Raw genomic sequence first — 115,343 nt, forward strand, 5'->3', positions numbered from 1 at the left:
CTCCGCCCAGGCCAAGGCGTTGGAGGCGAAGCCGCCAGGTCGCAGGACGGCCCAGTCCAGGCCGGACTCCCTCAACGCGTCCTCCACCGCGCGCAGAGGCTCCTACGATGCCGCTCCCGGGACGGCCGCCCGGGTGAGCCTCGCCCCCAGATCGCGCAGGTAGTCCGTCAGCTGGTCGGGTCGGTGCGCCGTGAACTCGCAGTCCACCAGGGCCAGTCGCAGCGCCAGCCACTCCAGCGAGTCCTTCACCGAGGTGCGCAGCCGGCAGGAGTCAGGGCCGGTGGGTTCGGGCGCGCCGAGATGGGCCGGGAGCCTCGCCGCGACAAACCGCGCGGGCGCCCGGAAGCTCACATCCACCTCCATCCGCGGCTGCATCCGGGACATCGACCGGCTCAGGAACTTCGCCGCGTCCCCGGCGGGCAGCTCACGCGGATGGAACCGCGCGCCGGTGGCGAAGGGCTCGCTGACGCGGTCGACCCGGAACGTACGCCAGTCCTCGCGCCCGAGGTCGTACGCCACCAGATACCAGCGCCGGCCGGTGGAGACGAGACGGTACGGCTCGACCTGCCGCTTCGTCTCCGTACCGTCGCCCGAGCGATAGCCGAAGCGCAGCCGCTCGGTGGCGGTGACCGCCGAGGCCATCACCGTCAGAGTGCGCGGCTCGATGGTGGCACCGTCGCCCTGGGCGAGGGGGATCGTCGCGGCCTGAAGTGTGGAGACGCGGTGGCGCAGCCGGGAGGGCAGCACCTGCTCCAGCTTGGCGAGCGCCCGTACGGACGCCTCCTCCACGCCCTCGATGGCATGGCCCGCCCCGGCGCGCAGCCCGACGGCGATGGCGACGGCCTCCTCGTCGTCCAGGAGCAGCGGTGGCATGGCGGTGCCGGCGACCAGCCGATAGCCGCCCACCGCGCCCATGGTGGCTTCGACGGGGTAGCCGAGGGCGCGCAGCCGGTCGATGTCGCGGCGGATCGTTCGCGGGCTGACGCTGAGCCGCTCGGCCAGCTCACTGCCCGGCCACTCGCGCGGAGTCTGGAGGAGGGAGAGGAGAGTGAGGAGCCGCGCCGGGGTGTCGGTCATGGGATCCATGGTGCGCGCCCTCTAGGACATGTTCTGGCCTAGATGGTCTCTAGTTTCCTCCGCATGAGTTCTTCGCCCGCCTCTTCTCCCCCTTCTTCTCCCCCTTCTTCTCCGCCTTCCTCTCCTCCTTCCGCTCCTTCTTCTCCTCCTCTCTCACCGTCTGTGCCTGTTCCTGACAAGCCTTCCGCGCCCGGCGACCGTCGTCGCTGGCTGGCCCTCGCCGTCGTCATGACCGCCGCGTTCATGGACCTGGTCGACGTCACGATCGTCAATATCGCCATCCCGAGCATCGAACGGGATCTGGGCGCCTCCTTCGGGGCCATCCAGTGGATAACCGCCGGATACGCCCTCGCCTTCGCCGCCGGACTGATCACCGGCGGTCGGCTGGGTGACATCTACGGCCGCAAGCGGCTCTTTCTGATCGGAATCACCGGCTTCACGATCGCCTCCGCGCTCTGCGGCTTCGCCGCGAACCCGGAGATGCTGGCCGGCTCACGGCTGCTCCAGGGCGCGATGGCGGCGATGATGGTCCCGCAGGTGCTCGCGATCATCCATGTCACCTTCCCCGCGCACGAACGCGGCAAGGTCTTCGGGATGTTCGGCGCGATCGTCGGCCTCGGCGCCGTCTCGGGACCGCTGCTCGGCGCGCTGCTGACGCAGTGGAACATCGCCGGGCTGGAGTGGCGGCCCATCTTCCTGATCAATCTGCCGGTCGGGATCGCGGGCGTACTGCTCGGCCGGAGGTTCATCATCGAGTCCAAGGCACCCAAGGCGCTCCGGCTCGATCTGGTCGGCGTGGTGCTGGTGGTCGCCGCGCTGCTGATGCTGATCTATCCGCTCACGCGCGGGCGCGAGCTGGGCTGGCCGCTCTGGGGTCACCTGTGCATGGCGGGCAGCGTGCTGGTGTTCGCGGGCTTCGTGGCGTACGAGAAGAGGAAGACGCGCAAGGACGGTTCGCCGCTCGTCGAGCTGTCGTTGTTCAAGGTGAAGAGCTTCGCCGCGGGTATCGCCGTGCAGCTGACCTTCGGGGTCGCGCTGGGCATCTTCTTCCTGGTCTGGACGCTCTATATGCAGATCGGTCTCGGCTGGAGCCCGCTGCGGGCGGGGCTCACGGGAGTGCCGTTCTCGATCGCGGTCTCGGTGGCGGCGGGGCTGTCCGTACAGAAGCTGGTGCCGCGCTTCGGCCGGAAAGTGCTCCAGGCGGGCGCGCTCACCATGGCCGTGGGGCTGCTGCTCTACATCTGGGAAGCCGGCCGGTACGGAATGGGGATCCATGCCTGGCAGATGGCGCTGCCGCTGACGGTGATGGGGCTCGGCATGGGTCTGATCGTCGCGCCGCTGACGGACGCGGTGCTGTCCGGGGTGCCGCGCGAGCACGCGGGTTCGGCGTCCGGTCTGATCAACACCACGCAGCAGATGGGCAGCGCGCTGGGGCTCGGGCTGGTGTCGGTGGTGTTCTTCGGTGTGGTCGACGACCACATCGGTGGCGCCTCGGCCGGCGACCCTTTGGCGGTCGGCACGGCCTTCGTGGACGGATTCCAGCACGCGCTGTGGTGGGTGGTCGCGGTGCTCGTGGCGATCTTCGTGGTGATGTTCGCGCTACCGGCGCGACCGAAGCAACAGGTGGAGGAGTCGGCCGTGGAGGCCGCTCGGACGTAACAGCCGTTCGTCTACGGAGACCCGCACCGGGCAGATGCCAGGGTGCGGGTCTCCGTCGTTCGCGTACCGCCGAGCTGAACACAACTCAGGTCTCCTCCGTATGAAGGCCCATAGCGCCCAGGGCGTTTCGTCTGCTGCCGACGAGCGGACTCCGTTCCCCACAGGAGGTCACGAGTTGAGCCACAAACGCATACCCAAGCGGAAGATCGTCTTCGCCGGGGGAGGTGCTGCCGCCGTGGTGGCGGCCGCGATTCTGCTGCCCCAGGCCAATGCCTCGCAGACCGGATCCGACCCCTCTCCGGCCCCGGCGCCCAAGTCGCTGAGTGCCTTATCCGCGGGGGACTTGGCCTCGCGGATCGCCACGCGGCTGGGTCCGGCCTTCGCCGGTGCCTACTACGACCAGGACAGGCGGCAGGTCACCGTCAATGTCGTCGGCGACGACAGCGATCTGCGTGCCGAAGTCACCAGGGCGGGAGCCGTGGTGAGGAGCGTCAAGAACAGCACGGCCCAGCTGAAGTCCGCCGCGATGACACTGCGGCAGCAGGCCACCATTCCGGGCACCGCGTGGGCCGTCGATCCGACGACGAACCGGATCCAGGTCACGGCGGACCGTACCGTGACCGGCGACGAGTGGGACCGGATCGAGTCCACGGTCGAGTCGTTGGGCGCGGACACGGCCCGTATCAAGAAGTCCGCCGGCGAGTTCAAGACCGTCGCCGCGGGCGGTGACGCCATCTTCGGCGGCGGCGCGCGCTGCTCTCTCGGCTTCAACGTCATCGACGGCAACGGCGCGCCCGGCTTCCTCACCGCCGGCCACTGCGGAGTCGCCGCCGCCGAGTGGTCGGACGCCGCGGGCGGGGCGCCGGTGGGCACCGTCCAGCAGGCGACCTTCCCGGGCGACGGCGACTTCGCGTTCGTCAGTTACGACGACGCCACCACCCAGGCCCCGAGCACGGTCGACACGGGCGACGGACAGACTGTGGAGATCACCGGGGCCGCCGAGGCCACGGTGGGCCAGGCGGTGATCCGTATGGGCAGCACCACAGGGCTGAACGACGGCTCGGTCACCGGCCTCGACGCCACGGTCAACTACGCGGAGGGTACGGTCACCGGCCTGATCCAGACCGACGTCTGCGCGGAGCCCGGTGACAGCGGCGGCCCCCTCTTCACCGCGGACGGCAACGCCATCGGTCTGACCTCCGGTGGCAGCGGCGACTGCACCGTCGGTGGCGAGACGTTCTTCCAGCCGGTGACCACCGCGCTGGCGGCGGTCGGCGCTCAGATCGGCGACGGGTCTGTCGGCGACGGGTCCGTTGGGGACGGGTCTGTCGGGGACGGGTCTGTTGGGGACGGCGGCGACTTGGGCGCCGGGAACGACGGCGGGACGGCCCAGAACGACGGCGGGAATGCCGGGGGCTACGGCGGCGATGCCGGGGACTCCAACGATGAGGGAGCCGTCGGCCACGGCGAGAGCGCCGCCACCGAGAACGGCTGACGCCCGACTCTGTCCGTACCGTGCCCGGATCTGTTTACTTTCTGGAAATCTGGGCGTAGCGTGTCGCCGAAACCACAGGTTCGGGCACGGAATGGACGTAAAACCACATGTACGCACCGGAGCGACAGCAGGAGATCCTGCGCCTCGCCCGTGAGGGCGGCCGCGTCGATGTGCTGTCGCTGGCCGAGGAGTTCCAGGTCACCGCCGAGACCGTACGGCGTGATCTCAAGGCCCTGGACAGGGCCGGGCTCGTACGGCGTGTGCACGGTGGGGCCATACCGGCCGGACGGCTCGACTTCGAGCCCGATCTCGCGGAGCGCGAGTCCACCGCCGCCGACGAGAAGGACCGTATCGCGCACGCGGCGCTCGCCGAGCTGCCGGAGGACGGCAGCGTGATCCTGGACGCCGGTTCGACCGTGGCGCGGCTCGCGGCGGCGCTGCCACTGGAATGCGGGCTCACCGTCGTCACCCACGCGCTACCCGTCGCCGCCCGCCTCGCCGATCATCCGGGCATCGATCTCCATCTGGTCGGGGGCAGGGTGCGGCACCGTACGCGCGCCGCCGTCGACGCCTGGGCCCTGCGCGCGTACGGCGAGATCCGCGCCGATGTCGTCTTCCTCGGCACGAACGGGTTCTCGCCGGAAGGCGGTCTCACCACCCCGGACCTCGCGGAGGCGGCCGTCAAGCGCGCGCTCGTGGGCGCCGCCCGGCGGGTGGTGCTGCTCGCCGACTCCGCCAAGCACGGCCAGGAGCACTTCGCGCGCTTCGGCGCTCTCGCCGATGTCGACCTGCTCATCACCGACAGCGGGCTCAGCCCTTCGGACGCCGCGGCGGTAGAGGCCGCGGGCACCGAAGTGCTGTGCGTCTAGCTGTGCGACCCCCAGCTGTGCGACCCGTAGCTGTGCGACCAGTCGCCGTGCGACCCGTAGCTGTGCGACCAGGAGAGCGCCGCATGATTCTCACCGTCACCCCGAACCCGAGCCTGGACCGTACGTACGAGGTCCCGGCCCTCGACCGAGGCGAAGTGCTGCGGGCCACGGCCGAGCGCATGGACCCCGGCGGCAAGGGGGTCAATGTCTCGCGGGCCGTCGCCGCGGCGGGCCGACGTACGGTCGCCGTACTGCCGCTCGGCGGCGCGCCGGGCGCGCTCGTCGCCGAACTGCTCGCGGGGCAGGGCATCGAGGTCGCGCCGGTGCCGGTCGCCGGCGCGACCCGTTCCAACATCGCGCTCGCCGAGCCGGACGGCACCCTGACGAAGATCAACGCGCCGGGTCCCGAACTGACGGCCGTCGAATCGGAGTCGCTGCTCTCCACGATCCGTACGCACGCGGGCGCGGCCGCCTGGATCGCCTGCTGCGGCAGTCTGCCGCGCGGCCTCGCACCGGAGTGGTACGCCGAGCTGGTCGCCCGCGCGCATCGTGCCGGGGCCAGGATCGCGCTGGACACCTCGGGCCCCTCCCTGCTGGCAGCCCTCCGGGAACGGCCGGACGTCGTCAAGCCGAACGCCGAAGAGCTGGCCGAGGCCGTCGGCCGCCCCCTGGCGACGGTGGGCGACGCGGTCAAGGCCGCGGAGGAGCTGCGGACCTATGGCGCAGGGTCCGTGCTCGCCAGCCTCGGCGCGGACGGCCAGCTGCTGGTCTCGGACGCGGGGACGTACTTCGGCTCCGCCGCCGTCACCGCCGTCCGCAGTAACGTCGGTGCGGGCGACGCCTCGCTGGCCGGGTTCCTGGCGGCGGGCGGCGAAGGCCCCGACGCTCTCGCGTCCGCCGTCGCGCACGGCGCGGCGGCCGTGCAGCTGCCGGGCAGCGTGATGCCGTCGCCCGCGGACCTGGACCCGTCGGCGGTCACGGTGACCGCGGACATCCCGCTGGACCGTCCTCTCATGGAGCCCGCCTCATGATCCCGTCCCCGCCCGCCACCCGGGACCCCGCTGCCCCTCCCGTTGTCCCACCCCCTCCTGCCTCTTCTCCCACTCACCTGACCCGCGCGATAAGCAAGCGAAGGAGCCCGCGATGAGCGACATGATCACCGCGGACCTGGTCGACCTCGACCTGGCCGCCGAGACGAAGGAAGCCGCGGCCCGCTCGCTGGCCGAACGGATGGTGACCCTGGGCCGGGTCACCGACCTGGACGGCTTCCTGGCCGATGTGGCCGCGCGCGAGGCGCAGATGCCGACCGGACTCGACGGCGGTATCGGTATTCCGCACTGCCGCAGCGCCCATGTCAGCGAACCCACGCTGGCCTTCGGCCGCTCGGGCCGGGGCATCGACTTCGGAGCCCCGGACGGTCCCGCGGATCTGATCTTCCTGATCGCCGCCCCGGCCGGTGCCGACGACGCCCATCTGACGATCCTCTCCGCCCTGGCGCGGCGCCTGATGAACGAGGAGTTCACGACGGCGCTGCGTACGGCGACGGACGCGACCGCGGCGGCGTCGCTGATTCGCGGCGAGGACACCACACGGCCCGCCCCCGAGCCGCGATCCGAGCCGGAGGCGCAGCCCGAGCCGCAGCCGCAGCCGGAGCCCGAGCCCGAGTCCGTGGCCGGGGAGGAGTCCCAGGCCGGGAAGGAGTCCCAGGCCGGGAAGGAGCCCCAGGCCGCGCCTTCGGCAGTGGAGGAGCCCGAGAAGTCCGCCGCCCGCGTCTTCCGGGTCGTCGCCGTCACCTCCTGTCCCACCGGGATCGCCCACACCTATATGGCCGCCGAGGCGCTGGAACAGGCCGGGCGGCAGGCGGGCGTCGAGGTGGTCGTCGAGCCGCAGGGGTCCGCCGGATTCAACCGGCTCGACCCCGCCGTCATCGCCGCCGCCGACGCCGTGATCTTCGCGCACGATGTGCCGGTACGGGAGAAGGAGCGGTTCGCCGGGAAGCCCACCGTCGACGTAGGCGTCAAGGCGGGTATCAACCGGCCCGCCGAGCTGATCGCCGAGGTACGCGGCAAGGCGGAGCGCGGCGAGGTCACCGGTACGGCGAGCGACCACGCCTCGCCCGTGGACAGCGCGGGCGAACCGGGCGAGGGCTACGGCACCAAGCTGCGTAAGTGGCTGATGTCCGGCGTGAGTTACATGGTCCCGTTCGTGGCCGCGGGCGGGCTTCTCATCGCCCTCGGCTTCGCCATCGGCGGCTACACCATCAACAAGGCTCCTTCCGTCGCCGAGCACTTCATCTGGACGGACCACACCAGCTGGGCCGCCCTGCTGTTCCAGGTCGGCGGCCTGGCGTTCAGCTTCCTGGTACCGGTCCTCGCGGGCTATATCGCGTACGGGATGGCCGACCGCCCCGGTCTGGTGTCCGGCTTCGTCGGCGGCTCCATCGCCCTCACCATCAACGCGGGCTTCCTGGGCGGCCTGGCTGCCGGTCTGATCGCCGGTGGCACGGTGATGGCCATCCAGAAGCTGAGGGTTCCCGCCTCACTGCGCGGCATCATGCCGGTCGTCGTGATCCCGCTGATCTCCTCGGCGATCGTCGGCTTCCTGATGTTCCTGGTGGTCGGAAAGCCCATCGCCTCGCTCCAAAAGGCGCTGACGGACTGGCTGTCCGGTCTCTCCGGCGCCAACGCGATCATCCTCGGTGTCATTCTCGGCCTGATGATGTGCTTCGACCTGGGCGGCCCGCTCAACAAGGTCGCGTACGCCTTCGCGGTCGGCGGCCTCGCCAACCCCAACGAGGGCAGCCTCAAGGTCATGGCCGCCGTGATGGCCGCCGGCATGGTCCCGCCGCTCGCCATGGCGCTGGCCACGACCGTACGCGGCAGGCTGTTCACCCGTACCGAACGGGAGAACGGCAAGGCCGCCTGGGTGCTCGGTGCCTCCTTCATCACCGAGGGCGCGATCCCCTTCGCGGCCGCCGACCCGCTGCGGGTGATCCCCTCCGCGATGGCGGGCGGCGCGGTCACCGGCGGGCTGTCGATGGTCTTCGAGTGCACACTGCGGGCCCCGCACGGCGGCATCTTCGTGATCCCGCTGATCGGCAATCCGTTCCTGTACCTGATCGCGATCGCGGCGGGTACGGCGGTGAGCACCGGGCTGGTCATCCTGCTCAAGGGAGCCCGCAGGACGGGCCGCCCCGACCAGACGGCGGACGCCGGGAGCGCCGCCGACGGCATCACCGGTGACGGGGGAGCCGGAGCGGACGCCAAGGTACCGGTAGCCGCCTGAGCCGGGTCCTCGTAGTCGTACGTCGTCCACCCCGACGTCCACCCCTGACGGCGTACGACCCCCCGCTCCCACCCTCGTCCTCACCTCATCTCATGTCATCTCACCTGCGCGCGGAGCTCCATGGCTTCGCGCGCGAGGTGTTCCGTCTCGTACACCTCGCACATATGGCGGCCGTCCGGAGTCGCCGTGTGCTCCACCTCCCACAGGCTCGTCTCGCTGCCGTCGATCAGCAGGAACGCGTGCTCGTAGAGCATGAACCCGGCGTCCTTGCCCTCGACCTGGCACTGTCTGCCGAAGACCTGTGTGATGTGGTGTGCGAACGCCGTCCGGAGCAGCCGCGCGGTCTCCTCGCCCGGCCGGTCCGCGTTCTCCGCCCGGCGCAGCACCCGGCGTGCGTGGTCGGGGGAGTTGTCCGGCGAGTACATCCGGTGCCGTGGAACCGGGGTCGACGGCATGGCGCGCAGACCGCGGAGCAGGGCGAGATGCGCGTCGATCTCGGCCGTGCGCTCGGACTCCAGCTCCGCGAGCAGACCCGCCGCGACATCGTCCATGGGTGGCCCGTCCGGATCGCGCACCGCCGCCGGGTCCGCGTCCGCCGCCCCGTCGTCGGAGAGCCGTGGCGCCTCGGGGCTGCCGGGGCGGCAGAGACGGGCCGCGGCCAACTGCGCCTCGGACTCCTCCGCGTACAGCTCGTGCGACCGCGCTTCGTCCCGGCCGGTGTTGTGCACCAGCTCCCAGAGACTGAGCGCGCTGCCGTCGACGAGCAGATACGTGTGTCGGTATGTCTCGCGGTGCAACCCCGCACTGTGGTGCGCGGAGCACAGCGAGCTGGCGTGCGCCAGCGCATGGCTCAGTTGCTCGACCAATGCGTCCGGCAGGTCGAAGGAGTTGAGTGCCCGACCCAGGAGTCGCTCGAGGTGCGTCTCGGTTGTCTCGTAGGGATCGTTCAAGATGGGTCTCCAGGCCGTCGCCACATGTCACTTGGTGATTGCATAACGTAGTGCCTAGGGCTGACATCGCGTCCTAAGTTTGAGAAAACGAAGGGGGCGTACGTGAAGTTCCCGCGCGCCCCCCGCCAACTCGGTGACTACGCCGGTCAGTCGAGCCGGTACAGCTCGCGGTACGACGGGAACGTCCCGCCGGGCCCCGCCACACTCTCCGCCGCCTCGACTGCGGACACGATTGCCCTGGTCACGACGTCCGCCCCGGCCGCCAGTACCTCATTGATCGCGAGCGGATCCCTCTTGGCGAGGGGGAGTTGACCCGTCGCCAGGGCGAAAACCGTGTCCCCGTCGTTGAGCAGATGCACGGGACGGACGGCGCGCGCGATGCCGTCGTGCGCCGTGCCCGCGAGCTTATGCGCCTGTGCCCGGGACAGTTCGGCGTCGGTGGCGACGACGGCGAGCGTGGTGTTGAGCGGCGGGGGTCCGTTCCGCTCGCGCAGCTCGGCCAGCCGCCGCTGGGCCGCCTCATGGACCTCAGGCGCCGGGTACGCAGTACGGCCGTTGAAGTAGCGCCCGTACAGCACGCCTGTCAGCGGATCGATCGCGGAACCCGCCGCGTTGGCCACGACCAGGGCGGCCACGGTGATCCCGGAGTCCAGGACCAGGCTCGCCGTACCGACCCCGCCCTTGACCGGGCCGACGAGGGCGCCCGTCCCGGCGCCCACACCGCCCTCCGCGACCGGTGCCCCGCTCGTCGTACTCGCCGCCGCCTCCACCGCCGCACGGCCCGTCGCCGCGTCCGGCCGGACCCGCCAGTCGCCCCCGCGCCCCAGGTCGAAGACCCCGGCCGCCGGCACGACCGGCACCACCTGGGACGGATCGGCACTGACCCGGATGCCGCGCCCGCGCTCCTCCAGCCACGCCATCACCCCGGACGCCGAGTCGAGCCCGTACGCGCTGCCGCCCGTCAGCACGACGGCCTCGACGCGCTGGACGATATTGCGTGGATCGAGGGCGTCGGTCTCCCGGGTGGCCGGCCCGCCGCCCCGTACGTCCACCGCGGCCACCACCCCGCCCTCCGGGGCGAGAACGACGGTGGTGCCGGTCAGCGCCCGGTCCCCGGCCACTCGGGCGTGCCCCACCCGCAGGCCCGCCACGTCGGTCAGTGCGTCATTGGATGTCATGAACCCTCATCCGTACCACGGTGGTCCGCGCTCCCGGCACGTGCCACCTCCACCCCCACCGCCACGGCCGCCGCCACGGTCGCCGCCACCAGCCCCGACGCGAGGAACGCCGGAGCTCTTCCTCACGTCCGCCGCCGTTACGGTGGGGACCACGCGCCCGTACCCTGGAGCCATGAGCACCGTCCCCACCCCCGAGCCTCCGGCAGCGGAGCAGTCCCCGTCGGCCCAGCCGTCCCGACCGCCCCGCCCCAGTCCGGCGTTGATCTTCGACGATCCGCTGGACCAGCAGTCGACGGACGACACGGACCGTGGCTGGGGAGACCGACCCGCCGGGGGTAATGAGAGCGTGGCCGATCTCGCCCGCTTCCTGGACGAGAAACCGCCCCACCACCTCTGACCGGCGGTGCGGCAATCAGCCGCTACGAATTTCCCTGCCCCGGATTGTTCGGCCCCGGGGCGGTCTGGCCAGTGGTGGTCCGACCGGCGGTGGTCTGTCCAGGGACGGCCGTGCCGGGCCCGCGCTGCGCGATCAGAGTGTCCCTGATCTCCTTCAGCACCTCCAGCTCGCTGACATCCGCGGCTTCCTGAACCTCCTCCTGGGCGGCCTGCTGCCTGGCCCGCCTGGCGAGGTACTTGGACATCGGCAGGACCATCAGGAAGTACACGACGGCCGCCGTGATCAGGAACGTGAGGACCGCGCTCAGCACCGTTCCCCACATGATCGGAATGCCGCTCACGACCTCGCCCGCGTCGTTCGTCGCGCACGGCGACTTCAGACATGAGCTGTACTTGTTCAGATCCTGGGTGCCGAACGCGCCGACCACCGGGTTGATCAGACCCTTGACGACCGAGTTCACCACATTCGTGAACGCCGCGCCGATGACCACCGCGACCGCGAGGTCGATCACGTTGCCGCGCATCAGGAAGGCCTTGAAGCCTTCCAACACGCTTTCCTTCTCCTTGCTCACGAGTGAGCCTTTCTTCGCATGTGCGGTAGAGGTGACAATCAGCTTCGCAACCTACGGCAGCGCGTGCCCACACTGTCCAATCCGCAGACGCGATCAGGCGACCCCACAGCTCGCCAGTGCGAGTGCGAACGTGCCGGCCCATCGCGAACCGGCCCATCACGAAGCGACTCATCGCGCGCCGACTCATCGCGAACCGGTCCCGCACGAGCCGGCTCAGCACAGCGTCACCGCCAGCCGTGACGTGGTGCCCGCGGCGGCCAGCTCCGTGGCGGTCGCGCGTGGAACGGACAGGACGATCAGTGCCCCGCCGTCCCCGGTGTCCACAACGGTCTCCCGTGCCCTCGGAACCTCGATCACCCGGGCTCCCGAGGCCACCACCCTCGCCTCCGGCGCCCCCTCCGCCGCAGCGATCACATCCACACGGTCTCCTCGGCGCAGCAGCCGGACCGTCGCCGCGTCCGCGATACGGACCGGCGCGGACACCATCTTGGCGGCCCGCTGAGCGCGGGACGGCCGGGACGGTGTCGCCACCGCCACGGCGCCGGGCGCCCCGGACTCCGCACGGGCGTCGGCGTCCGCCGCCGCACCGACGGATCCCCCCGCTCCCGCGGTGGCCAGCGCGGCAGCCGTCATGGCCAGACCGGCCGCCGTTGCGCGCCGCCGCCTGAACAGGGCTCCGCTCAGCCGTCGGCCCGAGCCCCGTACCCGTAGCGGATCGAAGGGCGGCACCCCGCGCGGCTCGGGCGCGGCGGGTGAGGGGAAAGGAGAAGGAAAGGGCGAGGAGAGCGGAGAGGGGACGGGCGAAGAGTCCGGAAGAGAAGGAAAGGACGGATCGTGCGAGAAGGAACGGGACATGGAAACCACCACCAGCCGTGAGGAGTTCTGCGGTCGCTCCTCACGATGCACGGTCCGTCACGATCCCGCTGCGGCCTGTTGATCAGTCGCCGATTGTGGACAACTTCCTCACCCGCCGGAGTGGTTCAGGCGGGCGCCGCCGCAATTCCCGATTTCTCGCGCATGGTTCGCGAGGGGGCCGGGCACATCGTGATCAGGGCAGCTCGATCCCGGTGTCGATCCCGTCCAGAGCATGTGAGCACAGACAGTCGCGCGTCTCGCTCGCCTGCAATCCGCCCACCGCGTCGAACAGCACCGTGCGCAGCCGGTCGACATTCGAGGCGAAGACCTTGAGGACCTCCTCGTGGGAGACCCCCTCGCCGGTCTCCGCGCCCGCGTCCAGATCCGTCACCAGAGTCATGGAGGTGTAGCAGAGCCCCAGTTCACGAGCGAGTACGGCCTCGGGGTGCCCGGTCATCCCGACCACCGACCAGCCCATGGCCGCATGCCACCGCGATTCCGCCCGCGTCGAGAAACGCGGGCCCTCGATGACCACGAGCGTCCCGCCGTCCACCGGCTCCCAGTCGCGCCCGCGCGCCGCCGCCAGTGTTGTCCTGCGTCCCTCGGGGCAGTACGGATCGGCGAGCGAGATGTGCACGACCTTCGAGGTGCTTCCGTCCGGAAGCGGCAACCCGTCGTAGTAGGTCTGCGTGCGCGCCTTCGTACGGTCCACCAACTGATCGGGCACGAGCAGCGTGCCCGGCCCGAACTCCGGCCGCAGCCCGCCCACGGCACACGGTCCCAGAACCTGCTTCACACCGACGGAACGCAGTGCCCACAGATTGGCGCGGTAGTTGATGCGGTGCGGCGCGAGGCCGTGGGAGCGTCCGTGCCGGGGCAGGAACGCGACCTGTCGGCCGGCGATCTCGCCGAGGAAGAGGGAGTCACTGGGGGGCCCGTAGGGAGTCTCCACCTCGACCTCGGTCACATCCTCCAGGAAGGAGTAGAAGCCCGAGCCACCGATCACGCCGATCTCTGCGTTCGCCATCCGATCACAGTAGCGGTACTCGCCCGCGCGTACGCGAAAGACCCCGGCCGTTCAAAACGGCGGGGTCCCCACGGAAAAGCCGAGTACGAGAGAAGGGAGACGTCAGGCGGCGGAGGAGCCGCTGGAGCTGCTCGACGAGCTGGAGCCCGAACCGGATCCGGAGCCGGAGCCGCCCGAGGAGGAGCCCGAGCCCGAGGAGGACGAGGCCGACGCCGGGGCCTTGGACTCCGACGACGTGGACGAGGACGACTTCGAGTCCGTGGAACCCGTAGCGGAACCCGAGGAGCCCGCTGAAGCAGGCGCGCTGCTCGACGACGAGCCACGACTGTCGTTCCGGTAGAACCCGGAGCCCTTGAAGACAATGCCGACCGCGGAGAAGACCTTCTTCAGGCGTCCTTGGCAATTCGGGCACACGGTCAGGGCGTCATCGGTGAACTTCTGCACCGCCTCAAGGCCCTCGCCACATTCGGTGCACTGGTACTGATAGGTCGGCACTTGCTCCTCCTGGCACTCTCACTCAATGAGTGCTAACGACGCTCCATAGTGACGTATTCCGCGCGATCAGTCCACTGCCATCGGCACGCGGTGACTCATCCCACGCGCGGAGGCCCGCCCGGAGGCCCCCGGGGTCAGCCACGAACGCAGCGCGACCAGTGTGACCAGCGCCAGCGCGGTGCCCACCAGCGGCACCAGGAAACCGGTGCTCGCGCCATGCGCGTCCGCCAACTGGCCGGCGACGGTGACCGCCGCGGCCTGGCCGAGCGCGACGGCGCCGGTCAGCCAGGTGAACGCCTCGGTACGGGCCGAAGCGGGCACCAGCGACTCGACCAGCGTGTAGCCCGTGATCAGCGCGGGCGCGATACAGAGTCCGACCAGCAGTCCCAGTCCGGCGAGCAGCGGCACCGAGTGCACAGCCCACAGCGCTGACGCGGCCAGCGTCAGCCCCGCGTATCCGACCACCAGCCTGCGACGTGGCCCGATCTTCCAGGCCACAGCGCCGCAGACGATGCCGGCGAGCATGTTGCCCGCCGCGAAGACGCCGTACAGCAGACCGTTCACGCCGGGGTTGCCGATCTCCTCGGTGAAGGCGGTCAGCGAGACCTGCATCCCCCCGAAGACCGAACCGATCCCCAGGAAGGAGATGGCGAGGACCCGCACCCCGGGCACGGAGAGCGCCGAGATACGCGGCTCGGCCGGGCCGCCTTCCCCACGTCGGCCGATCTTGGGCTGGGTACGCCGCTGAGCGGCGAAGAGCAGCCCGCCGGCCAGCGTCAGCACGGCCTCGGCGATCAGTCCGGCGGCCGGGTGGACACCGGTGCACAGCGCGGTCGCCAGCACCGGGCCGATGACAAAGGTGAACTCGTCCGTCACGGACTCGAACGCGGCGGCCGTGGGGAGCAGCGACGTGTCGCCGCCGGAACGGGAGCCTGGGCTCGAACCGGCGCTCGATCCAGAGCCTGAACCGGAGGGACTGCTGGAGGGACTGCCGGAGAGGTTGCCGGAGGGACTGCCGGAGAGGCTGTTGGAGGGGCTGCCTCCCAGTACCGCCGCCCAGCGTGACCGGACCATCGGGCCAATCTGGGGGACGGACGCGCCGGTCGGGACAGCGGCGAGGGACAGCGCCCACAGCGGGGCGTCGGTGAGCGCGAGCACGATCAGCGCCGTGACGGATGCCGTGTGCAGCAGCACGCCCGGGACGAGCACCGCCCGCTGCCCGAACCGGTCGGCGAGCTTCCCGCCCTGCGGCGCGAAAAGCGCCATGGAGACACCGGTCACCGCGGCGACGGCCCCCGCGCTGCCGTACGAGCCGGTGGTGTGCTGGACCAGGAGCACGATGCCGATCGTCAGCATCGCGAAAGGCTGCCGGGCGGCGAAACCCGGCAGCAGGAACGTCCAGGCGCCGGGTGTGCGCAGCAGCCGCCCGTATCCGGGACGGGGCGTCGCGGCCGGGGCGGCGTCCTCGGTGGTGTCGACCGTGTTGTGGGACACGGTCCTTGCCTTTCTGCCGCCTGGTAGCAAGCCCCCGGATGTACGGGCGCCGCCGAGAGCTGTCCTCTTGCGCGGAACTGCGGTAGATACCAGGGCCCACAACGGGGAACGCCACGGCCGCCATACGGTCGCGCCAGCACTGCGTCAGGCAGAGTTGGTCGATCAACTGTGCCTTTATCGTACAGGCACAAACGCCACGCCACCTGGGAAAGGAGCGAACAGCATGGACGCACGCCTGCGATTACGGAAGGAGGGCGCCCCCGCCCTCGGTCCCGGTCCCGGTCTCGATCCCGGTTCAGACGCCGGTTCCGGCTCCCGCCCCCGCACCCGCGCCCGTCCCCAGCCAGTCGGCCAGCTTTCCGCCCTGTCCGACCGCCCGGAGCCGTCGCTCGGCGGCGTCCCGTACCGGATCGGTCGCGACCACCAGGAGCTCGTCGCCGCGGCGCAGTACGGTCGCCGGCTGCGGCACGAAGCTCTTGCCGTCCCGTACGACCAGGGTCACCGCGGAGCCGGCCGGCAGCCGCAGTTCTCCGATCTCCACGCCGTGCATCTTCGAGTGCGAGGGGATCGCCACGGAGAGCAGATGGCCACGCAGCCGCTCCAGTGGCGCCGACTCGATGCCCAGGTCGGCGGCCTCGGCGGGGTCGCCGAGCCGCAGGGCCTTGGCCAGCCAGGGCAGCGTCGGCCCCTGGATCAGCGTGTAGACGACGACCAGGATGAAGACGATGTTGAAGATCCGGAGACTGCCCTCGATGTTCGACACCATCGGGATGGTCGCCAGGATGATGGGCACGGCGCCGCGCAGCCCGGCCCAGGACATCAGCGCCTGTTCCTGCCAGGGGATACGGAACGGCAGCAGGCTGATCAGTACGGCCAGGGGCCGGGCCACCACGGTCAGTACCAGACCGACCACCACCGCGGGCAGGAAGTCGTCTCCCAGCTCGTGCGGGGTCACCAGCAGTCCGAGCAGGACGAACATGCCGATCTGCGCGATCCAGCCGAGCCCCTCCGCGAAGCCGCGGTTGGCCGGGGCGTGCGGCAGCTTGGAGTTCCCCAGGATCATCGAGGCGAGATAGACCGCGAGGAAGCCGCTGCCGTGTGCCGTGGCGCCGATCGCGTACGCCGAGACGGCGATGGCCATCACGGCGATCGGGTACAGCCCGGAGGCGGGCAGCGCCACATGCCGCAGCCCGAAGGCGCCCGCCCAGCCCACGGCGAGTCCGACACACGCGCCGATCGCCAGTTCCAGCGTGATCTCGCCGACCAGCACGTACCAGTGCTCCACCGGGCCCGCCGCCGAGAGCGCGACCACCATGATCACGACAGGGGCGTCATTGAAGCCCGACTCGGCCTCCAGCGCCCCGGTTACCCGGGACGGCAGTGGCACCTTCCGCAGTACGGAGAAGACCGCCGCGGCATCCGTCGAGGAGACGACCGCGCCGACGATCAGCGCCTGCCGCCACTCCAGACCGATCAGATAGTGCGCGGCCGAGGCGGTCACCCCGACGCTCACCGCGACCCCCACGGTGGAGAGCACGGCGGCGGCGGGCAACGCCGGTTTCACTTCTTTCCACTTGGTGCCCAGACCACCTTCGGCCAGGATCACCACAAGGGCGGCATATCCGATTACCTGCGTCAGTTCGGCGTTGTCGAACTTGACGTGAAAGAGGCCGTCCTGCCCTATGACGACCCCGATCCCGAGATACAGCAGCAGGCTGGGGAGCCCGCTCCGGGAGGAGATCCGGACGGCCGCGACCGCGATCAGCAGCACGAGGGAGCCGATCAGCAGGAGTTCGTTGAGATGGTGGACAGACAGCGGCCGATCCTTCCCCTCGCGCTTGCCGGATCGTTCCTCCGGCAGCCGGTACTTCGTTACCTTACCTAATCTTTAACGTTTTCTTGACGCTTTCGATCGCCAGTACGAGCCGATGTGATCTGCGCCTCCCTTTCGGCCGCTGTATGGCGGGAACCATGGCGTGATCACCTGTGCGATCGTCCGACGAGTCGCACTACATGACACCGCGTCCGGGACGATGAACGGCTGCGCCTATGGTTGCTCCAGCATTCCAGGACCACCCTGCCCCTCGAAGGACAGCGATGCCCGCCAACACAGCCCCCCCTTCCGCCAAAAAGAAGGGGCGACGCGCCCGTCTGATCGTGATCGTCCTGGTGCTGGCGCTCGTCGGCGGTGTCGGCTACGGCACGTACTGGGGCGTCAGCACGGTCCGTGCCTCCTTCCCCCAGACGACGGGGACGCTTGAACTCGAAGGCCTCTCCGATCGCGTGGACGTCAGACGCGACAGCTACGGGATCCCGCAGATCTACGCGGACACCGACGAGGACCTGTTCCGCGCCCAGGGCTTCGTCCAGGCGCAGGACCGCTTCTGGGAGATGGACGTCCGGCGCCATATGACCTCCGGCCGGCTCTCCGAGATGTTCGGCAAGGGCCAGGTCAAGACCGACACCTTCCTGCGCACCCTCGACTGGCACGGGGTGGCGCAGCGCGAGTACGACACCAAGCTCTCGGCGGAGACCAAGAAGAACCTCCAGGCGTACGCGGCGGGCGTCAACGCGTATCTGGAGGGCCGCGACGGCAAGGACATCTCCGTCGAGTACGCCGCGCTGAACCTCACCAATGACTACAAGCCCGAGAAGTGGACGCCCGTCGACTCGGTGGCCTGGCTCAAGGCGATGGCCTGGGACCTGCGCAGCAATATGCAGGACGAGATCGACCGCTCGCTGCTGACGAGCCGGCTGAGCGACCAGCAGATCGATGACCTGTACCCGTCGTATCCGTACGACCGGAACAAGTCGATCGTCAGCGAGGGCGGGATAGACCCGATCACCGGCAAGTACGACCCCGAGGCCGAGCCCAGCGACGCCACCGGAAGCGGCACGGGCACAGGAACGGGCACGGGCACAGGAACGGGCTCAGACCTCGGCACAGGCACAGGCACGGGTACAGGCACAGGCACGGGCTCAGACCTCGGCACGGGAACCGGCACAGGAACCGGCACCGGCGGAACGGACATCGCCTCCGACGCCACCTCCGGCTTCAACTCCCAGCTCGAAGCGCTCTCCGGCACGCTCGACGAGATCCCCGAGCTGCTCGGCCCCAGCGGCAGCGGCATCGGCTCCAACTCCTGGGTCGTCTCCGGCCGGTACACGACAACGGACAAGCCCCTCCTCGCCAACGACCCGCATCTCGCGCCCCAGCTGCCCTCGCTCTGGTACCAGATGGGTCTGCACTGCCGCAGTGTCTCGGCGGCCTGCCAGTACGACGTCGCGGGCTACACGTTCGCCGGAATGCCCGGCGTCATCATCGGCCACAACCAGGACATCGCCTGGGGCTTCACCAACCTCGGCGCCGATGTGACCGACCTCTTCCTGGAGAAGGTCAACGGCGACTCCTACCAGTACGGCGACAAGGAGAAGCGGTTCAGGACCCGCGAGGAGACGATCAAGGTCGCGGGCGGCCAGAGCAAGACGATCACCGTCCGCTCCACCGACCGCGGACCGGTGGTCTCGGACCGCGACAGCGAGTTGGTGAAGGTCGGCGAGAAGGCCCCGGTCGGCGACGTCGCCCCGGACCGCGGCTCCGGCTACGCCGTGTCGCTCCAGTGGACCGCGCTCCAGCCGGGCAAGTCCATGGACGCGGTCTTCGAGCTCAACAAGGCCAAGGACTTCGGCCAGTTCCGCAAGGCCGCCGAGCACTTCGAGGTGCCCTCCCAGAACCTCATCTACGCCGACACCAAGGGCAACATCGGCTATCAGGCGCCGGGCAGCATCCCGATCCGCTCGGACGGGTTCGACGGCCGGACGCCGGCTCCCGGCTGGGACCCGAAGTACCAGTGGAAGGGGTACATCCCCTTCGACGAGCTGCCGTACGAGTACAACCCGGCACGCGGCTACATCGTCACCGCCAACCAGGCCGTCGTCGACGCGAAGAAGTACCCGTACCCGCTGACCGAGGACTGGGGTTACGGCGCCCGCAGCCAGCGGATAAACGACCTGATCGAGTCGAAGATCAAGGACGGCGGGAAGATCTCGACCGACGACATGCAGACCATGCAGATGGACAACACCAGCGAGATCGCGAAGCTGCTGATGCCCTATCTGCTCAAGATCGATGTCGCGGAGCCGTCCGTACGCGAGGCGCAGAAGCTCCTCGAAGGCTGGGACTACACGCAGGAACCCGACTCGGGTGCCGCCGCCTACTTCAACGCGGTCTGGCGCAATGTCCTCAAGCTCGCCTTCGGGAACAAACTCCCCAAGGAGGTACGGGTCAAGGGCGAGTGCCTGAACGTCCGTCCCGCAGACAGCACCGGCCCGGCGGACGACGACGTTCCGTTGGTACGGGAGTGCGGCCAGCGCGCGCCCGACGCCGCCCAGCCGGACGGCGGTGACCGCTGGTACGAGGTTGTGCGCGGCATCATCAAGGACGAGGACAACGCGTGGTGGAGCTCCCCGCGCAGCCGCGGGGACGACGCCACCAAGACCCGTGACAAGCTGCTGGAGCGCGCCATGGAGGACGCTCGCTGGGAGCTGACCGCCAAGCTCGGCAAGGACGTCTCCAGCTGGAGCTGGGGTCGGCTGCACCAGCTTCAGCTGGACAACCAGACCCTCGGGACCAGCGGCCCCAGCATTCTGCGGCAGATGCTCAACCGGGGCCCCTGGAACCTCGGCGGCGGCGAGGCCGCCGTCAACGCGACGGGCTGGAACGCGGCGGGCGGGTACGAGGTCGTGTGGGTGCCGTCGATGCGGATGGTCGTCAACGTCGGCGACTGGGACAAGTCCCGCTGGATCAATCTGACGGGCGCCTCGGGGCACGCGTACAGCCCGCACTACACCGACCAGACGGACAAGTGGGCCAAGGGTGAGCTGCTCGACTGGTCCTTCACGGTCAACACGGTGGAGCGCGCGACGAGCGACAGGCTCACGCTTGAGCCGCCCAAATCATGAGCCGCCACCGCCCAACAGGCGGGACTTCGAAGAAGCGCCCTAACGCCGCGGGTCATCGAAGCGCCTGACGCCCTCCGGCGTCACCACGGCCCGTACGGGGTGGTCGTGCGGTTCCTCAGGGACCCGCGCGACCACCTCGTTCTCGTACAGCAGGACCGTCAGCGCGGGTTCCGCTCCGGCCCGGGCCAGCCGCCCGAGGACCCGGTCGTACGAGCCGCCGCCCCGCCCCAGCCGCATCCCGCGCCCGTCCACCGCGAGGCCGGGCAGCAGCACGACCTCCGCGTCCAACACCGCGTCCACGCCGAGCCGGGTACCGACCGGCTCCAGCAGCCCCCGCCCCGCGGGCGCCAGACGGTCCGCGCCCTCGTACTCCGCCCAGTCGAGGTCGTTGTCGGCCAGGAGCACCGGCAGCAGGACCCGTACCCCCCGCGCGCGCAGCGCGTCGAGCAGCGCGCGCGTGCCCGGCTCGCGCCCCACCGAGACATAGGCGGCTACGGTACGGGCGCGGGCGAGTTCCGGCAGATCGAGCGCGCGCCGCGCGAGAACCGCAGCGGTTTCCCGGGCGTCCTTGCTGGACAGGAGCGCTCTCGCGGCAAGGAGTTCACGGCGCAGCGCGGCCTTTCCGGTCATGTCATCGCTCGTCATTACGCACCGGACATCACAAACCTCGCGTCTGCTCTTTTATGAGACGAAAGTTAACCGGAGTATCATCTTCCGCCCATACGGCGCGGATAGGGTACTCCGCATGACTCACTCGTCCTCCCGGATCACCAAGGCTGTCATCCCCGCCGCGGGCCTCGGCACCCGGTTCCTCCCCGCCACGAAGGCCACTCCGAAAGAGATGCTGCCGGTCGTGGACAAACCCGCGATCCAGTACGTGGTCGAGGAGGCGGTGGCCGCCGGGCTCTCCGACGTCCTCATGGTGACCGGCCGCAACAAGCGTCCGCTGGAGGACCACTTCGACCGGAATTACGAGCTGGAGGAGGCGCTTACCCGGAAGGGGGACGCCGACCGCCTCGCGAAGGTCCAGGAGTCCAGTGACCTCGCCACCATGCACTACGTGCGTCAGGGCAACCCCAAGGGCCTCGGCCACGCCGTGCTCTGCGCCGCCCCGCACGTCGGTGACCAGCCCTTCGCGGTGCTGCTCGGTGACGACCTGATCGACCCGCGCGACCCGCTGCTCTCCCGCATGGTCGAGATCCAGGAGCGGGAGGGCGGCAGCGTCATCGCGCTGATGGAGGTCGACCCCAAGCAGATCCATCTCTACGGCTGCGCCGCCGTGGAGCCCACCGGTGACGCCGATGTGGTCAAGGTGCACGATCTGGTCGAGAAGCCCGACACCGCCGACGCCCCCAGCAATTACGCGATCATCGGCCGTTATGTCCTCGACCCCGCCGTCTTCGACATACTGCGCCAGACCGAGCCGGGCCGCGGGGGTGAGATCCAGCTCACCGACGCGCTCCAGCAGCTGTCAGCGGACGAGAAGGTGGGCGGACCGGTCCATGGTGTGGTTTTCAAGGGCCGTCGCTATGACACAGGTGACCGCGGCGACTATCTGCGTGCCATTGTCAGACTCGCGTGCGAACGTGAAGACCTGGGCCCGGACTTCCGTGCCTGGCTCCGCAGTTATGTCAGCGAGGAGATGTAGCACTTGAGCAGCACGGCAGAATCGGTACCGGCCGCCGGTCACGAGCGGCTCTGGTCGGTGGACGACCATCTCGCGGACATCCTCGCCGCGGTCCACCCGCTCGACCCCATCGAGCTGCAACTGCCCGACGCCCAGGGCTGTGTGCTGGTGGAGGACGTCACGGTACCGGTGGCTCTGCCGCCGTTCGACAACAGCTCCATGGACGGATACGCGGTCCGTACGGCCGATGTCGCGGGCGCCACCGACGAGTTCCCGGCCGTCCTGACCGTCATCGGCGATGTCGCGGCGGGCAGCGGTGCGTTGCCCGAGGTCGGCCCCGGGCAGGCCGCCCGGATCATGACCGGCGCCCCGCTGCCGCCCGGCGCCGAGGCAGTCGTCCCGGTGGAGTGGACCGACGGCGGCGCGGGCGGCGCCGCGGCCACCGCGATGCGCCCCGCCGGCGCCGGCGGTGAGGGCGCGAGCGGTGAGGTACGGGTGTTCCGCTCGGCCGAGGCGCGCGCCCATGTCCGCTCCCGCGGCAGCGATGTGCGCGCCGGAGATCTGGCCCTGGAGGCGGGCACGGTCCTGGGGCCGCCACAGATCGGTCTGCTGGCCGCCATCGGACGGGGTTCGGTACGGGTCAGACCGCGCCCGCGCGTGGTCGTGCTCTCCACCGGCAGCGAGCTGATCCAGCCCGGCGAGGAGCTGGGCGAGGGCCAGATCTACGACTCGAACAGCTTCGCGCTCACCGCAGCCGCCCGGGACGCGGGAGCCATCGCCTACCGCGTCGGCGCGGTCACCGACGACGCCGACACGCTCCGCGCCACCATCGAGGACCAGCTGATCCGCGCCGACATGGTCGTGACCACGGGCGGTGTCAGCGTCGGGGCGTACGACGTCGTCAAGGAGGCGCTCTCCACCGTCGGCGACGAGGACGAGCCGGGCGGCGGTGTCGACTTCCGCAAGCTCGCCATGCAGCCGGGCAAGCCTCAGGGCTTCGGCTCGATCGGCCCGGAGCACACCCCGCTGCTCGCCCTCCCGGGCAATCCGGTCTCCTCGTACGTCTCCTTCGAGCTGTTCGTCCGCCCCGCGATCCGGGCGCTGATGGGCCGCGAGGATGTGCACCGCCCCGTCGTCCGGGCGACACTCGCGGCCGGCGAGACGCTGTCGTCCCCGGCGGGCCGCCGGCAGTTCCTGCGCGGTACGTACGACGCCGAGGAGGGCACGATCACCCCCGTGGGCGGGGCCGGTTCCCATCTCATCGCCGCCCTCGCCCATGCCGACGCGCTGATCGTGATTCCGGAGGAGTCCGTCTCGGTGGAGCCCGGCACGGACGTCGACGTCGTCCTGATCGGCTGATCGCCACGCGGTGGCGGTACCGTGTCTGCCCACACAGGCCCCGTCGGGCCCGGACCGGGAGCGCCACAGCGAATGACTGTGTTTTCCCGGGGGGAGACCCCCGGACCCCTTCAGCAAGACGGCTTGACGCATATCGACGAGTCGGGCGCGGCTCGTATGGTCGACGTCTCGGCGAAAGAGGTCACGGCGCGCGTCGCGCGCGCCAGCGGCCGGGTGCTGGTCTCGCCGCGCGTCGTCGAACTGCTCAGGGGCGGGGGAGTGCCCAAGGGGGACGCCCTCGCCACCGCCCGGATCGCGGGCATCATGGGCGCCAAGCGGACCCCCGAGCTGATTCCGCTCTGCCATCCGCTCGCCGTCTCGGGGATCACGCTCGACCTCTCGGTCGCGGACGACGCCGTCGAGATCCTCGCGACGGTGAAGACCACCGATCGCACGGGCGTCGAGATGGAGGCCCTGACCGCCGTCTCGGTGGCCGCGCTGACCGTGGTCGACATGGTGAAGGCGGTCGACAAGGGCGCGGTCATCACGGACGTACGGGTCGAGGAGAAGACGGGCGGTAAGTCGGGCCACTGGACCCGCCCCGAGACGGAGGCGCCGCCCGGGGCGGCGGTCTCCGAGGCGGACGGAGGCGCGGAGTGAGTACGCCCGCGAGAAGCGGCGGCCCCGGGCCCGAGCCGCGGTCCACTTCCCCGATCGCCTCGCCGTCCCCGTCCGCGCCCACAGCCACGTACCGCGCCCTGGTCGTCACGGCGTCCAACCGCGCCGCCGCCGGGGTCTACGCCGACACGGGCGGTCCGATCCTCGCCGACGGCCTGACCGCGCTGGGCTTCGCGGTCGAAGGACCGAAGGTCGTCCCCGACGGGGATCCGGTCGAACAGGCCCTGCGCGAGGGCGTCGCCGCCGCGTACGACGTCATCCTGACCACCGGCGGTACGGGCATCTCGCCGACGGACCGCACCCCGGACGCCACCCGGCGCCTGCTCGACTACGAGATCCCGGGCATCCCGGAGGCGATCCGTGCCGAGGGCGCCGCGAAGGCCCCCGCGGCCGCCCTATCCCGAGGTCTGGCGGGTGTGGCGGGACGGACCCTGATCGTGAACCTGCCGGGCTCGACGGGCGGGGTACGGGACGGTCTCGCCGTGCTCGGCCGGCTGCTCGTCCACGCCGTGGACCAGATCCACGGCGGCGATCACCCCCGTACCTCCGGATGAACCCGGCCTGGCCCGTGACGCTGGTGGACGGCGAGGTCACCCTCCGCCCGATAAGGCTGCGCGACCAGCGCGCCTGGCGCGAGGTGAACCGCCGCAACCGCGACTGGCTGCGGCCCTGGGAGGCGACGATCCCGCCGCCGCCCCCGGGCGGTCCGCTCGCCCAGCGCCCCACCTACCGTCAGATGGTCCGTCATCTGCGCGGCGAGGCCAACGCCGGGCGGATGCTGCCTTTCGTCATCGAGTACCAGGGCCGGCTCGTCGGTCAGCTGACCGTCGCCGGTATCACCTGGGGCTCGATGTGCTCGGGCCATATCGGCTACTGGGTGGACCGCGAGGTCGCGGGGCGCGGGGTCATGCCGACCGCGGTCGCCCTCGCGGTGGACCACTGCTTCCGCATGGTCGGATTGCACCGCGTCGAGATCTGTATCCGTCCGGAGAATGGCCCCAGCCGCCGGGTCGTCGACAAACTCGGATTTCGCGAGGAAGGGCTGCGGCCCCGATATCTGCATATCGACGGGGCGTGGCGGGACCATCTCGTCTATGTGCTCACGGCCGAGGAGGTGCCCGACGGGCTGCTCCGACGCTGGCGCAGGGCCCGACGAGGTGCGACCGGCAACGATCATAAAATGAAATAAGTGTTCGATATTGATCGGCATATGGCCATAAACTGATGCGCACCATCACAAAAAAAGTCAGTGCTATCAGCTAGATCGTGCGACACACCGGCTCAATTGGCGGATCCCCTCGTGCGAACCCCTCTACGGTGTGAACCGTGAGCAGCAGCGGCCTCATCTACGCAGTCATCGTCGGGGCCTGGGCCGCCTACTTGGTGCCGATGTGGCTCCGCAGGCAGGACGAGCTCAATGAGGCACGCCCGACGGAACGCTTCAGCACCGCCATCCGGCTGCTGTCCGGACGGGCGGCCATGGAGCGCCGTTACGCCAAGGAGCTTCAGGAGCGCCCCGCCGAGGAGGCGGGGCCCGACGGGGAACCGGACAGCCGCACGGAGTCGATCAGCTCCGTCGACGTCCGGGCCTTTTCCGCGCCCCCGGCCCGTACCGAGGCCCGGATGGAGATCCGCCCGGACGTCCCCGCACCGGCCAGGTCAGGGGGCGCGCGCCCGGCCTCCCGTCCCGCGCCGGCGGCCCGCCCGGCCCCCGCGCGCCCCGCGTCCGGCCGTTCGGCCCCCGCTCCCGAGCGGCGCGCCCCCGAGCGGCGCCCACGGCCCTCGGGCGCCGCGGCGGAACGCGCCCGGCGCGCACAGCGCCTCCAGGTCCTCGCCCGCAGGCGACGTACCACCATGGTCCTCTTTCTCGCCTTCACCCTGGGCACGATCGTCGCGGCGGTCGGCGGTCTCGGCTTCCTCTGGGCGCCGGCCTTCCCGGCCGTACTCCTGAGCGTGTACATCGTGCATCTGCGCGGTCAGGAGCGACGCCGCTTCGCGTTCACCATGGACCGGCGCAGGGCCGAGGCCGCCGCGCAGCGCCTCCGCGAGAACCGCCCGCGCCGCCACCAGCCGTCGACGGCCGCCTCGGGCGAGCCGGACGAGGAGCCCGAACCCGGCCCCGAGCCCGCCCCCGCCCCCACGGTCTCGCCCCAAGAGGCGGGCCGCCGCGCCCTGGTCGAGCAGACCGACCACGCGGAGTGGGTGGACCAGCAGCGCGAACGCGGCCCGGCGAGCGGCGACAGCTGGGACCCCGTACCGGTCCCGCTCCCCACCTACGTCACCGCCCCGGTCGCGCCCCGCGCCACGGGCGGCGTCGAGGTCGGCGACCCGGAAACGTGGAGCGCGGCCCGCTCCTCCACGGCCGAACCCACCGTGGAGCCCCCACCGCCCCCGCGCGCCCCGGCACCCCGCCGCACGCGCGACCGCGGCAGGACCCCGCTGTTCGACCAGTACGACGAGGGCGACCGCCCCCGCGCGGCCAACGAGTGACCCAGCGGCCCCCACCCCGCCCCCGCTCCCCGCGGCCACCGCCCGGTCCGGTGCCCCGGTGGCCGGCCGCCAACGGATTTCCGAGCACGGCGGCGGGAGTGCTAAGGTTTCACTCGTTGCAAGGGCCTGTGGCGCAGACTGGTAGCGCACCTCGTTCGCATCGAGGGGGTCAGGGGTTCAAATCCCCTCAGGTCCACAGCAGCGCCGTTCACGGGTTCATCCCGGAACGGTTCACGAGATCCCGGTCAGACGGTCACCGTCTGACCGGGATCTCGTCGTTTGAGCTCCTGCTTGTGTGAAAGTCAGCCTGCCGGGCCGCCGGGAAGCGCGGCGGCCCGCGTCGGAACGGACCGGGGGTCGGGATGCGGACATGCCGCGGGGACCGCAGGCGTGGAGGCAGGCTCCTGCGGTCTCGCGACGTGTCGATCTTCAATTACCCGGAACGTGCCCGCTCAGGGGCTACGGCTCAGCGCCTGGGAGCGGGGCGAGACCGTCAAGCTGATCGTCGGGTAGGGCAGAAGGACATCGTTCGGCTCGTGGTCGAGGCCGGTGATCGCGCTCTGCTTGCTCGCGGCCAGGTACTGCTCGAGCTCCTTGATGTTGTGGACCATGACGGTGATGGCGGACAGCAGGGTTTGCGCGACGCGGCCACGGGGCTGACGCCTCTCGCGGGCGTGCAGCGCGGAGTCGACGGACTTCAGCCGCCCGTTGCCACCTTCGATGTGAGCCCGCAGCGCCTGGTAGGCCAGGGCCCAGGAGGGCGTCTGCCAAGGCAGCTCCTGGCGTGTGCGGGGCATGACGTGCGCCTGCACGGTGACGGAGGACTGGCGGCAACATTTGGGGCGTTCGGCGAGCGGCAGGGTTGGGGGCTCTACGGTGGGCCGGCTTGCGGGGTGCGGGGTGCGCTCCCTGTGGGCATCGAGGTTGATGACGACCGGTACGGGCTCCCTCTTCGGTGGTGCGCCGCGACCCTCACGCTCCTGTGCCCAAGGGCAGTTGAGCTTGGTGATGGGGCAAGCAAACCGCTCGGTTCCGCGATCGTCGAGCGTGTCCTTACGGGTGAGTGCGTACGCCTCGATCTCCTGCAGCCGCTCTCGAAGTGGGATGCGTTCACGCTCGTTCTTGGCGCTGCGGATCTGCGAGTACAGGTCGAGCAAGCGGCGTGGCGTGAGGGGGCAGAAGAGCCGGCCGACTTTCGTGATCGCGCCCTGGTGATGGCCTTCCGCCCTGGCGGAGGTGACCTGGGGCCCAGTGAAGTCGAGCACGGGCATGTAGCCGAGGGCGCGCATCGGCCGGTGGAAGTTCTCAGGGAGGAGCTTGGTGTAGGCGCGGTCGGCCGCCGTGAAGCCAGGGAGCTCGGTGAGCTGCGCCAGCACAGCGCTGACGTAGTGGGCGTGGCGGCCCATGTCCTTCTCCGGCGTGTGCAGCACCATGCCGAGGATCAGCTGTGGGTAGCGGCCGGCTCGGTCCGGGTCGGCGTGGGCCGCGATGGCGAGCGTGGCGCTGTACCCGAACTTCCGGTCGCCGCCCCCCTTGTAATGCCAGTTCGCACTAGCCTCCAGAGCAGAGCGCTTGCGTGTGTGGGGACGGGCCCAAGTTGGCACGCAGGTGGTGTCGATCGCAGTGTCGCCGCGCCAGTGGCGCATCAGACCTTTCACGAAGGCGATGCGGACCGGGGCGGTGACCAGCCGGTTGGCGAGTTCTTCCAGACGGCGGAGAGCGGGCTGTCCGTGTTCACCGTTCCACTGAGCGGCCACTTTGCGGCCTGCTGCCCTGGGAAGCCGACTGCGGCGCTGGTGCGGTGCAGCGTCCAGCAGTCGGTTCATGAGGGGCCAGGCGCGGTGGAAGCGGTTGTAGAGCGCGTTGACCGCGTCCTGGTCCTCGATGTCGCAGGTCGGAATGGCGAGGTGGGCGCGCAACCGCTCGCTGGTGCCGAACGTCATGATCTCGAAGGCGTCATCGAGGTTGCCGCTGGTCCTCTCGTAGCTCGCGCAGACCAGACCGAGCAGAACCAGACGGACGGGGTATCCGGGCGGGCCCGGCAGCCCCGCAAACTGGGCCTCGATCATTTCTACGACGCCGCTCTGATGGAGCGTGCGCCGAAGCTTCATGATCTTGCTGTCAGCCATCTGGGACGGCTCGTGTGAGCGCGGGTACGGGCAGCGGGGGCGGCCGTTGCCAGGTTGGTAGCGGGGGTCATCGGCGGGCGTTCTCATGCCGAGCCGCGCAGCAAGCGGGCGGTGGCCGGAGTGGTGAGCGGGGGGACCGATGCCCGGTAGGGGGCCAGGGCGGCGGTCGACTTCATGCCAGCCGCCCTGGCGATGACATCTTCAGGGACACGTTGGCGAAGAAGCTCAACGATCCAGGTGCTGCGCAGCCGGGCCAGCTTCAGTTCGGGAAGCCCCGATGCACCCTTCAATGTCCGCCCGGCCCAGTTGGACACACCGTTCTTCGGGTCGGCGACTTGGCGCTGGGGCAGGAACAGGTAGCCGTCACCTGCGGCACACGCCCTCGCGGCGAGGGCCTCCTCCCACATCGCTCGGCAGACCACCAGCCGATCGCTGCCCGGTACTGCGACGACCACCGCCTCCGACGGCAGCACGGTGATGTCGGTGCCGCGGGTGGCCAGTACCTCGCGGCGTGCCAGTCCGCAGCCGGCGCCGAGGGCCAGCAGGGCCAGGGCGCTGTCGCCGAGGGTGGAGGTAGGGGGCAGTGTGCGGGCCCACATCAGGTAGCGGGCGAGTTCCGGCGGGGTGTACGGGGCGGCACGCTGGCGCTTGGCGCTCATTCTGGGTGTGGGCTGTTGGCCGTACTCCAACCACAGCAAAGCCTCGCGGATGCGCAGGAGGATGCTCCGGTAGGTCTGGACGGAACTTCCTTCGAGTTTCGTCCGTGCGAGCAGGTATCGCGTCATCACCTCTGGTGCCAGCCAGGCCAGAGGGTCGCGGGCGATGCCGACGCGCTCTGCGTACGTGGCCAGACCGGAGAGCGCCAGCATCACTTTCGGGACTGGATATGGGACGGAATCGCAGGTCGCTGCAGCCACCATGCGGACGCCATCGGCGACCAAAGGCCACTCCGATGGCTTTTCCAACGGCTGGTAGCCGAGGATCGCGCCGCTCATAGCCGTCTCCAAAGGAACGCACCACGAAAAGTGGCTACACAAGTGGTCACCTGTTTCGTGAGTGTGCACTTCGACTGTCAGGAGCGCATGCGCATGACCGGAGGACGAGGCCGCAGCAGGCCGCCGCGGGAGCTGGCTCGGGATCCGGAGAACTGGCCCGAGGCGACGTTCGTTGACCAGCCCCAGGCCAGGGTTGTGCAGGCGGTCGCACAAGCCCTGACCAGGCAAATGACCCTTCAAGGGCTGGGTCTGCGACGCGTCGCCGCTCTCAGTGGCGTCAACCGTCAGGCGGTCGCGAATCTCCTCGCCGGCAGTAGCTGGCCGGACGTGGCGACGTTGAGCCGTCTGGAGGACGGGCTCGGTGTGGGTCTCTACCCGGGTACCAACGATCCGGGATCGATGCATTGCTGAACCTCCGGAACCCGCACGTCATATGCGCAGGCAGGACGGATTGGGCTCAGCACGCCACAGGTGACCCGGCGGTGGGCTACCCTCAAAAACGGCATGCAGAAGCCCCTAACCGGACTCACATGCTCGGTGCCGCCGAGACTGATCCCTTGGCGGCACCACCAATTCACCATCCAGCGCCGTGCTGATCCTTCACGGCAACGGACGCGCTGCTAGGCGCTGCTACTTATCGATCCACCTCCGCCCCGGTGTACAGGCCAGGTCCGACCTGCTTCAGGTATCCCTTGTTCACCATGCGGTTGAGTCGGTGACGCATCCGCTCGATCTCTGCTCGAGGCGCACTCGTGTCGACGAGGGGGATGACTACGTCCTTGGGGCTCATCGGTCGATCAGCCGAGCCCACCACAGTGACTACCTTCCGGTTCAGCTCGGTGAGTCGACCGGAGAGATTCGAACCCTGGTGCTTGTCCGTCGTGCGCCGCTGCTGTCTACCCGGCTGCCCGCCGGGGGTCGACTCTGCATCTGACTCGGTGGCTTCTGAAGCGCCATTCGTGGAGGACTGTGTATGAACCCCGTCGGGGCCTTCGGTGGATCCTCCACTCGCGGTCGGTTTCCCAGGCGGCGCCTCTTCGAGAAGCTGCGCTGCAGTACGCCGCGTGATTGCAAGTGCTGCCAGCCGCTCCTCGGCCTCGGCAATCTCAGCGCGCAGTCGGGTAACCAACTCCCGAGCAGCGTGTTCCTCCGCGTCGAGACGATGGAAGAGCATCTCGCTCATTGCCGACCTCCCATCAAACTCCGTACACCCAACCAAAGTTATGCGCAGGTCCGCCCGCAACCTTGCATGCAAGCGTCACTCTAGAGCCACCGTGTGCCATTGCGGGGCACCTTGCTGAATCTCGCCTACGCAAGGGAGGGGGCGCGCAAACCATCGCGTCGAAGGGGAGCTTGCGTAGCCACGGCGGTGATGCTCTTCGGGGCGTTCGTTGTTCTCTGCGTCCCCCGTAGGGGCGGGGCCGCACGGGTCTCTTGGTTCCGGGGTTGTGCTTGGTGGACTGGTCCTGCGACGTCGATGAGGGCTCGCGCAGACGAGCGCCAACATGCAGTTCAATCAAGAGTGATTGGACCGTCGGGCAGCCAGCCGTTGAGGTAGCCGTCGATCAGAGTCGCCGTGCTGTCGAGGTGGGGCTCCTGCAGGAGTGACGAGAGCATCGCTCTTGCTGCCCACATGACAACCAGCCCCGACCGTCCTCCTGCATGGATCGAGTTGGAGGCCAGGGGCGTCCTGGCGCGAGTGAGGAACACATGCTCCTCCATCCGCACCCGTGGCAAGCTGCTCGAGGGGACGGTGGCCCATCTTCGTCCGACAACTGGCCCCCATCGGATGACCGAGCCGCTGAAGCAATGTGTTCCTAGCCTCAGGGCGGCCTCGGCATAGGACTCGACCAGCCGGACCGGGGCGTGTGGCAAGGTCCAGCGCTTGTGGACGGAACCAAAGAGTGGAAAGAGGGCTACGCGCTCTTGTGCATCGATCACGACGAGGGTCACTGTGCGATGAAACCGGGGTCCGGGGAGTTGCATGGAATAACCATCGGTGACGGCTATATGAATAGCCAGCGGGCTGGACTGGATGGCGGTGCTGACGACGAAGTAGGGCGGTCGCCAGTCCCTGTTTCAGGCGGTCGCGAACGCGCCACCGCAGCTCAGAGCCCCTGCCGCGGAACCCGGCAGGGGCTCTGTGGCGTCATGGAGATGTTTGCGCGCGCCACCGGCACTCCGGAGAGATAGGGAAGCGGGCTCCTCGCCCCCTGGGACAGCTGACTTGGTGATTCCCTTGCCCCATTCTGGTGCGCGCAGGCGCTTTGGGCTCTGGAATGCTGGCCCCGCTTGACAGTCTTGTGCGCCACGACGGGCCTGCGCCAGGGGCCCCGGCTCCGCGCCGTACCCAGCGGTCCCCGGCAGTCCGCCGAGGCTCCTGGACTGTGCAGTCGGACGACTAGGATGCCGGTCGGGGCGCCGGGGGGATGTGCGTGGTGGGGTTCGCCGAGCCGTACGAAGGCTGACCGCGTCGAATGTGGCTTCCGCCCCTGTTCGCGTCCACGCCAATCAGACCCCAGGAGGTTTTCCGGTGACGTCAGCTCCGCGGCCGTCCGCTCCGAAGCCGGGCCCTTCAGCGCCACGTGAGCACTGGTACCAGCCACGTCGTTCCGGCTTTCGTTGGGAGCAGGAAGGGCTTGATCACGTCCGGCAGCTGATGCCGAGGGCTGAGCCGTACCGGGCGTGGGCGACGTTCCAGTTCACGGCGGACTCCGGCCGGGTCAACGAGTGTGACCTGCTGATCGCCGTGCCGGGCGGCCTGTATCTGGTGGAGCTGAAGGGGCACCCGGGGCGGGTGGTGAACCATGGGGACACGTGGCAGTTCCACGCCGACCGGGTGCGGACCCTGAAGAATCCTCTGCATCTCACCGATCTCAAGGCGAAGGAGCTCAAGGGCCGACTGGAGCGGGCTGCGCGGGCCATGAGGGAGGACCCGAGGCGCATTCCGTACATCAAGCCTGCCGTCTTCCTCCATGACGCGGACCTGGTGAGCGAGCTGGACGAGTTCCAGCGCACCGCGGTGTTCGGCCGCAATGACGGCGCGAGCGGGCTGCCGGGCATCTGGGACGGTCTGCTGGCGCTGCCGCCGGAGCGGGAGAACTGGCGGGTCACCCCGCAGGACAGCCAACTGCTCGAGACGTTGATGAAGCGCATCGGCGTCAGTCAGTCGACGGCGCATCTCCGCTTCGGGGACGGCTGGCGCCTGGACTCGCGTGCCCTGGACGCCGGGCCCGGATGGGAGGACCGGCTCGCCGTACGCGAGGACGGCCTGGTACAGGAAGGCGGCCGGGTCAGGATCTATCTGGCCGGAGAGGCCGCCTCCGGGCAGCAGCGACGCCGCGTCGACCGGGCGGCCCGCCGCGAGTACCAGGTGCTGCAGGGCATCAATCACCGCGGCATCGTGCAGGCCGTGCAGATCCACGAACATCAGGGCGGCCCGGCCATCCTGTTCCGGCACCGTGAGGCAGATCTGCGTCTGGACGCCTACCTGGACGCGTATGGTGGCCGGCTCACCCCGGCGGTCCGCCTGGATCTGGTGCGGCAACTGGCCGAGGCGGTGCGCTACGCACACAACCGGTCGCTCTACCACCGTGCTCTCTCCGCCCGTTCGGTGTACGTTTCCGCGCGGGAGGACGGCAGCGAACCGGTCCTGCGGATCGCGGACTGGCAGACCGCCGCCCGCGACTTCGAGACGTCCCTGCACCGGTCGCTCGGGGACACACCACTGGACGCCGGCCTGATCGCTGACGTCGCCCAGGTGTATCTCGCCCCGGAGACGGATCAGGAATTCGCCGACCCTGTCGATCTCGACGTCTTCGGCCTGGGAAGCCTCGCCTATCTCCTGCTGACCGGCCGCCCGCCGGCGGACCGGCGGAGCGCCTTGGTCGACCGGCTCGCGGCCGAAGGCGGACTGCATCCGTATGCGGTGGCGGACAGCGTGTCGGCGGCCCTGGACGATGTGGTCTTCCAGGCGACCGCCGCAGACCTGCAGGAGCGGCTCTCCTCACCCGACGACTTCCTGCGTCTCCTGGATGCCGCGGAGGCCGACGCCGCACCGGCCGACCAACCAGCAGGTGAGGTCGCGGATCCGCTAACCGTGCAGCCCGGTCAGCCGCTGGACGGCACCTGGACGGTCACCCGGGTGCTCGGCACCGGAGCCACCGCACGGGCACTGCTCGTGCGGCGCACGGAGGCCGAAGGAGCGGCCGACCAGGACTTTCCCCGTGTCTTCAAGGTCGCTCTGGACCATGAGAAGGGTTCGCGCCTGTTCGCCGAGGCGGAGGCGCTCAAGGAGGTGGGCGGCGGCCACATCGCCAAGTTGCTCGCGGAACCCCGTGAGGTGGCCGGCCGTACGGTCCTGGAGATCGAGTACGCAGGTGGATTCCGCTCACCGGCCGACCAGGACCCGGTCAGTCTCGGCTCCCGGCTGCGGGGTCAGGGGTCGCTGGGGTACGACCAGTTGGAGCGGTTCGGGAACGATCTCCTCGACGCGCTGGACAGTCTTGCCGCCCGTGGGGTGCGCCACCGGGACATCAAGCCGGACAATCTGGGGCTGTTCAAGCGCAGCGACGGCTCCTGGCAGCTGATGCTGTTCGACTTCTCGCTGGCGAACGCGCCCGACCAGGACGTCCACGCGGGCACCCGCGGCTATCTCGATCCCTTCCTGGGAGGCAGCCGCCGGGCTCGTTACGACGATCACGCCGAGTGGTACGCCGCAGCCGTGACGCTCCACGAGATGGCGTCCGGTGAACGCCCGGTGTGGGGGGACGGCCAGGGCGACCCGCGTACCGTCCTCGACGCGACGCTGTACGTGGCGCGTGAGCTGTTCGATCCGGCACTCAGCGACGGGCTGACGGACTTCTTCGAGCGCGCCCTGCACCGGGACGTCGAGCAGCGCTACGACAGCCTCCGCCAGATGACCGAGGCGTGGCGGCAGTTGTTCCGGACGGCGGACTCGGCCCGTCCGGCGACCACGCCGGCGACCGTGGGTGTGAACGCCGAGGACGTCGAGGATGCACGCGAACAGGCGGCAGCGGCCGCTGGCCTGACGACTCCGCTGGAAGCTGCCGGGCTGTCGCCGAGGGCCGTCTCGGTGGCCGCGGGGCTGGGCGCGGCCACGGTTGACGCACTGCTGGACATCCCGCCCCACACGATCTCCCGCGCCCGGGGCGCGGGCAATGTGATCCGTAAGGAACTCAACCGGCGCCACCGGCAGTGGACGCACGACCTTCGCAGGAAGCCCGCGCCCAAGGCGCCCGCCCCGGTTGCCGCGGACGCTCCCGAGGCGGTGCTGGAGTCGGTGGACACGCTGGCGGCCCGGCTTACTCCGGCGCAGGGCAACCGCAACACGAAGCCGCGGCCCGATGTCGTGCGTGCCACGCTTCAGCTTCCGGATGCCGCGCTGCTGGAGCCGTGGCCCGCCCAGCCGGCCATCGCCAAGGCGCTCGGCGTCAGTCAGACCACCGTCTCCAAGAACCAGCTCGCCGCGATCGAGCAGTGGGCGCTCCTGCCGTGGCTCGGCCGTATCCGCGACGAGCTGGTGACGATCCTGGCCGAGCAGGGCAGGGTCATGACGGCCGAGGAGCTGGCGGCCGAGCTGCGCGCCCGCCACGGTGCGGGGGACGCCGGCCCGGCGGAGACCTTGGCCATGGCGCTCGCCGTGGTCCGTGCGGCTGCGGAGACCGAGGCCCGCAGGCGACCCGATGACACCGGTGCCAACACAGAGGCGCCGGCCCGCCTGGCCGTGCTGCGCCGTGGCGGGCGCGTCGTCCTCGCGCTGGAGGACCAGCCGGGCGCCGATGACCCGACCCCGGTCGAGCTCGCCGAGTACGCGGCACGCCTCGGCGAGGCCGCGACGGCAGTGGCGTACCGCGACCCGCTGCCGGGACGGGCGACCGTGCTGCGTGAGCTGCGCGCGGTGAAGGCACCAGACGGCATAGTGCCGCCGGCCGACACGCGGCTGGTTGAGCTTGCCGCGGCCCTGGCCCGCGGTGTCGGATTCTCCCCGCGGCTGGAGCTCTTTCCGCTGGATCTCGATCTGCCGCGTGCGCTGCGGATCTCGCAGGCGCCTGCCGGAGTGCGGGCCCATGTCGGTATCTCCACGGCCGATCTGTTGGCACGGGTCCGTTCCCGGTTCCCCGGCCTGGCGGTCCTGGCGGACACCACCTACGTCGAGTTGGCGGAGGCTCTGACGCAGGCGGACTTCCCGCTCGAATACGTGGCGCAGCGCAAGCGTTTCCTGCCGCGCGTCCCGGAGCCGCGGGGGAGCCGTCATGAGGTGTCCGTCTCGGCGCTCACCAGCACGGGCACGCTGATCGCCGCCGCGCAGGGCGAACTTGCGAAGGGTCGGGATCCACGCCAGGTGCTTGCGGCACGGCTGGACACCGCTCGCAGGCGGGGCGGCTTCCTGGCGCTGACGTTCAAGGGCGCTGAACTCCCGGGTGTGGCCGTGAGGCTGGCCGCCCGCTACGGAGTGGTTCCGGTCTCGCTCGACGAGCTGTTCCTCACCGCCATGCGTGAACTGGCCGAGGAGCAGGGCGTGCGGTGGCCCGCACTGCTGAAGGCGGACGCGAAGTTCGCGGCGACGGGGGTCATCGGCGCGGCGCTCGCGTCCTACACCCGTCTCGCCGCGGAGCGCGTGACCGGACGCGTCACCGTGCTCGCCGAGCAGGCGGGTCCGCGCACGGTGCTCCTGGCCCATCAGACCGGTCTGGCAGCCCGCTACTGGGAGGCCGGAGGACGTGAGCTCCTCGTCGCGTTGCAGGAGGCCGCCCGGCGTCCCGCGGACGCCCCGCACGGCCTGTGGCTGCTCGTACCGGCGGAGGACGCGCACGCGACACCGGCGCTGGACGGACGCACGGTCGATGTCGTGGACCGGGCGAGTGAGTGGGCCGTACTGGACGGGCTGTCGCTGAAGGAGTTGCGGGCGGTGGCGTAGCGGTCCCGCGCCGCCCTTGCCCACGCTGCGGAGAGGGTTGCGTCTCGGGTCCCGGGCTCCGAGGCCCGAGCGGCGGTGTCCGAGCTCCGACAGGCTCTGTGCACTCCTTCGTGGGTACGCGGAAGAGGCCCCGGCCCGATCCCTGGGCTTCGGGCCCTGAGCGTCGGGCTCGGAGCTTCGATCCGGCCTGCGGACGAACCGCGCATTGAGCGCGATAACATTCCCACGTGGCAGGTATCCGCGCGCAGTTGAGGTGCGTTGACGAACCATCACCCCGCGCCTGCGCGTTCACCATATGATCCGCAGGGTGTCGAACCGTTCGGTAGAGGACCACTTCGCCAGCGCCGCAGAGCGCCACTTCCGGGATGCCGAGTACCTCCAGGACGACGGCAGGTGGCCCAATGCGGACCACCATCTCGGCTTCGCCGCTGAGTGTGCGCTCAAGAGCCTCCTGCTGCTCTTCACCGAGGCGAGCCTGGACCCCAAGCCGAACGGCAGACCGGCCAAGATGCCTTGGATACGCAAGGAGACCGGCGGGACGCAGGAGTACGGGCACCTGCCCTGGAACGAGACCGACCTGGCGGTGCTGGCACACGGTCCGCTGGGCAACCAACTGCTCGTCGCCCTGGAGGACCACCTCGACGCCTTCGGGAACTGGAGTGAGCAGGACCGCTATCTGCACTGCGAGCACATCACTGAGGTGACGGTCGCCGCGCTGTACGAGGCGACCCGCGCCATCGTCGGCCTGCACGAGTCCGCCCTGATCAACGGAAGCCTGTCATGAGCCCCCGCACCACCCCCGTCCGCTTCGACGAAGCCGGTCCGCTCGCCCTCTCCCTTGCCCGCTCCGTGGCCGACGAGGAGTTCACGGTGCTGCTGGTGAGGGACGTACGGGGACGCTTCACCCTGATCGTCGACGACCGCGAGCAGCTCGTGGATGAGAACCGGCGCGACCGCTGGCACGCAGCCCTCGTCGAGCAGCTCGCCCCCTACGTCACCGGCCGCCCGCTCACCCTCGCCTCGCAGATGATCACCGCCGACGCCCTGCTGAACTCCCCGCGCGCGACCTCCGACATGCTGCGCCCCTCCGGTGGCGCGGGCAGCGTCCGGCTCCTCGACAACACCGTGGTCGGCGAGGACTGGGCTAAGGTGTCCACACCCGGCCCCGAGGCCGACGGCTCCCGCACCCATCGCACCGCCCTGTACGGCTTCAAGGGCGGTGTGGGCCGCACGACGGCGACCGCGATGCTGGCCCGCCGACTGGCGGACGAAGGCCACATCGTGCTCGTCGTCGACCTCGACCTGGAGTCCCCGGGAGCGGGCCCGCTGCTCGCGGGACCGGACAGCCTGCCATGCAACGGAATCGTGGACCACCTCGTCGAGGCCGCCGTGGGCAACGCCGACGGGCTGGAGCTCGTGACCCGTACCGCCTACGCCCCGCGCAGCCGCAGCGGCGAACTGTGGGTGGCGCCCGCGCGCGGGCAGGGGACGGACGGAGTCCCGTACGCGTACGTCGACAAGCTCAACCGGGTCTACGCCGACCTCCCGGGCTCCTCCTTCGCCGACCGGCTGGCCGAGGCGGTCGAGGCCTGCGAGAAGGCGGTGGCGCTCGGGGACAGCGGCCTGCGCCCCGACGTGGTGCTCCTGGACAGCAGGGCCGGTATCCACGACGTGGCAGCCGTCACCATCTCCCGACTGTGCGACCTCGCGCTCCTCTTTGGCGCGGACAACGCCCAGACCTGGGCGGGCTACGGCGACCTCTTCGCGGCCTGGCAGTCCTCCGGCCGGGCGCCGGACATCCGCGAGAAGCTCCGCATGGTCGCGTCGATGGTGCCGGACACGGTGCACCACTCCATGGACGACTATCTGGACGTCTTCACGGCCCGTTCGTACGAGTGCTTCGCCGCGCTGTACGACGAAGTGGCTCCGGGAGAAGCGCTGTCGCTCTCCACGGACGACACCGCACGCATTGCGTTCGCGCCGAGCGAGAAGGATGACGCGGCCCCGCACCACCCGATCCCGATCCTCTTCGAGCCCGGCTTGGTCGGGCTGGGCGCGGGCGACGCCCGCACCTGGCAGGACCGAGCGTTCGTGAAGGCCGCGTACGGTGTTTTCCTGGACACCGCCGCCCGGCTGATCACGGCCGGCCCCGGCGACGAGGAGGGAACGCGATGACGGAGCCGCTGACCGCGCGCGAGTACCGCGACCTGCTGTCGGACGCGCTGAGGGACGCGGCCGAGGCCGACACCCGGCGGCCCACCGCGCACACCCTGTTCATGCCGGACTCGCACCGCACCGCCCTCTACGTCGACAACACCGTGGTGCAGGGCGGGCGGGGCGTCGGCAAGACCTTCTGGTACCGCTCGCTGCTCGACGGCGACCTGCGCGCCTTCGCCGCCGACGAGTACCGCATCGCACGGCTGCGCAGACTGAACGTTGCCCCTGGCCACGGCTTGGACATGAACTCCGCACGCTACCCGGGCCAGTTCATCCTGCGCTCGCTGATCGAGGCCGGGACACCTCCGTACGAGATCTGGTACGCGGTCCTGCTGGCCGCCCTGGGCCAGCCAGAGCTGCGGGCACAGCCCGACTGGAGCGACAAGGTCGCCTGGGTGCGGACGAACGCCGACGCGGCCCAGCGCACCATCGAGCAGGCGGACCAGCAGGCACACCATGAGAACACGGTCCACCTCCTCCTCTTCGACGCGCTCGAGCACCTGCACGGTGACCGGGAGCAGGCCGACCGGCTGGTCGCCGGCATCCTGCAGCTCGCCCTGCAGATGCGGTTCGGCACGCGCAACATCCGCTTCAAGGTGTTCATCCGGCCGGACATGTTCGACGGCGCGAAGCATCACTTCCCCGATGCCTCCAAGCTCTCCGGCAACGCGGCCCGGCTGGAGTGGTCACAGACGGACCTGTTCGGCCTCCTCTTCCACTGCATGGGCAACGAGAACGATGCGGAGGGGGCCTCGGCGCGCTTCCGTAGGCTCACGGGCGGCTGGGAGTCCGATGCCGATGGGCTGCGGCACGTCCCGCCGATGGCGCTCCGCAACGAGGAGCGGGCGCAGACCGAGCTGTTCGAGCAGATCGCCGACCCTTACATGGGCGCGAACTTCCGCAAGGGCAGGCCCTACACCTGGCTCCCCAACCACCTCATGGACGGCCGCCAGCAGGTCAGCCCCCGCAGCTTCCTGCACGCCCTGTCCACCGCCGCCGATGCGACCCGCTCCGAGCGCCCGTCCCACGACCGCGCCCTGCACCACGAAGCCATCCGCAAGGGTGTGCAGGCGGCCTCGGAGGTCCGGGTGTACGAGGTCAGCGAGGACACCCCGTGGGTGAAGCTGGCCATAGAGCCGCTCAGCGGCTGCCAGGTCCCCATCGAGGAAGCCACGGTGACCGGGATCTGGAAGGAGCAGGGGCTGCCCGAGGCCCTGCGCGCCGAGTCCGCCCGGTACGCGCAGAGCGACGGGCCCGAACACGTACGCACTGGCCCCCGCCACCCCGACGACCTCCCCCGCCTGATCGAGGAACTGATCGACCTGGGCGTCATGCGCCGCCGCAGCGACCTGCGCCTGGACCTGCCGGACGTGTACCGGATCGCGTTCCGGGTGGGACGGCGGGGCGGGGTGCCGATGTCGGCGGGATGACAGCTGCGGACAGCGGCTCCCGGCGGCGCTGCCCGGACTGGCAGGATGTCCGTACGCATACTCCGCGTATGCGTGCGCGTATGCCGTGAGGTCACGGCAGGCTTGCCAGGGAAATGGGAGAGGTTCCGCCGGTGTCGTCCGAGGAAGACCGTACGAGGGCCGAGTCGCTCGACCAGGCCGCCCTGCTCAAGGACCTGCAACGGCAGGTCGTGCTGCTGCAGGAGGACCTCAGGGAACGCACGGAGTCGGAGCAGGAGTACGCGACGGCCCTGCACGCCGAATACGACCGCGCCCTGTCGTCCGAGCGCACCGGCTTCCCGTACGGGACGTGGCGCGACGAACGCGTGGTGCAGATCGCGGCCGCCTGGATCCTGGCCTGCGTCTTCGTCCGCTTCAGCGAGGACAACGGCCTGATCCCCGACGCCTGGCTCTCCGGCCCCGGCGAACGCCTGGCCGAGGCACAGGACCGCCACGACGACTTCTTCCGCCGCAGTCCCGAGCTGAACGACCGCGACTGGCTGACGGAGTCCTTCGAAGCGCTGGGTGACGCGCACCCGACGGCGGCTGGCCTCTTCGACCGCCGCCACAACCCGCTGTGGGAGGTCACCCCGTCCTACGAGGCCGCCACCCGGCTGTTGGCGTTCTGGCGCGAACGCGGTGCGGACGGCGAGGTCCGCTACGACTTCTCCGACCCCGAGCTGAACACCCGCTTCCTCGGCGACCTGTACCAGGACCTCTCCGAGCACGCCCGCAAGACGTACGCCCTGCTCCAGACCCCCGTGTTCGTCGAGGAGTTCATCCTCGATCTGACACTGGACCCGGCGATCGAGGAATTCGGCCTCGACCCGGTCTGGAAGCACCGGCCGGACGGCTGGCGCGGCGAACTCACGGACGGCGAGGTACGCGGCCTGCGCTGCATCGACCCCGCGTGTGGCTCGGGTCACTTCCTGCTCGGCATGTTCGAACGCGTCCTGAAGAAGTGGCGCGAGCTGGAGCCCGGCACGGACGACTGGGTCCTGATCCGCCGCGCCCTGGAGTCGGTCCACGGCGCGGACAAGAACCCATTCGCGGCGTCGATCGCCCGCTTCCGCCTGCTGGTGGCGGCGCTGAAGGAGTGCGGCGTACGGGAGCTGCGCGGCGCGCCGGAGATGCCGATCCGCGTGGCGGTGGGGGACTCGCTGCTGCACGGGCGGGGGGCGGAGGGCGTCACGGAGTCACTGTTCGCGGAGCGGGAGACGTTCTACTACCGCACGGAGGACGCGCAGGAGCACGCCCGGGACGTGGACCTGCTGGGGCGGGGGACGTACCACGTGGTGGTGGCGAACCCGCCGTACATCACGGTGAAGGACAAGCAGGAGAACGCCAACTACAAGGCCGCGTACAGCGCTTGCTACCGCCAGTATGCGTTGTCGGTGCCGTTCGCCCAGCGGATCTTCGAGCTTGCGGTACGGGCGGGGGGCGGCGAGCGTACCGGTGGCTTCACGGGGCAGATCACCGCGAATTCCTTCATGAAGAGGGAGTTCGGGAAGAAGCTGATCGAGGAGTTCTTCCCGAAGGTGGACCTCACGCATGTGATCGACACGTCGGGGGCGTTCATCCCGGGGCACGGGACGCCGACGGTCATTCTGGCGGGGCGGAACCAGAACCAGTTGCAGGCGGACAAGGTCCGGGCCGTGCTGGGTGTCCGGGGGGAGCCGAGCCAGCCGGACGACGCGGCGCGGGGGCTGGTGTGGCAGGCGATCGTCAAGCAGGTGGGGAGGGCGGGGAGCGAGTCGGATTGGGTGTCGGTGGAGGACCTGGAGAGGCAGCGGCTTGCAGTCTTTCCATGGTCACTGTCCGGGGGCGGCGCAGGCGGCCTTTTCGAGCGAATCGAATTCGCTGCCGAACGTCGGCTCATTTCGCTCACCGATGATTTGGGGTTTGTCAGCATCACAGGTGACGACGACTCCTTCGTGGTTTCCCGCGCAACGGTCATCCGGGAGCCGGAGCTTCCCTCCCGCGCGCTGGTGTCCGGCGAGCTTGTCCGTGACTTTGGTGTCCGCTCGGAGGATGTGGTCCTGTGGCCCTACAACGCAGAATTTGAGCCAATCGATTTCGATGAAAAGCATCCGATGTACCGTCGCCTATGGCGAACGCGAGCCACTCTGAATTCTCGAAAGCGTTTCGGTATCGCGGTACAGGATATCGAGGGAATTTCGTGGATTGAATTTCGAGAGTTCTATTCTCGAAGGTTGAAACCTCCCATCTTTCTAACCTATCCGTTTGTTTCTACCCATAACAATTTCTCGCTCGTTCAAAACGAGGTGGCGTGCATTCGAACTGCGCCAGTCATCAAGTTGCCTGACGGGGCAAGCGAGGATCAGTACTTGGAGCTGCTGGGGGTGCTGAACTCCTCGGCGGCTTGTTTCTGGTTGAAGCAGGTGAGCCACGATAAGGGAAGCCAGTCCGGTACGGGTGGGTTCATGCACGATGAGTGGGAGCGATTTTTCGAGTTCACGGGGACCAAGATTCAGGAATTCCCTCTCCCAGACACGTTTCCGATCGCCCTCGGTCGAGAACTCGACGCTCTTGCGCAGAAGCTGGCCGAGCACGAACCTTCGGCCCTCCCGTCTGACGGAGGCCCTATCCGTGCTGCACTCGACGAAGCGCGCCATGCTCAAGGTCGCATCCGCGCTCGGATGATCGCGCTCCAGGAAGAGCTGGACTGGAATGTGTACGGGTCCTACCGCTTGCTCACACCGGCAGAGGTTGCGCGGACCACACTCTCCGTCGAACCAGCAGACCTGACCGATGTCGACGTGCCACAGCTCGCCCTCGGGCAACGCGCCTTCGAGATCGCGCTGGCCCGCGCAATGCGCGACGAAAAGGCCGAGACCGTCTGGTTCGACCGGCACGGGTCCACTCCGGTCACCGAAATCCCCGCCGAATGGCCCGAGGCCTACAAGAACGTCGTTCAAGCCCGACTCGACCTCATCGAGTCCCACAAGGACATCCGCCTCATCGAGCGCCCCGAGTACAAGCGCCGCTGGTCCACCGAACCCTGGGAGAAGCGCGAAGCCGCCGCTCTACGGGCCTGGCTGCTCGACGCCGCCGAGCGCAAGGACCTGTGGTTCGAGGAGCGCAACGAGTTTACTGCACCCCGCACCCTCACCGTGAGCCAGCTCGCCGACGCCCTCCGCCACGACGAGGACGTGCAGTCCGTCGCCGCCCTCTACGCCGCCGACCACCTCGGCAAGCGCGACGCATCCCTCGCGGCCGTGCTCGCCGCCGTGATCGAGCCCGAGCACGTCCCGTACCTCAGCGTGCTGCGCTACAAGGAGACCGGCCTCCGCAAGCGTGCGCAGTGGGAGCAGGTCTGGGAGCAGCAGCGCGAGGAGGACCGTGCTGGTCAGCGGCTCGACATCGCGGTCCCACCGAAGTACACGGGCGCCGACTTCCTCAAGCACTCCTACTGGTCGAACCGGGGCAAGCTCGACGTCCCCAAGGAGCGGTTCATCTCCTACCCGGACGCGTCGACCGACAACGACCAGTCTCTCCTGCTCGGTTGGGCTGGCTGGAACCAGCGTGAGCAGGCCGAGGCGCTGGCCAACCTCGTCCACGACCGTGTGGAGAAGGACGGCTGGCCGAAGGAGGACCCCCGCTTCGTGCCCCTCCTCGCCGGCCTCCAGGAGGCCATGCCCTGGGTGCACCAGTGGTACGACGAGTTCGACGCCGAGTGGGACGGCAATCCGGCCGAGGAGTTCCAGAGCGCCCTCAATCTGGGCCGCACCGAACGCCACCTCTCCGAGTCCGACCTGCGCGCCTGGCGCCCCGAGAAGAAGCGGGGCGGCCGGAAGAAGGCCGCCGAGTAGGCGCGTACACGTACATGTGGGCGGGAACGGAACCCGGACCCGCCCACATGCGCCTACAGACGCGTCAGCCGCGCGCGGCCATCCGAACGAACTGCGCCCACCCGGCGCTTCCCACGCGCAGGACGGGCCCGTCAGCCTGCTTGGAGTCGCGGATGCACACAGACGTGTGGACGGTTGCAACCTCCACGCAGTCGCCCCCCTTGCCCGCGCTGTAGCTGCTCTTGAACCAGACTCGCTTGTCTGGGTTCATCGGCGGTACTTCCTTGTTCATAGCTCTCCCAACAGCCTTTTCATGAAGGCCAGCGACTCCCTCGGCGTCAGTGCCTGGGCCCGGAGGGCGCCGTAGGTCGATTCGTACGGGCCGACCTTCTTCGGTTCCGAGTGCAGTGCACTCTCGGCCTGCACCTCTACGTATGCCATCCTGCGGTGATCGCCAATGTGGAGCAACGTGAAGGCCCCAGCCAGGCCAGCGTGTTCCTCGCGGTCGGTCGGCATGATCTGGATCTCGGTGTTCCCTTCGTGCCCGAGCAGCAGGAGCCGTTCCAACTGGCCGCGTAACACGGCCCGTCCGCCGAGCGGGCGCCGCAGCGCGGTTTCCCCGATGACGAAGCTCAGGAGCGGTGCCGGGCGTGGGGAGAAGAGTTTCTGGCGATCCATGCGCGCGGAGACGCGCTGCTCGACGGTGTCGGCATCGAGCAGCGGACGCCACATTTCGAAGACGGCTCGCGCGTATTCCTCCGTCTGCAACAGGCCCTTCACGACATGGTTCTCGTACGCGTGAAGCTGCGTGGCCTCCGCCTCAAGCTGCGCGTATCGACGGAAGAACGACGGATACCGAGCCCGCTCCACCTCCCCCTTCATCGCCATCAGCACGCCCCGCCCGCCGACCACCAGGTCCACCGCGTCCACCATCTCCGGCTTCGGGATGCGCCGCCCCTGCTCCACCGCGGCGATCTGCGCCTCGCCGTACCCGACGCGCGCACCCAACTCCGACTGCGTGAGCCCCCCGGTCTCGCGCAGCAGCTTCATCTGGCGTCCGAAGCAGCGCAGGAAACCACTGCCCGGCTCTGCGGCACTCCCGGCGGGGCCGGCAACCGCAACGTCCATGGTCCCGCACTCCTTCGATCGGCAGGCAGTGGCACGAGGCTAGGACCGTGCGAGGCGCTGACGGGACGGTTCCGCATAAACAGCTCCATGTGGGTGACCAGGCAGATCACCCGCGAACTCACCTTTGTCCGGGCCACGGTGAGACACTGGTGGCCGACTGGCATGCGCGACGAACAGGCGCGAGGGCGCGTGGCGGGGGGAGGGGGCTGCGGTGAGTCACTGGTATCAGCCGCATGAGCGGTGGCCCAGGCATCCGAAGTCGTGGTGGAGGGAGACGCTCGACCTGGCCCGGGCAGCGGGGTGGCATCTGCAGACCGTCGATGGCCATACCTGGGGCCGCATCGTGTGCGACCCGGACGCGGACAAGCCGTGCAAGGTTCTCGTCTTCAGCTCGGGTGTCGGTGGGGAGTCCGCTGCCCTCACCGCGCGCAAGACCGTCACGCGATGCGATCACCTCGCGGCAGCGGGCGCCGGCCAGATCCTCCTCAGAGCGGCAGAGCTGCTCGACCGCGCCGAAGCGATGCTGGCAGCGGCGAGCCGCTGTCTGGAGGCCGCAGACAGAAGGGCTCAGGCCGAGGAGCTGCTCCTCGGCGCTGCCACAGCGGCTGACGAGGCGGAGAAGCTTGCTCAGGCGCTGTTGCGCGAAGAAGACGGTGAGCGGTTGGTCGTGGAGGCATTTGCCGTGTTGCCGCACGGATCCGAGTTAGGATGCCCGCCCACTCCGGCGGAACTCGACGTCCTGATCGTTGACGCGTCGGTGCAGGTCGACGAGGCCCAGCAGCTTGCCGACGGCCTTCCGGCGGGAGATCCCGGTGATGGTCTCCGTGCCAGGATTGGGCAGGTCAGGGCCCGTGTGGAGGATCTGGGCGAGCGCCTCCGGCGCGGTCCGGATGCACATGGTTCTCCCTCTGCCTAACATGTTGGAGAAGTCCAACAAGCGGGTATGGTGATGTCAGGAGGAGGGGGTACTCCATGGAGACGCACATTCCACTGATCGTCCGCAACGTCGATCTCGACGACGACAGTACGGCTGAGAAGCTCGCTCTCAATCTGGCTGACTTCGCTTGGCAGGAGACTGGCGGGCAGGTGGTCGCCACGTTCTTCACCACGTCGCCCGATCCTGTGGCCGCTGCCGCGGCCGCGGCGCTCTGCATCGGACGCGTACTGCCGCAGGCGTCTGTGGAGCGCGTCGACGAGCAGTTCGTGTCGCTCGCGGACGTCGCCGTGAGGGCAGGACTGAGTCATGAAGCCGTCCGTCTGTGGGCGGCAGGGAAGAGGCGCGCCGCCGGGGCGCCGTTCCCAGCGCCTCGTGCCCAGGTGGGCCAGGGGCGTACCGCGACGAGGATCTGGGTCTGGCCCGAGATCCTCGCGTGGCTGGAGGCGCATTACTGCCTCGACCTGGAACCTGGCACGTCCTACCTCACCGCAGAGCAGGTGGCGCGTCTCAACGCCCTGCTCCAAGAGCGTCAGCAGGAGACCGGACGGGGACGCTGGCAGACCTTGTCGTCAGCCGGTGTCACGCGCACCCTTGCCGTAGTGGACGCGGCGCTGGAGGAAGACACTTCACCGCGGCCGACCGTGCGGCGCTACGCCGCTCAGGTCGGTCGCCGGTGACTTCGGTGGACACCGACGAAGCTCCGGGGACTTCGGACGACGAGCTGCGGGAACAGGTCGCAGCGTTGCACGAAAGGCTCCATCTCGCGGACGTCCGGGTGCAGCGAATGAGAGCGGAGAGCCTGAGCGAGCCGCCGTTCGACGTCCACAGCATCCAGATTCACCACAACCCCTGCGAAGTGTTCCACGAGTCGCCGCGCTTCGCCGTGCGTGTCAACCAGATCGTCGAGCTGCGCGGCTCCGACGAGCAGACTCTCGCCGAGGTGGAAGTTGTTCTGGTCATCGACTACACCCTGGACGAAGGCCCGGACCCCACCGAAGAGGCGGTCGGTGTTTACGTGGAGCACAACACCTACTTCACGGCACACCCATACCTGCGGGAAACCCTGCAGAACGCCACATTGAGGCTCGGAATGGAGCCCGTGGTACTCGGCGTTCTCAGCAGGGACCAGCCCAGACCGACCGAGGTCACGGTGGTGCGCCGCGTTTCACCCGCGCCCCCGGGGAGTGACCGCGGCTGACGACGTGTGCTGGCACGCCTACCGGCGCCGCAGCGCCCCGACACTCCTGCAGCCACTTTCTGTAGGGGGGTCACTCCTGGCAGGAGGGCACTACGAGGACGCGTGGCCCACCAGGCTGTCCGGCCACCCCGTGACGCGCCCCTGGTCGCGCAGGCGGTACAGGTCGCCCGCCAGAGCCGACTTGGCGCCGGGCGTGCTCGTGGTCCAGCCGAAGAAGCGGACCGCATCGGCCACGACCTCGCCGTAGGGGCGTCCGGGCTCGTCGTGGATGAGGCCGGCGAGGGCGGTCTGACGTTCCGCCGGTGCCACGCGTTCCACGGTGCGCTTCGTGAGGCCGGGGAACGGCCGACGGGCGTAGCGGCAGGGGCGTCCCGGCAGATCGAAGAACTCGCCGCCGACTGCGATCCGGCCGCCCTCGACCAGTTGCCCCACCGCCGCCAGGACCAGCTTCTTCCTCGGTGCCGTGAAGGACTTCAGGTGCAGCACCTCACGCGCGTGCAGGAGAAGCACCTCTTCGTGGATTGGCCCCTCCGCCGCGATCAGCTGATGGACGAACTCCACCAGCGCGGGGGCCGGTGTCCTGCCCGTCAACGGTACGGACGCACGGTCGAGGTCGAGGAAGTCCGCCGGCTGGTAGGGAACGTCCCAGTCCTTGTCGACCTCGGGGAGTCTGATCGCGTCCTCGGACATGGGCAAGTGCCTCTCTGCGCAGGGGCGTACACCCTTTGAAGGGCATACGGGTTTCCCTGAATGTTCGCAGAGTGCGGCGACCGTGGAGAGCCGACTGCGGAACGGTCGAGGCGGGCGTGGTGCACGGCTGGGCGACGCGCGGTGCCCGACCCTGCGGATCAGGCAGTCCCAGGCGCCGAGCGAGCGCCGTAGCGGTTGGACTTCCTCATAGTGCGCGTGCCGTGCACTAAGCGGCGCTATGTTGCACACACTAGGCGCCATCAGCGACGAAAGGGCCACTTCATGCCTCGCCTCGATCTCACCCAACTGACCCTCGTTGCAGCGCAGAACATCCAGACCGCCGACAAAGTCCGTCGTGACCCGGCCGTCGTCAAGGCGGCCAAGCAGTTCGCGGAGGACAGCGTCCAGACGTTTCGCTCCGGTGGAGCGCTGGCGCGGGAGCTTCAGTCCTCCTGGCACCGCTACAGCCCACTGAGCAAGGGGACCGGAACCGGTGAGTGACTTCAGCGCAGAGGCGATGGGCCTCGTGATCCGCGAGCACCGCCAGGCCCGTGGCCCTTCGATGACCCAGGAGGAGTTGGCCAAGCGGGCTGATTACGGGAAGGGTGGCGCGGTCTCGATCTCACGGATCGAGAGCGGTCTCGTCAGCCCCGGGGAACACCGTCTGGCAGCCATCGCCGTCGCGCTCCAACTCACACCTGAGCAACTCAAGGGGGAGGCGGAGGACCGAACCATGTCTCTCGCTCGCCAGCGGGGTCAGCGGCCGGTGAAGCTCCGCGACCAGGTCGCGGAGACGAAGAGACGCCACGCCGAGATCACCGAGAAGGCGGCCCAGCGATCGAAGATCACTCAGGAGTACGGGGAAGCCTTCAACCGCGTCCACGATGTCGTCCGCGACGACTTCTTCATGAGATTCGTGGAGCTGGCAGAGAGCATCAGCGGGGCGCCCGAGCCGGAGAGGCCGGGTGAGGAGGAGCCCGAGAGCACGGGCGGCGAGACCCCTGCGGCGATACGTATCGAGGCCATGTCCGCTGGGATCGCCAACGTGATCCGTGGTGCCGCCGCAGGAGGTGCGGCCGGAGTGGCAGCCGGCGGGGCCGCGGCCTACGGCGCGTTCACCGCCGCCGCGTTGTTCGGGACTGCCTCCACCGGAGCGGCTATTTCGACGCTGTCCGGGGTCGCCGCGACCAACGCGACGCTGGCCCTTCTGGGAGGGGGCACGCTGGCCGCGGGCGGGGCGGGTATGGCGGGTGGCATTCTCCTGCTCACCGGCATGGTCGCCGCCCCGGTGGCAGCGCTGGCGGCCGCCGGCTTCTACGTCGTGAAGCAGCGTCGGAACAAGAAGGAGGAACTGCGTCTGCGCACCGAGGTCGAGGCTGCGGAGGCGGCTCTGAACCAGTCGCAGAAAGGCTTCGACACGCTGGTCGACGTCTTGCCTCGCGCCACGGCCATCATGGAATACGTCGAAGTCCACGGCACCCACGCCCTCGAGAAGTGGAGGGCGAGTCTGCCGCCGGAGCCCCGGAACTGGGAAGCGCTCGGGACCGAGGGGCGAGAACGGTACAAGGAGTTCCTCACCGTGGCGGGATGCTTCCTCGCCGTGAACATCATCAACGTCCCTGCCCTCCTCACGGCAACGCCAGACGATTTGAGCGAGATGACCAAGGCCATGGATGAGACGTTGCGGTACGCGGACAAGACCATCAAGTCGAACGTCTGAGTTCCGAAGTGGTTGCCTGGTGCGGAGGCAGTTGGGGGTTGGCGCCGGGCAGCCGGGCGGCGACCCCCGTCTCGGACACCGGCGGCACCATCCGGAGGCTCTCACACCGGCCCGGGCAGGCCGCGGCGCCATCGGCACGCCGGCCTACGCCGTCGTACGCCTCCTGCTGTGCCTCACCCCACGTCCAATGCTTTGACAGCCCTCGGCGTGACGGGTCTGCTCACCGTCCTGGGCTCGTTACCCGGCGGGTCGAGGGGCAGCCCGCACTCGGCGTGCCCGTACAGCCCCGTCAGTGGCCTCCCCGACCCCGACAGGACTGGCTCGTACGGCCGTCACCCCTGGTGAGAGGGGTGCTCGGCGCGGGAGCCTTCGGAGTATGACGATCCCCGGCCTCACCGCGCCGCACCGCGGCGACCTCTTCGAGTTGCGCTTCTCCTCCACCGCACGCGGCGCCCGTCTCGCGCGGCGACTGGCCTCGCACGGCGTCCACCAGTGGGGCCACCGCTACGGCTCCGAGGTGAACGACACGGTGAGCCTGATCGCGGGCGAGCTGGCTGCGAACGCGGTCACGCACGGGCTGGTCCGCGGCCGGGATGCCCGGCTGCGGCTGGTCCGGGCGAGCGGCGGGCAGCTCCGCGTGGAGGTCAGCGACACCAGGGGAGAACGGGTGCCGTTGCTGCGCGCGGTCCTCCCCGCAGGCGACGAGGAGGCGGGGCGTGGACTGGTGCTGGTCGAGGCCCTGTGCCAGGAGTGGGGCGTGACCGGCCGCACGGGCGCACCGGGCAAGACGGTCTGGGCCGTGGTCGCCACGGCGACGGCATGAACCGGACCGACGCCGACCGGGCCGGGAGACCACGTCGCGTGCACCCGCAACGGGCGGGGCGTATTTACGCCTCGTCGTCGCTCCCGCGCACCTTGCGGAGGGCGCGGCTAGTCAGGTCCACAGCGAAGCGCACCGTTTCGGCATCCCGCAAAGGGCAGTTGACCACGTACTGGTGTCCCGGGCGCACGTCGCGAAGCTTGATGCGGACGGGGTCGACGTCGGCAACATCCTCCTGGGTGAGGCGCAGGGTGAGTCCACCGTTCGCCGGCTTCACGTAGGCCACGGCTCCGTAGCGGCGGACGCCGTCATCGCGGATCATCAGGTAGTCCGTGAGCCCGTCCTTCGTCCGGGAGGACGTGCCCGTGACGATCTCGACGGAGCCGAGGGCACGGACGCGCTTGAGGTAGTCCAGAACTCGGGCGTTGGCGTCGGCGCTGCGCCCCCGCTTCTCGACGAACGCGGTCACCTCTGCCGCGCTCATGGCGTTACCTGAGACCACAGGGTCAGGGGTCTCATTGTCTGCCCTATCGCTCTCAGTGAGTTGCAGGAACTCCGCGATCTCCGCGGGGGTTCCAGTCAGAACCTGAACTCGCATAGTGGTCCCCTCCGTTGCACCCCTGATGGGTGGGTGCACCCACTCTACGGCTACTCCTGCCAGCGTGTGCCAGTTTTCGCGTGAATGGATTTACTCACACGTGAGCGTGTGTCAGCCGGGAGTTTCGACGCTCCCGACTGGCCAGCGTCCGGTCAAGCTCTCGGCTGTCCACGACAGAGACTGCGACCCGTTCTTCCCTGGTCATGCAGTCACCAGGAAGGAACGACCGCTCGTTCCCACAGAAGCTGTTCCTTGCGCGGGCTGAGCTCGGCGTCGAGAGCGATCTCCTCCACTCTCGTAAGGACTCCGCTGACGCGTGCACGAGCGTCAAGGCCGATGAGGCGGGCGGGCCTGAGTGGCGTAGCGAGGTAGACCGCCTGATCCCCGGCGCCGACTCCGAGCTCGGTGCCGGCGAGGCGACCTTCCGTCCATCCGCCGGGTAGCGCGCCGCCACTCCGGCGATAGACGTTCCGCCCAGCTGACCCACTCCACCCACTCCGATCCGCACCGCACGCCCGAGCTGGCAGGATGGAGGGGGTACGTGCGGGACGCGGGTGACAGCGTGACTCCGCTGTGTGTCCGGCTGCGGCGGCCGGGCGAGATGTCTTGGGGAGCGGGAGCGGCTGATGGCCAGGGGCAGCGACATCGTGCTGAGGGACGTTCTCGACATCAAGGAGGACGTCCACGCAGGCGACTTCAAGATCGAACTGTCGAAGGGCTTCACCGGGTCCTCCGCCGGCACGGTCGCGGAGTACGTCGTCACCCCGCAGCTGCGGGAGCAGTTCGACATCGCGCTGAAGCTGATCCGGGGCGCGGTGAGGAAGAACAGCTCGTACGCTGCGTATCTGCACGGTTCGTTCGGTGCCGGTAAGAGCCACTTCCTGAGCGTGCTGCACGCCGTGCTCAACGGCGAGCCCGCCACCCGCGCCAAGCCCCGGTTGCGCGAGGTGGTCGCCGAGCACGACGAGTGGCTGAGCGGCAAGCGGTTCCTCATGGTCCCCTACCACCTGGTCGGGGCGGCCAACCTGGACTCAGCGCTGCTCGGGGGATACGTCAAGACCGTCCGCGAGCGGCACCCCGACGCGCCCACGCCGCTAGTGTTCAAGGCGGACTCGCTGCTGTCCGACGCCCGGAACCTGCGGGCCTCCCTCGGGGACGACGCCTTCGCCAGGCTGCTGCCCACGGCGGGGCCCGTCCCCGGGCCCGCGGTGGACGCCGAGGACGACGAGGACGGGCTGAGCCCGATCGGGGCCGTCGCCGACGCCCCGTGGACCTCTGCGAAGCTCGATGCCGCCCTTGCCGCCCCCGACGGCGACGAGCGGCGGGGGCGGCTGGTGTCCGCCCTGATCAGCGGGCCCATGAAGGCGTACGCCGACAGTATCCGGGGCGACGCGGCAGCGTATGTGTCCCTGGACGACGGGCTCAGCGCCATGAGCGTGCACGCCCAGTTGCTCGGCTACGACGGCGTGGTGCTCTTCCTCGACGAACTGATCCTGTGGCTGCAGGCCCGTATGCGGGAGCGGACCTTCGTCAACGACGAGATCCAGAAACTCGTCAAGCTGATCGAGTCCAGCAACCCGAACCGGCCGGTTCCGATCGTCTCCTTCATCTCACGCCAGCGCGACCTCTCCCAACTCGTCGGCTCCGACATCCTCGGCTCCGACGTGCAGAACATGGAGCAGGCGCTGGAGTACCTCAAGGAGCGCGTCACCGTCGTCGACCTGGAGGACCGAAACCTCCCGGAGATCATCAAGGAGCGGGTGCTCAAGCCGAGGTCCGGGCAGGAGCACGTGCTGGACGCCGCCTTCGAGGGCGTCGACCGGTTCAGCTCGCTGGTGAAGGACGTCCTGCTCGACGACGGCGGCGCGACGCACGCGGGCTGGGACGACTTCCGTACCGTCTACCCGCTCTCGCCCGCCCTCCTGAACGTACTCGTTGCACTCTCCGGCGCACTCCAGCGCGAACGGACCGGCCTCAAGCTCGTCCAGCAGCTCCTGGAGAAGAACGCCGACGCCGAGCTGGGCAAGCTGATCCCGCTCGGCGATCTGTGGGACGTCCTGATCGACGGGACCGGGGCGGCCTTCACCGACAAGCTGAAGCACGAGTCGGAGGCGGCCCAGCGGTTCCACGCCAAGGCCCGTCTTCACCTGCTGGAGAAGTACGGACGGGACGACCACCCCGACTTCCTCGCCGACGACCGCTTCGTCAAGACACTGCTGCTGGCCGCGCTCGCCCCCGACGTACCCGCTTTGCGCCGCCTCACCGGGGCCCGTCTCGCCGCCCTCAACCACGGCTCCGTACGCTCGCGGACCGTGCCGGTCGGGCAGAAGGTCATCGACCGGATGCGGGCCCTGCAAGGCGAATACCCCACCGAACTGCGCGCCGAGGGCGACACCGACCCCGTCTTCTCCCTGCACCTGTCCGACCTGGACGTCGAACCCCTCCTCGACGCCGTCGCCGGTGAGGACCGGTCGGGTGTGCGCCGCGTCTGGCTGCGGGACCGGCTGTGGGAGGAGCTCGGGGTCAAGGAAGGGCAGCTCGTCCCCGAGAAGGAGATCATCTGGCACGGCACCCGGCGCACCGCCGAGTTCGTGTTCGGTAACGTACGCGATCCGCGCGACCTGTCGGACGAGCAGTTCGCACCGGCCACCCCGGGCAACATCCGCTTCGTCATCGACTACCCCTTCGACGACGACGGCAAGTACCCCACCGACGACTACCAGCGCGTGGTCGAACTCATCAGGGACGGGTACACCGCCGCGACCCTGGTCTGGCTGCCCGACTTCTTCTCCGAACAGCGCAAGGCCCAGCTCGGGCGTCTCATGCGGATCAACTTCCTGCTGGAGCGCGACCGGCTCGCCGACTACACGCGCAACTATCCGCCGGACGACCGGGCCAAGGCCCGCCGCCAGCTGGAGGTCGGCCGCGAGACCCTTACCCGGACCCTCACCGGCTCGCTCGCCGAGGTGTACGGAATCGCCGAGGTCAAGGACGGCACCAGGGCCGCCGAAGTGGTGGAGGGGCGTCATGTGATCTGCCTGGATCCCCGCTTCCCGCGCCCTCAGCCGGAGGGCGGGAAGCCCTTGGCCGACAACGCGCTGCACCTCGCCGGAGGGCTGCTCGCCGCGCTGTATCCGAAGCACCCCGACTTCGGGCCGCATCACAGCGGCCAGTGCAAAGCCGTCACCACGGGGGAGCTTCGGACGGCCCTGGAGTGGATCACCCGGGCCATGGACGAGGGCGGGCGTGCGGAGGTCGACAGCCATCAGCTGAAGACCGTCAAGCGCATCGTGGAGCCGCTGGAGCTCGGCACCGTCCACGACGGCCCCCTCGTCCTGCGTGCAGACTGGCGTACGCGTATCAAGCAGGCCGCCGCACAGCACAAGGAGCGCGGGCCGCTCAACGTCGAGGACATCCGCAGCTGGATCACCAAGGACCTCGGCTACGACGGCCTCGACAAGCACACCACGAACCTCCTGATCGCCGCGTACGCGCTGCTCGACGACCGTGCCTGGGTCTATCACTCCGGCCCGGAGACCGCCGCCCCCGAGTTCGCCGCGATCGGCCCCGGCTGGGCGCTGCGCTCGCAGCCGCTGCCCAGCGAGGAGGAGTACGCCCGGGCCCGGGACCGTGCCGGGCGGCTCTTCGGAACCCGTTCCAAGCCCGCCCTGTTCGCCAGGAACGTCAACAAGCTCGCCGAAGAGGTCCGGGACAAGGCGGCGGAGTACGAGACCTTCGTGACGGGGGTCCGTGCCTCACTGGACCAGCACGCGGCGCTGCTGGGCCTGGACGGCGAAGCACCCGCCCCCCGCACGGCGATGCTGCGCGAGGCCGCCGGGGTGCTCGCCCGGCTCAGCCGCCACGGCAGCGACGCGACCGCCCTCGTCCGGGAACTCTCCGGCCTCTCGTACGAGAGCCCGGACCGGGACCTGGCCCACACCATGACCACTGCGGAAGCGGTGCTGCACGCCCTGGACGATGCCGACGCCGCATGGCGGGTCCTTAAGAACGTGCGGCGCCTCAGCGACCGCGAAGACAGTCTGGGCGACCGGGCGCGCCGGCTGCTGGCCCAGGTCGCCGAGGCTGCCCGGGCCTCCGAGTTCGAGCGTTCGCTCCTGCCCGTCCTCGGCGGCGTACCGGAGACCGGCATGGCCATCGTGGAGGCGGCCCTTCATGTGGAGCAGGCGGCCCCGCAGCCCCCGTCCCCCGCTCCCGGACCGGACCGGATTCCCCTTTCGCAGCACGGGAACCCGCCGGTGTCCTCCGATCCCGTACGCCCCCAGCCCCAGCCGCAGACACAGCAGCCGCAGGTGGCCGCCGAGGGCCCGGCACAGTCCGCCCGGCGGGTCATCGCCTCCGGTCCGTCCCCGCTCGAATCACTGCTCAGCGACGAACTGGATGCCGTCCGCGCGGAGATCGAGCAGTTCCGTGCCACCCACCCGGACACCTCGGTGGAGATCATCTGGCGTGCGGTGAGGAACGGCGACGAGCCGAGCGCGGAAGAGGGCAACTGATGACCGTACGTCCCGCAGCCGGCCGCCGTGCCATCGAAGTGCTCCTGGAGAGCGAACTTCCGCACGCGGAGGGCCAACGGCTGGTGCTGGTCGACGCCACGTACGAAGGAGGGGACCGGGACACGGAGTTCACGGTCCGCATCGGCGGTCGCAAACGCCAGGTCCGCATCACCGAGCAGAACTCCCCGCTCGGCATCGTCGACGCCTGGCAGCGCCACCGGTCCCAGGAGGACCCGAACGGCGACAGCGTCCTCGTCGTCACCGGTACCGTCCCCGCCGACCAGCTCGGCTGGGATCTGCGCGCCCACGCCGTACGCAGGCGCTCCCTCGCCGTCGACCCGGCGGACATCGTCAAACAGCTCTTCGGCGCCGCGGACCTCGATGCCCGGATGGCCGGCGAGAAATGGCTCCTGGACGCGCTGCTCGAAGCCGAACCCGCGGACCACTGGCCCCGCAGCGGAGCCGTACTCACGCGCGACCGTGCCGTACGGGCCCTGCTCGCCGCGCGCCTCGGACTCGGTGACACCACCTCCGACACCCTGGACTTCGACGCCGACACGCTGTTCGCTTGGACCCGGACCGGTGCGGGGCCCGCTCTGTTCGCCGCCCTGCCCGCCGCCGAGCGCGCAGGGCTGAGTCAGTGGCTGGAGAAGACCGTCGGGCCGGCGGCGCCCACACTCCTGGCGCTGGCCGCGGACCAGCGAGGTGCCGACGCGCTTCCGCTGGGGGCGCTCGCGTCGGCGGCTCTGGCCGCCTCCTCGACCGAGGCCGCCGGGTTCGCCCTGGGCACGCTGTACGGCTCGGCCCTCGCCTCCTTTGACGCGCTGCGGCCCTTCGCCGACGCCGCGACCGGAGTCGTCACCCGCTGGATCGCCCAGGCCGAAGGCAACAGCCCCCATGGGTCCGAGGCGCGCAGCCGTGTCCTCGCCGTGCTCGACCGGGCCGATCAACTGGCCGCAGACGCCCGGCTCAGCCCGCTCATCGGCACCGACCGCATGCTGCCCTCCGGCTACCGAGCCCGGCTGCGGGCCCTGGCCGCCACCCTCGACGGCGACGTCGCGCACGCGGAGCAAGCCCTGCGTGAACTGGCCGAACACCAGCTCTCCGAGTTGAACGCCGAGTCCACCGACATGGCACGCACCGCCGTACGCTTGGTGCGCTGGCTCAACGCACCGATGCCGAAGACGGGGTCGACGGGCCAGGCCGTGCAGGAGCACATGGCCTCGGCAGGCTGGGCCGATCTGGCCGTCGGCATTCTCTCCGAGGGCGACACCTCACTCGACACCGCTGTGGGCGAGGCCTACCACCGGCTGATAGAAGCGGTCCGCGAGCGTCGCACCCGGCTCGACGAGGAATTCGCCCGCACCCTCGCCGACTGGACGGAGACTGCGTCCCAGCAGTCGACCGGGGGCGCGCTCCTCATCGAGAACGTGCTCGCCGAAGCAGCGGCGCCGCTCGCACGCGACGGAGGCCGGCCGCTGATTCTCGTGCTCGACGGCATGAGCGCGGACGTCGCCGTCCAGCTCGCTGGCGAACTGGACCGCAGGGTGTGGACCGAAGTGATTCCCAAACCGCGCCCCGGCAAGGAGGCCGCCCGCCAGGCGGCCGTGTCCATGCTGCCCTCCATCACCACGTTCAGCAGAGCGTCACTCCTGAGCGGTGAACCGGCTCAGGGCGGGCAGCGCGTGGAGAGCAAGGGGTTCGCCGCGTTCTGGCGCAAGCGCCATCGTGACGCGCACCTCTTCCACAAGGGCAGCTACGAAGGACCGCCGGGACACCGTCTGGCACCGGAACTGCTGGACACGCTCGCCTCGGACGATGTCGTAGCCGTTGTCGTCAACACCATCGACGACGCGCTGGCGGACGGCCGCGAAGGCGCCCGCGGCCGGTGGAGCATAGGCGACATCGCCAAACTCTCCGACCTGCTCAACGCGGCACGCGACTACGGACGCCCCGTCGTCCTCGTCTCCGACCACGGCCACGTCCTGGACCGCACCCCGCGCGGCCACCAGCAGACCGATGCGGAAGGGGTACAAGGCGCACGCTGGCGCACCGGGACCCCGCAGGAAGGGGAGATCGCACTGGTTGGCCCCCGTGTCCTCGCGGGTGGCGGACCGATCGTCGCCGCCTGGCGGGAGGACCTGCGCTACACCGGCAGACAGGCCGGATACCACGGCGGTGCCGCTCTCGCAGAGGTCACTGTTCCCGTGGTCACCGTCGTCCCGTCCGCCGATCTGATCCCGGCGGGCTGGACACTGCTGCCCGCGGAACGCACCGCTCCGAACTGGTGGCGAGTCGCCGACGACGCCGCCCCCGAGCCGACCGGCTCCGCAGCCCCCCCAGAGAAGCCGCGCGGAAGAAAGACGGCGCAGGCCCCGCAGGGAGAAGGCATCTTCATGCTGCCCGAACAGGGCACGCTCGGCGAACAGGCCGTGCAGTCACCCCTGTTCAAGGCGCAGCGTGAGTTCGTCCGTCTCGCTCCGACGGAGAAGGCCGTCGCCGCGGTTCTCGATGCCCTGCTCGCAGCAGGCGGAAAGCTCTCCCCGGGCGCGGTGGCCGCCGCCGCTCAGGCCGCCACCGGCAAGTCGCAGCGCAACCCGGAGCGCTTCGCGACCGTCCTAGAGCGGCTGCTGAACATCGACGGATACCCCGTACTCCAGCTCATCGAATCTGGGCGGACCGTCCAGCTCGACAAGTCCCTGCTCCAGCAGCAGTTCCTCGGGGGTGCCGCATGACCACCGGGGGCTCGGAGATCAGCACGGCACGCCGGCGCGACGTGATCGACGCCCTGCGGCGCGGGACGGTGCCACAGTCCGGGCTCGGACTGTTCGCCGTAGGCCTGAACCGCTTCGAAGCCACTCTCGACGACGACCTGGCTACCGTCGCTCGCGGCGGTTCCGCCTTTCACGCCCTGCGCGGCGAGTACGGCTCGGGCAAGACCTTCTTCGCCCGTTGGCTCGCCGAACGCGCCAAGCGGCGCGGTCTCGCCGTCAGCGAAGTGCAGATCTCCGAGGCCGAGACACCGCTGCACCGGCTGGAGACCGTCTATCGCAGGCTCACCGAGCGCCTCACCACCGCCACCCACCAGCCCTCCGCCCTCCGGCCGGTGATCGACTCTTGGTTCTACGCACTGGAGGAAGAAGTCCTCGACGGAGGTGACATCCCCGAGGACGACGAGGACGCTCTGGCCGAGGCCGTCGACGAACTTCTGGAGCGCCGCCTCGCCGATGTCGCCCGCACCACGCCTGCCTTCTCTGCCGCGCTGCGTGGCTACCGCCAGGCCGTCGCCGCGGGCGACGGCGCCCGGGCCGAGGCACTCATCGCCTGGCTCGGCGGTCAGAAGTCCGTGGCCGCGTCGGCGAAGCGCGCCGCGGGTATCCGGGGCGACCTCGACCACTTCGGCGCCCTCGCGTTCCTCCAGGGGCTTCTCACCGTCCTGCGCGACTGCGGACACCCTGGCCTGCTCCTCGTACTCGACGAAGTCGAGACCCTGCAACGGGTGCGCGGCGACGTACGTGAGAAATCCCTCAACGCGCTCCGTCAGCTCCTCGACGAGATCGACGCCGGACGCTTCCCTGGCTTGTTCCTCGTCATCACCGGCACCCCCGCCTTCTACGACGGTCAGCAAGGCGTCCAACGTCTCGCGCCCCTCGCCCAGCGTCTCGCTACAGACTTCACCACCGATCCCCGCTTCGATTCCCCACGCGCCGTACAACTGCGCCTGGCGGGCTTCGATGTGGATGCGCTGGCAGAACTGGGCGCCAAGGTGCGCGACGTCTACGCAGGGGTGGCTCGCCATCCCGAACGGCTGGCCGCGCGCGTTGACGACGCCTATCTCGCGGAATTGGCACGTGCGGTCACTGGCTCGCTCGGCGGGAAGGTCGGCATCGCCCCGCGCCTGTACCTGCGCAAACTCGTCGCCGATGTGATGGATAGGGTCGACGAGTTCGACGACTTCGATCCACGCACCCACTACGCCCTCATAGTGAACAGCTCCGAGCTGAACGAGACCGAACGCAGCGCGGCCACCGGCGCGGGAGACATCGAGCTGGATCTGCCATGACGGAATCAGCCGACCCATTCGATCTCCTCGACCCCGTTCTCGGCCACCACATCGTCAACTCCCTCGGCTGGCGCTCCCTGCGTGCCCTGCAGGAAGAGGCCGTCGAGCCGCTCCTCAGCGGCGAGGACGCGGTACTGCTGGCACCCACCGCAGGCGGAAAGACCGAAGCCGCGGCCTTCCCGCTACTCACCCGTATGAACCGGCGCGGCTGGAAGGGCACCAGCGTCTTGTACGTGTGCCCGCTCAAGGCCCTGCTCAACAACCTCCACCCCCGCCTGGAGACGTATGCGGGCTGGCTGGGCCGTACGGCCTCGCTCTGGCACGGCGACATCACCACCGGCAAGCGGCGACGCATCCTCACGCAGCGTCCGGACATCCTCCTCACCACCCCCGAGTCGCTGGAGTCGATGCTGGTCAGCACGCATGTCGACCACCAGGCCTTCTTCTCGGGGCTGAACGCTGTTGTAGTCGACGAGGTGCACGCCTTCGCGGGTGACGACCGGGGCTGGCACTTGCTGGCCATACTGGAGCGCCTGAGCCGCGTTGCCGGCCACCCCATCCAGCGGATCGGCCTGTCCGCGACGGTCGGCAACCCCGACGAGCTGCTGGCGTGGCTCCAGGGCTCCGGACACGGCCGCCGCCCCGCCCGGGTCGTCGCGCCCCATCTTCGTGAACAGCCGTTGGACGGAGCGGCAGCCGCCGCACCGCCCCCTGGCGACATCGAACTCGACTACGTCGGATCCGTCGCGAACGCCGCCACCGTCATCGCGGCCCTGCACCGAGGCGAGAAGCGATTGGTCTTCTGCGAGAGCCGCCGCACCGTCGAGGAGCTGGGCGAGCAGTTGCGTCTGAAGGGCGTGACGACATTCCTGTCCCACGCGTCGCTCTCCGTGGACGAGCGAAGGCGCGCCGAAACCGCATTTGCCGAAGCCCGCGACTGCGTGATCGTGTCCACCAGCACGCTGGAACTGGGTATCGACGTCGGAGATCTGGACCGCGTCATCCAGCTCGACGCACCGGCAACCGTCGCCTCCTTCCTCCAGCGTCTCGGGCGCACCGGCCGCCGCCACGGCACCGCACGCAACTGCCTCTTCCTCGCACTCGACGCCGAAGGCCTGCTCTCGTCGGCCGCGCTCCTCCTGCAGTGGTCCCGCGGCTGGGTGGAAACGGTCGTCGCTCCTCCCGAGCCACGCCACTTGGTCGCCCAGCAACTCCTGGCCCTGTGCCTCCAGGAGCACCGGGTGGGCGAGAACCTGTGGCAGGAGTGGTGGGGCGGCATCGGGCCCTTCGGTCCGGGAGCCGCCCCGGTAGTACGCTACCTCGTTGACCAGGGTTATCTAGACCAGGATGGCGGACTGCTCTTCGTTGGACCGGAAGCCGAACGCCGCTACGGGCACCGCCACTTCATGAACCTGACTGCGGTTTTCACTGCCCCGCCCGAGTTCACCGTCCTCAACGGCCGTACAGAGATCGGCCGCACCGACCCCGACTTGCTCACCGAAGAGATCGAGGGCCCGCGCAAACTACTACTCGCGGGCCGCAACTGGCTGGTGACGTACATCGACTGGAGCCGCAAGCGCTGCTTCGTGGAACCCGCTGACGAGGGAGGGCGGGCCAAGTGGAGCGGATTCGGCGCGGAACGCATCCGTTCATTCGCCCTCGCTCGCGCCGGCCGTGACATCCTCCTGGGCGATGATCTACCGGTCCGCCTGACCAAGAGGGCCACGGCAAAGCTCACCGAGGCTCGCGACGCGCACTTGCATACCGTCCACCCCGGCGGAACGGTCGTCACCCGGAGTCCCGACGGCGACGTCCGCTGGTGGACTTGGGCCGGCCACCGCGCCAACGCCACCCTGGCAGCGTCACTTTCTTCGGTGGTGGCCCCGTACCGGCGCGTCAGTGATCAGTGGATTCGGCTCCGCGACGACCTCACCCTTCAAGACTGGCAGGTTGCTCGCGCGGAAAGCGGTGCGGGTCTATGCCTTCCCGAAGTCGACAGCCGAGCGGTTCGTGGCCTCAAGTTCGGAGAAGCTCTCCCGCCCCGCCTGGCCGAAGCCACTCTCGCCGCGCGCACTGCGGACGAGGAGGGCGCCAGCAAGGTTCTGGCGGAACCTGCACGCTTTGTCACGCTCAATAACGAGTAGTGCTGACCAGAGACCGTTCGTCGGTCAGCGACGCTTTCCGAGCGTGGGGTCCGGCCCGGCGGCTCATCGGTCTAGCCAGGCCGTGCGGGGAGAGGCTGAGCCGGAGTGTGGCCCAGCAACGCACTTCGTAGCCAATGCGTCTCCGTGCTCCGGACCGCTGTTGGCCACAAGTGCTGCTGCTGATGTCTCGGTGAGGCCCGTGCGCACCACCGTGGGGGATGGTGACGAAGTCCACGGTACTGGAGTTGGTACACGTATGAGAGATGGAGTGTGCCGACAGGGTGTTCCTGCGCCGAGGGATGCCAACGTACGCCGTGTGATGTTGGCCCAGCGCAGTCGGAACACCGCTCCGGAGATGGCGCTGAGACGGGCGCTGCACGCGCTGGGCTTCCGCTATCGCGTTGACCTGCCGCTTCCGGGCATGCGCCGTCGGCGTTCGGACCTGACGTTCGTGAGGTGGCGCACTGTGGTGTTCGTGCAGGGGTGCTTCTGGCATGCCTGTCCGCAGCACATGCACGCGCCGGTGCACAACGCGGAGTGGTGGCGGGAGAAGTTCGAGGGCAACGTTCGACGGGACACCGATACGGACACGCGCCTTGTCCGGATGGGGTGGGTGCCCTTGCGGATCTGGGAACACGAGGTCATCGACGCAGCGGTGGGCAAGTTGGTGCGTGCCCTCGGCGAACAGGGGCATCCGCGGGCGCTGCGGATCCTGGGTGCTGCAGCGCCGGCGTGCGTGTAGACCTTCCTAGGTGTGCCGTACACATGGTCGGGAAATGATCTTCGAATGATTGGGGAAGGCCAGCACGGGAGCCTCCGTAGGTGCAGGTCAGGCCCACCCGTGAACGGTCCACAGCAGGGCCGTTCGCGAGTAAGCTCGTAGGCGGTTCACGAATCCCGTCCGATCATTCCGATCGGGCGGGATTTCGTCGTTCTCCGTCCGCTCATGCACGCTGACGCAGGTCAGCCGGCCGTCTTCCTCGAAGGGCTGTCCACCGAGTCGAGGCGACTGAATACATTCGACGGGTACGACCTCGGACTCGCCCGGGAGTTGCGTGATGCGATAGCCCAGTTGGTCGAGTGTCATGATCACTCGGTGGCCCCGTACCCAGGCACGCCAACCGGCGGCCCCGGGCCGCACCGCGACAGCGGACCGAAGGAAAGGAACTGGCGTGCGCAGACTCGTCCACTACATCGCCACCACGCTCGATGGATTCATCGCGGGCCCGGACGGCGCGGACCCCACCGGTGCGAACGGCTTCTGGCCGATACCGGAGGACTACATCCAGCACCTCGTGGCCGAGTACCCGGAGACACTGCCCGTCCAGGCCCGGCAGGCACTGTCCGTCACGGCGGAGGGCACGCACTTCGACACGGTGCTTGAGGGGCGGCGCAGCTACGAGATCGGTCTTGCGGCCGGAATCACCGACGCCTACCCCCACTTGCGTCACCTCGTATTCTCCCGGACCCTGACCGAGAGCCCGGACCCGGCCGTCGAACTGGTCGCCGACGACCCGGTGGCGACTGTGCGGGAGCTCAAGCAGCAGGACGGCAAGGACATCTGGCTGCTCGGTGGCGCAGAGCTGGCGGGCTCCCTGTACGCCGAGATCGACACGCTGATCCTCAAGATCGGCCCGCTGACCATTGGCGACGGGATACCGCTGTTCTCCCGTAAGGCCGCTTTCGATCCGCGCACCTGGACACTCGCCGACCACACCGTCCTCAAGGGCGGCGCGGTGTTCCTCACCTACACGCGCGTCAACGGCTGAGCGCTTCATGCGGGCGGCGCTTGTCCTGGACCGGATGCGTGGACGTGCGGATGCGGGGACGCGCTCAGAGGGCCACGCAAGCGCCGCCGTGGCCGCGAACCAGGCCGTGGACGGCTGCGAGTCAATGCGGTAGGGGGACCTGAGCCGGCCGTGTGCGGCTCGACCGGCTCGACCTGGACAACTCCCGTGCAACCCCACGCACCCAGGGCAATCCATAGCCGTTGTCGCGTAAATGGCCGGACACCGATGGAGCGAAAGCGTGCGGAGCGGCCACTCGGCCCGGGTAGCCATCGCGCTACTCAGCCGGACCTGAGTAGCAACGCTCAAGAGGGCCGGGAGCATGCTTCATAGCATCGCCCACATGGAGGCGCTTGAGAGAAGCACGGACGGTGGCAGCGGGGCGGAACAGCGGTGGTACGTGGGCTGTGCGACGGCGCTGGCCGTTCTTACCGTCCTGGGACTGCTGGGGGTATGGGGTCTCTCCGAGCTGGAAAAGGGCCTGGACGGCTATGGCCAGCTGGAGGAGACGGCCTACGGTGCTTCCGGCAGCGTGGCCGACCCGTTGGCGCCCGGAGCCACCGCGCGGTACGAGGACGGGCTCAAGGTGACCGTGGGCGAGCCGCTCCGGGAGCCGGCGGAGCGTACCTACAGCTTCACCGTCACGTACGAGAACGGAACGGACCAACCACTGACCCCCGGTGGCGGTTCCGCGGACGAAAGCGCCTCCGAGTACGGGCCGGCCCCTCTGGTCGTACGCGCCGGGGAATCTCTCGACGACAACGGGCCCGACGACGGAAGCACGAGTGACTGGCTCAACCGCTTGGAGGCGGGCGCGCAGCTCCTGCCGCGGCTTGGCGCCGGCGAGACGGTCACCGTGCCGGTACGGGTCGCGGGGAGCGCCGAGGGAATGCCCATCACGGTGGAAGTGGCGCCACCGGACGACGGCTATCGCGAAGCGGCGTATTGGCAGCTCACACTGGGGTGACCCCGGACGCACCGGACGCATCGGCTCGGCCGGCGGACCAACGCGGCCCCGGGGCGCGCTGCCGTTCGGCCGAGTGGCTTGTTCCGATGGCCGGGCGCGCGGCGCCGAGGCAGCGTGGGGCGCATGACAGAGACCCCGGCCGTCGCCGCGGGCCCGAGCGGGACGGAGACCCGGGCCGGCGGCGGTCGGGTGGTGCGTGGGTTCGGGTGGCCCGCCGTCGTCGCGGTGGCGTACACCATCCTCCAACTGGTCCTCGTCGTGCCCGGGTCGGGTCTGGGCTGGGACGAGACGGTCTATGTCAGCCAGGTCGCCCGGGACGCCGAAGCCGCCTTCTTCAGCGCGCCCCGCGCCCGGGGCATCACCTTCCTGATCGCGCCGGTGACCGCCCTGACCTCGTCCGTCGAGGCCCTCCATGTCTATCTCGCGCTGCTGTCGGGCGCCGGTCTCCTGATCGCGCTGTGGGTGTGGCGACGGCTGCTCCCGGCCCCCGTACTCGCCCTCGCCGGCGCGCTCTTCGCCGGGCTGTGGATCACCGTCCTCTACGGTCCGCAGGTCATGCCGAACCTGTGGGTCGCCCTGGGGTCCCTGTTCGCGGTCGGCTGCTTCCTGCGGGCCGCGCGCGACCGGTCCGACCGCGCCGCGCTCGCCGGCCTGTGCGGGGGCGTGGCGTTCGTCGCGCTCATGCGGCCCAGCGACGCTCTCTGGCTCGCCCTGCCGCTCGCCGCCGGCGTGCTCCTCGTCGGGGCGTGGCGCCGTCCGCTCCCACTGCTGGCGCTCGCCGCGGGTGCGGCCCTCGGCTGCGCGCCGTGGGCCGTCGAGGCGTACGTCGGTTACGGCGGACTCTCCGCGCGGCTGCGGCGCGCCAGCGCGATCCAGGGGGACCTGGGCTGGCATCTCGCCTTCGACGACCAGGTGCGCGCGCTCGACGGGCGGCTGCTCTGCCGTCCCTGTGACATCCCGTGGCGGCGGCCCGTCACCGCGGTGTGGTGGTTCGTGCTGCCGCTTCTCGTGCTGTGCGGGGTGCTGGCCGCGGCGCGCGCGAAGCGGGCGGCCGTCGTGTTGGTGCCGACACTGGCCGGGCTGTCGATGGCCGTGCCGTACGTCCTGCTCATCGGCTACGCCGCGCCGCGCTTCCTCCTCCCCACCTACGCGCTGCTCGCGCTGCCGGCGGCGACGGGCCTGGCCAGGATCGGCCGGGCGGCATGGCCGCGCCCCCTGGCGGTGGGCGCTCTCGCGGCGCTGCTGGCGGCGCATCTGGCGGTGCAGTACGTGGTCCTCGACGGCGCCGCCTCGCGCGGCCGTACCAACAGGGTGGCGTTCGGCAGGGTGGCGGCGGAGCTGGCACGCCAGGGCGTACGGCCGCCCTGTGTGGTCAGCGGCGCGGAGGCCGTACGGCTCGCCTACCTCGCGGGCTGCGCGTCACGGCAGACCGGGGGCCACGACGGCTCCATCACCCCCGCGGGGCTCGTCGCGCTCGCCCGCGACCGGCCGGTGGCCGTCGTGGTGGCGGGGGAGGGCGCGCCGCCCGCGTACACCAAGGGGTGGCGCGTTCTGCGCCTTCCCGATCTGCCGGGCCAGAAAGACTGGCACGCCTGGCTTTCCCCCGCCGCGCGGGCACGTCCACACGCGGGCGAATCAAACGGATGGAAGAACAAGTCTCGTACTGAAAAACGAAATTGAGAGAGTGATGTCCCGAAGTGGCGTACGCAGTCCCCCACTTGGGTGAAGCGAGCTCACGGATCTTCCTCGCAGGCCACTACTGTGCCGCAACATGACCTCTATCAATTCCGCCTCGACCAGTGCGCGGAAAGCCTCCAGGCTGGGCACTCTCTCGGTGATTCCCTGGACCAGCGATCCTTCCGACGGCGAACGCAACGCGCCTTTCCTGCTCGCCTATTCACTCGGGGACGGCAAGGACGGGGCGGAGGCCGGCGAGGAGACGATGCGGACGGTGCTCGCCGAGATCGGGCTGATCCCCGGCGGCGATCTGGTCGATGTCTCGAAGACCTCCAACGTGCCGATCACACTGCTGGTGGAGGCGGGCCGCGCCGTACTGACGATGCCGTATCTGACCGCGCAGTGCCCCGTCCCGCCGGAGTGGGAGCGGGACGCGCGGGACCACGGGCAGGTCTACTTCATCGTCGCCACCCGGCCCTGGGCGGAGGCGACACCGGGCAAGCCCGTCACCGAGGAGCAATTGCGTGCCTTCGCCGGTGACCAGGCGATGCTCACCAGCGCCGCGCACTGCCTGGTGCCGGTACGCAGCCTGCGCGGCTGAGCGTCGGAAGCGCGGACAGACAGACACCGGATGAGCACCGGAGGCAGGGGAGCGGACGTGAGGGCAACGGCACTGGCCGAGGACAGGGCCACCGACGAGCGTACGGAGGGCACCGGCGGTGGCGGCGCGTGGGGCGGCGGCCGGGCCTTCGCGTTCGTGCTGATGATCAGCGGAGCGGCCGGGCTGCTCGCGGCCTGGGTGATCACCCTCGACAAGTTCAAACTGCTTGAGGACCCGGACTTCACCCCGGGATGCAGTCTGAACCCGGTGGTCTCCTGCGGGAACATCATGAAGAGCGAGCAGGCCTCGGTCTTCGGATTCCCCAACCCGATGCTGGGGCTCGCGGCGTACGCGGTGGTCATCGGCGTCGGCGCGGGGCTGCTGGCCGGGGCGCGCTACCGCCGCTGGTTCTGGCTCGGCCTGAACGCGGGGACGCTCTTCGGCGTCGGCTTCTGCACCTGGCTCCAGTACCAGTCGCTCTACAGCATCAATTCGCTGTGTCTGTGGTGCTGTCTGGCCTGGGTCGCCACCATCGTGATGTTCTGCTACGTCACGGCGCACAACGTCGAGCACGGAATCCTGCCCGCGCCCGCGGGGCTGCGGAGCGCGCTCGGCGAGTTCCACTGGGTGCCGCCGGTGCTGTGGACCGGCGTCATCGGGATGCTCGTCCTGACCCGCTGGTGGGACTTCTGGACCAGCTGATCCGCGTCAGCCGAATCCGGGCGGGCACAGGTCCCGGTGGGCTACGGAGTCCGGGCAGGCTACGGCGTCCGGGCCCTCGCGGGGCCCGGACCGTCCGGAATCCGCTGCCGGAGACTACTTGCCGAGCGGAAGCCCACCGAGCAGCTTGTTGCCGGTCGACGTGCCGACGATCTCCTTGGCGCCCGTCTTGCCCGAGGTCTTCTTGCCGGCCGTCTTACCGTTCGTCTTGCCGCCCTTCTTCTTGTTCAGGGTGTCCGTGACGCCCTTCACGGCGTTCAGCACGGACCCCGGGTTCTCGGTGTCCAGCGCGTTGGTGTTCAGCGGCCGGGGGTCCTTGAGGCCCTCGCTCAGCACGGTCTCCAGCCCGCCATTGAGGCTCATGCCCTCGGCGGCGAACGCCGGGGTGGCGGCGCCCAGAGCCATCACGGAACCGGCGACAACTGCGGCGACCTTCATGGGCTTCATGGTGAATCCTTCTTTCAGCGATGTCTGTTGCGCGGCAACTCACGCTTCGCACAGGCCTCTTGGAGATCCCATTCGCGTGGTCGCTCGTCATCAGTAACGACGCGTGCGCGCGGCGGAAACTCCGTCGGGAAGGAATTCTGGACAGGCCACTCGAATGAAGGGAACTCGCCCTATTCCCGTATCGAACGGGCGGCCGGGCGAAGGCCGTTCACGGCTGCTGGGGATCGGCCGCGGCGGCGGGTTCGAGCACCGAGTCCGTGGTCTTCTGTACGGTCGCCACCACATCGGCCAGCGTGTCGGCCGGAGCGGCGGCCTTGAGGGCGGTCACGGCGTCCCTGATGGCCTTGGTGTGCTTCTCGATGTCCGCGGCGGAGAGCTCGCCACCGGGAGCCTTCAGCGCCGCCTGGACCAGATCGGCGACGGGCTTCAGCAGGTCACCTACGTCCGCCAGGGGCTTGATCTCTGACGCGGGTGACGCAGGTGACGCGGGTGCCGTGGGTGCCGCCGGTCCCGGCGCGGGGGCAGGCGCGCTGTCGGCGCCGGTGTCGCGCGGGAGTTCATGGGCGGCGGCCGGGGCCGCGGTGCCGAGTACGAGCGCGGCACACACGGCGCCGGTCGTGACACGGCGGCAGAGCTGGAGACGCATACCTGTGTCCTTTCGGGACGAGTCGGAACGTTCTCCTCACCGTCCGTTCCCCGCGCGGGGCCCGCAACCGAACGGGCACCTCCCATACGGTCCGTCAGACGGCGCCCGGATCTGTCCGGTCCGTTCCGCCCCGTCTCTCACCTGGTCCGACGCGCCGGGACGGCGTCCGCGCGGTGCCGCGCCGCGCCGCCGGAAGAGTGGACACGCGGGCACGTAAGGGTGACGCCCGGACAGCGGAAGAGCCGCTCTGCCCCGAGGGAGAGAGCGGCTCTCGCGTATGACGTCGACGCGACGTCGGCGTGGCGCCGACAGCGGCAGCGAAGGTCGTCAGTTGTTGACGCAGGTGTTGCCGAAGGCCGGGTTGAGCAGACCGATGACGTTGATCGTGTTGCCGCAGAGGTTCACGGGCAGGTGGATCGGGACCTGAATGACGTTGCCGGAGATGACACCCGGGGAGCCGACAGCCGCGGCTCCCGCATCGGCGTCGGCGAAGGCGGCGCCGGAAGCGCCGGCGACAGCGGCGGCGGCCGCGGTGGAGAGAACAACAGCCTTGGCGATACGCGACATGGAGAAGGGCTCCTCGGTCGAAAGGGGACGCTATACGCGCCGGGCGCGATTGCCCGACCTATGCATCAACGCCGCGGGCGCCCGTCGGTTGCGCGTCCGAATGAGTGACGCCCCGTGTGTCGCCTGGCCGGGTGGGGCGACCTGTCGATCGAGGAACAGCCGCTCGTAAGAGTCCTTTTGTACGTTCAGCGCGATTCAGCGCGTCTCACGTGATTTTCACTCCGCCCTCTGTAAAGGTGCCTTCTTGTTTCGATCTTCGAGACGGAGTGTCATTTTGTGGAATTCGGCGGTTCTTGGGGGCGGTAATGAAATCGAGAGGCATCGGTTGACTCAGGTGTTCGATTCGGCGTAAAGCGTGACCCCGGCCGCGCCGGTGCGTTTTTCGTAGGAGCGGACAACCGGAACTGAACTCCGGGCGCCCCGAGCCCGCTCGAAGAGATCGTTTTCCCGTATCCACGAGTGGAGGAGTTGCGCGTGCAGCCACAATGGCACCGGCCCGGGGTCGGCTTCACCGCGCTTCATCTCGTCCAGCCGGTCGACGGCGGAGTGGCGAGGGTGGTCCTGGATCTGGTCGAGGCGCAACTGGCGGCCGGGGTACGGGTGGCCGTCGCCTGTCCCGGGGAAGGGCCGCTGGCCGCGGCGGCGGCCCGGCTCGGCGCCGAGGTCCATGGCTGGCGGGTGACCCGCGACCCCGGGCCCGGACTGGTCCGTGAGGTCGGGCAGGCGGCTCGGGTGGTACGGCGGGTCGGGCCCGATCTGGTGCACGCCCACAGCGCGAAGGCGGGACTGGCCGGGCGGCTCGCCGTCCGGGGCCGGGTGCCCACCGTCTTCCAGCCGCACGCCTGGTCGTTCGAGGCGGTCGAGGGCATGACGGGCCGGCTGGCCGGGTGCTGGGAGCGCTGGGCCGTCCGGTGGACCGACCGGATCGTATGCGTCAGCGACGCGGAACGGCGCACCGGCGAGCGGGCTGGAATTCGCGCCCCGTGGGCCGTCGTCCACAACGGGGTCGACGTCGGACGGTTCGCGGCGGCGGACGGGCCGTCCGGGCCGGCGGACCTGGCCGACACCACCGCCGCGCGGGCCGCGCTCCCGCGGTTGGCCGCCCTCCCGCCGGGCACACCCCTCGTACTGTGCGTCGGGCGGCTCTGCCGGCAGAAGGGGCAGGACATCCTGCTGCGGGCGTGGCGGCAGATCCTTCTCCAGTTGCCCCGGGCGCGGCTGGTTCTCGTCGGGGACGGTCCGGACGCCGAGGTGCTGCGCGCCGCCGCGCCGCCGTCGGTGCTCTTCGCCGGAGCCGTACCGGACACCGCGCCCTGGTACCGGGCGGCTGATCTGGTCGTCCTGCCCTCGCGCTGGGAGGGCATGGCGGTGGCGCCGCTGGAGGCCATGGCGAGCGGCAGGGCCGTCGTCCTCAGCGATGTGGACGGCGCGCGCGAGAGCCTGTCGCCCGGTCACGAGGCGCTCTGTCTCTTTCCGCCGGAGGACCCGCCCGCGCTGGCGGCGGCCATCGGCGCTCTGCTCCGCGACGCGCCACTGCGCGAAGCCATCGGCCGCCAGGGCCATCAGCACGTACTCAGCACCTATGACGTGCGGCAGACAGCGCGGGCCATCGCGGACGTGTACCGCGAAGTCGCCTCAGTGCCGCGCCCCGAACGCAGGGAGCCGATTCCCCAGTGACCACGGAAAGCACCAGCGTTCCGCCGCCGACCGGGCGGGCGCGGACAGCGGAACAGGCCATGGGGCAGCAGGCCCTGGGACAACCGGCGGTGGGGCAGCAGGCGCTGGGACAGCAGACCGTCGGACCTCAGACCCCAGGGCCACAGACCCTGCGGCAGCAGGTCCTGCGGCGTGCTTCGATCGCCTCCCCTCGCGACACCCCGGACCGCCTCGCCCCGTCGGCCCGCCGTTCCTCGGGCGCCACGCTGCGCTTCGGGCTGCCGCTGATCGCCTCGGACGTGTTCGCGGCGCTGCTCTCCACCGTTGTGCTCAACGACGAGCAGCGCGACGCGGTTCTCCTTGTCCAGCTCATCTTCTGGGTGACCGTATTGAACGCGTCCGCCGGGCTCTACCGTCACGGTGTCGTCCTGTCGGGGCTGGATCAGCTGCCCGCGCTGGCCGCCCGGATCGCGGTGGCCTGGTGCGCCGCCGCGGCCGTGCTCGCCGCGTTCCTTCCCTCGCTGGCCGTGGGTGTTCCGGCGCTGCTCGGCGGCTGCGCACTCCAGCTCGTCGTCACCTGCGGAGGCCGCTCGCTCCTGCACACCAGGCGCCGCGCCGTGGCGCGCAACCGGCTGCGGTCCGCGCTGGTCGTCGGGTCGGGGCAGGCCGCGCGGCGGCTGGCCGCGCTGCTCGCCCAGCACCCCGAGTACGGTCTGCGGCCCGTCGGGATCGCCTGGCCCGCCCAGGACGAGGACGAGGCGGACCGGCCCGCCACCAGACCCGGCGGGCGGGACGGCGCGGTGACGGACGCCCCCGCCCTGCCGGTGCTGACCTCGGCCGAGGAGATCCACCGGGCGGTCATCCAGAACGGTGTCCAGGACGCGCTGTTCATCGACCACCGGTTCATCGACCGTGACCGCGGGCTCGGCGGCTCCGGATTCAACGACCCCGGATTCAACGAGCCCGGCTTCAATCAGCCGGGGTTCACCGAACCCGGGTTCCATGACTCCGGATTCCGCGACCCCGGTGCCGCCGACCCCGGCGACGGTACGGACCGTGCGGCCCTCGTCGCGCTGTTCCACGAGTACGGCTGCGCCACCTGGTTCGTCGGCGCCGGGCCATGGGATCTGACCGCCGCGCCCGTCGCCATGGAGCGGCACCTCTGGGGGTTCGCCGCCCGCCGTGTCGAGCCGCCCGCCGCACCCGGCCGCCGCTGCGGAGCGGTCGTCAAACGGCTGCTGGACGTGGTGTTCACGCTTCCGCTGCTGGTGGCCGCCTCGCCGGTCCTGCTGGCCTGCGCGCTCGCCGTCCGGCTCTGCGACGGCCGCGATGTGCTCTTCCGCCAGGAACGCGTGGGACAGCACGGCCGTACCTTCACCCTGCTGAAGTTCCGCACCCTGCGCCCGGCCGACGAGCACGAGTCCGCCACCCGCTGGAACATCGCCAACGATCTGCGGATGAGCTCGGTGGGCAACTTCCTGCGCCGTACGTCGATGGACGAACTGCCCCAGCTCTGGAACGTACTGCGGGGTGACATGAGCCTGGTCGGGCCCCGGCCCGAGCGTCCGTTCTTCGTCGCCAACTTCAGCAAGACCCAGCCCGGTTACGCGGCCCGGCACCGGATGCCCGTCGGGATCACCGGTCTCGCGCAGGTCCACGGGCTGCGCGGGGACACCTCCATCGAGGAGCGGTCGCGGTTCGACAACCACTACATCGACCACTGGTCGCTGTGGCAGGACGTGTGCATCCTGCTGCGGACCGCCGTGTCCCTCGTCCGCCCGGCGGGCAGCTGATGGCCGCCGACGCCACCGGCGTCGTTTTCCCGGGCACCGTCGGGTTCGCCGGGCCGGCCGTCCGTCATCCCGCCGCCCGCAGGACCGCGGGCCGGCCGCTCGCGGTCGCGGGTCCGTGGGGACACGTCCTGCGCCGGTCCGCGCATCTGCTGCCGGCCGTCGCGGTCGTCGCGCTGCTCGCCGTGGACTCGGCGCCGGCCGGGGACGGCTCCGCCGGGTCCGGGAGCGTCGCGGACGCGGCCTCCGGACTGCTCGTCCTGTACTGCCTCGTACGCGTTCTGCGCGACCGGGCCAGGCCGCTGACCCGTACCGCCGCGCTCGTGCTCGGGCTTCCCGTGCTGGGTGTGACCATCGCGGCGATCACCGCCCACGACCCGGCCTCCAGCCTGCCGGGAGTGGCGCGCTACCTCCAGATCTTCGTGCTGGTGCCCGGCGCGCTGCTGCTGCTCCTGCGCGAGCGCCGCGACTTCCGGCTGGTCGCCGGGTCCGTCGTCGTCCTCGCGCTGGTGCAGGGCGCGGTCGGTGTCACGCAGTATCTGACCGGCACCGGCGCCTCGTACATGGGCGAGGAGATCCGCGCGGTCGGCACCTTCGGCCCCACCGACGTGATGGGCATGGCCACGGTCGTCGCGTACGGACTCGTCATCTGCGTCGGATTCGCCCTGAGCCCCGAGGCGGTCGGTGCGGGGCGGCACGCGGCCCAAGTGCGGCGCGCCGTCGCGCTCGGCTGTGCCGGGCTGCTCGCCGTGCCGCTCGCCCTGTCCTTCAGCCGTGGCGCCTGGATCGCCACCGCTGTGGCCGTCGCCCTCCAGCTGACGCTGTCGGGGCCGCGCCGCGCCGTCGTGGTCACGCTCGTGGCCGGGGCGCTCGGCGTCGTACTCGTCGGAGGTCTCGGTATCGGCTCGCAGATGATCACCGAGCGGCTCGACAGCATCACGCGGGTCGCCGACGCGCCCGACCAGTCCGTCACCGACCGGTACACGATGTGGGCCGCGGCCACCGACATGTGGCGTGAACACCCCGTCACCGGCGTCGGGCTGAAGGGCTTCCCCGCCTACCGCGACAGCCACGCCTCACTCGCGCTCTCCGCCGCCAGCGACACCGAGGGCGCCGGTCTCGGCTTCCAGCGTCAGCCGCTGCTCTCCCCGCACAACATGTATCTGCTCGTCCTCAGCGAACAGGGGCTGCTGGGCATCGTCGCCCTGGCGGGCAGCTGGGCGGCGCTCCTCGTCCGCGCCCTGCGCCGGCTGCCCGGCGCGCACCGCTCCCGTACCGGCGCCGACTGCGGCCTCGCCGTCACCGGGCTGCTGGTCTGGCAGCTGGTCGACTTCAGTTACGCGGACATCGGCGGCCCCTCGACCGTACTGACCGCTGTGATGCTCGGCCTCGCGGCCGGCTGGGCCCTCGGGCCTGCCGGGCGGCCCGCTCCGCGTGAGGCCGGTCGCGCGTGAGCGATACGAGGCACTCCCTTCCCGCCGTACCCCCGCAGTCCGGGCCGCCCTCCCCGGCGGGCGCTAAGGGCGGCGGCAGGGGCGAGGGCGGCACAGGAGGCAAGACCCGACCTGGCGCGGAAGGCCGCGGCTCCTTCACCTCCGGACGGTTCCTGGCGCGCGCGGCGTTCCTCACCGCGCTGCTGACCGCCGCCGGAGCGCTGCTCGGGCTCGTCCGCGACCAGACCATCGCGCACCTCTACGGCGCAGGGCCGGACACCGACGCCTTCCTGGTCGCCTGGACCGTGCCCGAGGTGGCCGCCACGCTCCTCATCGAGGACGCCATGGCGCTGATCCTCGTACCGGCGTTCAGCCTGGCACTGGCCCGGCGCGCCACCGCACCGGTCCTGGACCCCGATCCCGTACGGCTTCTGGTGCGCGGCACCCTGCCCCGGCTCTTCCTCGCCCTCAGCGCCGGCTCGGCCCTGCTGGTGGCCACCGCGCCCTGGGTGGTGGCCGTCCTCGCGCCGGGGCTGCCCGAGCCCGGTCTCGCCGTCGACTGCACCCGGCTGACCGCCACCTGCGCCTTCACCTTCGGCATGGCCGGCTACTGCAGCGCGGCGCTCCGCGCGCACGGCAGCTTCACGGCGCCCGCGATGATCTACGTCGCGTACAACGCCGGGATCATCACCACCATGCTGCTGGTCCGCGACCGGTGGGGGGTACGGGCCGCCGCCGCCGGGGTCGCCATCGGCGGCGCGCTGATGGTGCTCGTCCAGGTGCCCGTCCTGTGGCGCAGGCTGCGCGCGCGCCGGCCGGTGGACGTGACCACGACCGATCAGGGACCGAAGGACGCGGGCGGCGGACCGACCGTCGCCCTCGCCCTGCTCGCGCCCGTCATCGTCTTCGCGCTCAGCCGGCAGTCGCAGGTCCTCATCGAGCGGTTCCTCGCCGCGCCGCTGCCGGCCGGAGCCATCTCGCATCTGAACTACGCGCAGAAGGTCGCGCAGATCCCGATGACGCTCTCCATGATGCTGTGCACCGTCACCTTCCCGGTGGTCGCCCGCGCCATGGCGGCGGGGGACACCGAGCGGGCCAGGCTCCGGGTCGAGCGTGATCTCGCGCTCGCCGGGATAATCGTGCTGACCGGCGCCGCGACGGTGGTCGCCTGCGCGCCGCAGATCATCGAAGTGCTCTTCCAGCGCGGCGCGTTCGACCCGGCGGACACGGCGGCGACCGCCGATGTGATGCGGGTGTACGCGCTCGGTCTGCTGGGCCACACCCTCGTCGGGGCGCTCGTACGCTGCTACTTCTCCGCCGCGCGCCCGCTGTGGTTCCCCGCGTTCGCGATGCTCGCCGGGCTCGCGCTGACCACCGGCGCGGGCGCCCTGCTCGTACAGGTGTGGGGCGTGCTCGGTATCGCCGCCGCCAACGCCTTCGGTATCACCGTCACCGCCGCCCTGATGCTGCACGGGGTCGGCCGGCACAGCGTGCCCGTAAGCCTCCGGTTCATGACCGGGGGCCTGGTCAAACTCGGCGCCGCCGCGGCGGCGGCCACCGGCTCCGGATGGCTCTGCGGAGCCCTCGTCCCGTCACCCGTCCTGGGCGCCCTGGCGGCCTGCGTGGTGGTCAGCGCGGTGTTCCTCGTCATCGCGCACGCCCTGCGGGCCCCCGAGACCGACACCATCATCCGCTTCCTCACCCGCCCCCTCACACGAAAGCTCGCGCATGTCCGCTGACACGGTGTCCGCCGGCCCCCTGTGGGCCGCCATGTACCACTCCGTCGCCGACCCCACCGACGATCCCTACCGGGTGACGGTCTCGCCGGACCGGCTCGAACGGCAGCTGCGCTGGCTGCGCCGCCGGGGGCTGACCGGCGTCAGTATGGACCGGCTGCTGCGCGCCCGCGCCGGGGGGCGGGGCGCCGGGCTCGTCGGGCTCACCTTCGACGACGGGTACGCCGACTTCCTGGAACAGGCCGTCCCGCTGCTGCGCCGCTACGCGTTCACCGCGACCGTCTTCGTCCTGCCCGGCCGTCTCGGCGGTACGAACGAATGGGACAGCCCCGGTCCGAGCAAGCCCCTCCTCACCGCCGACGGCATTCGCGCGGCGGCGCGGGCGGGCATGGAGATCGGCTCGCACGGACTGCGCCACACCGATCTCACCAAGGCCGACGACGCGCTGCTCGCGACCGACACCGCGCGGAGCCGCGAACTCCTGCGGGAGCTGCTGCGGAATCTGACCGGCCGTCACGAGGTGGCCGGTTACTGCTATCCGTACGGCTCGGTCGACGCGCGCGCCATCAGGGCCGTACGCGCCGCCGGTTACGCGTACGCCTGCGCCATCGACCCAGGGCCGCTCACCGGCGTGTTCGCGCTGCCCCGCGTCCATGTCGGGGAAGGCGACACCGGTCCCAGGCTGCACCTCAAGCGGCGGCTGCACGGCTGGCGCCGCCGGCCCGTCCCGGCCGGGGAGTACGCCGAGTACGCGGCGCACACCAGACGGACCGCTCAGGACGCGATGGCCATGGCGGGGGCCGTGGCCTCGGCGGTCCCGGTGGCCGCCATGGCCGACACCCGGGCGGCGACGACGACATGAGGGTGCTGCACATCATCACAGGACTCGGCATCGGCGGCGCCGAGCAGCAACTCAGGCTCCTGTTAAGACAGTTGCCGACCGACAGCCAGGTCATCACGCTCACCAACCCGGGAGCGGTCGCCGAGGGCATCGTCGCCGACGGCGTCCCCGTCACCGACCTCGACATGGCCGGGAACCATGACCTCGGCGCCCTGCCCCGGCTCACGCGGCTGATCAAACGCGGACGGTACGACCTGGTGCACACGCACCTCTACCGCGCCTGCCTGTACGGGCGGTTCGCGGCCCGCCTCGCCGGCGTACGGACCATCGTGGCCACCGAACACTCCCTCGGAGCCGTCCAGATCGAGGGCCGGCCGCTCTCCGCGGGCGCCCGCGCCCTCTATCTCGCGGGCGAACGCCTGGGCACCGCGACCGTCGCCGTCTCCGCCACCGTCGCCCGGCGCCTGGAGCGCTGGGGGGTGCGCCCCGACCGTATCCATGTGGTGCCCAACGGCATCGAGGTCGGGCGCTTCGCCTACGACGAGAGCGCGCGCGGCGCGGCCCGCGCGCGCCTGGGAGTGCCCCAGGACGCGTTCGTGGTCGGCGGGGTGGGACGGCTCACCCGCGGCAAACGCTTCGACCGGCTCGTACGGGCCGTCGCCGAACTGCCCGACGCGCGCCTCCTCCTGATCGGTGAGGGACCCGAGCGCGACCGGCTTCTGCGGCTGGCGCGGGAGCGGGGAGCGGCCGACCGGATCCTGCTGCCCGGCGCCTGCCAGGACCCGCCGCCCCCGCTCGCCGCGCTTCCGTCACAGCGCGGGCCGGATCTCCCCTCGCTGCTCGCGGCCATGGACGTGTTCGTCTCCACCTCCCCCGACGAGGCGTTCGGACTCGCCGTCGTGGAGGGGCTCGCGGCCGGGCTGCCGGTCCTCCACGTCACCTGCCCCGCCCTCCAGGACCTGCCAGCCGACGCCGCGCCGGGAGCGCGCCGGGTCAGCGGCTCCGTACCCGGACTCGTCGACGAACTGCGGCGGTTCGAGGAGGAGGGGCCGCGCCGGCTGCCCGTACCCCCGGCCGCGCGTCACTACGACATCGCCCACAGCGCCCACCAGCTGATGACCGTCTACGAGAACGCCGTCCGCGGCCCGGCCCCCTCCGAGAAGTGAGCTGCTCATGACCCCGCACACCAGTCCTCCGCGACGCCCGGCCGCGCGGCGCCGACCCGCAGTCCCCGAACCCGTCCCGGCCTCCGCCTCCGCTTCTGTCTCCGCCATGTCGCGTTGGGTCCGGCTCCCGCTGTCGAGGGTGACGGCGCTGCCCGCCCGCTGGATCGTGCCGGTGGCGGTCCTGGCCGGGACGCTGGCGGGCGGTACGTACGGGATGCTCCGCACACCGCAGTACTCGGCGACCAGTTATGTCGTCGTCGTACCGACGGAGAAGTCCGACCCGGCCGCCGCGCTGGGGTTCGCGACGGCCTACGGGCGCGTCGCCGCGCAGATCGCGCTCATCGGTGACGCGCCGGTCTGGGCCGGGGTGCCCGCGCGCACGCTCCGGGAGAGCGTGCAGACGGCCACCTCGCCGGACGCTCCGATGATCTCCGTGACGGCGACCTCGGACCGGGCCTCGACCGCGGTGAACATGGCGGACGGGGTGGCACGGGCGCTGGTCGTCAACGGCTCCCATATGCAGGGGAGTACGAGGGTGCGGGTGCTCCAGTTCTCCCGCGCGGTCGAGCCGGCCGCTCCGGTGACCCCCTCGGCGGGGCTGTCGGCCCTGGTCGGCGGCTGCGCGGGCGGGCTGCTCGGCGGGCTCGGACTGCTGGTCAGACCGAAACCGCGGCGCGGCGAGTTCCACGCGAACGTACCCGGCCCCGCGACCTCCGCCCAGCCGCATCCCCAGCCGCATAACCAGTCCCAGGCGCAGTCGCTGCCGCAGTCGGAAACGGTGTGAGAGCCTGATGGCCGCCGAATCGAGCGCGCGCACCGCCGCGACCCGCACAGCCCCTCCGGTCGCGCACCTTCGCGTCTTCTCCCCGCTGTTCAGGTCCGCGACGCGGGCGTACGGCCCGATGTTCACCACGGAACTCTGCCGTGATGCCGGCCGCTTTGCCGAACTCGCCCCGGACTGGCATGAGTTGCACCGAAGCTCGCGCACGGCCACGCCCTTCCAGAGCCACTCCTGGCTGCACTCGTGGTGGCTGTCGTACGGGAACCGGCGCGGGCTGCGGGTCGTGCTCGTCCGCCGGGGCGCGAAACTCGTCGCCGCGGCCCCGCTGATGCTCGCCCACCGCCCTCTCCCCGTCCTCGTCCAACTCGGCGGTTCCATCTCCGACTTCTCCGATGTCCTGCTGCACGACGACTGCGCCGAGGCGGCGGCGGGGGCGCTGGCGGCATCGCTCGCGGAACTGGCCCGTACGGCGGTGATCGATCTGCGCGAGGTACGGCCGGGGGCCGCGGCGGAACGAATCTTCGCCCGCTGGACAGGCCCGCGCAGAAAGCTGGACGACTCGCTCTGCCTCGAACTGCCCGGCGTTCCCATGGACGAACTGCTCGGCAGGCTCACCTCCTCACGCGCCCAGCGCGCCCGCGCCAAACTGCGCAAGCTGGACGCGCTGGGCATCGAGGAGCGGGTGGTGCCGAAGGACGAGATCCCGGCGGCGGTCGGGCGGCTGCTGGAGCTGCACCGGCTCCAGTGGCGGGGCCGCGGGGTCACCCCGGAACACCTCAGCGCCCGCTTCGCGGACCATCTGACCCGGTCCGTACGGTCCATGACCGAGTACGGCGAAGCGCGGCTGACCGAGTTCCGGCTGTCCGGCGCGGTGGTGGCCGCGGATCTCACCCTGATGTCCGGCCGGCTGGAGGGCGGCTATCTGTACGGGGCCGATCCGGCGCTGCGTGCCAGGAAGGTGGACGTGGCCACGATGCTGCTGCGGAGCGGGGCGCGGCGGATCAGCGCGAGCGGCCGGGCCACGCTCAGCATGCTGCGCGGCAATGAGCCGTACAAGCACCACTGGCGTCCCGAGACCGTCCGCAACCAGCGGCTGCTGCTCGCCCGGCCGCATCTGGCGCCGTCCTTGCAGTTGCTGGTCGCCCAGGCGGCGGGCCGCGACCGGGCCGCCGCGCTCGTCAAACGACTGCGGGACGGCGGCGCCGGGGGATGACCCCGGCCGCCGCCGTCCCGTACGGGTGGCTGGTCAGCCGTCCTCGCGCCGCGACCAGTTGAGGCGGATGCAGATCTTGCCTCCGAGCCACTTCTCCACCCAGGGACCGAGGTCCAGCGGCGTACAGCTCCCGGGCGGCCGCGTCGGCGGCGGCGTGGGCGTCGGCTCGGGTCGCGGGACCGGTACGGGCTCCGGCTTGAACCCGTACAGCATGGACCGGAACATCTTCGACGACTTGGGATTCTGCCCGCACTGCCAGATGCCGTGCGGGCAGTAGTCGGTCACCGTGTTGTACACCGGTTTGTATGTGTCGATCCATTGGAGCATGCGGCGCATGTATTCCGGGTTGTCACCGTTGCGGAAGAGGCCCCACTCCGGATAGGAGATAACCTTTCCGTGTGCAGCGGCGAAATCCACGTGCTCCTGAAGCCCAAAGGGCTCATTCACCTGTTCATCAAATGTCCGGCCCGGGGGCTGGTCATAAGAATCCATGCCCATGATGTCGACGACATCGTCACCCGGATAGCACTCGGTCCAGGGAATGGCGTCCCGTCCGCGGTTCGGAGCGAAATCGAACCGGAACTTCTGTCCGGGCACTGCGCGCATGGTGGTGACGATGCGATTCCAGTATTTCTTCCACGACTCCGGGTCGGGCCCGCAGCGATGCGTGTACGTGTCCCCGTTCATTTCCCAGCCGAGCACGATCACCGTGTCCGGAACACCCAGGCCGACGAGCCGCTGCGCCAGGGTCTTGAAGTGACTGTCGTAATCGCCCCGCGCGGCCCGGTGCAGCTCAGCGCGGACGAGAGCGTCCGGCACCCGTTCCTCGTTGTGTTCGAGCATGGGGACATTGAGAACGAACAGACGGTTGTCCTTCGCCTTTCGCCATGCGGCCCAGTCCTCCAGAAAGCCGGGACTGCCCTCGATGTTGGACCACACGTCCCCGGGAAGATAGGTGTGCCCCACCCGCAGCTCCCGGCCGCCGAGCCAGCTCTGCATGGAGGCGATGCGCCGGACGCCCTTCGGGCCGTAATCGAGATACGCGCCCATCGCGGGTTCGGGTGCCCTCGGCGGTTTCGGCTTTCCGCGTACCGCCGATTCGTCCGTCGCGGCCCACGCGTCCGCGTCATGGGCGACGGGCGGCGCCGCGCCGGAAGCGAGGAGGCCGGCCGTGACCACCCCCAGGCAGGTGGTCGTCAGCCGTCGTCGTCGAAGGGGCATGTCCGCTCCTCGTGAGTTTGGACCTCTTTCCGTGGCCTCGATCCGCGGTCACGTTGATCACAAAAGTATTTCTAATAAGCCGATCGGGAACCCGGCCTGGCGTTCCAGTAGTCCGTTCGTGAATTTCATCCCCCGCATGGGTTACCGAAATGAAGGACATCAACGTGGCGAGCTTTGACACCCGAGTCCCCGCCGTACTCATGAGGCTCGACCGCAACCCGTTCCACCACGGCACCCTTGGCGCCGTCAGATCCCTTGGCCGCGCGGGGATCGAGGTCCACGCGGTGATCGAGGGCGCGCGCAGCCCCGTGGGGCGCTCCCGCTATCTGCGCCGGGCGCATCTGCGGCCCGACCACCCCACGGATCTGACGGAGTCTTCGGATCTGGCGGAGATTCAGCGGCTGCTGCTCGGGATCGCGGACGGGCTCACCACCCCGCCCGTGCTCATCGCCATGGACGATCTGAGCGCGATCGCGGTGGGCCGGCTGCGGGAGCGGCTCGACGGCCGCTATCTGCTCCCTGAACAGCCGTCAGGGCTGCCCGAACGGGTGGCGGACAAAGCGGAACTGGTCGGGATCTGCGGCACGCTCGGCATCCCCCACCCGCGCACCGTCATCCCCTCGGGCGCCGAGGAGGCCGCGGCGGCGGCCTGGTCGCTCGGGCTGCCGGTCGTGGCGAAGTGGAGCCGCCCGTGGCTCCTCCCGGAGGGGACCGGGCTGCGCAGCACCCTGGTCGTACGTTCCCCGCAGGAGGCCCGCGAGCTGTACGCGCGCAGCGCCGAGGCGGGCAGCAGGCTGCTGCTCCAGGAGTTCCTGCCCCAGGGCCGGGATCTGGACTGGTTCTTCCACGGCTACAGCGGCGGTGGCGGCGAATGTCTGATCGGTGCCGCCGGGCGCAAGGAACGCTCCTGGCCGGTGGGGGCCGGACTGACCGCGGTGGGCCGGTGGCTGCCCAACCCGGCGGTCGAGCGGATGGCCCGTCAGATGGTCTCGGCGCTCGGCTACCGCGGGATCCTCGACCTCGACTTCCGGCTCGACACCGCCACCGGCGCCTACCATCTGCTCGACTTCAACCCCCGGCCCGGCGCGCAGTTCCGGCTCTTCACCGACCGGTCGGGCACCGATGTCGTACGGGCGCTGCATCTCGACCTCACCGGCCGGACCGTCCCCGCGCAGGAGGCGGCGCACGGCAGGACCTTCGTGGTGGAGAACTACGCCCTGCTGTCCTTCCTCGCGTCTCCGCGCTCGTCCCTCCTGTCGCCCTTCGGGCCCAGGGGCGTCCACCGGGACGGGCGCGGCCTGCCGCGGCCCCGGTCCACGGAGGCCGCGTGGTTCGCGCTGGACGATCCGCTGCCCGCGTACGCCATGGCCGTCGCGTGGGTGCTGCATGTCGTACGGCGTGGCTGGCGCAGGCTCAGACGGGCGCTGCCAGGACGGCGTGCGGCCGGTTTCGAGCGGCCCCGCACGTCCCCCGTACGGCAGCGCGGGCGGGGCAGGAACCGCGCGAAGCCACGTCCCCCTGTCTCCCAGACGCCCTGATGAACCGTCCGTCGACCACCCCAAGCCCCCTGTCCGAACCTCCGACACAGAGAACGGGACACACGATGTACGACCTGGTAGTTGTGGGCGCCGGCCCCTACGGACTCTCCATCGCCGCCCACGCGGCGGCGGCCGGCCTCGATCTGCGCGTGTTCGGCAGACCCATGGCCTCGTGGCGGGACAATATGCCACCCGGCATGTTCCTGAAGTCCGAACCATGGGCTTCGAATCTCTCCGCCCCGAAGGGCGCGTTCAGCCTGGCCGCCTACGCGGCGACCCAGGGGGTGGAGGTACGGCACGCCTCCCCGCTGCCCGTTGGCTTCTTCGCCTCGTACGGTCTGTGGTTCGCGGAGCGCGCGGCCCCGCCGGTCGACGAACGTACGATCACGTCCGTACGGTCCTGCCCCGGCGGGTTCCGGCTCGACACCTCCGACGGGACCACCGTCCTCGCCCGTACGGTGGCGCTCGCGGTCGGGGTGATGCCCTTCATCGACATCCCCGCCCCGCTGCGCGGACTCCCCTCGGGCCAGGTGTCGCACAGCAGCCACCACTCCGATCTGGCGCGCTTCGAGGGCCAGGACGTGACGGTCATCGGCGCCGGGCAGGCCGCCCTGGAGACCGCCGCGCTCCTCGCCGAACAGGGCACTGCCGTACGGGTGGTGGCCCGGTCGTCCCGACTGAACTGGAACACCCTGCCGCCGCCCCGGCAGCGCCCCGCCCTGGAGGCGGCCCGCGCCCCGCACACCGGTCTGGGCTGCGGATGGAAGAACTATCTCTACGCGGAGACCCCGGGCATCTTCCGCAGACTGCCCGAGACGACCCGGGCCCGGGTCTTCACCTCGGCGCTCGGCCCCGCCGGCGCGTGGTGGCTGCGGGACCGCTTCGAGCCGGCGGTGGACGTCCGGCTGGGCGAGAGCGTGGCGGGCGCGGCCCGGGCGGACGGGCGCGTACGGCTGGAACTGGTCTCCACCACGGGCCGGGTCGAGACCGTGGAAACGGACCATGTCATCGCCGCCACCGGATTCACCCCGGGGCTCGAACGGCTCGGCCTGGTCGACCGTGAGCTGCGGGCCGGCATGCGGACGGTGCGCCCGAGCAGCGCGCCGGAGGCGAGCGCGGTCTTCGAGTCCTCGTACCCGGGGCTGTTCGTCGCGGGACTGCTGAGCGCCCCGTCCTTCGGCCCCTCGATGCGGTTCGTGTACGGGGCGGCGTATACCGCGGAACGGCTGGTGGCGGGGGTGCGGCGGCGGCTCGGATCACGCGGCGGCTCGCTCGGCACGGTCCGCCAGCGGCAGGCCTCACCGGCGTCGGTGGGGGAGCCGAGACTGTCCTGACGGCGCCGCCCCGGGCCGGGGCGGACGGGACGCGGACACAAACCGGCCGGGAGAATCCGTCGTGATTCTCCCGGCAGGGCGGATACTCCGTCAGACGCGCGAGGCGACGGTGCTGCGGCGGTAGAGGATGCCACCGCCGAGCAGCAGACCGGCGCTGGCCGCTCCCATGGCGAGCATGTTCAGATCACTGCCGGTGGCGGCCAACTGGGTGCTCTCGTCCGAGGCCGCGGGCATGGGCATCGACGCGGGCAGGATCGCGTCGGAGGAACCCCGGGGGGCCGGGGTCCGCGGGTGCGTGGCGGGGCCGGCCGGGTCCACGGCACGGCCGTCCGGCGGCGTGGCGGCCTCGGGCGCCTCGGGGGCCGCCGGAGAGCCGGGGGTGCCGGGGGTCGCGTGGGGCGCCTGCGGGGTGCCGTTCGCGCAGAGATTGCCGAAGACCGGGTTGAGGACGCCGATCAGATCCACCGAGTTGCCGCAGATGTTCACCGGGATGTCGAGGACGGCCTCCAGGGCGTTGCCCGTGAGCACGCCCGGCGAGCCGACGGCGGCGGTGGAGGCGTGCGTGGAGCTGGCGGCCTCGTCGTGGTGCCCGCCCGGGGACGCCTGGCCGGGTACGCCGTGATGCGGCGCGTGGCTCTGGGGCGGGGCCGCGGGCGTGGTGGCGTCGTCCGCCTGGGGAGCCGGCCGCGTCGCGTGCGCGGGCGGAGCACCGTGCGCGGGGGGAGCACCGTGGGGCGCGGGGTCCGACTGGGGCCCTGGAGCTGCCTCGGGTCTGGGCGCACCCTGGGGTCCCGGGGCCGCGTGGGGCGCGGGAGCCGGATGTGACGCGTGTGTGGGCGCGCCCGGCGAATTGGCGCAGGCATTGCCGAAAGCCGGGTTGAGCACCCCGATCGGATCCACCGTATTCCCACAGACATTGACCGGGATCTCCAGAGGCACCTGAACGGTGTTCCCGGACAGCACGCCCGGTGAGCCGACGGCCGCCCCGTCGGCGTCCACCGCTTGGGCGTAACCGCCGCTCATGGAGAGGACACTCGACGCCGCGGCGGCGGTGAGCAGTCCTTTACTGATGAGATCTCGCATCTGGTTCTCCTCCTGCTCGCCGGTGCGGCGAGCAGTGGTCGCTGGTTGAAAACGGTGCCAACTGAGGCCGGTCCCGGGGCGCATGTCGAACGCGCCCCGGGACCGGCCGAGAACACCCCCGCGGGGTGCTCTTAGAACGTCACTGCAACGTCACTTGTTGATGCACTTGTTGCCGAACGCGGGGTTCAGCAGGCCGATGACGTCGATGCTGTTACCACACACGTTGACCGGAATGTTCACGGGAACCTGAATGACATTCCCGGAGAGGACACCCGGGGAGTTCGCGGCTACGCCCTCCGCCTCGGCGTCGGCCATGGCCGGGGCAGCGGAACCCATGGCCAGGAGCAGGCCTGCGACGACCGTTGCGGCCTTCTTGCACTTCATCTTGAGCCCTTTCCGCAGCGGCGAATACGTTCGCACGGCTTTCGTGGAACGCGAGCACGGCTTTCCCTGCTCACACGTCCGCTGCTGGAAGTCCAACGATCGGACGGAGGCGAAGAAACTGTTCGGGATTTAGGCAGCCGTTACTTCACTCGGTTGCCACGATAATGTTTTCTTAGCCACGCAACCCGGAACACTGCTGGAATTTGACGGAATTCTACACGTCGCGCGGGCCCTCAATTCACCGCCGGAAACGCCGTACGGGCCGGCCGGGGCTCCATTGCCCCTGCCGGCCCGTACGTGCCGCGGGAGGTGCTGCGGGATCAGCGGTTGCCCGCGCCGTTCCCGGACAGGACCGGGATGTCGTCCAGGATGTGCGACAGCGGCTCGTCGCCCTTGGCCTGGGTGGAGTTGTCCGCGCACTGCTGGTTCTGCGGAGAGGACAGGACATTGATGTCCTGGACCGCGACCGGCACGAGGAGGCCGACCAGCGAGCCGACGTTGGCCTTGACCGGGACACCGAGGCACAGGTCGTTCAGCGAGCCCTGGATCAGCTCAGCCTGGGGGCTCAGGTTGCCCTTGGTGGACTGGTTGCCGTAGGCCTCCTGGGCACCGTTCCCGCTGAAGGAGGTGGTGCCGTCGTCGTTGCCGGTGGCGAACGCCGAGGGCGCCGCCGCGGCCGTGACGCCGACCACGGAGACGGCGACGGCCGCGCCGACCATAATCTTCTTGATCACGATGTGTTCCTTTTCATCAAAGAATGCGTGCGGAGCGACCTGCACAACCGGGCATCCGCTGTTTAGTTCCGCTGCTTCACTCGATCGGCTTGCCGGTGTGCGCGGCATTGTCCTTGGTGCTGCTGGGAGTTGTGGGCCTGTTGATCCCCGGTAATACGCCGTTGGAGTGAAGGGCCAGAACCAAACCCGGGGTCTGGAGTTGCACCAGTAGCCCCGGGGACTTAGGGGCTTCCTTCAGAAGGGGACTCATCGTGATCAAGAAGGTTATGGCCGGTCTGGCCGTCACCACCTCCGTGGTCGGCGTTTCCGCCGCCGCCGCGCCCACCGCGCTCGCCGTCGGCAACGACGGTGGCACCACGTCCGCCAGCGGGAACTTCGCCACGCAGGCGTACGGCAACATGGCGACCCACGGCAACATGAGCCCGCAGATCGCCCTCATTCAGGGGTCGCTGAACAAGCCCTGTATCGCACTTCCCGCCAAGGCGAACGCAGGTGCCCTGCTGGGTCTCGTGCCGATCGCGGTCCAGGACATCAATGTCCTGTCCTCCCCGCAGAACCAGCAGTGTGTGGAGAACTCGACGCAGGCGAAGGGCGACGAGGCGCTGTCGCACATCCTCGACAACATCCCGATCCTGTCCGGGAACGGCACCGGCAACAACTGAGAAATCGGCTGGGCCGCCAGGCCGGGCCGCCGCTGAATTCCGCGGTGGACCGGCCTTTTTCTCTGAATATTGCAGTACGCCATTCGGGGGAATCGCCGAAACTAATCCATCCGTGAGCGAGTTGAGCAAGTCGGACTCCACCGGTGGGGTCCGACTTTCCGGAAAGGTATTTACATGAAGAAGCTGTGGGCAACCGCCGCTGTAGCGGCGTCGATCGTCGGAGCGACGGCGACCGCCGCGTCGCCGGCGCTTGCCATCGGTGACGACTCGGGCACCACGTCGCTCAGCGGCAACGGTGCGAAGCAGGCCTTCGGTAACCAGTCCACCAAGGGCGACATGAGCCCGCAGCTGGGCCTGGTCCAGGGCTCGCTGAACAAGCCCTGTGTCGGTCTGCCGCTCAAGGCGAACGTCGGCTCCCTCATTGGCCTCGTGCCGATCGCGGTCCAGGACGTCAACGTCCTGTCCTCCCCGCAGAACCAGCAGTGTGTCGAGAACTCGACGCAGGCCAAGGGCGACGAGGCGCTGTCGCACATCCTGGACGACATCCCGGTTCTGTCCGGGAACGGTGTCGGCAACCGCTGATCCCACTCGGAGGCCCGGCCCGGCGCACTGCGCGGGGCCGGGCCTCCGGCATGTCCGGCCTCTGTACACGCCGGGTTCGACGGGTGCGGAAAATAATCGCGGAACGGTGTCAACCAGATCTCCGCCCCCATGCGTATACCCCCTGAGATCTGACCACGTCCTGGGAGCCGCATGACCGTCGAGGAGTTTGAGGAGTTCTACGCTCACTCCGTTCAGCAGCTGGTGGGACAGGTGTACCTGATGACCGGAGACCTTCACGAGGCTCAGGACGTGGTGCAAGAAGCCTTCGTACGCGCCTGGGGCCGCCGGGCGAAGCTGGACAGGGAGGCGGGGCCCGAGGCGTGGATCCGTACCGTCGCGTTCCGGCTGGCGGTCAGCCGGTGGCGCGGGCGGGGCCGGGCCCTGGAGGCCTGGCGGCGGTACAGCGGAAGCGAACCGCGGACGCTGGCCGCTCCCGAACCGGGCACGGTCGCCCTCGTCTCGGCGCTCCAGACGCTGTCCGAGCGACAGCGTCAGGTGGCGGTCCTGCACTACGTGTGCGATCTGACGGTGGAGCAGGTGGCGGCAGAGGCCGGCATCTCGACCGGAACCGTCAAAACTCATCTGTCCCGTGCCAGGGCCGCGCTCGCGGCCGGGCTCGACGACTCACCCGCCTCCGACACCTCCGAGGAGGAGCACGGTGCCTGAGTTCCATCCGAGCGACGGGGACGATTTCCTGTCCACCGCGCTCAAACGCGCCGCCAACCAGAGCGGGCGGCAGGTGCTGCCGCTGCCCGTCGAGGAGATCGAGGCCCGCGGGACGCGACGGCGGCGTGCGACGCTGGCCCTCGCCGCCGCGTGCGCGGTGTGTGTGCTGAGCGGAGCGAGCGCGCTCGCCGCGCTGAACCTCACCTCCTCCGAGCAGCCGCCCGCCCGTCCCGTCCCCTCGCTCACCCCGCCCTCGTCGCCGTCCGGTCCGCTGTCCCACAGCAGCCGGTTCGCGTCGCCGTCCCCTCCGACCACGGCCGCCGAGGTGTCCTCCGGCTCACCGGCCGGCGGGGTGCCGTCCGGCACTCCCTCGTTCTCGGACGGTACGGCGTCTCCGTTCACGACGCCGCCGCCCATCGCCTCGGGGATCGGCTCCGGACCGTCGGTCATGACGTCGCCCGGCTCCGGCGCGAGCGTCTCCTCAGCGCCGGCCGGATAGGGAGACCTCACACCCATGCACGGAGTCAGCCTCGCCCTGCCCGGAACCGGCACACCGGCCCCGCCCTCCACACCGCTTCCCGAACCGGCCGCGAGCCCGACGCGGTCCGTCCGGGGCCGCGATCCGTACATCGTGGCCGTGGTCCTGTGCTGCGCGTACGCCGCCCTGTCCATATCGAGGTATCTGCAACTGCGCACGATGTCCTGGGACTTGGGCATATTCGAGCAGGTGGTGCGCGCGTACGCGCAGCTGGAGGCCCCGGTCGCCGACCTCAAGGGGCCCGGCGCGAACATACTCGGCGATCACTTCAGCCCCGTCGTCGCGCTGCTGGCCCCCGCGTACCGGCTCTTTCCGACGCCCGTCACGCTGCTCGTCGCCCAAGCCGCGCTCTTCGCGCTCTCCGCCATCCCCGTCACCCGCGTCGCGGCCCGTCTGCTGGGGCGATGGCCCGGGGTGGCGATCGGTGTGGCGTACGGCCTGTCGTGGGGCGTGCAGCGGGCGGTCGAGTTCGACTTCCACGAGATCGCCTTCGCCGTCCCGCTGATCGCCTTCGCGCTCGAAGCGCTGCTGACGGGCCGCCGGCGGGCCGCGCTGTGCTGGGCGCTGCCGCTGGTGCTGGTGAAGGAGGACCTGGGGCTGACCGCCGCCGCGATCGCGCTGGTCGTGGCGGGGCGCGCGCGGCGCACGGCGTCCCGTGGCGTGCCCGACGCGCTGGCGGTGGCGGCGCTGGCGGTGGTCGCCGCCGTGCTCACGTTCATGTTCGTCATACCGGCCTTCAACTCCGGTGATACGTACGACTACTGGGTCAAGGTCGAGGGCGGATCCAGCCCTCTCGACGGCTTCGACGTCAAGTTCCGTACGCTCCTCTGGCTCCTGCTGCCGACCGCCGGCCTCCTCGCGCTGCGCTCACCGCTGATGCTGATCGCGCTGCCCACGCTCGGCTGGCGCTTTCTGTCGTCGGAGGACAATTACTGGGGCACGGGCTGGCACTACAACGCCGTACTGATGCCCATCGTGACGCTCGCGCTGGTCGACGCGATCGTTCGGGTACGCAGCAGCCCCCGTTCCTGGCTGCGTTCGTACGCGCGCCATCTCCCGGCGATGGTCGCGGCGGCGGCAATGGCCCTGACCACCTCGCTGCCGCTGTCGGCCCTGGCCGAGTCGGACGGCTACCGGGTCCGTCCCGAAGTGCGGGCGGCGAAACGGTTCCTGGAAGGTATTCCCGACGACGCGACCGTCGAGGCGAATGTCGGGCCGATCAGCCTTCTCACCTCGCGCTGCCGGGTCTTCTGGGTGGGCGATACGCGAGGCATCACTCCGGACTACATCGCGCTCGACAACAGGAGCGGATGGGTCGGGGACCCGATGGCGTACGCGAAGCGGCTGCACCCACGGGCCACTTACACGGTCACCGGGGAGGTGGGCGGTTTTCTGGTGCTGGAACGGGCGCCGGGCGCGGGGTAGGTCCGTACCCGTGTCCGACTCGTACCCGTACCCGCGTGCGCATGTGCGTGTGCTTTCACCGACTCGCTCATGCGTTCAACTCCCCTCTATTCCATATGGGTTGTCGCTGAGATTTCCCCATGCGGAGTAGTGGGGAAAGGTCACTTCGGGTGTAGAAACGAGGAATTGCACACGGAGAGGCGAGGACTCGCACCTATGGCTAGGGATTCACTCTCGATCGAAGAGATCGACAAGCCCGTGACGTCGGGCGGTGCCCCGGATTTTGTGCGATGGGACCCGGATTGGGTGCCGCCGTATTTTCCCGAACCCACGCGTGAGTTGGTGGAGCGTGTCGCCGTCGGACTGCGGAGGCTGGCGGAATGACCGTACGCGGGGTTGAGGGCGCCGATCTGGTGCCGGGATCCGGGCTCCGGTGGCCCAAGTGCGAGTGCGGGCAATCGATTTGCCCCGATGGCAAGAGTCCCGCCGCAGCGCGTGGAGGCGCCGGTTCCGGTGCGCTCTCCGCGCGCGTGGCCGAGCGGAACAAATGGAGCGGTCGCGGAGTGGTGTGAGTGATGTGAACGCCCGGGGAATTCCCGTGCCGGATTACGGCCCGTTACGGGGGAGGGCGGAATAGCCGTGCCCGAGCGGACCCGATGGCAGCCCGGTGGCGTCTGAGCCGGGCGGGTAGTGTGTCGGAATGCTCACTGTGACCTCCGTGAATGTGAATGGACTGCGCGCCGCCGCGAAGAAGGGTTTCGTGGAGTGGCTGGCCGGCACCTCCGCCGATGTGATCTGTCTCCAGGAGGTACGCGCCGAGCCCCAGCAGCTCGCCGAGGAGGTCCGCTCCCCGGAGGGCTGGTACGCACTGCACGCCCCCGCCGCCGCCAAGGGGCGCGCGGGCGTCTCGCTGTACGCGCGGCGGGAGCCGGAGCGTACGCGGATCGGCTTCGGCAGCGCGGAGTTCGACGCGAGCGGGCGGTACGCGGAGATCGATCTGCCCGGGGTGACGGTCGCCAGCCTCTATCTGCCCTCGGGCGAGGTGGGCACGGAGCGGCAGGACGAGAAGATCCGGTTCATGGACGAGTTCCTGCCGTATCTGGAACAGCTGAAGAAGAGCGCGGCGGCGGACGGGCGCGAGGTGCTGGTGTGCGGTGACTGGAACATCGCCCACCAGGAGGCCGACCTCAAGAACTGGCGCGCCAACCGCAAGTCCTCCGGCTTCCTCCCCGAGGAGCGCGCCTGGCTGACCCGCGTCTTCGAGGAGACGGGCGCGGACTACGTCGATGTCGTCCGCGCCCAGCACCCGGACCGGGAGGGCCCGTACTCGTGGTGGTCGTACCGGGGCCGTGCCTTCGACAACGACACGGGCTGGCGGATCGACTACCACGTGGCGACGCCGGGGCTGGCCGCGCGCGCGGTCAAGGCGTATGTCGAGAGGGCCGCGAGTCACGAGGAGCGGTGGAGCGACCACGCGCCGGTGACGGTCACCTACGATCTCGGCTAGCGCCTTTCAGGACCGAGGCGCCATGTGACCTGGGCGGTCGCCCTGCCGCGGGGTGTGAGGGACCGGTGTGCGCGTGGGCCGCTGTCCTGGGCTCCGCGCGGCGACCGCTCTCAACCGGCGGCGGGTTCCGGGGGGTCGGTGGGCGGCGTGGCTTCCCGGTCCGTACGCAGATGGCGGTCCAGGGCCAGCGAGAATTCCGCCTCCACCACGCTCTTCGCCAGCGGGCGCAGTTTCTCCGTGTCCGGCGTGGTGGTGTGGGTGCGCAGGACCGTGGCGAAGAGTCCGGCCAGGGCGTCGGCGTGGACGCGCACGCTGCGGGCGGCTTCGAGGACCGCCGCCAGGGGGACTCCCTCGCGCACCAGGGCCGCCGAGACATCCAGCAGGCGGCGGCTGATGTGGACTATCTCGTCGCCGTCCGTGGCCAGATAGCCGAGGTCGAGGGCCGCCCGCAGATTCTCCGGGGTGGTCTCGCCCTCGAAGTAGTCGGCGAGTTCCTCGGGGGAGAGCCGGACCGGGGTCTCCTCGGTGGGTTCGCCGAGGCCGAGCACCTCGCCCACGTCCCGGCCGCTCCCGAAGGCGGCGGCGAGGTCGGCGATGCCGTTCAGGGTGTGGCCGCGCTCCAGCAGGCCCGCGATCGTACGGAGCCGGGCCAGATGGTGGTCGTCGTACCAGGCGATCCGGCCCTCGCGGCGCGGCGGCCGGATCAGGCCGCGTTCGCGGTAGAAGCGCACGGTACGGACGGTGATGCCCGCCTCGCGGGCCAGCTCCGCCATGCGGTACTCGCGCCGCTCGCCGCCTTCTGCCATGCCGGTCAGCTTATGGCGTGGCGGAGAGTGTCGCGACAGTCCCGCCGGCCCGCGGCAACCGGTGAGCGCGCCCGCGCACCGGCAGGCGCGCCCGGGGTAACTTTCCCGCCCCCAACCCCTACCCATCAGTACGGCGCTGCTCTAGTCTCCAATCATGCCAGTGATTACTGGCGCGGTTGCCTGGGTGTCGTCCGGTTTCAGGAGGCGGTATGGGCCAGCACGAACATGACCACGAGCGCGAGCATGTACATGTGGCGGTGGTCGGGTCCGGGTTCGGCGGGCTCGGGGCGGCCATCCGGCTCCGCCGCGAGGGGATGACCGACTTCGTGGTGCTTGAGCGTGCCGACTCGGTCGGCGGGACCTGGCGGGACAACAGCTATCCCGGATGCGCCTGTGACGTTCCCTCACATCTCTACTCGTTCTCGTTCGCCCCCAACCCCGACTGGCCGCGCACTTTCTCCGGGCAGCGGCACATCAGGGCGTATCTGGAGCATGTCGCGGACACCTTCGGGCTCCGGCCGCATCTGCGGCTGAACCACGAGGTACGGCTGATGCGCTGGGACAATGACGCCCTGCACTGGGAGATCGAGACCTCGCGCGGCAGACTCACCGCCGATGTCATCGTCTCCGCGGCCGGGCCGCTCTCCGATCCGAAGATCCCGGTGATACCCGGGCTCGCCGGGTTCCCGGGGAAGGTCTTCCACTCGGCGCGCTGGGACCACGGCTGCGACCTGCGCGGCAAGCGCGTCGCCGTGATCGGTACGGGCGCCTCCGCCATACAGATCGTGCCGGCGATCCAGCCCGAGGTGGGCCGGCTGACGCTGTTCCAGCGGACCCCGCCCTGGGTGATGCCGCGCGTCGACCGGGCGATATCCGGGGCCGAGCGCCGGCTGCACCGGGCGCTGCCGTTCACCGGGACCCTGCGGCGCCGTCTCCTGTGGGGCATCAGGGAGTTGCAGGTCCAGGCCTTCACCAAGCGGCCGAACGAACTCGGGCTCGTCGAATCCCTCGCCAAGGCCAATATGGCGAAGGCGATCAAGGACCCGGTGCTGCGCGCCAAGCTGACGCCCACGTACCGCATCGGCTGCAAGCGCATCCTGCTCTCCAGCTCGTACTATCCGGCGCTCGCCCGGCCCAATGTGGACCTGGTCGCCTCGGGACTGGCCGAGGTGCGCGGTTCCACGCTGGTCGCGGCGGACGGTACGGAGACCGAGGCCGACGTCATCGTCTTCGGGACCGGCTTCCATGTGACGGACATGCCGATCGTCGAGCGGGTGGTGGGCGCCGACGGGACCACGCTCGCGGAGGCGTGGAAGGACGGGATGCAGTCGCTGCGCGGCGCGACCGCGGCGGGCTTCCCCAACTGGATGACGATCATCGGCCCCAACACCGGTCTCGGGAACTCCTCGATGATCCTGATGATCGAGTCCCAGCTGAACTACATGGCCGACTATCTGCGGCAGTTGGACGGGCTCGGGGGCCGCCGGAGCGCGCCGGGGAGCGGGGGCGTGGCGCTGGGGCCCCGGCCCGCCGCCGTACGCGCCTGGAACCAGCGGGTGCAGGAGCGTATGCAGCGGACCGTGTGGAACACCGGAGGCTGCACCAGCTGGTATCTGGACGAGCAGGGCCGCAACACCACCGTCTGGCCGGGGACGACGGCCGAGTTCCGCCGGGCCACCCGGGAGGTCGATCTCGCGGAGTACGAGGTGATCCGCGCCGCGGCGGCCGTGCGGGTGCCGAGGCAGGCGGAGAAGCCGGTCGTGGAACAGCGGGCGGCCGGGAAGCGCGTCGGATCCCGGGCCACGAAGGAGAGCGTTCGATGAGTCCGATGAGTCCGACGAGTCCGATGTGGCAGCCGCACAAGGAGCGTGAACTGACCGCGGTCTCCGCCGACGGCACCCGTATCCACGTCGAGGTCCATGGCGAGGAGGGCCGGCCCGCCGTCGTCCTGGCGCACGGCTGGACCTGCTCGATCCGGTTCTGGGCGGCGCAGCTCGCGGATCTGGCCGCCGACCATCGGGTGATCGTCTACGACCAGCGCGGCCACGGCCGTTCGGCGATGCCCGCAGGTCACTCCGCGGGCTACTCCGCGGGCTACTCCACGGACGCCCTCGCCGACGATCTGGAGGCCGTACTCGCCGCCACGCTGGAGCCGGGGGAGCGAGCCGTCCTCGCGGGGCACTCCATGGGCGGGATGACGCTGATGGCCGCCGCCCGGCGGCCCGGCCTACGGGAGCACGCGGCTGCCGTTCTGCTGTGCAGCACGGGCAGTTCGCGGCTGGTCCCGGAGGCACTCCTTGTACCGATGCGGCCCGGCCGGACCCGTACCTGGATCAACCGGCGGATCCTCGGCTCGCGCGCGCCGCTGGGGCCAGTCACGCCGCTGTCGAGGCGGATCCTGCGCTACGGGACGATGGGCCCGGGCGCCGCGCCGGACCGGGTCGCGCGGTGCGCCCGGATCGTGCACGCCTGTCCGCGGCCCGTCCGGGTGGCCTGGGCGCATGTCCTCGGCACGCTGGATCTCGACGCGGAGGTGAGGGAGCTGAGGGTGCCCACCGCCGTGATCGTGGGGAGCGCCGACCGGCTGACCCCACCGGCGCGGGCACGGGCGCTGGCCGCCGCGCTGCCCGAGCGCGCCGGACCCACCGGGCTCACCGAACTCACCGGGGTGGGACATATGACGCCCGTGGAGGCCCCGGAGGCGGTCATCGGCGCGATTCGGTCCCTCGTCGGTATGTACCTGGGCGAGAAGGAGGACGTGGCGTGAGCGGGGCGGGCCGGCGGGGTGTCCGGAATCTCGACGGGCGGGTCGCCGTCGTCACGGGCGCGGCGCGCGGCGTCGGCGAACTGCTGGCGCGCAAGCTCTCGGCGCGCGGCGCGAAGGTCGCCCTCGTCGGACTGGAGGAGGAAGGACTGAAGCGGGTCGCCGCCCGGCTGCACGCCGACAGCGACCAGTGGTACGCGGATGTCACCGACGACACCGCGATGGCGCGGGTCGCCCAGGAGGTCGAGGCGCGGTTCGGCAGGGTCGATATCGTCGTCGCCAACGCGGGTGTGGCGAGCGGCGGTCCCTTCGCGGACTCGGACCTGGACGCGTGGCGGCGGGTCATCGAGGTCAATCTGATCGGAAGCGCGGTGACGGCACGGGCGTTCCTGCCCCTCCTGCGTGCGAGCCGCGGCTACTTCCTCCAGATCGCGTCGCTGGCCGCGATCACCCCGGCGCCGATGATGACCGCGTACTGCGCGTCCAAGTCCGGGGTCGAGGCCTTCGCGCACAGTCTGCGCGCCGAGGTCGCCCACCAGGGGATCGGGGTCGGCGTCGGCTATCTGTCCTGGACGGACACCGACATGGTGCGCGGCGCGGACCGGGACGAGGTGATGCGGGAGCTGCGGCGGCGGCTGCCGTGGCCGTCGAACCGTACCTATCCGCTCGGCCCCGCCGTGGACCGGCTCGTCGCCGGGATCGAGCGGCGCTCGGCGCATGTCTACGCGCAGTGGTGGCTGCGCGGGATGCAGCCCGTACGGGGATATCTGCCGGCCGTGATCGCGGCAGTCGGACAGCGTGAGATGCGCCGGCTCGGACCTCGTCTGGCGGGCGTGCGAAAGGGGCTGGTCGGGGCGGGCGGGGCGGCCGACGAGGAGGAACGTACACAGCGTTACTGATCGAAATGCGCGGAATGTCCCGGCGTGTCAGTCTGGTCGAGGCCCCACTCCGGTGCCCCCCAACACCCTTTCAGGAGTGACATTCCATGGCTATCGCCGATCAGTTCAAGGACAAGGCCGAAGAGCTCGCCGCCCAGCAGGCGAACGCGCGGCAGGGCGACAAGAAGGACGACCGGACGCAGCAGCCCGGCCGCCCCGGCCAGCCCGACCGCGGTTCGCAGCCCGGTTCACCGGCCAGGGACCGCAACCAGGGGCAGCACGACGCCCCGCAGCACAACGCGCAGCACGATGCCCAGCACGACGCCCAGCACGAGTCGCAGCAGAACGCGCAGAACAGGGCGCAGAACGCACGCGATGAGCTGGACGACCGCTTTGACGCCTGAGTGAATGGCTTGCTGACAGCGAGGCGCACCCGGTTTCCGCCGGGTGCGCCTCCTTCTTATGTGCCTTATGTGCGGGTTCTGTCCGTGCGCGCACTGTCGCCGCGCGTCTTCTTGCCGCGTGCTTCACGGGTGCGCGGCGGCAGGGGCGGGCGGCGCAGGTCCGGGACCGCTCCGTACCCCGGCGGGGTCGAGGCCGGATGCCCGGCCAGCAGGTCAAGCGCCACCCAGACCGCGTCGTCGAGCTGGGCGTGCCGGCCCTCCGCCCAGTCCAGCGGGGTGCGCAGGGCCTCGATGTCCGGCTCCACGCCGTGGTTCTCGATGGACCAGCCGTACGCGTCGAACCAGGCGGCGTTCATGGGCACCGTGATCACCGTGCCGTCGCCGAGCCGGTGCCGCCCCGTCATCCCGACCACCCCGCCCCAGGTGCGCTGGCCGACCACCGGGCCCAGATTCAGCAGCCGGAAGGCCGCGGTGATCATGTCGCCGTCGGACGAGGTCGCCTCGTCGGCGAGCGCGACGACCGGGCCGCGCGGCGCGTTCGACGCGTACGAGACGGGCTGGGCGTCGCGCGTCAGGTCCCAGCCGATGATCCGGCGGGTCAGCTTCTCCACGACCAGTTCGCTGATGTGGCCGCCCGCGTTGCCCCGTACGTCCACGATCAGTGCGGGGCGCGAGACCTCAAGGCGCAGATCCCGGTTGAACTGGGCCCAGCCGGAGCCGCCCATGTCGGGGATGTGCAGATAGCCGCATCTGCCGCCGCTGATCTCCCGTACGGCCTCCCGGCGTTTGGCCACCCAGTCCTGGTAGCGCAACGGGCGTTCATCGATGAGAGGGACGACCGCGACGCGGCGGGAGGGGCGGTTGCGCTCCGCGGGCCGGAAGGTCAGCTCGACGGTCGTGCCCCCGGCGGCGGAGAGCAGCGGGTAGGGACCGGCCACCGGATCGACCGGCCGGCCGTCCACATGGGTCAGGACCGAGCCCTCGCGGATGCCCGTACCGGCCAGCGGTGAGCGCGCCTTGGAGTCGGAGGAGTCGCCCGGCAGGATCCGCTTGATCATCCACTCGCCGTTCCGGCAGACCAGATTGGCTCCGAGCAGACCGATCGGCCGCTGGTAGTGCGGGGGCCCCTCGTTGCGGCGGGCCGGGGTGACATACGCGTGGGAGGTGCCCAGTTCGCCGAGGACCTCGCGCAGCAGATCCGCGAACTCGTCGGGCGAGCAGACCCGTTCGACCAGCGGACGGTACTGGTCGAGCACCCCGGCCCAGTCGATGCCGCACATGTCCGGCTCCCAGAAGTAGGCGCGGATGATGCGCCCCGCCTCGTCGAACGCCTGGCGCCACTCCGCCCCGGGATCGACATCGTGCAGGATCCGGCGCATGTCGAGATAGACGGTCGTATCGCCGTCGCCGGGCTCGGTGGCGGGTACGGCGCGCAGCTCGCCGTCGTCCACGACCACCAGCCGGGTGCCGTCGCCGCTCGGCACGAACCAGTCCAGATGGCCGACGAGTTCGCTCTTGCGCGCCTTCGTGATGTCGAAGTGTTCGAGGGTGGGGCGGCCCGACATGTCGGCGGGGTTGGCGAAGGTCTCGCCGAGCGCGCCGGAGATCGGCCAGCGCAGCCAGACCAGACCGCCGCCGCTGACCGGATACAGCGCGGAGTACTTGGACGCGGTGACGGGAAACGGGGTGACCCGGTCGGCCAGCCCCTCGACCTCGACGGTGACCGTACCGTCGCCGGACTCGCCGACGGACGGATCGAGTCCGCCCGCCGCGGGGCGGCCCTCGGGCGACAGCGCGAAGGGCGACGGGGTCGCGGAGGAGAGCGGTACGAGATAGGGGCGGCAGCCCAGCGGGAAGGAGAGATCGCCGGTGTGCACGTCGTACACGGGGTCGAAGCCGCGCCAGGACAGGAACGCGAGATAGCGGCCGTCGCTGGTGAAGACCGGATTCTCGTCCTCGAAGCGGCCGTTGGTGACATCGACGACCGTGCGGGCGAAGCTGCCGGAGATCTTTGCCAGCTTGATCTGCCGGAGGGAGCGGCCGATGCCGGGGTGGGACCAGGTCAGCCAGTCGCCGTCGGGGGAGAAGGCGAGGTCGGTGACGGCGCCGTTGATGGAGCGGATGAGTTCGACGACGGGTTCTGACGCTGGTTCTGGTGCGGGTTCTGGTGCGTCTGCGGCTTTCGGTTCGGGTGCTGGTGCTGGTGCTGGTTCGGGTGCTGGTGCCGGTGCTGGTTCGGGTGCCGGTGCTGGTTCCGGTTCCGGTTCTGGTTCCGCCGTGTCTATCAGCAGCAGTCTGCCGTCGTGCGAGGCGATCGCGATCCGTTCCCCGTCCGGGTCCGCCACCATCTCCCGTACCCGGCCCAACTGCCCGGAGGCCAGCCGCCGCGGCTGCCGCTCACCGCTCGCCCTGGGCAGATACGCGATCTCGATCGCGTCCTCGCCCTCCGCGTCGGTGACGTACGCGACCTGGCCGCTGTCACCGAGCATCACGGGGAACCGGACCCGGACGCCGGGAGTGTCCGCGATCGTGCGGGCCGGGCCGTCGCGGTGGGTCAGCCAGTACAGGCTGCCGCGTACGGAGACGGCGCTCGCCCGGCCGGTCATGTCCACGGAGATCCCGGCGACATGGCTGCTGGCCGGGACCTGGTAGCCGCGCCGTCCCGCGCGCTGTCCGCCCAGCCGTACCTCCAGCTTGCGCGGCACCGAGTCGGGCGTCAGCGCGTCGACGAGCCAGAGGTCCCCCGCGCACTGGTAGACGACCCGGCGCCCGTCGGACGAGGCGTGGCGGGCGTAGAAGGCGTCGTGGTCGGTGTGCCGGTGCAGATCGGTGCCGTCGGGACGGCAGGAGTAGAGGTTGCCGACGCCCTCGTGGTCGGAGAGGAACGCGATCCGGCCGTCGACGAACATCGGGCAGTCCAGATGGCCCCCGAGGTCCGCGAGCAGCCGCTCGCCGTGCAGCCAGAGCCGCCCCATCGCGCCGCCGCGGTACCGCTTCCAGGCGGCGGGCTCGTGCGGCGGCTTTCCGGTGAGCAGGAGCGTACGGTGCCCGCCGTCGATGTCCGCGACGGCGATGTCATTGACGGGGCCCCAGGGCAGCGCGCCGCCCGGGGAGCCGTCGAGGGGGAGGCTGTAGGCCCAGGCGAAGTACGAGAACGGCTGGCCGTGCGAGGAGACAGCGAGGATCTGGGACTCGCCGTGCTTGTCGGGCGGTGTCCAGCCGCAGACACGGGTGTCGGTGGCGCCCCAGTAGGTGAGCCGGCGGGCGGGCCCGCCGGCGACCGGGACGAGATGGATCTCGGGGTCGAGGCTGCGCCAGGTCGTATAGGCGATGTGGCGGCCGTCCGGCGAGAAGCGGGGATGGCCGACTCGGGTGCGGTCGACGGTGACCCGCCAGGCCCGGTCGGGGCGGTGCCCGGCCGGGGCCAGGGGGGCGACCCAGAGGTCGTCCTCGGCGGCGAAGCACAGGGAATCGTCGTGAAGGTGCGGGAAGCGGAGATACGCGACGTCGTCACTCACCCACCCAATGCTGCACTTTCCGCGCGTATAACGCCTCCCGGCGGGGGGTTGCGATGTGCGGTGGCGACTGGGCGGGGTGTGGTGCAGCGCACAAGCGAAACGGTTTCGTTTCGGTGAGGGGTAGGGTTATCTTCGTACTGTACGAAACCGTTTCGTTTGGCAGGAGCAGATCGTGGCACGCAGCAGGCTCACCCCAGAGCGTGAGGCCGAGTTGTACGCCGCCGTGCTCGATCTGCTGCGCGAGGTCGGCTATGACGCCCTCACCATGGACGCCGTCGCCGCCCGTACCCATTCCAGCAAGGCCACCCTCTACCGCCAGTGGGGGAGCAAGCCCGAGCTGGTCGCCCATGCGATGCGGCACAACAAGCCGATCAAGCTCGTCAACGTGGACACCGGCAGCCTGCGCGGTGACTTCCACGCCGTGATGGCGCAAACCGATGACTGTCAGATGGAGAAGGACAGCGCGCTGATGCGAGGTCTTTTCCATGCCGTCCACGACAACCCCGAACTCCTGCAGGCGCTCCGTGAGCTGCTGATCGAGCCCGAGCTCAACGGGCTCGCGCAGGTTCTCCAGCGCGCTGTGGACCGCGGCGAGGTCGCCGCGGACAATCCCGCGCTGCACTACGTCACGCACATGCTGGTCGGCGCCATCGTCGTCCGGCAGCTGATCGAGGACCTGTCGCCCGACAGGCGCTTCCTCACCTCGTATTTCGACGCCGTGATCCTCCCCGCTCTCGGCGTCTGACACTTCCCCTCAGCACCCGCAATACCTGACGCGTGCCGCTCTCTCGCTGTCGGGCCGGCTCCCCATGCCCTCAGATCCATTCACAGACCCGGGAGTACGCCCTCGTGGCCACGTTCCTCTACAAGCTCGGACGGTTCGCTTTCCGGCGCCGCAACTATGTCGCCCTTGTGTGGGTGGCACTGCTCGCGCTCGCCGGTGTCGGAGCCGCCTCCGCGTCCACACCCACGTCCAGTTCCTTCTCGATACCGGGAACCGAGGCCCAGAAGGCCTTCGACCTGTTGGAAGAGCGCTTCCCAGGAGCCAGTGCCGACGGTGCGACGGCCCGGGTCGTCTTCAAGGCGCCGGCCGGGCAGAAGATGACCGACGCCGGTCACAAGGCCGAGGTCGGCAAGATCGTCGAAGAGCTGTCGAGCGGGTCCGGCCAGGTCGGCTCCGTGACCGATCCGTACACCGCCAACGCCGTCTCGAAGGACGGCTCGACGGCGTACGTCCAGGTCTCGTACAAGGTCAGCTCGATGGAGCTGACCGACGAGACCCGTACCGCGCTTGAGGAGACCGGCGCCGAGGCGCGGGAGCAGGGGCTGACCGTGGAGGTCGGCGGGGACGCGCTCCAGGTCACCCCCGAGATGGGGTCCACGGAGATCATCGGTGTGGCCGTGGCCGCGGTGGTGCTGGTCATCACGTTCGGTTCGCTGATCGCGGCGGGGCTGCCGCTGGTGACCGCGCTCATCGGGGTCGGCGTCGGGGTCTCCACCATCACCGCGTTGGCCAGCGTGCTCGACCTGGGCTCCACCACCTCCATCCTGGCGATGATGATCGGTCTCGCGGTCGGGATCGACTACGCGCTGTTCATCGTCTCCCGCTACCGGGCCGAGCTGGCCGAGGGCAGGGAGCGCGAGGAGGCGGCGGGACGGGCCGTCGGCACCGCCGGGTCGGCCGTGGTGTTCGCCGGTCTCACCGTGGTGATCGCGCTCGCCGGGCTGGCCGTCGTCAATATCCCGATGCTCACCAAGATGGGCCTCGCCGCCGCCGGTACGGTCGTGATCGCCGTCCTCATCGCGCTCACCCTCATCCCCGCGACGCTCGGTTTCGCGGGCAAGCGGGTGCACGGCCGCAAGGCACGCAAGGCACTGGACGACAAGGCCGCGGGCGGCGCGGAGACCGGCAAGCCGAACATGGGCACCCGCTGGGCGCGCTTCGTGCTGCGCCGTCCGGTCGCGGTCCTGGTCACGGCCGTGCTGGGCCTCGGGGCCATCGCCATCCCGGCCGCCTCGCTCGAACTGGGTCTGGGCGACGACGGTTCGCAGCCGCCGAGCACCTCCCAGCGCAAGGCGTACGACCTGCTCTCCGACGGCTTCGGCCCCGGCTTCAACGGGCCGCTGATGGTCGTCGTGGACGGCAAGACCAATGACAACGCCAAGGCGGCGGCCACCGAGCTGTCGGACACGGTGAAGAAGATGGACGGCGTCGCCGTCGTCACGCCGTCCACCCTCAACAAGGCGGGCGACACCGCGACCATCACGGTGATCCCCCAGGACCGCCCCTCCTCGGTCCAGACGGAGGACCTGGTCCACTCCATCCGGGACACCGGCGGGGAGATCACGTCGGACAGCGGTGCCCAGGTCCTGGTCACCGGTGCCACCGCGATGAACATCGACTTCTCGCAGAAGATGAACGACGCGCTGCTGCCCTATCTCGCGCTCGTCGTCGGACTCGCCTTTCTGCTGCTGATGCTCGTCTTCCGCTCCGTGCTCGTACCGCTCAAGGCCGCCCTCGGCTTCCTGCTCTCCGTGGTCGCCGCCCTCGGCGCGGTCGTCGCGGTCTTCCAGTGGGGCTGGCTGGGCGGAGTGCTCGGGGTCGAGCAGACCGGCCCGGTGATGTCGATGATGCCGATCTTCATGGTGGGCGTGGTCTTCGGTCTCGCCATGGACTACGAGGTGTTCCTCGTCACCCGGATGCGGGAGGCGTATGTCCACGGGGAGCGGCCCGGCGAGGCGATCGTCACCGGGTTCCGGCACGGCGCGCGGGTGGTCTCGGCCGCCGCGGTGATCATGATCGCGGTCTTCGCCGGCTTCATCGGCTCAAGCGAGTCGATGATCAAGATGATCGGCTTCGGGCTCGCCATCGCGGTCTTCTTCGACGCGTTCGTGGTCCGCATGGCGATCGTGCCCGCGGTGCTCGCGCTGCTCGGCGACAAGGCGTGGTGGCTGCCGCGCTGGCTGGACAAGGCGCTGCCCAACGTGGACGTGGAGGGCGAGGCGTTGCAGCGGCGGCTCGGCGACGACGCGTCGCAGGGTCCGGACGGCGGTCCCGGCGCGGAGCGCGAGCTCGTACGCGTCTGATCCCACCTGCACCGGGGCCGCCGCATGAGCGGTGCGCGGCCCCGGATCGCGCCGGCGGCCGTGGGGACGGGAGCCGGCGCGCGGTACGCGGCTCGGTCGTACACCCCGAGGGGTGGCGGCCGGGCCGCGTGCGTTTCAGGTCCTGTGCGTTTCAGGCCCTGTGCGTCTCAGGTCCCGTGCGTTTCAGGTCCTGTGGAGGAGCTTGCTCAGCTCGTTCTCGACCTCGATGTCGTGCCGCTCCTGGCCGACCGGGACCATCGCGTACGAGCTGTCCAGGAACCGGCGCAGCGGCGCGGTGTCCAGCTGGACCACCGCCACCCCGTCCGGCGAGTGGAACTCCAGCACGACCTGGGCCCGGCCGCAGGGCCATACCTGGACATCGCCCTCACCCGAGGGCAGTCGCAGGCCGGATTCGAGAAGATCGCGGGCGAAGGCCCAGACGACGTCGTCATCATCGAGGGAGACCTCGGGCGGGAACACGATACGTATGGCGAGCGGATCGGCGCCGTCATAGCGGAGCGTGACGGAGACGGTCTTGGGGTGGGGGGCGTCCGTTATGAGACACGCGGTGGCGGGCTGCTCGATGACGGGTGACATCGACTGGCTCCTCGGTTAGCTGCGACGGCTGCTTGTGGCTGCTGTGCTGGGCGGAATCGGGAGCTGCCTCCTTGACTAACCGGATATTTAGCTTCTAATCATACAAAATATGTCGGATTTGTCCATACTTGGCCATTGCTTTGCCGATCGGGCACTTGCGGAACACCGTCCCGACACCTTGCATGTCATCTGCTCTTGCGAATCTCTCGCAAGAAGTGACAATCATCGAGCGGCTCAACACCGCGCCGTACGAGCAGGAGGCGGAGCCCCCGCATGCATGTCCCCGACGGATTCATCGATCTGCCCGTCTCGGCCGCCACCGGCGCCGTCGCCGCGGGCGCCGTCGCGGTCAGCCTGCGCGGCGCGCGCCGCGAGCTGGACGAGCGCACCGCGCCGCTGGCCGGGCTCGTCGCCGCGTTCATCTTCGCCGTACAGATGCTCAACTTCCCGGTGGCCGCCGGGACGAGCGGGCATCTGCTGGGCGGGGCGCTGGCCGCCATACTCGTCGGCCCCTATACCGGGGTGCTCTGTATCTCCGTCGTCCTGCTGATGCAGGGCATCCTCTTCGCGGACGGCGGGCTCACCGCGCTCGGAGTGAACATCACCGACATGGCCGTGGTGACGACCGTCGTCGCCTACGCGCTCTTCCGCACCCTGGTGAAGCTCCTGCCCAGGACGCGTCGTTCGGTGACCGTCGCGTCCTTCGTGGCGGCGCTGGTCTCCGTACCGGCCGCCGCCCTCGGCTTCACCCTCTTCTACTGGCTCGGCGGGACGACCGACATCCCGATCGGCAAGGTGCTGACCGGAATGGTCGGCGTGCATGTGCTCATCGGGATCGGTGAGGCCGCGATCACCGCGCTGACGGTCGGCGCGGTCATCGCCGTACGGCCCGACCTCGTGTACGGCGCCCGGGGACTGTCCGCGCCGCTGAAGCTGCGGGTGGGCGGCGAACTGGTCGACGCCGCCCCCGCGTCCGGGCCCCTGCCGGTGGCCGCGCGCTCCACCCGTAAGGTCTGGGCGACCGGGCTGGTCACCGCGCTCGTCCTCGCCGGATTCGTCTCCTTCTACGCCTCCGCCAGCCCCGACGGGCTGGAGAAGGTCGCCGCCGACCAGGGCATCGACCGGAAGACCGAGCCGCACCACACCGCCGACTCCCCACTCGCCGACTACGGCGTCAAGGACGTCGACGACGCCCGGATCTCCGGCGGGCTCGCGGGAGTGATCGGGGTGGGCGCGACCGTGGCCGTCGGCAGTGGCGTCTTCTGGGTGGTACGACGGCGACGTACGGCAGCGGACCCCGCGCCGGCGGCCGGGAACCTCTGACATGGGCGCGGGTCATGCACAGGCGCTCTACCGGCACGGAGACTCGCCGGTCCACGCGCTGCCCCCGCACTGCAAACTGGCCGCCGTCTTCTGCTTCGTGCTCGTCGTGGTCTCGACGCCGCGCGAGGCGGTCTGGGCGTTCGCGCTGTACGCCGTGCTCCTCGCGGCCGTCACCCGGGTGGCCCGTATCCCCGCCGGTGTGCTGCTGCGCCGGCTGCTGATCGAGATCCCGTTCGTGGCCTTCGCGTTCCTCATGCCCTTCGTGGTCCCCGGCGACCAAGTCCACTTCCTGGGGCTGTCGTTGAGCGTTCCCGGGCTCTGGGGCGCCTGGAACGTCCTCGCGAAGGGGACACTGGGCGTCGCCGCTTCCGTGATCCTCGCCTCCACGACCGAGCTGCGCTCGCTGCTGCTCGGTCTCCAACGGCTGCGGCTGCCGCCGCTGCTGGTGCAGATCGCCTCCTTCATGATCCGTTACGGCGATGTCATCACCGACGAGATGCGGCGGATGTCGGTCGCCCGGCGCTCGCGCGGCTTCGAGGCCCGGGGCGTCCGGCACTGGGGCGTCCTCGCCAAGTCCGCCGGCGCGCTCTTCATCCGCTCCTACGAGCGCGGTGAGCGGGTGCATCTGGCCATGGTCAGCAGGGGATACACGGGCACCATGCCGGTCATCGACGAGGTGACCGCGTCCAGGGCGCAGTGGACCTACGCCGCCGCCCTCCCCGTGTCGGCGCTCGCCGTCTGTCTGCTTGGCTGGACCCTATGACCGAGCACTCCGTCCCCGACGTCCCCGCCTCCCTTGAGGTCAGCGGGCTCGCGTACGCCTATCCCGACGGCCATCAGGCCCTCTTCGGTGTCGATCTGACCGTCGGACGCGGTGAGCGGGTGGCGCTGCTGGGGCCCAACGGCGCGGGCAAGACCACGCTCGTCCTGCATCTCAACGGCATCCTGACCGCCGGGGCCGGTTCGGTCGCGGTCGCCGGGGTGCCGGTGGCGAAGCGGAATCTGGCCGAGATCCGCCGCCGGGTCGGCATCGTCTTCCAGGACCCGGACGACCAGCTGTTCATGCCGACGGTGCGCGAGGACGTGGCGTTCGGCCCGGCGGCCGCCGGGCTGCGCGGCCCCGAGCTGGCGGCCCGGGTCACCGCGGCGCTCGGCCAGGTCGGGATGGGGGAGTACGCGGACCGGCCGCCGCACCATCTCTCCTTCGGGCAGCGCCGCCGGGTCGCGGTGGCGACCGTCCTCGCGATGGAGCCGGAGATCCTCGTACTCGACGAACCCTCGTCCAATCTCGACCCGGCGTCCCGGCGCGAACTGGCCGACATCCTGCGGGCGCTGGACATCACCGTACTGATGGTGACGCACGATCTGCCGTACGCTCTCGAACTCTGTCCGCGTGCGGTGATCCTGAGCGAGGGCGTCATCGTGGCGGACGGGCCCACGTGGCGGCTTCTCGGCGACGAGAAGCTGATGGGCGCGCACAGGTTGGAGCTGCCGTTCGGTTTCGACCCGCGTTCCGTGTCGCCCGGACACGTTGCACCATAGAGGGGTCGCGCCGCCGGGGCGTGGCGGGACGACGAGCGGTACGAGGCGTGGGTACCGACGGGCGGGAGTGCGGGCGTGGACGTCCAGGGCACGGTGGAGGCGGGCTTCGAGCCGGTCAGGGACGCGTTCGTACGGAACTTCGAGCGGCTGGGAGAACGGGGCGCGGCCGTCGCCGTGTACCGGGACGGCCGCAAGGTCGTCGATCTGTGGGCGGGCACCCGTGATGTCAACGGGCGGGAGCCGGGGGACGGGAGCGCGGACGCGGCGCCGTGGGCCGTCGACACGGCGCAGGTCGTCCGTTCCGCCACGAAGGGCGTCGCCGCCGCCGTACCGCTGCTGCTGCACCAGCGCGGGCAGATCGACCTCGACGCCCCCGTCGGCACGTACTGGCCCGAGTTCAAGGCCGCGGGCAAGGAACGGGTGCTCGTACGCCACCTCCTGTCGCACCGCGCCGGGGTGCCGGTGCTCGACCGGCCGCTCACCCCGGCCGAGGCCATCGACGGGGAGTCGGGCGCGCGGGCCCTGGCCGCCCAGCGGCCGGAGTGGGAGCCGGGCACCGACCACGGCTATCACGCGCACACCTACAGCTGGCTGATCGCCGAACTGGTCAGGCGGGTCACCGGCCGGAGCGTGGGCCGGTGGATCGCCGAGGAGATCGCCCGGCCGCTCGGGCTGGACTTCTGGGTGGGACTGCCCGCCGAGGAGGCCCACCGGGTCGGCCGGATCGGCGCGGTCGAGGAGCCCACGGCGGTCGGCGGCGCGCTCAGGCTGCGGCCCAAGCGGTCCGTGTCGGAGGCGTACCGCGACGCGGAGTCCCTGACGCGGCGCGCGTTCGGCGTCATCGAACCGCGCCCCGACGAGAACGCCCCGGCCTACCGCGCCGCCGAACTCCCCGCCTCCGGAGGCATCTCGACCGCCCGCGCGCTGGCCCGCTGTTACGCCGCGATGATCGGCCCCGTCGACGGCCACCGGCTGTTCGCCCCCGCGACGCTGACGCTCGCGCGTACGGAGGAATCGGCGGGCCCCGACCGGGTACTGGTCGTCGCCACCCGCTTCGGTCTGGGCTTCATGCTGCACGGGCCGGCCGCCCCGCTGCTCGGCCCCGGCTCCTTCGGGCACCCGGGGCGCGGCGGTTCGCTGGGCTTCGCCGATCCGGAGTCGGGGATCGCGATGGGGTATGTGACCAATGGGATGCGCAAGGGCGTGACGGCCGACCCCCGCGCACAGGCTCTGGTGCGCGCGGTGCGATCGGCGACATCATCGCCGGATGAAGCGATTTGACGGATACGGAGTTCTGATCACCGGAGCGGGCCGGGGGATCGGCGAGGCGACCGCGCGCAGGCTGGCGGAGGAGGGCGCACGCGTCCTGGTGACGGACCTGGACGAGAAGCGGGCGGTCACGGCGGCGGAGTCCATCCCGGGCGCGGTCGCGCGCGGCTGCGATGTGGCCGACCGGGCGTCGGTGGAGGCGGCGGTGGCGTACGCGGCCGAGACGTTCGGCTCGCTGGACGTGCTGGTGAACAACGCGTACTCGTGCACGCAGGACGCGCCGCTGTTCGAGGACGAGCCCGACGAGGTCTGGGCGCTGGATCTCGACATCACCCTGACGGGCGCCTTCCGCTGCGCCCGTGCGGCGCTTCCGTATCTGGCGGCCTCGGGCCGGGGCGCGATCGTCTCGATCGGTTCCGTCAACGGCGAACAGGACTTCGGCAACCACGCCTACAGCGCGGCCAAGGCGGGCCTCACCAGTCTGACCCGCACGCTGGCGGGCCACGCGGCCCCGCGCGGTGTCCGCGTCAACCTCGTGGAGCCCGGCACGATCCACACCGGTGCCTGGTCGGGCCGTGAGGCGGAACTGGACCGCGCGGCGGCCCACTACCCGCTGGGACGCGTGGGCACACCGGCCGATGTCGCGGCGGCGGTCGCGTTCCTGGCCTCTGCCGACGCCTCCTGGATCACGGGGGTGACGCTGCCGGTCGACGGCGGGATCCTGATGAGCAATCTGGGGCTGCGGAGAGCGATCGCGGGCGAGGCATAGAGGGGCTCGTCGCGCCGCGGGCGGGACGGGACGGGGTGGGGTGGGGTTGGGGTGGGGCTTTTGGGCCGCCGCGGCGCCGCGAGCCCCACCCCGGCGGTTCCGCGCGCGGACAGGCCGGACGGTGCCTAAGCCCCGTGCTCGCCGCGCCTGACCGAGACGACGTTCGTGGCGTCCACCGCCTTGCGGAGGGTCCTGGCGAGCTCGACGGCGTCGCCCACGGCCCACAGGTGGATGAAGAACAGGCGGGGCTCGTCCCTGAGGCCGTGGTTGTGCAGCTCGACCAGACCGATCCCGCCACCCCGCAAGATCTTGATGACGCTCTGGACCTCCTCGGCGACCATCACGACATCGCCGTTGAGCGCGGCCCTGCCGTCGCCCAGGGGCTGGAAGATGAAGGCCGAGATCGCGCCCAGGCCGCGGGGCAGCGCCATGCCTCTCTCGATGATGACCTCACGGCGCGCGAAGGTGGCCTTGTAGACCCCGCCGTCGTCCGAGCCCTTCATGCCCAGCGCGGCGTCGATGCCGTCGGTGTCCAGATCGATGGGCTTCCGCGGCCGTGGATTCGGGGGCGGGGTCGCGGTGCGGTCGAGCGCGGCGCGCAGCCCGCAGGCGATGGCCACCGGGTCCCGTCCGTGCGCGTGGACATGGGTCCACCAGACGTCGGGGGAGTGGGCGAGCAGATGCTTGTGCAGCGCGGTCTGCTCGATGCCGTGCGCCTGGAGGACATCCGTCACCTCCTGGAGCTCGCCCTCGGTCACCGTGAGATCGCCCATGGCCAGCACGCTGCCGTCGGTGTAGCGGACGAAGGCCACGTGCGAGCCCAGGGCGAGCTGGGGCGAGATCGTGACTCCGTAGGAGACGACTTCGAGGTCCCCGCGCGGAAAGTGGGTGTTGTACGCCTCGTCGCCCGCCATCGCGCCCTGCCGGCCCAGCGCCCGCGCGACCTGCTGCCAGTCGGCCGGGGTGGTGGCCACCGGCTGGACCGGCTCGTGCTGGTGACCGCCGCCCTTCGCCGGGTCGGCGGCGGGGGCCGGATCCGGGGACTGGGCGCGGGCGACGGTGGTGCCGATCCCGGCCAGCAGCGGCGCCAGCGCGGCCGTGGTCAGCAGAAGACGCCGGGGTGTCTCGGGTCGGTGGGCCGTGTCCCGGTCCCGGTCGCTGTCAGGTGTGTCGTGGTTGTCCGTGTCCTCATGCGGTTGTCCGTTCATCGCATTGATACCTCCGTGACGAAAGGAGATCACGAGTGGACGGATAAAAGGGGATCTGCCGGGAGCTGTCCGGCGAGTGTTGCCAAAGGGGCACCGTCCGGACCAAGGGCCGCGCGAAAGGGATCCAGGACAGGCGACCTCAGGGGTGATCAGCGCCCGCGCCGCCGCGTTCACCACGCCATGGGCCGTGTCGGTGTATCAACCCGCGTGCAGCATCAGTCCGATACCCACCACCATCAGAGACGCCGCCGCGATGCGCGGTGTGCCGAAGCGCTCCTTGAAGAAGACCGCCCCCACAGCCGCGCCGACGATGATCGATGACTCCCGGAGGGCGGCGACCGGCGCGAGCGGGGCGCGGGTCTGCGCCCACAGGACCAGGCCGTACGCCAGCATGGAGAGGGCCGCGCCGAGCAGCCCCCGCGCGGCGTGGGGGCGTAGCTGGGCGAGGAGCCGGCCCCGGCGCGCGTACAGGGCGTACGCCGGGATCACGAGGCCCTCCAGGATCATCAGCCAGGCGATATAGCCCAGCGGTGTGCCCGATGCGCGTACCCCCACCCCGTCCACCACCGTGTACGCGGCGATCGACAGGCCCGTCGCGAGCGCGGCCAGCAGCGCCGGCCAGTGGGGTGTGCTCCCCGCGCCCCTGATGCCCCAGAGCGCGAGGCCGACCAGCCCCGCCGAGGCGACGGCGACGCCCGCCGTCTGCCAGGCGTCCAGCGACTCCCCGACGAAGACGGCGGCCACCACGGTCACCACGAGCGGCGCCGTACCGCGCGCGATCGGGTACATCTGGCCGAAGTCGCCCAGGCTGAACGAGCGCATCAGCAGCGCCTGGTAGCCGATGTGCAGCAGCGCGGAGACGATCAGATACGGCCAGGCCGCCGTGTGCGGCAGGGGCATGAAGCAGGCGATGACGGCGCCGATCACCGCCGCGCCCCCGCCGATCAGGGTGAAGGCGACCAGCTGGTCCTTGATCGTGTGCGCGAGGGCGTTCCAACTGGCGTGGACGAGCGCGGCGATGAGGACCGCGACGGCGACGAGCGGCGTCACCCCGCGGCCAGCACCGACGCCACCACCGGGCCCGCCGCGTCGCCGCCGTGGCCGCCCGCCTGGACGACCGCCGCCGCGGCGAGGTCGTTCTGGTATCCCGTGAACCAGCTGTTGGAGGTGGCCTGGCCGTCGACCTCCGCGGAACCGGTCTTCGCGCCCTTGTCGCCGCCGAGCCCGGACATCGCGTTCGCGGCCGTACCGCTCGTGGCCGTGACCCGCATCATGCCGCGCAGCTGGCTCGCCACGTTGTACGGCAGCGAGCGCGCGGCGGTGGCCAGTTGCCGGTCGTCCAGCGAACGCGGCACGATGACGGGCTGCTTGAACGAACCGTTCTTGGCGGTCGCCGTGATGGACGCCATGTTGAGGACGTTCATCTGGACCGTGCCCTGTCCGATGTACTGCGCCGCCGCCTCACCGCCGGTCGCGGCCGGCACGCTGCCGTCGAAGGACGCGACACCGGTCTTCCAGTTGTCGAGACCGATGCCGAAGACCTCCTCGGTCTCGGCCTTCAGCGCCGCGTCGTCCTTGGTGTCGTCGATCAGCTTGACGAAGGCGGTGTTGCAGGAGCGGGCGAAGCTCTGGGTGAACGTGCCGCCCGCGATGGAGAAACCGTCCAGATTCGTGAACGTACGGCCCTGGTACATCGCGTCCTTGGGACACTCGGCCGCCCGGTCGGCGGCCACGAGACCCTTCTCCAGCAGCATCGCCGCGGTCACTATCTTCATCGTGGAGCCCGGCGCCTGCCTGCCGAGCATCGCCGCGTTCCAGCCGTCCTTGCGGTTGTTGGCGACCGCCAGGATCTCGCCCGTACTCGGCTTGACGGCGGCGACCGACGCCTCGCTGTACTTCTTCACCGCCTGCTCGGCCGCGGCCTGCACGCGCGCGTCCAGCGTGGTCGTCAGCCTGCCCGCCGTCCCCTTGGAGAGCGTGAGCAGCGTTTCGTCCGGGGCGCTCTCGGTGTCGCTCCTCAGCACCAGCTCGACGCCGGGCGTGCCGCCCGCGTCGTCGCCGTACCGCTTGCGGAGCTCGTCCAGAATCGGCCGGAGCGAGGGGTACTTCTCCTTCGTCAGTTCGGCGCCGTCGCGGTCGACGGCCTTGATCGGGGGCGCGGAAGCCTCGTTGGTGACGAGACGGGTGTCCTTCGTCAGCTTCGGATGGATCACCGAGGGCGCCCAGTCGACCAGCGGGCGCCCAGTGGTCAGCCCGCGCACCACGGTCAGTTCCGAGGCGTACGACCAGGGCTTGGTCTTCCCGTCGAACGAGAGGGTGGCCTTGACGGTGAACGGGACCTTGGCGCCGACCGCCTGACCCGGTGTGATCACCGCGGCGGTGACATGGGCCTCGTCGCGGTAGCCGCCGATGACGGCCTCGGCGGTGGCGGGGTCGTTGGTCAGCTGGGCGACCGTGGCCGCCTCGTCCCCCTTCGCCCACGCCGTCAGGAAGTCCTTCGCGGCCTTGTCGACCTCGGCGGCGCTCAGCGGTCCGGTCTTGACCTCGGCTGTCGTGGTGGTGTCGCCGACCGGGGACCCGTTGCCGCCGGTGAGCCCGTCGTACACGTTGTAGGCGCCGTACCCGACGCCGCCGGCGAACACGACGAACACCCCGCCTATGACGGCGATCTTGGCTCCGCTGCGCATGAGCGCGGTCCCCCTCCCCAGGAGCCCCCCTGAACTTCTGAACGCGTTCAAGGGGATATCGCACGCACTCTACGGGACCGGTGTGTCACAGGGGGCGAGCGCCGGTGAGCGTTATCGGACTGACGCGCGCCCTTGCTGTCCCCGTTCCCTCGCCGTTTCCTCGTCGTTTCCTTGCCCCCTGTCCGGCGTGGTCAGACCCAGGTGTCGAGCCACATCCGGTTGCGCCAGGAGTCCAGTGGGATCGCCGTGCCGGTGTACAGCGGCCAGAAGTAGATGAAGTTCCAGATGATCAGCAGGACCAGCACCCCGGCACCGACCGCGCCGATCGTTCTGCGTCTCTCGTCGGAGCCCGCCGGTCCCACGATCGCGCCGATCATCATCGCCACCGCGAGACAGAGGAACGGGACGAAGACGACCGCGTAGAAGAGGAAGATCGTCCGCTCCTGGTACAGGAACCACGGCACCCAGCCCGCCGCGACCGCGCAGGCGATCGCGCCCGCGCGCCAGTCGCGGCGGAAGAGCCAGCGGTACAGGACGTAGCAGAGCGCGAAGGCCCCCGCCCACCACAGCAGCGGGGTGCCGATCGCCAGCACCTCGCGGGCGCATTTGCCGACCGTGGAGGCCGGGCAGCCGTCGGTGCCGGCCGCCGGGTCCTCGTAGAAGTACGAGACCGGGCGGCCGAGGACGATCCAGCTCCACGGGTTCGACTGGTAGGTGTGGCCCGACGTCAGATTGACGTGGAAGCTGTAGACCTCGTTCTCGTAGTGCCAGAGGCTGCGCAGCCAGTCGGGCAGCCACGTCCAGTTGCCGCCCTTGCCCGTCGTCTCGGCCCAGTCCCTGAAGTAGCCCTTGTCGGTGACGATCCAGCCGGTCCATGAGGCGATGTACGTGAGGATCGCGACCGGGACCGTCGAGAAGAAGGCCGGCACCAGATCGCGTCGGAACACCCCCCAGAACGGCCCCCCGCCCGCCGTCCGGCGCGCGCCCAGGTCCCACACCACACACATGATCCCGAAGGCGGCCAGGATGTAGAGCCCGTTCCACTTCGTCGCGAACGCCAGGCCGAGCATCAGCCCCGCCGCGATCCGCCAGGGCCGCCAGCCGAGCCGCAGATTCTCCGCGACTTCCCGGTCCGGGCGCAGTACGCCCTCCTCGTCCACCGGGAGCGCCGCCGCCAGTTTCCGCCGTGCCCAGTCGCGGTCGATCAGCAGACAGCCGAAGGCGGCCAGCACGAAGAACATCAGCACGAGGTCGAGCAGGGCCGTACGGCTCATCACGAAGTGCAGGCCGTCCACCGCGAGCAGCGCGCCCGCCAGGCACCCCAGGAACGTGGAACGGAACAGCCGCCGCCCGATCCGGCAGAGCATCAGCACCGAGAGCGTGCCGAGCACCGCCACCATGAAGCGCCAGCCGAAGGGGTTGAACCCGAAGAAGTGCTCGCCCAGGCCGATGACCCACTTGCCCACCGGCGGATGCACCACATAGCCGGGGTCGGTCGGCACGGGTACCGAGGACGGATCCCGCAGAATCGACTTGTCGATGTCCTTGGGCCAGCTGCCCTCGTACCCCTGGTTGACGAGCGCCCACGCGTCCTTCGCGTAATACGTCTCATCGAATATCACCGCCTTGGGGCTGCCCAGGTTCCAGAACCTCAGCACCCCGGCGACCAGCGCCACGAGCAGCGGCCCGCCCCACGCGGACCAGCGGATCAACCGGTCCGCGAGCCGTGGAGGCACGCCGAGCACGGCCCACAGCCGCTCCGAGGGCCGGGTGTACGGCGGCACCAGCCGCTCGCGCAGCCCGGTCACCCGCCGGGGCACATGGCCGAATCGGCGCAGCCGCTGAGGCCATGAGGGCGGCTTGTCGCCGGCGTCGTGCCCGTGGAGGGCTTCTGGCGCAGTACTGGTCACCGCGCCATCGTAGGGAACGCCGCTGTGAGTGGGGCGCCTCCCGCCCTGCGAGGATGGCGGATGTGATTGGAACGCTGGTACTCGCAGGGACGCCCATCGGTGATGTCACGGACGCGCCGCCCCGGCTCTCCACCGAACTGGAGACCGCCGATGTGATCGCCGCGGAGGACACGCGGCGGCTGCGCAGGCTCACCCAGGCGCTCGGTGTGCAGACCCGCGGCCGGGTCGTGTCGTACTTCGAGGGCAATGAGTCCGCACGGACGCCTGAGCTGGTCGAGGCGCTGACGGGCGGGGCGCGGGTGCTGCTGGTCACGGACGCGGGCATGCCGTCCGTCTCCGACCCCGGCTACCGGCTGGTGGCGGCGGCGGTCGAGCGGGACATCAAGGTCACGGCCGTGCCCGGGCCGTCCGCCGTGCTGACCGCGCTGGCGCTCTCCGGGCTGCCGGTGGACCGTTTCTGCTTCGAGGGTTTCCTGCCGCGCAAGGCGGGCGAGCGGCTCGGCCGGCTGCGGGAGGCCGCGGACGAGCGGCGCACGCTCGTCTACTTCGAGGCGCCGCACCGCCTGGACGACACCCTCGCCGCGATGGCCGAGGTCTTCGGCGCCGACCGCAGGGCGGCCGTCTGCCGCGAACTGACCAAGACGTACGAAGAGGTGCGGCGCGGCGGTCTCGGCGAGCTGGCGGCCTGGGCGGCCGAGGGCGTACGCGGAGAGATCACCGTGGTCGTGGAGGGCGCCCCGGAGCGGACGGCCGGAGAGCTGAACCCAGAGGAACTGGTGCGGCGGGTACAGGTGCGGGAGGAGGCGGGGGAGCGGCGCAAGGAGGCGATCGCGGCCGTCGCCGCCGAGGCGGGCCTGCCCAAACGCGAGGTGTTCGACGCGGTCGTCGCGGCGAAGAACGCCGCGCGTACGGCGGCCGGAACGGCCCCTGGGCGCACGGGCCCCGCGGACGGCAAAGGACTATCGTGAAATGTAAAGCACAGACCGCGTACCGTGCCCTTTGGACATGAGAAGGCCAAGACCAATCCATTAATCGACAGGGCTGATGCGCTCCCGCTGTCAAAGGCGTCCACTTGGTCA

94 protein-coding genes, 1 tRNA gene and 2 pseudogenes are annotated in these 115,343 nt (G+C 70.3%); 64 read left to right on the plus strand and 33 right to left on the minus strand.

All coding sequences use genetic code 11. The features are described from left to right. Both AB0M67_RS24240 and AB0M67_RS24245 read right to left on the minus strand, forming a co-directional pair. Positions 1–96, minus strand: a pseudogene (locus tag AB0M67_RS24240) (NmrA family transcriptional regulator); the annotation flags it as partial. A gap of 6 nt (positions 97–102) precedes the next feature. Continuing rightward, positions 103–1,077 (minus strand): YafY family protein, encoded by a 975-nt coding sequence (locus tag AB0M67_RS24245; protein WP_365748589.1) that lies wholly within the window; start codon positions 1,075–1,077, stop codon positions 103–105. A gap of 228 nt (positions 1,078–1,305) precedes the next feature. Between AB0M67_RS24245 and AB0M67_RS24250 the strand changes: the two genes are divergently transcribed. From AB0M67_RS24250 to AB0M67_RS24270, 5 genes are all read left to right on the plus strand, one after another. Beyond that, positions 1,306–2,736: an MFS transporter gene (locus AB0M67_RS24250; RefSeq protein WP_365748893.1), complete on the plus strand. Its 1,431-nt coding sequence runs from the start codon at positions 1,306–1,308 to the stop codon at positions 2,734–2,736. A gap of 175 nt (positions 2,737–2,911) precedes the next feature. Then, positions 2,912–4,231: a S1 family peptidase gene (locus tag AB0M67_RS24255; protein WP_365748591.1), complete on the plus strand. Its 1,320-nt coding sequence runs from the start codon at positions 2,912–2,914 to the stop codon at positions 4,229–4,231. A 107-nt stretch (positions 4,232–4,338) separates the two neighbouring features. Beyond that, entirely contained in the window at positions 4,339–5,100 is a 762-nt protein-coding gene (locus tag AB0M67_RS24260; protein WP_129766921.1) for a DeoR/GlpR family DNA-binding transcription regulator, read from the plus strand. Positions 5,101–5,183: 83 nt separating this feature from the next. Further along, positions 5,184–6,131, plus strand: coding sequence for a 1-phosphofructokinase (gene pfkB, locus AB0M67_RS24265; RefSeq protein ID WP_365748594.1), 948 nt, complete (start codon positions 5,184–5,186; stop codon positions 6,129–6,131). A gap of 112 nt (positions 6,132–6,243) precedes the next feature. Then, a complete protein-coding gene (locus tag AB0M67_RS24270; RefSeq protein WP_365748596.1) occupies positions 6,244–8,385 on the plus strand; it encodes a fructose-specific PTS transporter subunit EIIC in 2,142 nt (713 codons plus the stop codon). A 95-nt stretch (positions 8,386–8,480) separates the two neighbouring features. On the opposite strand, the gene AB0M67_RS24275 is transcribed toward AB0M67_RS24270, so the two are convergent. Next, positions 8,481–9,335 (minus strand): DUF6227 family protein, encoded by an 855-nt coding sequence (locus AB0M67_RS24275; protein WP_365748598.1) that lies wholly within the window; start codon positions 9,333–9,335, stop codon positions 8,481–8,483. Positions 9,336–9,481: 146 nt separating this feature from the next. Then, positions 9,482–10,513, minus strand: coding sequence for a P1 family peptidase (locus tag AB0M67_RS24280; RefSeq protein ID WP_365748600.1), 1,032 nt, complete (start codon positions 10,511–10,513; stop codon positions 9,482–9,484). Positions 10,514–10,685: 172 nt separating this feature from the next. Between AB0M67_RS24280 and AB0M67_RS24285 the strand changes: the two genes are divergently transcribed. Further along, positions 10,686–10,910 carry a hypothetical protein gene (locus AB0M67_RS24285; protein ID WP_365748602.1) on the plus strand — a complete coding sequence of 75 codons (225 nt, stop codon included), beginning with the start codon at positions 10,686–10,688 and terminating at the stop codon, positions 10,908–10,910. Between the two features lie 22 nt (positions 10,911–10,932). Here AB0M67_RS24285 and mscL read toward each other — a convergent pair whose 3' ends face one another. The 6 genes from mscL to AB0M67_RS24315 all read right to left on the minus strand — a co-directional run bounded on the left by mscL (position 10,933) and on the right by AB0M67_RS24315 (position 17,213). Beyond that, complete coding sequence (gene mscL, locus AB0M67_RS24290; RefSeq protein WP_365748604.1) at positions 10,933–11,481, minus strand: large conductance mechanosensitive channel protein MscL; 549 nt, start codon at positions 11,479–11,481, stop codon at positions 10,933–10,935. 213 nt (positions 11,482–11,694) lie between these two features. Next, a complete protein-coding gene (locus AB0M67_RS24295; RefSeq protein ID WP_365748606.1) occupies positions 11,695–12,336 on the minus strand; it encodes a hypothetical protein in 642 nt (213 codons plus the stop codon). 193 nt (positions 12,337–12,529) lie between these two features. Beyond that, positions 12,530–13,363, minus strand: a complete 834-nt coding sequence (locus AB0M67_RS24300) for an S-methyl-5'-thioadenosine phosphorylase (RefSeq protein WP_249952029.1) — start codon at positions 13,361–13,363, stop codon at positions 12,530–12,532. Positions 13,364–13,465: 102 nt separating this feature from the next. Next, positions 13,466–13,858 (minus strand): FmdB family zinc ribbon protein, encoded by a 393-nt coding sequence (locus AB0M67_RS24305; RefSeq protein ID WP_365748608.1) that lies wholly within the window; start codon positions 13,856–13,858, stop codon positions 13,466–13,468. A 66-nt stretch (positions 13,859–13,924) separates the two neighbouring features. After that, the gene (locus tag AB0M67_RS24310; protein ID WP_365748610.1) at positions 13,925–15,352 is read right to left on the minus strand and encodes an MFS transporter; all 1,428 of its coding nucleotides are present in this window, start codon (positions 15,350–15,352) and stop codon (positions 13,925–13,927) included. Between the two features lie 295 nt (positions 15,353–15,647). Then, positions 15,648–17,213: a potassium/proton antiporter gene (locus tag AB0M67_RS24315; protein ID WP_365748894.1), complete on the minus strand. Its 1,566-nt coding sequence runs from the start codon at positions 17,211–17,213 to the stop codon at positions 15,648–15,650. 236 nt (positions 17,214–17,449) lie between these two features. Here AB0M67_RS24315 and AB0M67_RS24320 point away from each other — a divergent pair, with 236 nt between their 5' ends. Continuing rightward, positions 17,450–20,314, plus strand: a complete 2,865-nt coding sequence (locus AB0M67_RS24320; RefSeq protein ID WP_365748612.1) for a penicillin acylase family protein — start codon at positions 17,450–17,452, stop codon at positions 20,312–20,314. 39 nt (positions 20,315–20,353) lie between these two features. Here AB0M67_RS24320 and AB0M67_RS24325 read toward each other — a convergent pair whose 3' ends face one another. Further along, positions 20,354–20,944, minus strand: coding sequence for a 5-formyltetrahydrofolate cyclo-ligase (locus AB0M67_RS24325; RefSeq protein ID WP_365748614.1), 591 nt, complete (start codon positions 20,942–20,944; stop codon positions 20,354–20,356). A gap of 115 nt (positions 20,945–21,059) precedes the next feature. On the opposite strand from AB0M67_RS24325, the gene galU reads away from it, so the two are divergent. From galU to AB0M67_RS24360, 7 genes are all read left to right on the plus strand, one after another. Continuing rightward, a complete protein-coding gene (galU, locus tag AB0M67_RS24330; protein ID WP_365748616.1) occupies positions 21,060–21,962 on the plus strand; it encodes a UTP--glucose-1-phosphate uridylyltransferase GalU in 903 nt (300 codons plus the stop codon). Positions 21,963–21,965: 3 nt separating this feature from the next. After that, positions 21,966–23,300 carry a gephyrin-like molybdotransferase Glp gene (gene glp, locus AB0M67_RS24335; protein ID WP_365748618.1) on the plus strand — a complete coding sequence of 445 codons (1,335 nt, stop codon included), beginning with the start codon at positions 21,966–21,968 and terminating at the stop codon, positions 23,298–23,300. A 72-nt stretch (positions 23,301–23,372) separates the two neighbouring features. Next, positions 23,373–23,939, plus strand: a complete 567-nt coding sequence (gene moaC, locus AB0M67_RS24340) for a cyclic pyranopterin monophosphate synthase MoaC (RefSeq protein WP_365748620.1) — start codon at positions 23,373–23,375, stop codon at positions 23,937–23,939. 53 nt (positions 23,940–23,992) lie between these two features. After that, positions 23,993–24,511, plus strand: a complete 519-nt coding sequence (locus AB0M67_RS24345) for a MogA/MoaB family molybdenum cofactor biosynthesis protein (RefSeq protein ID WP_365748896.1) — start codon at positions 23,993–23,995, stop codon at positions 24,509–24,511. After that, complete coding sequence (locus AB0M67_RS24350) at positions 24,508–25,146, plus strand: GNAT family protein (protein WP_365748621.1); 639 nt, start codon at positions 24,508–24,510, stop codon at positions 25,144–25,146. Before AB0M67_RS24345 ends, AB0M67_RS24350 begins: the two co-directional genes overlap by 4 nt. A gap of 137 nt (positions 25,147–25,283) precedes the next feature. Continuing rightward, positions 25,284–26,447: a gephyrin-like molybdotransferase receptor GlpR gene (gene glpR, locus AB0M67_RS24355; RefSeq protein ID WP_365748623.1), complete on the plus strand. Its 1,164-nt coding sequence runs from the start codon at positions 25,284–25,286 to the stop codon at positions 26,445–26,447. A gap of 122 nt (positions 26,448–26,569) precedes the next feature. After that, positions 26,570–26,643: transfer RNA gene (locus AB0M67_RS24360), tRNA-Ala, on the plus strand. A 256-nt stretch (positions 26,644–26,899) separates the two neighbouring features. Here AB0M67_RS24360 and AB0M67_RS24365 read toward each other — a convergent pair. Both AB0M67_RS24365 and AB0M67_RS24370 read right to left on the minus strand, forming a co-directional pair. After that, a complete protein-coding gene (locus tag AB0M67_RS24365; protein WP_365748625.1) occupies positions 26,900–28,576 on the minus strand; it encodes a hypothetical protein in 1,677 nt (558 codons plus the stop codon). An 83-nt stretch (positions 28,577–28,659) separates the two neighbouring features. Continuing rightward, the gene (locus AB0M67_RS24370) at positions 28,660–29,571 is read right to left on the minus strand and encodes a hypothetical protein (protein ID WP_365748627.1); all 912 of its coding nucleotides are present in this window, start codon (positions 29,569–29,571) and stop codon (positions 28,660–28,662) included. 30 nt (positions 29,572–29,601) lie between these two features. Here AB0M67_RS24370 and AB0M67_RS24375 point away from each other — a divergent pair, with 30 nt between their 5' ends. After that, positions 29,602–29,982 carry a helix-turn-helix transcriptional regulator gene (locus AB0M67_RS24375; protein WP_365748629.1) on the plus strand — a complete coding sequence of 127 codons (381 nt, stop codon included), beginning with the start codon at positions 29,602–29,604 and terminating at the stop codon, positions 29,980–29,982. A 223-nt stretch (positions 29,983–30,205) separates the two neighbouring features. On the opposite strand, the gene AB0M67_RS24380 is transcribed toward AB0M67_RS24375, so the two are convergent. Together AB0M67_RS24380 and AB0M67_RS24385 are read right to left on the minus strand one after the other, a co-directional pair. Then, a complete protein-coding gene (locus tag AB0M67_RS24380; RefSeq protein WP_365748631.1) occupies positions 30,206–30,754 on the minus strand; it encodes a hypothetical protein in 549 nt (182 codons plus the stop codon). Positions 30,755–31,083: 329 nt separating this feature from the next. Continuing rightward, the gene (locus AB0M67_RS24385) at positions 31,084–31,524 is read right to left on the minus strand and encodes a hypothetical protein (RefSeq protein ID WP_365748633.1); all 441 of its coding nucleotides are present in this window, start codon (positions 31,522–31,524) and stop codon (positions 31,084–31,086) included. A 580-nt stretch (positions 31,525–32,104) separates the two neighbouring features. Between AB0M67_RS24385 and pglW the strand changes: the two genes are divergently transcribed. The 5 genes from pglW (at position 32,105) to pglX (ending at position 44,009) form a co-directional block, all read left to right on the plus strand. Beyond that, entirely contained in the window at positions 32,105–36,511 is a 4,407-nt protein-coding gene (pglW, locus tag AB0M67_RS24390; protein ID WP_365748636.1) for a BREX system serine/threonine kinase PglW, read from the plus strand. Positions 36,512–36,818: 307 nt separating this feature from the next. Further along, positions 36,819–37,295: a hypothetical protein gene (locus AB0M67_RS24395; protein ID WP_365748638.1), complete on the plus strand. Its 477-nt coding sequence runs from the start codon at positions 36,819–36,821 to the stop codon at positions 37,293–37,295. Further along, entirely contained in the window at positions 37,292–38,686 is a 1,395-nt protein-coding gene (locus AB0M67_RS24400; protein ID WP_365748639.1) for an AAA family ATPase, read from the plus strand. The genes AB0M67_RS24395 and AB0M67_RS24400 overlap by 4 nt, the downstream gene beginning before the upstream one ends. Then, entirely contained in the window at positions 38,683–40,158 is a 1,476-nt protein-coding gene (locus AB0M67_RS24405) for a hypothetical protein (protein ID WP_365748641.1), read from the plus strand. Before AB0M67_RS24400 ends, AB0M67_RS24405 begins: the two co-directional genes overlap by 4 nt. A 131-nt stretch (positions 40,159–40,289) precedes the next feature. Further along, entirely contained in the window at positions 40,290–44,009 is a 3,720-nt protein-coding gene (gene pglX / locus AB0M67_RS24410) for a BREX-2 system adenine-specific DNA-methyltransferase PglX (protein WP_365748643.1), read from the plus strand. A 64-nt stretch (positions 44,010–44,073) separates the two neighbouring features. Here pglX and AB0M67_RS24415 read toward each other — a convergent pair whose 3' ends face one another. Together AB0M67_RS24415 and AB0M67_RS24420 are read right to left on the minus strand one after the other, a co-directional pair. After that, positions 44,074–44,280 (minus strand): DUF397 domain-containing protein, encoded by a 207-nt coding sequence (locus tag AB0M67_RS24415; RefSeq protein ID WP_365748645.1) that lies wholly within the window; start codon positions 44,278–44,280, stop codon positions 44,074–44,076. Continuing rightward, entirely contained in the window at positions 44,277–45,116 is an 840-nt protein-coding gene (locus AB0M67_RS24420) for a helix-turn-helix transcriptional regulator (RefSeq protein ID WP_365748647.1), read from the minus strand. The genes AB0M67_RS24415 and AB0M67_RS24420 overlap by 4 nt, the downstream gene beginning before the upstream one ends. A 211-nt stretch (positions 45,117–45,327) precedes the next feature. Here AB0M67_RS24420 and AB0M67_RS24425 point away from each other — a divergent pair, with 211 nt between their 5' ends. Genes AB0M67_RS24425 through AB0M67_RS24435 form a run of 3 tightly spaced genes read left to right on the plus strand, consistent with a single transcriptional unit; the run spans position 45,328 to position 47,251 of the window. Beyond that, the gene (locus AB0M67_RS24425) at positions 45,328–46,032 is read left to right on the plus strand and encodes a hypothetical protein (RefSeq protein ID WP_365748649.1); all 705 of its coding nucleotides are present in this window, start codon (positions 45,328–45,330) and stop codon (positions 46,030–46,032) included. A gap of 56 nt (positions 46,033–46,088) precedes the next feature. Further along, on the plus strand, positions 46,089–46,730 hold the full coding sequence (locus AB0M67_RS24430) for a hypothetical protein (protein ID WP_365748650.1): 642 nt from the start codon (positions 46,089–46,091) through the stop codon (positions 46,728–46,730). A gap of 5 nt (positions 46,731–46,735) precedes the next feature. Continuing rightward, positions 46,736–47,251 carry a hypothetical protein gene (locus tag AB0M67_RS24435; RefSeq protein WP_365748652.1) on the plus strand — a complete coding sequence of 172 codons (516 nt, stop codon included), beginning with the start codon at positions 46,736–46,738 and terminating at the stop codon, positions 47,249–47,251. A gap of 90 nt (positions 47,252–47,341) precedes the next feature. Here AB0M67_RS24435 and AB0M67_RS24440 read toward each other — a convergent pair whose 3' ends face one another. Beyond that, positions 47,342–47,941: a hypothetical protein gene (locus AB0M67_RS24440; protein WP_365748654.1), complete on the minus strand. Its 600-nt coding sequence runs from the start codon at positions 47,939–47,941 to the stop codon at positions 47,342–47,344. Between the two features lie 282 nt (positions 47,942–48,223). Here AB0M67_RS24440 and AB0M67_RS24445 point away from each other — a divergent pair, with 282 nt between their 5' ends. The 3 genes from AB0M67_RS24445 (at position 48,224) to AB0M67_RS24455 (ending at position 50,484) form a co-directional block, all read left to right on the plus strand. Beyond that, positions 48,224–48,442, plus strand: a complete 219-nt coding sequence (locus tag AB0M67_RS24445; RefSeq protein ID WP_365748656.1) for a hypothetical protein — start codon at positions 48,224–48,226, stop codon at positions 48,440–48,442. Further along, positions 48,435–49,661, plus strand: coding sequence for a helix-turn-helix transcriptional regulator (locus tag AB0M67_RS24450; RefSeq protein ID WP_365748658.1), 1,227 nt, complete (start codon positions 48,435–48,437; stop codon positions 49,659–49,661). Before AB0M67_RS24445 ends, AB0M67_RS24450 begins: the two co-directional genes overlap by 8 nt. Positions 49,662–50,037: 376 nt before the next feature. Further along, entirely contained in the window at positions 50,038–50,484 is a 447-nt protein-coding gene (locus AB0M67_RS24455) for an ATP-binding protein (protein ID WP_365748660.1), read from the plus strand. Positions 50,485–50,548: 64 nt separating this feature from the next. On the opposite strand, the gene AB0M67_RS24460 is transcribed toward AB0M67_RS24455, so the two are convergent. Further along, entirely contained in the window at positions 50,549–50,965 is a 417-nt protein-coding gene (locus tag AB0M67_RS24460; protein ID WP_365748662.1) for a hypothetical protein, read from the minus strand. 740 nt (positions 50,966–51,705) lie between these two features. Here AB0M67_RS24460 and AB0M67_RS24465 point away from each other — a divergent pair. The 10 genes from AB0M67_RS24465 (at position 51,706) to AB0M67_RS24510 (ending at position 67,534) form a co-directional block, all read left to right on the plus strand. After that, positions 51,706–55,593: a hypothetical protein gene (locus AB0M67_RS24465; protein WP_365748664.1), complete on the plus strand. Its 3,888-nt coding sequence runs from the start codon at positions 51,706–51,708 to the stop codon at positions 55,591–55,593. Beyond that, positions 55,593–58,328: a BREX-2 system phosphatase PglZ gene (gene pglZ, locus AB0M67_RS24470; protein ID WP_365748666.1), complete on the plus strand. Its 2,736-nt coding sequence runs from the start codon at positions 55,593–55,595 to the stop codon at positions 58,326–58,328. The genes AB0M67_RS24465 and pglZ overlap by 1 nt, the downstream gene beginning before the upstream one ends. Further along, on the plus strand, positions 58,325–59,656 hold the full coding sequence (gene brxD, locus AB0M67_RS24475) for a BREX system ATP-binding protein BrxD (RefSeq protein ID WP_365748669.1): 1,332 nt from the start codon (positions 58,325–58,327) through the stop codon (positions 59,654–59,656). Before pglZ ends, brxD begins: the two co-directional genes overlap by 4 nt. Next, positions 59,653–61,800: a DEAD/DEAH box helicase gene (locus tag AB0M67_RS24480; RefSeq protein ID WP_365748671.1), complete on the plus strand. Its 2,148-nt coding sequence runs from the start codon at positions 59,653–59,655 to the stop codon at positions 61,798–61,800. The genes brxD and AB0M67_RS24480 overlap by 4 nt, the downstream gene beginning before the upstream one ends. Before the next feature lie 256 nt (positions 61,801–62,056). Next, a complete protein-coding gene (locus AB0M67_RS24485) occupies positions 62,057–62,542 on the plus strand; it encodes a very short patch repair endonuclease (protein ID WP_365748672.1) in 486 nt (161 codons plus the stop codon). Positions 62,543–62,972: 430 nt separating this feature from the next. Continuing rightward, a complete protein-coding gene (locus AB0M67_RS24490) occupies positions 62,973–63,569 on the plus strand; it encodes a dihydrofolate reductase family protein (protein ID WP_365748673.1) in 597 nt (198 codons plus the stop codon). A gap of 361 nt (positions 63,570–63,930) precedes the next feature. Then, the gene (locus tag AB0M67_RS24495; RefSeq protein ID WP_365748675.1) at positions 63,931–64,554 is read left to right on the plus strand and encodes a hypothetical protein; all 624 of its coding nucleotides are present in this window, start codon (positions 63,931–63,933) and stop codon (positions 64,552–64,554) included. A 123-nt stretch (positions 64,555–64,677) separates the two neighbouring features. After that, positions 64,678–66,234, plus strand: coding sequence for a hypothetical protein (locus AB0M67_RS24500; protein WP_365748677.1), 1,557 nt, complete (start codon positions 64,678–64,680; stop codon positions 66,232–66,234). A 91-nt stretch (positions 66,235–66,325) separates the two neighbouring features. Next, positions 66,326–66,832, plus strand: a complete 507-nt coding sequence (locus AB0M67_RS24505; protein ID WP_365748679.1) for a DUF5949 family protein — start codon at positions 66,326–66,328, stop codon at positions 66,830–66,832. A 30-nt stretch (positions 66,833–66,862) separates the two neighbouring features. Next, positions 66,863–67,534: a vitamin K epoxide reductase family protein gene (locus tag AB0M67_RS24510; RefSeq protein WP_365748681.1), complete on the plus strand. Its 672-nt coding sequence runs from the start codon at positions 66,863–66,865 to the stop codon at positions 67,532–67,534. A 243-nt stretch (positions 67,535–67,777) separates the two neighbouring features. Here the strand turns inward: AB0M67_RS24510 and AB0M67_RS24515 are convergent. The 3 genes and pseudogenes from AB0M67_RS24515 to AB0M67_RS24525 all read right to left on the minus strand — a co-directional run. Then, a pseudogene (locus AB0M67_RS24515) lies at positions 67,778–67,999 on the minus strand (hypothetical protein); the annotation flags it as partial. 208 nt (positions 68,000–68,207) lie between these two features. Next, the gene (locus AB0M67_RS24520; protein ID WP_365748683.1) at positions 68,208–68,645 is read right to left on the minus strand and encodes a hypothetical protein; all 438 of its coding nucleotides are present in this window, start codon (positions 68,643–68,645) and stop codon (positions 68,208–68,210) included. Between the two features lie 327 nt (positions 68,646–68,972). Then, on the minus strand, positions 68,973–69,212 hold the full coding sequence (locus AB0M67_RS24525; protein ID WP_365748685.1) for a chaplin: 240 nt from the start codon (positions 69,210–69,212) through the stop codon (positions 68,973–68,975). A gap of 474 nt (positions 69,213–69,686) precedes the next feature. Here AB0M67_RS24525 and AB0M67_RS24530 point away from each other — a divergent pair, with 474 nt between their 5' ends. The 8 genes from AB0M67_RS24530 (at position 69,687) to AB0M67_RS24565 (ending at position 79,828) form a co-directional block, all read left to right on the plus strand. Continuing rightward, entirely contained in the window at positions 69,687–70,889 is a 1,203-nt protein-coding gene (locus AB0M67_RS24530) for a glycosyltransferase (RefSeq protein ID WP_365748687.1), read from the plus strand. After that, positions 70,886–72,661, plus strand: a complete 1,776-nt coding sequence (locus AB0M67_RS24535; RefSeq protein ID WP_365748689.1) for a sugar transferase — start codon at positions 70,886–70,888, stop codon at positions 72,659–72,661. Before AB0M67_RS24530 ends, AB0M67_RS24535 begins: the two co-directional genes overlap by 4 nt. Continuing rightward, positions 72,661–74,112: an O-antigen ligase family protein gene (locus AB0M67_RS24540; RefSeq protein WP_365748691.1), complete on the plus strand. Its 1,452-nt coding sequence runs from the start codon at positions 72,661–72,663 to the stop codon at positions 74,110–74,112. Before AB0M67_RS24535 ends, AB0M67_RS24540 begins: the two co-directional genes overlap by 1 nt. Then, the gene (locus tag AB0M67_RS24545) at positions 74,109–75,830 is read left to right on the plus strand and encodes a lipid II flippase MurJ (RefSeq protein ID WP_365748692.1); all 1,722 of its coding nucleotides are present in this window, start codon (positions 74,109–74,111) and stop codon (positions 75,828–75,830) included. Before AB0M67_RS24540 ends, AB0M67_RS24545 begins: the two co-directional genes overlap by 4 nt. Further along, positions 75,820–76,689 (plus strand): polysaccharide deacetylase family protein, encoded by an 870-nt coding sequence (locus AB0M67_RS24550; protein WP_365748694.1) that lies wholly within the window; start codon positions 75,820–75,822, stop codon positions 76,687–76,689. The genes AB0M67_RS24545 and AB0M67_RS24550 overlap by 11 nt, the downstream gene beginning before the upstream one ends. After that, positions 76,686–77,834 (plus strand): glycosyltransferase, encoded by a 1,149-nt coding sequence (locus tag AB0M67_RS24555; RefSeq protein WP_365748696.1) that lies wholly within the window; start codon positions 76,686–76,688, stop codon positions 77,832–77,834. Before AB0M67_RS24550 ends, AB0M67_RS24555 begins: the two co-directional genes overlap by 4 nt. 106 nt (positions 77,835–77,940) lie before the next feature. Next, on the plus strand, positions 77,941–78,618 hold the full coding sequence (locus AB0M67_RS24560) for a lipopolysaccharide biosynthesis protein (RefSeq protein ID WP_365748697.1): 678 nt from the start codon (positions 77,941–77,943) through the stop codon (positions 78,616–78,618). Positions 78,619–78,736: 118 nt separating this feature from the next. After that, positions 78,737–79,828 carry a GNAT family N-acetyltransferase gene (locus AB0M67_RS24565; protein WP_365748898.1) on the plus strand — a complete coding sequence of 364 codons (1,092 nt, stop codon included), beginning with the start codon at positions 78,737–78,739 and terminating at the stop codon, positions 79,826–79,828. A gap of 33 nt (positions 79,829–79,861) precedes the next feature. On the opposite strand, the gene AB0M67_RS24570 is transcribed toward AB0M67_RS24565, so the two are convergent. Continuing rightward, positions 79,862–81,049 carry a glycosyl hydrolase gene (locus tag AB0M67_RS24570; protein ID WP_365748698.1) on the minus strand — a complete coding sequence of 396 codons (1,188 nt, stop codon included), beginning with the start codon at positions 81,047–81,049 and terminating at the stop codon, positions 79,862–79,864. A gap of 164 nt (positions 81,050–81,213) precedes the next feature. Here AB0M67_RS24570 and AB0M67_RS24575 point away from each other — a divergent pair, with 164 nt between their 5' ends. Both AB0M67_RS24575 and AB0M67_RS24580 read left to right on the plus strand, forming a co-directional pair. Beyond that, entirely contained in the window at positions 81,214–82,587 is a 1,374-nt protein-coding gene (locus AB0M67_RS24575; RefSeq protein WP_365748700.1) for an ATP-grasp domain-containing protein, read from the plus strand. 65 nt (positions 82,588–82,652) lie between these two features. Further along, on the plus strand, positions 82,653–83,921 hold the full coding sequence (locus AB0M67_RS24580; protein WP_365748701.1) for an NAD(P)-binding domain-containing protein: 1,269 nt from the start codon (positions 82,653–82,655) through the stop codon (positions 83,919–83,921). 90 nt (positions 83,922–84,011) lie between these two features. Here AB0M67_RS24580 and AB0M67_RS24585 read toward each other — a convergent pair whose 3' ends face one another. From AB0M67_RS24585 to AB0M67_RS24595, 3 genes are all read right to left on the minus strand, one after another. Continuing rightward, on the minus strand, positions 84,012–85,004 hold the full coding sequence (locus tag AB0M67_RS24585) for a chaplin (RefSeq protein ID WP_365748703.1): 993 nt from the start codon (positions 85,002–85,004) through the stop codon (positions 84,012–84,014). 150 nt (positions 85,005–85,154) lie between these two features. Continuing rightward, positions 85,155–85,388 (minus strand): chaplin, encoded by a 234-nt coding sequence (locus AB0M67_RS24590; protein WP_365748900.1) that lies wholly within the window; start codon positions 85,386–85,388, stop codon positions 85,155–85,157. Between the two features lie 320 nt (positions 85,389–85,708). Continuing rightward, entirely contained in the window at positions 85,709–86,119 is a 411-nt protein-coding gene (locus AB0M67_RS24595) for a rodlin (protein ID WP_365748902.1), read from the minus strand. Between the two features lie 254 nt (positions 86,120–86,373). Here AB0M67_RS24595 and AB0M67_RS24600 point away from each other — a divergent pair, with 254 nt between their 5' ends. The 6 genes from AB0M67_RS24600 to AB0M67_RS24625 all read left to right on the plus strand — a co-directional run bounded on the left by AB0M67_RS24600 (position 86,374) and on the right by AB0M67_RS24625 (position 91,502). Then, positions 86,374–86,784, plus strand: a complete 411-nt coding sequence (locus AB0M67_RS24600) for a rodlin (RefSeq protein ID WP_365748705.1) — start codon at positions 86,374–86,376, stop codon at positions 86,782–86,784. Between the two features lie 174 nt (positions 86,785–86,958). After that, on the plus strand, positions 86,959–87,366 hold the full coding sequence (locus tag AB0M67_RS24605; protein ID WP_365748707.1) for a rodlin: 408 nt from the start codon (positions 86,959–86,961) through the stop codon (positions 87,364–87,366). Positions 87,367–87,537: 171 nt separating this feature from the next. Continuing rightward, entirely contained in the window at positions 87,538–88,053 is a 516-nt protein-coding gene (locus AB0M67_RS24610) for a SigE family RNA polymerase sigma factor (RefSeq protein ID WP_365748709.1), read from the plus strand. Continuing rightward, positions 88,046–88,552: a hypothetical protein gene (locus tag AB0M67_RS24615; protein ID WP_365748711.1), complete on the plus strand. Its 507-nt coding sequence runs from the start codon at positions 88,046–88,048 to the stop codon at positions 88,550–88,552. Before AB0M67_RS24610 ends, AB0M67_RS24615 begins: the two co-directional genes overlap by 8 nt. 15 nt (positions 88,553–88,567) lie before the next feature. Further along, on the plus strand, positions 88,568–90,016 hold the full coding sequence (locus AB0M67_RS24620; protein ID WP_365748713.1) for a DUF2079 domain-containing protein: 1,449 nt from the start codon (positions 88,568–88,570) through the stop codon (positions 90,014–90,016). Positions 90,017–90,695: 679 nt separating this feature from the next. Continuing rightward, a complete protein-coding gene (locus tag AB0M67_RS24625) occupies positions 90,696–91,502 on the plus strand; it encodes an exodeoxyribonuclease III (RefSeq protein WP_365748715.1) in 807 nt (268 codons plus the stop codon). A gap of 110 nt (positions 91,503–91,612) precedes the next feature. Here AB0M67_RS24625 and AB0M67_RS24630 read toward each other — a convergent pair whose 3' ends face one another. Further along, the gene (locus AB0M67_RS24630) at positions 91,613–92,308 is read right to left on the minus strand and encodes a MerR family transcriptional regulator (protein ID WP_365748717.1); all 696 of its coding nucleotides are present in this window, start codon (positions 92,306–92,308) and stop codon (positions 91,613–91,615) included. A 209-nt stretch (positions 92,309–92,517) separates the two neighbouring features. Between AB0M67_RS24630 and AB0M67_RS24635 the strand changes: the two genes are divergently transcribed. From AB0M67_RS24635 to AB0M67_RS24650, 4 genes are all read left to right on the plus strand, one after another. Continuing rightward, complete coding sequence (locus AB0M67_RS24635; RefSeq protein WP_365748718.1) at positions 92,518–94,131, plus strand: NAD(P)/FAD-dependent oxidoreductase; 1,614 nt, start codon at positions 92,518–92,520, stop codon at positions 94,129–94,131. Beyond that, the gene (locus tag AB0M67_RS24640) at positions 94,128–95,075 is read left to right on the plus strand and encodes an alpha/beta hydrolase (protein WP_365748719.1); all 948 of its coding nucleotides are present in this window, start codon (positions 94,128–94,130) and stop codon (positions 95,073–95,075) included. Before AB0M67_RS24635 ends, AB0M67_RS24640 begins: the two co-directional genes overlap by 4 nt. Further along, positions 95,072–95,971 carry an SDR family oxidoreductase gene (locus tag AB0M67_RS24645; protein WP_365748721.1) on the plus strand — a complete coding sequence of 300 codons (900 nt, stop codon included), beginning with the start codon at positions 95,072–95,074 and terminating at the stop codon, positions 95,969–95,971. The genes AB0M67_RS24640 and AB0M67_RS24645 overlap by 4 nt, the downstream gene beginning before the upstream one ends. Before the next feature lie 86 nt (positions 95,972–96,057). Next, a complete protein-coding gene (locus AB0M67_RS24650) occupies positions 96,058–96,354 on the plus strand; it encodes a hypothetical protein (RefSeq protein WP_365748723.1) in 297 nt (98 codons plus the stop codon). A 65-nt stretch (positions 96,355–96,419) separates the two neighbouring features. Here the strand turns inward: AB0M67_RS24650 and AB0M67_RS24655 are convergent, their stop codons facing one another. Beyond that, on the minus strand, positions 96,420–99,872 hold the full coding sequence (locus AB0M67_RS24655; RefSeq protein WP_365748725.1) for a S41 family peptidase: 3,453 nt from the start codon (positions 99,870–99,872) through the stop codon (positions 96,420–96,422). 172 nt (positions 99,873–100,044) lie between these two features. Between AB0M67_RS24655 and AB0M67_RS24660 the strand changes: the two genes are divergently transcribed. Beyond that, on the plus strand, positions 100,045–100,617 hold the full coding sequence (locus AB0M67_RS24660; RefSeq protein ID WP_365748727.1) for a TetR/AcrR family transcriptional regulator: 573 nt from the start codon (positions 100,045–100,047) through the stop codon (positions 100,615–100,617). 104 nt (positions 100,618–100,721) lie between these two features. Beyond that, a complete protein-coding gene (locus tag AB0M67_RS24665) occupies positions 100,722–102,959 on the plus strand; it encodes an MMPL family transporter (RefSeq protein ID WP_365748729.1) in 2,238 nt (745 codons plus the stop codon). A gap of 183 nt (positions 102,960–103,142) precedes the next feature. Here AB0M67_RS24665 and AB0M67_RS24670 read toward each other — a convergent pair whose 3' ends face one another. Next, on the minus strand, positions 103,143–103,556 hold the full coding sequence (locus AB0M67_RS24670; RefSeq protein WP_365748731.1) for an SsgA family sporulation/cell division regulator: 414 nt from the start codon (positions 103,554–103,556) through the stop codon (positions 103,143–103,145). Between the two features lie 273 nt (positions 103,557–103,829). Here AB0M67_RS24670 and AB0M67_RS24675 point away from each other — a divergent pair, with 273 nt between their 5' ends. From AB0M67_RS24675 to AB0M67_RS24695, 5 genes are all read left to right on the plus strand, one after another. Continuing rightward, positions 103,830–104,879 (plus strand): energy-coupling factor ABC transporter permease, encoded by a 1,050-nt coding sequence (locus AB0M67_RS24675; RefSeq protein WP_365748733.1) that lies wholly within the window; start codon positions 103,830–103,832, stop codon positions 104,877–104,879. A gap of 1 nt (position 104,880) precedes the next feature. Continuing rightward, positions 104,881–105,642 carry a cobalt ECF transporter T component CbiQ gene (gene cbiQ / locus AB0M67_RS24680; RefSeq protein WP_365748734.1) on the plus strand — a complete coding sequence of 254 codons (762 nt, stop codon included), beginning with the start codon at positions 104,881–104,883 and terminating at the stop codon, positions 105,640–105,642. Continuing rightward, a complete protein-coding gene (locus AB0M67_RS24685) occupies positions 105,639–106,421 on the plus strand; it encodes an ABC transporter ATP-binding protein (protein WP_365748736.1) in 783 nt (260 codons plus the stop codon). The genes cbiQ and AB0M67_RS24685 overlap by 4 nt, the downstream gene beginning before the upstream one ends. Before the next feature lie 75 nt (positions 106,422–106,496). Further along, the gene (locus tag AB0M67_RS24690) at positions 106,497–107,702 is read left to right on the plus strand and encodes a serine hydrolase domain-containing protein (RefSeq protein WP_365748738.1); all 1,206 of its coding nucleotides are present in this window, start codon (positions 106,497–106,499) and stop codon (positions 107,700–107,702) included. Beyond that, the gene (locus AB0M67_RS24695) at positions 107,689–108,459 is read left to right on the plus strand and encodes an SDR family oxidoreductase (RefSeq protein WP_365748740.1); all 771 of its coding nucleotides are present in this window, start codon (positions 107,689–107,691) and stop codon (positions 108,457–108,459) included. Before AB0M67_RS24690 ends, AB0M67_RS24695 begins: the two co-directional genes overlap by 14 nt. A gap of 125 nt (positions 108,460–108,584) precedes the next feature. Here the strand turns inward: AB0M67_RS24695 and AB0M67_RS24700 are convergent, their stop codons facing one another. The 4 genes from AB0M67_RS24700 to AB0M67_RS24715 form a co-directional block, all read right to left on the minus strand. Then, a complete protein-coding gene (locus AB0M67_RS24700; RefSeq protein WP_365748742.1) occupies positions 108,585–109,667 on the minus strand; it encodes a DUF1259 domain-containing protein in 1,083 nt (360 codons plus the stop codon). Positions 109,668–109,865: 198 nt separating this feature from the next. Continuing rightward, positions 109,866–110,717, minus strand: coding sequence for a DMT family transporter (locus AB0M67_RS24705; protein WP_365748744.1), 852 nt, complete (start codon positions 110,715–110,717; stop codon positions 109,866–109,868). Continuing rightward, positions 110,714–112,354 carry a penicillin-binding transpeptidase domain-containing protein gene (locus AB0M67_RS24710; protein WP_365748747.1) on the minus strand — a complete coding sequence of 547 codons (1,641 nt, stop codon included), beginning with the start codon at positions 112,352–112,354 and terminating at the stop codon, positions 110,714–110,716. The genes AB0M67_RS24705 and AB0M67_RS24710 overlap by 4 nt, the downstream gene beginning before the upstream one ends. A gap of 191 nt (positions 112,355–112,545) precedes the next feature. Further along, positions 112,546–114,264, minus strand: a complete 1,719-nt coding sequence (locus tag AB0M67_RS24715; RefSeq protein WP_365748748.1) for a phospholipid carrier-dependent glycosyltransferase — start codon at positions 114,262–114,264, stop codon at positions 112,546–112,548. A 62-nt stretch (positions 114,265–114,326) separates the two neighbouring features. Between AB0M67_RS24715 and rsmI the strand changes: the two genes are divergently transcribed. Then, positions 114,327–115,232: a 16S rRNA (cytidine(1402)-2'-O)-methyltransferase gene (gene rsmI, locus AB0M67_RS24720; RefSeq protein WP_365748750.1), complete on the plus strand. Its 906-nt coding sequence runs from the start codon at positions 114,327–114,329 to the stop codon at positions 115,230–115,232. Positions 115,233–115,343: the final 111 nt, after the last annotated feature.

This window comes from Streptomyces sp. NPDC051662 (genome assembly GCF_040681655.1).
GTDB lineage: Bacteria > Actinomycetota > Actinomycetes > Streptomycetales > Streptomycetaceae > Streptomyces.

Excerpts from the sequence above, each read along its gene's own strand:
- AB0M67_RS24400 (WP_365748639.1), top strand. The coding sequence starts at position 37,292 with ATGAGCCCCCGCACCACCCCCGTCCGCTTCGACGAAGCCGGTCCGCTC.
- AB0M67_RS24350 (WP_365748621.1), top strand. The coding sequence starts at position 24,508 with ATGAACCCGGCCTGGCCCGTGACGCTGGTGGACGGCGAGGTCACCCTC.
- AB0M67_RS24625 (WP_365748715.1), top strand. The coding sequence starts at position 90,696 with ATGCTCACTGTGACCTCCGTGAATGTGAATGGACTGCGCGCCGCCGCG.
- AB0M67_RS24285 (WP_365748602.1), top strand. The coding sequence starts at position 10,686 with ATGAGCACCGTCCCCACCCCCGAGCCTCCGGCAGCGGAGCAGTCCCCG.
- AB0M67_RS24500 (WP_365748677.1), top strand. The coding sequence starts at position 64,678 with ATGACAGAGACCCCGGCCGTCGCCGCGGGCCCGAGCGGGACGGAGACC.
- AB0M67_RS24585 (WP_365748703.1), bottom strand. The coding sequence starts at position 85,004 with ATGCGAGATCTCATCAGTAAAGGACTGCTCACCGCCGCCGCGGCGTCG.
- AB0M67_RS24670 (WP_365748731.1), bottom strand. The coding sequence starts at position 103,556 with ATGTCACCCGTCATCGAGCAGCCCGCCACCGCGTGTCTCATAACGGAC.
- AB0M67_RS24370 (WP_365748627.1), bottom strand. The coding sequence starts at position 29,571 with ATGAGCGGCGCGATCCTCGGCTACCAGCCGTTGGAAAAGCCATCGGAG.
- AB0M67_RS24510 (WP_365748681.1), top strand. The coding sequence starts at position 66,863 with ATGAGCACCGGAGGCAGGGGAGCGGACGTGAGGGCAACGGCACTGGCC.
- AB0M67_RS24635 (WP_365748718.1), top strand. The coding sequence starts at position 92,518 with ATGGGCCAGCACGAACATGACCACGAGCGCGAGCATGTACATGTGGCG.
- AB0M67_RS24560 (WP_365748697.1), top strand. The coding sequence starts at position 77,941 with ATGTCGCGTTGGGTCCGGCTCCCGCTGTCGAGGGTGACGGCGCTGCCC.
- AB0M67_RS24555 (WP_365748696.1), top strand. The coding sequence starts at position 76,686 with ATGAGGGTGCTGCACATCATCACAGGACTCGGCATCGGCGGCGCCGAG.
- AB0M67_RS24320 (WP_365748612.1), top strand. The coding sequence starts at position 17,450 with ATGCCCGCCAACACAGCCCCCCCTTCCGCCAAAAAGAAGGGGCGACGC.
- AB0M67_RS24650 (WP_365748723.1), top strand. The coding sequence starts at position 96,058 with ATGGCTATCGCCGATCAGTTCAAGGACAAGGCCGAAGAGCTCGCCGCC.
- AB0M67_RS24415 (WP_365748645.1), bottom strand. The coding sequence starts at position 44,280 with ATGAACAAGGAAGTACCGCCGATGAACCCAGACAAGCGAGTCTGGTTC.
- AB0M67_RS24420 (WP_365748647.1), bottom strand. The coding sequence starts at position 45,116 with ATGGACGTTGCGGTTGCCGGCCCCGCCGGGAGTGCCGCAGAGCCGGGC.
- AB0M67_RS24525 (WP_365748685.1), bottom strand. The coding sequence starts at position 69,212 with ATGTCGCGTATCGCCAAGGCTGTTGTTCTCTCCACCGCGGCCGCCGCC.
- AB0M67_RS24610 (WP_365748709.1), top strand. The coding sequence starts at position 87,538 with ATGACCGTCGAGGAGTTTGAGGAGTTCTACGCTCACTCCGTTCAGCAG.
- AB0M67_RS24570 (WP_365748698.1), bottom strand. The coding sequence starts at position 81,049 with ATGCCCCTTCGACGACGACGGCTGACGACCACCTGCCTGGGGGTGGTC.
- AB0M67_RS24440 (WP_365748654.1), bottom strand. The coding sequence starts at position 47,941 with ATGTCCGAGGACGCGATCAGACTCCCCGAGGTCGACAAGGACTGGGAC.
- AB0M67_RS24245 (WP_365748589.1), bottom strand. The coding sequence starts at position 1,077 with ATGACCGACACCCCGGCGCGGCTCCTCACTCTCCTCTCCCTCCTCCAG.
- AB0M67_RS24295 (WP_365748606.1), bottom strand. The coding sequence starts at position 12,336 with ATGTCCCGTTCCTTCTCGCACGATCCGTCCTTTCCTTCTCTTCCGGAC.
- AB0M67_RS24565 (WP_365748898.1), top strand. The coding sequence starts at position 78,737 with ATGTTCACCACGGAACTCTGCCGTGATGCCGGCCGCTTTGCCGAACTC.
- AB0M67_RS24270 (WP_365748596.1), top strand. The coding sequence starts at position 6,244 with ATGAGCGACATGATCACCGCGGACCTGGTCGACCTCGACCTGGCCGCC.
- AB0M67_RS24250 (WP_365748893.1), top strand. The coding sequence starts at position 1,306 with ATGACCGCCGCGTTCATGGACCTGGTCGACGTCACGATCGTCAATATC.
- AB0M67_RS24520 (WP_365748683.1), bottom strand. The coding sequence starts at position 68,645 with ATGCGTCTCCAGCTCTGCCGCCGTGTCACGACCGGCGCCGTGTGTGCC.
- AB0M67_RS24605 (WP_365748707.1), top strand. The coding sequence starts at position 86,959 with ATGAAGAAGCTGTGGGCAACCGCCGCTGTAGCGGCGTCGATCGTCGGA.
- galU (WP_365748616.1), top strand. The coding sequence starts at position 21,060 with ATGACTCACTCGTCCTCCCGGATCACCAAGGCTGTCATCCCCGCCGCG.
- AB0M67_RS24460 (WP_365748662.1), bottom strand. The coding sequence starts at position 50,965 with ATGAGCGCGGCAGAGGTGACCGCGTTCGTCGAGAAGCGGGGGCGCAGC.
- AB0M67_RS24300 (WP_249952029.1), bottom strand. The coding sequence starts at position 13,363 with ATGGCGAACGCAGAGATCGGCGTGATCGGTGGCTCGGGCTTCTACTCC.
- AB0M67_RS24640 (WP_365748719.1), top strand. The coding sequence starts at position 94,128 with ATGAGTCCGATGAGTCCGACGAGTCCGATGTGGCAGCCGCACAAGGAG.
- AB0M67_RS24590 (WP_365748900.1), bottom strand. The coding sequence starts at position 85,388 with ATGAAGTGCAAGAAGGCCGCAACGGTCGTCGCAGGCCTGCTCCTGGCC.
- brxD (WP_365748669.1), top strand. The coding sequence starts at position 58,325 with ATGACCACCGGGGGCTCGGAGATCAGCACGGCACGCCGGCGCGACGTG.
- AB0M67_RS24700 (WP_365748742.1), bottom strand. The coding sequence starts at position 109,667 with ATGAACGGACAACCGCATGAGGACACGGACAACCACGACACACCTGAC.
- AB0M67_RS24480 (WP_365748671.1), top strand. The coding sequence starts at position 59,653 with ATGACGGAATCAGCCGACCCATTCGATCTCCTCGACCCCGTTCTCGGC.
- AB0M67_RS24260 (WP_129766921.1), top strand. The coding sequence starts at position 4,339 with ATGTACGCACCGGAGCGACAGCAGGAGATCCTGCGCCTCGCCCGTGAG.
- AB0M67_RS24550 (WP_365748694.1), top strand. The coding sequence starts at position 75,820 with ATGTCCGCTGACACGGTGTCCGCCGGCCCCCTGTGGGCCGCCATGTAC.
- pfkB (WP_365748594.1), top strand. The coding sequence starts at position 5,184 with ATGATTCTCACCGTCACCCCGAACCCGAGCCTGGACCGTACGTACGAG.
- AB0M67_RS24710 (WP_365748747.1), bottom strand. The coding sequence starts at position 112,354 with ATGCGCAGCGGAGCCAAGATCGCCGTCATAGGCGGGGTGTTCGTCGTG.
- AB0M67_RS24455 (WP_365748660.1), top strand. The coding sequence starts at position 50,038 with ATGACGATCCCCGGCCTCACCGCGCCGCACCGCGGCGACCTCTTCGAG.
- AB0M67_RS24630 (WP_365748717.1), bottom strand. The coding sequence starts at position 92,308 with ATGGCAGAAGGCGGCGAGCGGCGCGAGTACCGCATGGCGGAGCTGGCC.
- AB0M67_RS24505 (WP_365748679.1), top strand. The coding sequence starts at position 66,326 with ATGACCTCTATCAATTCCGCCTCGACCAGTGCGCGGAAAGCCTCCAGG.
- AB0M67_RS24620 (WP_365748713.1), top strand. The coding sequence starts at position 88,568 with ATGCACGGAGTCAGCCTCGCCCTGCCCGGAACCGGCACACCGGCCCCG.
- AB0M67_RS24430 (WP_365748650.1), top strand. The coding sequence starts at position 46,089 with ATGGAGACGCACATTCCACTGATCGTCCGCAACGTCGATCTCGACGAC.
- cbiQ (WP_365748734.1), top strand. The coding sequence starts at position 104,881 with ATGGGCGCGGGTCATGCACAGGCGCTCTACCGGCACGGAGACTCGCCG.
- AB0M67_RS24495 (WP_365748675.1), top strand. The coding sequence starts at position 63,931 with ATGGAGGCGCTTGAGAGAAGCACGGACGGTGGCAGCGGGGCGGAACAG.
- AB0M67_RS24675 (WP_365748733.1), top strand. The coding sequence starts at position 103,830 with ATGCATGTCCCCGACGGATTCATCGATCTGCCCGTCTCGGCCGCCACC.
- pglZ (WP_365748666.1), top strand. The coding sequence starts at position 55,593 with ATGACCGTACGTCCCGCAGCCGGCCGCCGTGCCATCGAAGTGCTCCTG.
- AB0M67_RS24580 (WP_365748701.1), top strand. The coding sequence starts at position 82,653 with ATGTACGACCTGGTAGTTGTGGGCGCCGGCCCCTACGGACTCTCCATC.
- AB0M67_RS24465 (WP_365748664.1), top strand. The coding sequence starts at position 51,706 with ATGGCCAGGGGCAGCGACATCGTGCTGAGGGACGTTCTCGACATCAAG.
- AB0M67_RS24280 (WP_365748600.1), bottom strand. The coding sequence starts at position 10,513 with ATGACATCCAATGACGCACTGACCGACGTGGCGGGCCTGCGGGTGGGG.
- AB0M67_RS24405 (WP_365748641.1), top strand. The coding sequence starts at position 38,683 with ATGACGGAGCCGCTGACCGCGCGCGAGTACCGCGACCTGCTGTCGGAC.
- AB0M67_RS24445 (WP_365748656.1), top strand. The coding sequence starts at position 48,224 with ATGCCTCGCCTCGATCTCACCCAACTGACCCTCGTTGCAGCGCAGAAC.
- AB0M67_RS24540 (WP_365748691.1), top strand. The coding sequence starts at position 72,661 with ATGGCCGCCGACGCCACCGGCGTCGTTTTCCCGGGCACCGTCGGGTTC.
- AB0M67_RS24485 (WP_365748672.1), top strand. The coding sequence starts at position 62,057 with ATGAGAGATGGAGTGTGCCGACAGGGTGTTCCTGCGCCGAGGGATGCC.
- AB0M67_RS24685 (WP_365748736.1), top strand. The coding sequence starts at position 105,639 with ATGACCGAGCACTCCGTCCCCGACGTCCCCGCCTCCCTTGAGGTCAGC.
- AB0M67_RS24380 (WP_365748631.1), bottom strand. The coding sequence starts at position 30,754 with ATGAGCGAGATGCTCTTCCATCGTCTCGACGCGGAGGAACACGCTGCT.
- AB0M67_RS24695 (WP_365748740.1), top strand. The coding sequence starts at position 107,689 with ATGAAGCGATTTGACGGATACGGAGTTCTGATCACCGGAGCGGGCCGG.
- AB0M67_RS24365 (WP_365748625.1), bottom strand. The coding sequence starts at position 28,576 with ATGGCTGACAGCAAGATCATGAAGCTTCGGCGCACGCTCCATCAGAGC.
- AB0M67_RS24325 (WP_365748614.1), bottom strand. The coding sequence starts at position 20,944 with ATGACCGGAAAGGCCGCGCTGCGCCGTGAACTCCTTGCCGCGAGAGCG.
- moaC (WP_365748620.1), top strand. The coding sequence starts at position 23,373 with ATGACTGTGTTTTCCCGGGGGGAGACCCCCGGACCCCTTCAGCAAGAC.